The organism is Rouxiella chamberiensis (genome assembly GCF_026967475.1).
Lineage (GTDB): Bacteria > Pseudomonadota > Gammaproteobacteria > Enterobacterales > Enterobacteriaceae > Rouxiella > Rouxiella chamberiensis.
This window is the reverse complement of record NZ_CP114058.1, coordinates 115,344-230,686: the sequence shown is the minus strand read 5'-3', so window position 1 is coordinate 230,686 and position 115,343 is coordinate 115,344. Positions and strand designations below refer to the sequence as shown.

General features: G+C 53.9%; 85 protein-coding genes, 15 pseudogenes and 1 riboswitch (2 of these 101 cut by a window edge). Of the genes and pseudogenes, 38 read left to right on the top strand and 62 right to left on the bottom strand.

Features of this window, described 5'->3' with window-relative positions:
- On the top strand, positions 1–1,053 hold the 3' portion of the coding sequence (locus O1V66_RS01060) for a hypothetical protein (RefSeq protein ID WP_187329828.1). 96 nt of this gene lie to the left of the window's left edge; 1,053 of the gene's 1,149 nt are visible here — the last part of the coding sequence; its start codon lies beyond the left edge, outside the window; its stop codon occupies positions 1,051–1,053.
- Between the two features lie 101 nt (positions 1,054–1,154).
- Here O1V66_RS01060 and nudK read toward each other — a convergent pair whose 3' ends face one another.
- Entirely contained in the window at positions 1,155–1,736 is a 582-nt protein-coding gene (gene nudK, locus O1V66_RS01055) for a GDP-mannose pyrophosphatase NudK (RefSeq protein ID WP_045049235.1), read from the bottom strand.
- A gap of 174 nt (positions 1,737–1,910) precedes the next feature.
- Between nudK and O1V66_RS01050 the strand changes: the two genes are divergently transcribed.
- Together O1V66_RS01050 and acrD are read left to right on the top strand one after the other, a co-directional pair.
- On the top strand, positions 1,911–2,570 hold the full coding sequence (locus O1V66_RS01050; RefSeq protein WP_045049236.1) for a response regulator: 660 nt from the start codon (positions 1,911–1,913) through the stop codon (positions 2,568–2,570).
- A 227-nt stretch (positions 2,571–2,797) separates the two neighbouring features.
- Positions 2,798–5,953 (top strand): annotated as a pseudogene (acrD, locus tag O1V66_RS01045) (multidrug efflux RND transporter permease AcrD).
- Positions 5,954–6,229: 276 nt separating this feature from the next.
- Here acrD and ypfM read toward each other — a convergent pair.
- The 3 genes from ypfM to O1V66_RS01030 form a co-directional block, all read right to left on the bottom strand.
- Positions 6,230–6,289 carry a protein YpfM gene (ypfM, locus tag O1V66_RS01040; RefSeq protein WP_139804174.1) on the bottom strand — a complete coding sequence of 20 codons (60 nt, stop codon included), beginning with the start codon at positions 6,287–6,289 and terminating at the stop codon, positions 6,230–6,232.
- 269 nt (positions 6,290–6,558) lie between these two features.
- Entirely contained in the window at positions 6,559–7,737 is a 1,179-nt protein-coding gene (locus O1V66_RS01035; protein WP_269128033.1) for an MFS transporter, read from the bottom strand.
- Between the two features lie 76 nt (positions 7,738–7,813).
- Positions 7,814–8,704, bottom strand: a complete 891-nt coding sequence (locus tag O1V66_RS01030; protein ID WP_045049239.1) for a polysaccharide deacetylase family protein — start codon at positions 8,702–8,704, stop codon at positions 7,814–7,816.
- Positions 8,705–8,891: 187 nt separating this feature from the next.
- On the opposite strand from O1V66_RS01030, the gene O1V66_RS01025 reads away from it, so the two are divergent.
- The 5 genes from O1V66_RS01025 to O1V66_RS01005 are packed head-to-tail and all read left to right on the top strand — an operon-like array spanning position 8,892 to position 12,153.
- Positions 8,892–9,743 carry a GntR family transcriptional regulator gene (locus O1V66_RS01025; RefSeq protein WP_269128032.1) on the top strand — a complete coding sequence of 284 codons (852 nt, stop codon included), beginning with the start codon at positions 8,892–8,894 and terminating at the stop codon, positions 9,741–9,743.
- 13 nt (positions 9,744–9,756) lie between these two features.
- Positions 9,757–10,131: an ArsC family reductase gene (locus O1V66_RS01020; RefSeq protein ID WP_045049240.1), complete on the top strand. Its 375-nt coding sequence runs from the start codon at positions 9,757–9,759 to the stop codon at positions 10,129–10,131.
- Positions 10,132–11,259, top strand: a complete 1,128-nt coding sequence (gene dapE, locus O1V66_RS01015; protein WP_045049241.1) for a succinyl-diaminopimelate desuccinylase — start codon at positions 10,132–10,134, stop codon at positions 11,257–11,259.
- Positions 11,256–11,942 carry a M15 family metallopeptidase gene (locus tag O1V66_RS01010; RefSeq protein WP_045049242.1) on the top strand — a complete coding sequence of 229 codons (687 nt, stop codon included), beginning with the start codon at positions 11,256–11,258 and terminating at the stop codon, positions 11,940–11,942. Before dapE ends, O1V66_RS01010 begins: the two co-directional genes overlap by 4 nt.
- Before the next feature lie 19 nt (positions 11,943–11,961).
- Positions 11,962–12,153: a YpfN family protein gene (locus O1V66_RS01005; RefSeq protein WP_045049243.1), complete on the top strand. Its 192-nt coding sequence runs from the start codon at positions 11,962–11,964 to the stop codon at positions 12,151–12,153.
- Positions 12,154–12,259: 106 nt separating this feature from the next.
- Here O1V66_RS01005 and ypfH read toward each other — a convergent pair whose 3' ends face one another.
- From ypfH to dapA, 7 genes and pseudogenes are all read right to left on the bottom strand, one after another.
- Positions 12,260–12,889 (bottom strand): esterase, encoded by a 630-nt coding sequence (ypfH, locus tag O1V66_RS01000; protein WP_045049244.1) that lies wholly within the window; start codon positions 12,887–12,889, stop codon positions 12,260–12,262.
- Positions 12,890–13,009: 120 nt separating this feature from the next.
- Positions 13,010–15,061, bottom strand: a pseudogene (locus tag O1V66_RS00995) (tRNA(Met) cytidine acetyltransferase TmcA).
- A gap of 22 nt (positions 15,062–15,083) precedes the next feature.
- Positions 15,084–15,536 carry a DUF441 domain-containing protein gene (locus tag O1V66_RS00990; protein WP_045049246.1) on the bottom strand — a complete coding sequence of 151 codons (453 nt, stop codon included), beginning with the start codon at positions 15,534–15,536 and terminating at the stop codon, positions 15,084–15,086.
- A gap of 274 nt (positions 15,537–15,810) precedes the next feature.
- A complete protein-coding gene (gene ypfJ, locus O1V66_RS00985) occupies positions 15,811–16,695 on the bottom strand; it encodes a KPN_02809 family neutral zinc metallopeptidase (RefSeq protein WP_045049247.1) in 885 nt (294 codons plus the stop codon).
- A 151-nt stretch (positions 16,696–16,846) separates the two neighbouring features.
- Complete coding sequence (gene purC, locus O1V66_RS00980) at positions 16,847–17,560, bottom strand: phosphoribosylaminoimidazolesuccinocarboxamide synthase (RefSeq protein ID WP_045049248.1); 714 nt, start codon at positions 17,558–17,560, stop codon at positions 16,847–16,849.
- A 117-nt stretch (positions 17,561–17,677) separates the two neighbouring features.
- Positions 17,678–18,749, bottom strand: a pseudogene (bamC, locus tag O1V66_RS00975) (outer membrane protein assembly factor BamC).
- A gap of 61 nt (positions 18,750–18,810) precedes the next feature.
- Complete coding sequence (dapA, locus tag O1V66_RS00970) at positions 18,811–19,692, bottom strand: 4-hydroxy-tetrahydrodipicolinate synthase (protein WP_045049250.1); 882 nt, start codon at positions 19,690–19,692, stop codon at positions 18,811–18,813.
- A 235-nt stretch (positions 19,693–19,927) separates the two neighbouring features.
- Between dapA and O1V66_RS00965 the strand changes: the two genes are divergently transcribed.
- Both O1V66_RS00965 and bcp read left to right on the top strand, forming a co-directional pair.
- Entirely contained in the window at positions 19,928–20,515 is a 588-nt protein-coding gene (locus tag O1V66_RS00965) for a glycine cleavage system transcriptional repressor (RefSeq protein WP_187329829.1), read from the top strand.
- Between the two features lie 21 nt (positions 20,516–20,536).
- Positions 20,537–21,004 carry a thioredoxin-dependent thiol peroxidase gene (gene bcp, locus O1V66_RS00960; RefSeq protein WP_045049252.1) on the top strand — a complete coding sequence of 156 codons (468 nt, stop codon included), beginning with the start codon at positions 20,537–20,539 and terminating at the stop codon, positions 21,002–21,004.
- Between the two features lie 53 nt (positions 21,005–21,057).
- Here bcp and O1V66_RS00955 read toward each other — a convergent pair whose 3' ends face one another.
- A complete protein-coding gene (locus tag O1V66_RS00955) occupies positions 21,058–22,140 on the bottom strand; it encodes an AI-2E family transporter (protein WP_045049253.1) in 1,083 nt (360 codons plus the stop codon).
- Positions 22,141–22,393: 253 nt separating this feature from the next.
- Here O1V66_RS00955 and bepA point away from each other — a divergent pair, with 253 nt between their 5' ends.
- Both bepA and arsC read left to right on the top strand, forming a co-directional pair.
- Positions 22,394–23,854 (top strand): beta-barrel assembly-enhancing protease, encoded by a 1,461-nt coding sequence (gene bepA, locus O1V66_RS00950; RefSeq protein ID WP_330873486.1) that lies wholly within the window; start codon positions 22,394–22,396, stop codon positions 23,852–23,854.
- 39 nt (positions 23,855–23,893) lie between these two features.
- Positions 23,894–24,250: an arsenate reductase (glutaredoxin) gene (gene arsC, locus O1V66_RS00945; RefSeq protein ID WP_045049254.1), complete on the top strand. Its 357-nt coding sequence runs from the start codon at positions 23,894–23,896 to the stop codon at positions 24,248–24,250.
- Positions 24,251–24,256: 6 nt separating this feature from the next.
- Here the strand turns inward: arsC and hda are convergent, their stop codons facing one another.
- The 3 genes from hda to upp all read right to left on the bottom strand — a co-directional run bounded on the left by hda (position 24,257) and on the right by upp (position 27,208).
- Positions 24,257–24,964: a DnaA inactivator Hda gene (gene hda, locus O1V66_RS00940; protein WP_045049412.1), complete on the bottom strand. Its 708-nt coding sequence runs from the start codon at positions 24,962–24,964 to the stop codon at positions 24,257–24,259.
- A gap of 180 nt (positions 24,965–25,144) precedes the next feature.
- Positions 25,145–26,437, bottom strand: coding sequence for a uracil permease (gene uraA, locus O1V66_RS00935; protein WP_045049255.1), 1,293 nt, complete (start codon positions 26,435–26,437; stop codon positions 25,145–25,147).
- 144 nt (positions 26,438–26,581) lie between these two features.
- Positions 26,582–27,208, bottom strand: coding sequence for a uracil phosphoribosyltransferase (gene upp, locus O1V66_RS00930; protein WP_045049256.1), 627 nt, complete (start codon positions 27,206–27,208; stop codon positions 26,582–26,584).
- Positions 27,209–27,473: 265 nt separating this feature from the next.
- Between upp and purM the strand changes: the two genes are divergently transcribed.
- The 6 genes and pseudogenes from purM to mgtE all read left to right on the top strand — a co-directional run bounded on the left by purM (position 27,474) and on the right by mgtE (position 35,548).
- Positions 27,474–28,511, top strand: coding sequence for a phosphoribosylformylglycinamidine cyclo-ligase (gene purM / locus O1V66_RS00925; protein ID WP_045049257.1), 1,038 nt, complete (start codon positions 27,474–27,476; stop codon positions 28,509–28,511).
- A 143-nt stretch (positions 28,512–28,654) separates the two neighbouring features.
- Positions 28,655–29,293, top strand: a complete 639-nt coding sequence (purN, locus tag O1V66_RS00920; protein WP_045049258.1) for a phosphoribosylglycinamide formyltransferase — start codon at positions 28,655–28,657, stop codon at positions 29,291–29,293.
- 72 nt (positions 29,294–29,365) lie between these two features.
- Positions 29,366–29,941: a spermidine N1-acetyltransferase gene (speG, locus tag O1V66_RS00915; RefSeq protein WP_045049259.1), complete on the top strand. Its 576-nt coding sequence runs from the start codon at positions 29,366–29,368 to the stop codon at positions 29,939–29,941.
- 181 nt (positions 29,942–30,122) lie between these two features.
- Positions 30,123–32,235, top strand: a pseudogene (ppk1, locus tag O1V66_RS00910) (polyphosphate kinase 1).
- Between the two features lie 16 nt (positions 32,236–32,251).
- On the top strand, positions 32,252–33,796 hold the full coding sequence (gene ppx, locus O1V66_RS00905; protein WP_045049261.1) for an exopolyphosphatase: 1,545 nt from the start codon (positions 32,252–32,254) through the stop codon (positions 33,794–33,796).
- A gap of 315 nt (positions 33,797–34,111) precedes the next feature.
- A complete protein-coding gene (gene mgtE / locus O1V66_RS00895; protein ID WP_045049263.1) occupies positions 34,112–35,548 on the top strand; it encodes a magnesium transporter in 1,437 nt (478 codons plus the stop codon).
- A gap of 79 nt (positions 35,549–35,627) precedes the next feature.
- On the opposite strand, the gene O1V66_RS00890 is transcribed toward mgtE, so the two are convergent.
- The 5 genes and pseudogenes from O1V66_RS00890 to alkA all read right to left on the bottom strand — a co-directional run bounded on the left by O1V66_RS00890 (position 35,628) and on the right by alkA (position 40,026).
- The gene (locus tag O1V66_RS00890) at positions 35,628–35,792 is read right to left on the bottom strand and encodes a DUF2474 domain-containing protein (RefSeq protein WP_414058463.1); all 165 of its coding nucleotides are present in this window, start codon (positions 35,790–35,792) and stop codon (positions 35,628–35,630) included.
- A gap of 112 nt (positions 35,793–35,904) precedes the next feature.
- On the bottom strand, positions 35,905–36,912 hold the full coding sequence (gene cydB / locus O1V66_RS00885) for a cytochrome d ubiquinol oxidase subunit II (RefSeq protein ID WP_045049264.1): 1,008 nt from the start codon (positions 36,910–36,912) through the stop codon (positions 35,905–35,907).
- Positions 36,912–38,330: a cytochrome ubiquinol oxidase subunit I gene (locus O1V66_RS00880; protein WP_045049265.1), complete on the bottom strand. Its 1,419-nt coding sequence runs from the start codon at positions 38,328–38,330 to the stop codon at positions 36,912–36,914. The genes cydB and O1V66_RS00880 overlap by 1 nt, the downstream gene beginning before the upstream one ends.
- Positions 38,331–38,526: 196 nt before the next feature.
- The gene (locus O1V66_RS00875; RefSeq protein WP_160292262.1) at positions 38,527–38,991 is read right to left on the bottom strand and encodes a DUF2946 domain-containing protein; all 465 of its coding nucleotides are present in this window, start codon (positions 38,989–38,991) and stop codon (positions 38,527–38,529) included.
- A gap of 202 nt (positions 38,992–39,193) precedes the next feature.
- A pseudogene (alkA, locus tag O1V66_RS00870) lies at positions 39,194–40,026 on the bottom strand (DNA-3-methyladenine glycosylase 2).
- A gap of 275 nt (positions 40,027–40,301) precedes the next feature.
- On the opposite strand from alkA, the gene yegD reads away from it, so the two are divergent.
- Positions 40,302–41,654 (top strand): molecular chaperone, encoded by a 1,353-nt coding sequence (gene yegD / locus O1V66_RS00865; RefSeq protein WP_045049268.1) that lies wholly within the window; start codon positions 40,302–40,304, stop codon positions 41,652–41,654.
- 119 nt (positions 41,655–41,773) lie between these two features.
- Here yegD and O1V66_RS00860 read toward each other — a convergent pair.
- Positions 41,774–42,729: pseudogene (locus O1V66_RS00860) on the bottom strand (aldo/keto reductase).
- Between the two features lie 275 nt (positions 42,730–43,004).
- On the opposite strand from O1V66_RS00860, the pseudogene mdtD reads away from it, so the two are divergent.
- From mdtD to O1V66_RS00815, 9 genes and pseudogenes are all read left to right on the top strand, one after another.
- A pseudogene (gene mdtD, locus O1V66_RS00855) lies at positions 43,005–44,463 on the top strand (multidrug transporter subunit MdtD).
- Positions 44,460–45,851: an envelope stress sensor histidine kinase BaeS gene (gene baeS, locus O1V66_RS00850; RefSeq protein ID WP_045049271.1), complete on the top strand. Its 1,392-nt coding sequence runs from the start codon at positions 44,460–44,462 to the stop codon at positions 45,849–45,851. Before mdtD ends, baeS begins: the two are co-directional and overlap by 4 nt.
- A complete protein-coding gene (gene baeR / locus O1V66_RS00845) occupies positions 45,851–46,570 on the top strand; it encodes an envelope stress response regulator BaeR (RefSeq protein WP_045049272.1) in 720 nt (239 codons plus the stop codon). Before baeS ends, baeR begins: the two co-directional genes overlap by 1 nt.
- A 119-nt stretch (positions 46,571–46,689) precedes the next feature.
- Entirely contained in the window at positions 46,690–47,049 is a 360-nt protein-coding gene (locus O1V66_RS00840; protein WP_045049273.1) for a YegP family protein, read from the top strand.
- 155 nt (positions 47,050–47,204) lie between these two features.
- Positions 47,205–48,623, top strand: coding sequence for a prephenate-dependent tRNA uridine(34) hydroxylase TrhP (gene trhP, locus O1V66_RS00835; protein ID WP_414058421.1), 1,419 nt, complete (start codon positions 47,205–47,207; stop codon positions 48,621–48,623).
- 462 nt (positions 48,624–49,085) lie between these two features.
- On the top strand, positions 49,086–49,985 hold the full coding sequence (gene yegS / locus O1V66_RS00830; protein WP_045049274.1) for a lipid kinase YegS: 900 nt from the start codon (positions 49,086–49,088) through the stop codon (positions 49,983–49,985).
- Between the two features lie 155 nt (positions 49,986–50,140).
- Positions 50,141–51,354: pseudogene (gene manD / locus O1V66_RS00825) on the top strand (D-mannonate dehydratase ManD).
- A 17-nt stretch (positions 51,355–51,371) separates the two neighbouring features.
- A complete protein-coding gene (locus O1V66_RS00820; RefSeq protein WP_045049416.1) occupies positions 51,372–52,385 on the top strand; it encodes a Zn-dependent oxidoreductase in 1,014 nt (337 codons plus the stop codon).
- A gap of 174 nt (positions 52,386–52,559) precedes the next feature.
- A pseudogene (locus O1V66_RS00815) lies at positions 52,560–53,881 on the top strand (MFS transporter).
- A 92-nt stretch (positions 53,882–53,973) separates the two neighbouring features.
- On the opposite strand, the gene O1V66_RS00810 reads toward O1V66_RS00815, so the two are convergent.
- The 3 genes and pseudogenes from O1V66_RS00810 to O1V66_RS00800 all read right to left on the bottom strand — a co-directional run bounded on the left by O1V66_RS00810 (position 53,974) and on the right by O1V66_RS00800 (position 56,441).
- Positions 53,974–54,681: an SDR family NAD(P)-dependent oxidoreductase gene (locus O1V66_RS00810; protein ID WP_052673467.1), complete on the bottom strand. Its 708-nt coding sequence runs from the start codon at positions 54,679–54,681 to the stop codon at positions 53,974–53,976.
- A gap of 9 nt (positions 54,682–54,690) precedes the next feature.
- Positions 54,691–55,197, bottom strand: a complete 507-nt coding sequence (locus tag O1V66_RS00805; RefSeq protein WP_045049276.1) for a cupin domain-containing protein — start codon at positions 55,195–55,197, stop codon at positions 54,691–54,693.
- 9 nt (positions 55,198–55,206) lie between these two features.
- A pseudogene (locus O1V66_RS00800) lies at positions 55,207–56,441 on the bottom strand (adenosylhomocysteinase).
- 401 nt (positions 56,442–56,842) lie between these two features.
- On the opposite strand from O1V66_RS00800, the gene O1V66_RS00795 reads away from it, so the two are divergent.
- Complete coding sequence (locus O1V66_RS00795; protein WP_045049278.1) at positions 56,843–57,529, top strand: GntR family transcriptional regulator; 687 nt, start codon at positions 56,843–56,845, stop codon at positions 57,527–57,529.
- A 92-nt stretch (positions 57,530–57,621) separates the two neighbouring features.
- Here O1V66_RS00795 and thiD read toward each other — a convergent pair whose 3' ends face one another.
- From thiD to O1V66_RS00775, 4 genes are all read right to left on the bottom strand, one after another.
- Entirely contained in the window at positions 57,622–58,440 is an 819-nt protein-coding gene (thiD, locus tag O1V66_RS00790) for a bifunctional hydroxymethylpyrimidine kinase/phosphomethylpyrimidine kinase (RefSeq protein ID WP_045049279.1), read from the bottom strand.
- Complete coding sequence (thiM, locus tag O1V66_RS00785) at positions 58,437–59,258, bottom strand: hydroxyethylthiazole kinase (RefSeq protein WP_045049280.1); 822 nt, start codon at positions 59,256–59,258, stop codon at positions 58,437–58,439. The genes thiD and thiM overlap by 4 nt, the downstream gene beginning before the upstream one ends.
- A 34-nt stretch (positions 59,259–59,292) precedes the next feature.
- A riboswitch (TPP riboswitch) is annotated at positions 59,293–59,389 on the bottom strand.
- Positions 59,382–60,698: a mechanosensitive ion channel family protein gene (locus O1V66_RS00780; RefSeq protein WP_269128030.1), complete on the bottom strand. Its 1,317-nt coding sequence runs from the start codon at positions 60,696–60,698 to the stop codon at positions 59,382–59,384. It overlaps the preceding riboswitch by 8 nt.
- A gap of 171 nt (positions 60,699–60,869) precedes the next feature.
- Positions 60,870–62,141, bottom strand: coding sequence for an OprD family outer membrane porin (locus tag O1V66_RS00775; protein WP_045049282.1), 1,272 nt, complete (start codon positions 62,139–62,141; stop codon positions 60,870–60,872).
- Between the two features lie 382 nt (positions 62,142–62,523).
- Here O1V66_RS00775 and O1V66_RS00770 point away from each other — a divergent pair.
- Both O1V66_RS00770 and O1V66_RS00765 read left to right on the top strand, forming a co-directional pair.
- Positions 62,524–63,802, top strand: a pseudogene (locus O1V66_RS00770) (TonB-dependent receptor).
- A gap of 60 nt (positions 63,803–63,862) precedes the next feature.
- Positions 63,863–64,303: a GNAT family N-acetyltransferase gene (locus O1V66_RS00765; RefSeq protein ID WP_045049283.1), complete on the top strand. Its 441-nt coding sequence runs from the start codon at positions 63,863–63,865 to the stop codon at positions 64,301–64,303.
- An 85-nt stretch (positions 64,304–64,388) separates the two neighbouring features.
- Here O1V66_RS00765 and otnC read toward each other — a convergent pair whose 3' ends face one another.
- The 5 genes from otnC to guaB all read right to left on the bottom strand — a co-directional run bounded on the left by otnC (position 64,389) and on the right by guaB (position 70,143).
- Positions 64,389–65,027, bottom strand: a complete 639-nt coding sequence (gene otnC, locus O1V66_RS00760) for a 3-oxo-tetronate 4-phosphate decarboxylase (RefSeq protein ID WP_045049284.1) — start codon at positions 65,025–65,027, stop codon at positions 64,389–64,391.
- 24 nt (positions 65,028–65,051) lie between these two features.
- Positions 65,052–65,819, bottom strand: a complete 768-nt coding sequence (locus O1V66_RS00755) for a DeoR/GlpR family DNA-binding transcription regulator (protein WP_045049285.1) — start codon at positions 65,817–65,819, stop codon at positions 65,052–65,054.
- A 56-nt stretch (positions 65,820–65,875) separates the two neighbouring features.
- The gene (locus O1V66_RS00750; RefSeq protein WP_045049286.1) at positions 65,876–66,574 is read right to left on the bottom strand and encodes a molybdate ABC transporter substrate-binding protein; all 699 of its coding nucleotides are present in this window, start codon (positions 66,572–66,574) and stop codon (positions 65,876–65,878) included.
- Between the two features lie 384 nt (positions 66,575–66,958).
- The gene (gene guaA, locus O1V66_RS00745) at positions 66,959–68,536 is read right to left on the bottom strand and encodes a glutamine-hydrolyzing GMP synthase (RefSeq protein ID WP_045049287.1); all 1,578 of its coding nucleotides are present in this window, start codon (positions 68,534–68,536) and stop codon (positions 66,959–66,961) included.
- 140 nt (positions 68,537–68,676) lie between these two features.
- Positions 68,677–70,143, bottom strand: coding sequence for an IMP dehydrogenase (gene guaB, locus O1V66_RS00740; protein WP_045049288.1), 1,467 nt, complete (start codon positions 70,141–70,143; stop codon positions 68,677–68,679).
- A 182-nt stretch (positions 70,144–70,325) separates the two neighbouring features.
- Here guaB and xseA point away from each other — a divergent pair, with 182 nt between their 5' ends.
- Positions 70,326–71,702, top strand: coding sequence for an exodeoxyribonuclease VII large subunit (gene xseA, locus O1V66_RS00735; protein WP_045049289.1), 1,377 nt, complete (start codon positions 70,326–70,328; stop codon positions 71,700–71,702).
- Between the two features lie 98 nt (positions 71,703–71,800).
- On the opposite strand, the pseudogene katE reads toward xseA, so the two are convergent.
- The 12 genes and pseudogenes from katE to O1V66_RS00675 all read right to left on the bottom strand — a co-directional run bounded on the left by katE (position 71,801) and on the right by O1V66_RS00675 (position 92,248).
- Positions 71,801–74,060, bottom strand: a pseudogene (katE, locus tag O1V66_RS00730) (catalase HPII).
- Positions 74,061–74,307: 247 nt separating this feature from the next.
- On the bottom strand, positions 74,308–75,789 hold the full coding sequence (gene der, locus O1V66_RS00725) for a ribosome biogenesis GTPase Der (RefSeq protein WP_045049291.1): 1,482 nt from the start codon (positions 75,787–75,789) through the stop codon (positions 74,308–74,310).
- A gap of 575 nt (positions 75,790–76,364) precedes the next feature.
- Positions 76,365–77,546, bottom strand: coding sequence for an outer membrane protein assembly factor BamB (gene bamB, locus O1V66_RS00720; protein ID WP_045049292.1), 1,182 nt, complete (start codon positions 77,544–77,546; stop codon positions 76,365–76,367).
- 11 nt (positions 77,547–77,557) lie between these two features.
- Positions 77,558–78,178 carry a YfgM family protein gene (locus O1V66_RS00715; protein WP_045049293.1) on the bottom strand — a complete coding sequence of 207 codons (621 nt, stop codon included), beginning with the start codon at positions 78,176–78,178 and terminating at the stop codon, positions 77,558–77,560.
- A gap of 13 nt (positions 78,179–78,191) precedes the next feature.
- Positions 78,192–79,481 carry a histidine--tRNA ligase gene (hisS, locus tag O1V66_RS00710; protein WP_072045120.1) on the bottom strand — a complete coding sequence of 430 codons (1,290 nt, stop codon included), beginning with the start codon at positions 79,479–79,481 and terminating at the stop codon, positions 78,192–78,194.
- A gap of 148 nt (positions 79,482–79,629) precedes the next feature.
- The gene (gene ispG / locus O1V66_RS00705) at positions 79,630–80,751 is read right to left on the bottom strand and encodes a flavodoxin-dependent (E)-4-hydroxy-3-methylbut-2-enyl-diphosphate synthase (protein WP_045049294.1); all 1,122 of its coding nucleotides are present in this window, start codon (positions 80,749–80,751) and stop codon (positions 79,630–79,632) included.
- Positions 80,752–80,871: 120 nt separating this feature from the next.
- Positions 80,872–81,861, bottom strand: a complete 990-nt coding sequence (gene rodZ / locus O1V66_RS00700; RefSeq protein ID WP_045049295.1) for a cytoskeleton protein RodZ — start codon at positions 81,859–81,861, stop codon at positions 80,872–80,874.
- Positions 81,851–82,603: a type IV pilus biogenesis/stability protein PilW gene (gene pilW, locus O1V66_RS00695; RefSeq protein ID WP_082051062.1), complete on the bottom strand. Its 753-nt coding sequence runs from the start codon at positions 82,601–82,603 to the stop codon at positions 81,851–81,853. The genes rodZ and pilW overlap by 11 nt, the downstream gene beginning before the upstream one ends.
- 156 nt (positions 82,604–82,759) lie before the next feature.
- Positions 82,760–83,917, bottom strand: a complete 1,158-nt coding sequence (gene rlmN / locus O1V66_RS00690; RefSeq protein WP_269128029.1) for a dual-specificity RNA methyltransferase RlmN — start codon at positions 83,915–83,917, stop codon at positions 82,760–82,762.
- A gap of 316 nt (positions 83,918–84,233) precedes the next feature.
- Positions 84,234–84,659 (bottom strand): nucleoside-diphosphate kinase, encoded by a 426-nt coding sequence (gene ndk / locus O1V66_RS00685; protein ID WP_009638953.1) that lies wholly within the window; start codon positions 84,657–84,659, stop codon positions 84,234–84,236.
- Positions 84,660–84,842: 183 nt separating this feature from the next.
- A pseudogene (pbpC, locus tag O1V66_RS00680) lies at positions 84,843–87,187 on the bottom strand (peptidoglycan glycosyltransferase PbpC).
- An 18-nt stretch (positions 87,188–87,205) separates the two neighbouring features.
- On the bottom strand, positions 87,206–92,248 hold the full coding sequence (locus tag O1V66_RS00675) for an alpha-2-macroglobulin family protein (protein WP_045049299.1): 5,043 nt from the start codon (positions 92,246–92,248) through the stop codon (positions 87,206–87,208).
- A 242-nt stretch (positions 92,249–92,490) separates the two neighbouring features.
- Between O1V66_RS00675 and O1V66_RS00670 the strand changes: the two genes are divergently transcribed.
- The 3 genes from O1V66_RS00670 to O1V66_RS00660 all read left to right on the top strand — a co-directional run bounded on the left by O1V66_RS00670 (position 92,491) and on the right by O1V66_RS00660 (position 95,373).
- The gene (locus O1V66_RS00670; protein WP_045049300.1) at positions 92,491–93,144 is read left to right on the top strand and encodes a helix-turn-helix transcriptional regulator; all 654 of its coding nucleotides are present in this window, start codon (positions 92,491–92,493) and stop codon (positions 93,142–93,144) included.
- 67 nt (positions 93,145–93,211) lie between these two features.
- The gene (locus O1V66_RS00665; RefSeq protein ID WP_045049301.1) at positions 93,212–94,177 is read left to right on the top strand and encodes a threo-3-hydroxy-L-aspartate ammonia-lyase; all 966 of its coding nucleotides are present in this window, start codon (positions 93,212–93,214) and stop codon (positions 94,175–94,177) included.
- 35 nt (positions 94,178–94,212) lie between these two features.
- The gene (locus tag O1V66_RS00660) at positions 94,213–95,373 is read left to right on the top strand and encodes a DSD1 family PLP-dependent enzyme (RefSeq protein WP_045049302.1); all 1,161 of its coding nucleotides are present in this window, start codon (positions 94,213–94,215) and stop codon (positions 95,371–95,373) included.
- A gap of 100 nt (positions 95,374–95,473) precedes the next feature.
- On the opposite strand, the pseudogene sseB reads toward O1V66_RS00660, so the two are convergent.
- From sseB to trmJ, 5 genes and pseudogenes are all read right to left on the bottom strand, one after another.
- A pseudogene (gene sseB, locus O1V66_RS00655) lies at positions 95,474–96,321 on the bottom strand (enhanced serine sensitivity protein SseB).
- Positions 96,322–96,340: 19 nt separating this feature from the next.
- On the bottom strand, positions 96,341–97,648 hold the full coding sequence (gene pepB / locus O1V66_RS00650; protein WP_045049304.1) for an aminopeptidase PepB: 1,308 nt from the start codon (positions 97,646–97,648) through the stop codon (positions 96,341–96,343).
- A 27-nt stretch (positions 97,649–97,675) separates the two neighbouring features.
- Positions 97,676–98,842, bottom strand: a complete 1,167-nt coding sequence (locus O1V66_RS00645; RefSeq protein ID WP_045049305.1) for an IscS subfamily cysteine desulfurase — start codon at positions 98,840–98,842, stop codon at positions 97,676–97,678.
- A gap of 296 nt (positions 98,843–99,138) precedes the next feature.
- Complete coding sequence (iscR, locus tag O1V66_RS00640) at positions 99,139–99,633, bottom strand: Fe-S cluster assembly transcriptional regulator IscR (RefSeq protein ID WP_045049306.1); 495 nt, start codon at positions 99,631–99,633, stop codon at positions 99,139–99,141.
- A 204-nt stretch (positions 99,634–99,837) separates the two neighbouring features.
- Positions 99,838–100,591, bottom strand: a pseudogene (gene trmJ / locus O1V66_RS00635) (tRNA (cytosine(32)/uridine(32)-2'-O)-methyltransferase TrmJ).
- A gap of 172 nt (positions 100,592–100,763) precedes the next feature.
- On the opposite strand from trmJ, the gene suhB reads away from it, so the two are divergent.
- Positions 100,764–101,567 carry an inositol-1-monophosphatase gene (suhB, locus tag O1V66_RS00630; RefSeq protein WP_045049308.1) on the top strand — a complete coding sequence of 268 codons (804 nt, stop codon included), beginning with the start codon at positions 100,764–100,766 and terminating at the stop codon, positions 101,565–101,567.
- A gap of 74 nt (positions 101,568–101,641) precedes the next feature.
- Here suhB and O1V66_RS00625 read toward each other — a convergent pair whose 3' ends face one another.
- The 4 genes from O1V66_RS00625 to O1V66_RS00610 form a co-directional block, all read right to left on the bottom strand.
- Positions 101,642–101,938 carry an acyltransferase family protein gene (locus O1V66_RS00625; protein ID WP_269128028.1) on the bottom strand — a complete coding sequence of 99 codons (297 nt, stop codon included), beginning with the start codon at positions 101,936–101,938 and terminating at the stop codon, positions 101,642–101,644.
- A gap of 151 nt (positions 101,939–102,089) precedes the next feature.
- On the bottom strand, positions 102,090–102,707 hold the full coding sequence (locus O1V66_RS00620) for an acyltransferase family protein (protein ID WP_269128027.1): 618 nt from the start codon (positions 102,705–102,707) through the stop codon (positions 102,090–102,092).
- A 297-nt stretch (positions 102,708–103,004) separates the two neighbouring features.
- Positions 103,005–104,033, bottom strand: coding sequence for a nickel/cobalt transporter (locus O1V66_RS00615; RefSeq protein WP_045049309.1), 1,029 nt, complete (start codon positions 104,031–104,033; stop codon positions 103,005–103,007).
- Complete coding sequence (locus O1V66_RS00610; protein ID WP_045049310.1) at positions 104,024–104,671, bottom strand: DUF1007 family protein; 648 nt, start codon at positions 104,669–104,671, stop codon at positions 104,024–104,026. The genes O1V66_RS00615 and O1V66_RS00610 overlap by 10 nt, the downstream gene beginning before the upstream one ends.
- Positions 104,672–104,887: 216 nt before the next feature.
- On the opposite strand from O1V66_RS00610, the gene O1V66_RS00605 reads away from it, so the two are divergent.
- Together O1V66_RS00605 and O1V66_RS21710 are read left to right on the top strand one after the other, a co-directional pair.
- Positions 104,888–105,748 carry a hypothetical protein gene (locus O1V66_RS00605; RefSeq protein WP_330873439.1) on the top strand — a complete coding sequence of 287 codons (861 nt, stop codon included), beginning with the start codon at positions 104,888–104,890 and terminating at the stop codon, positions 105,746–105,748.
- The gene (locus tag O1V66_RS21710; RefSeq protein ID WP_330873437.1) at positions 105,738–106,175 is read left to right on the top strand and encodes a PRD domain-containing protein; all 438 of its coding nucleotides are present in this window, start codon (positions 105,738–105,740) and stop codon (positions 106,173–106,175) included. Before O1V66_RS00605 ends, O1V66_RS21710 begins: the two co-directional genes overlap by 11 nt.
- 57 nt (positions 106,176–106,232) lie before the next feature.
- Here the strand turns inward: O1V66_RS21710 and glyA are convergent, their stop codons facing one another.
- From glyA to O1V66_RS00565, 8 genes are all read right to left on the bottom strand, one after another.
- A complete protein-coding gene (gene glyA, locus O1V66_RS00600; protein ID WP_045049312.1) occupies positions 106,233–107,486 on the bottom strand; it encodes a serine hydroxymethyltransferase in 1,254 nt (417 codons plus the stop codon).
- A 299-nt stretch (positions 107,487–107,785) separates the two neighbouring features.
- Positions 107,786–108,124, bottom strand: coding sequence for a nitrogen regulatory protein P-II (glnB, locus tag O1V66_RS00595; RefSeq protein WP_009638933.1), 339 nt, complete (start codon positions 108,122–108,124; stop codon positions 107,786–107,788).
- A gap of 151 nt (positions 108,125–108,275) precedes the next feature.
- Entirely contained in the window at positions 108,276–109,616 is a 1,341-nt protein-coding gene (gene glrR, locus O1V66_RS00590; protein ID WP_045049313.1) for a two-component system response regulator GlrR, read from the bottom strand.
- 46 nt (positions 109,617–109,662) lie between these two features.
- On the bottom strand, positions 109,663–110,418 hold the full coding sequence (gene qseG, locus O1V66_RS00585; protein ID WP_082051058.1) for a two-component system QseEF-associated lipoprotein QseG: 756 nt from the start codon (positions 110,416–110,418) through the stop codon (positions 109,663–109,665).
- Between the two features lie 9 nt (positions 110,419–110,427).
- Positions 110,428–111,870 (bottom strand): sensor histidine kinase, encoded by a 1,443-nt coding sequence (locus O1V66_RS00580; protein ID WP_045049314.1) that lies wholly within the window; start codon positions 111,868–111,870, stop codon positions 110,428–110,430.
- A 467-nt stretch (positions 111,871–112,337) separates the two neighbouring features.
- Entirely contained in the window at positions 112,338–114,341 is a 2,004-nt protein-coding gene (gene mrdA / locus O1V66_RS00575) for a penicillin-binding protein 2 (RefSeq protein WP_269128026.1), read from the bottom strand.
- A 211-nt stretch (positions 114,342–114,552) separates the two neighbouring features.
- Positions 114,553–114,918, bottom strand: a complete 366-nt coding sequence (locus O1V66_RS00570) for a hypothetical protein (RefSeq protein WP_045049317.1) — start codon at positions 114,916–114,918, stop codon at positions 114,553–114,555.
- 212 nt (positions 114,919–115,130) lie between these two features.
- A protein-coding gene (locus O1V66_RS00565) for a mandelate racemase/muconate lactonizing enzyme family protein (RefSeq protein ID WP_045049318.1) crosses the window boundary here: on the bottom strand, positions 115,131–115,343 show its 3' end. The gene runs 906 nt beyond the window's last position; only the last 213 of its 1,119 coding nucleotides appear in the window; its start codon lies off the right edge, out of view — the gene reads right to left on this strand; its stop codon occupies positions 115,131–115,133.

Sequence of the window (115,343 nt, the reverse complement as noted above, 5' to 3'; positions counted from 1 at the left end):
CTCAACAAACCCGAAGCCATTACCGGGCGCTATTTCTACCAGAAATACCATCTCGACCTGCCGCTTAACGGCAGCGAAGAAGACGGCGAACTCAACTTGCAGGAAGGCATGGACGATTTTAACGACAGTCCGCGTCCGACACTGAGACTGCAATCCGACGGAAAAGCGGGCTGGCAGGGAACCTGGTCAAATCCTCAGGGAAAAATCATGCCGGTAGCGTTGACGCCAGCCGTGTTACCTGAAAGCAATCCCGATGCCTTCCTTGCCCAACTCATACACGATGCGCCCTACGAATATCTGCGGTTAAGCGGTCTGGATCTCAAAAAAGGCAGGCAGCAGACCTTTATGGGCTATCCCTTGCAATGGTGGCATGAACCGCAGTCCGACATCTCGCTTTTTACCCTCACCTCGGGGTATCCGCAGGCGCAACTGACCCTGATTAACCAGCAATTGATGGCGCGTTTATGGCAGCAGGTAATTGATTATCATAGCTGTATGCTGGGTGCGAGCCAGTTCGGCAAAGGGGATTTTGTGCAGAGCGTTACGCCCGAACTGCTATCGCCGACGGCGGTAAGTGTGAAAGTTTCGACCAGCTACAGCTGCGGTGGCGCGCATCCCGATTTTGGTGATTCACCGCTTAACCTCAATGCCGAAACGGGGGCTCCGCTCACGCTGGAGGACATTTTATGGGTCGGTAAAGACAAGCCCTTCCACTATATGTATGCCGAGGATACGGGCGACGACAGCGCCAACAACGTAGGTTTCGATGATTACTCGACCTATCGCGAAAAGAACTTTGCGCCGTGGCTTATTACGCAGTTCAAACAACTGTATCCGCATGAGATGCAAAAACCGAAGGGAGATGATGACTGTGATTATGGCGATGCCGAGATCTGGTATTTCCCATCGTGGTATCTCACCCCGAAAGGCATTCACTTTGGTCCCTCTTTTGCCCGCGTGATGCGCGCCTGCGAAGGCACCCGCTGGTCGGTATTACCCTGGTCGGTGCGGGAACAGCATCAGGGCGGCGTTGCGCTCGCCCTGCCGCAGTAAACCTGAGTAAATCAGAGTTTACTCATTAATATCAACTAATCAGGACTTACTCAGAATTTACTCAGACCGATTTACCTTTCGGTCTGCGTGCTTATTCGTGTTTACCCGGCATCCAGCAGGCCGTTAAGCTGTGCATACTGCAAGAGGATCACCGCTTTACCGTCCTTGATTTCACCGCTTTTAATCATTTCGAGGGCTTTATCGAAAGGAACCTCGAGCACATCGATATCTTCGTCTTCCACGCCGCCGCCTTCATTATTACGCGAGTCGTCGTCATATTCTGCGGCAAAGAAGTGAATAAGCTCGGTTACACCACCCGGCGACATATAAAGCTCAAACAGCTTCTCGACCTTGCCCACCTGATAACCCGTCTCTTCGATGGCCTCTTTGCGGATACAGTCTTCCGGTGAGTCGTCGTCAAGTAAACCGGCACAGGTTTCAATCAGCATGCCGTCGTTGTCGCCGTTGGCATAAATAGGCATACGAAATTGCCTAACCAGCAAGACACTCTTTTTGCGGCGGCTGAATAACAAGATGGTCGCCCCATGACCGCGATCGTAAACTTCGCGTTTATGCCGAATTTTACTGCCATCCTGCCTGACTAAATCGTAGGTGTAATTACGCAGCGTGAACCAGTTATCGGACAGCAGTTTATTGCTGATGATTTCAATTTTAGCGGACATAGCGCCTCGGCATAAGTGAAAGGGGGATGTTCAATAGTAGAGCGTTCGCCAAAGAATGCGAATGAATTATTAGCTAGGAATGCGCCTAATATTGATAAAAATCCTATAGCCAGTATGCTCTTAGCTACGGATGAAAGCAGTATGCAAAATGGAGCAGCATAGCTGGTAAATAATATGGCGAGTCATACCCCCTGTAATACCCCTTCTAATGGCGATCACTACAGCGTCATGATTGTCGACGATCATCCCCTGATGATCCGCGCAGTAAAACAGTTACTCAATGTCTCACCCCGTCTGCATGTGGTCGCCGAAGCCAGTAGCGGCGTGGAAGCGCTGGCGGCCGCCAGAATGGCCGATATCGACGTCATTATCCTCGATTTGAATATGCGTGGCATGTCGGGACTGGAGACGCTCGAGGCATTACGCGCGGAAGGCTGTCAGGCGAAAATCATTATTCTCACCGTTTCGGATTCTCCCTGCGATATTGCCAACCTGATCAACGCCGGTGCCGATGCTTATTTGCTAAAAGACAGCGAGCCTGAATATTTGCTGGAGCAAATTCTGCTTACCGCTCAGGGTAAACATTATCTGAATGAGGAAATCAGAAACTCGATTGCGGCAGAAAATAGCCGAATCAATCCGCTGCAAAAATTGACCGAGCGCGAAATCGGCGTTTTGCACGAAGTCGCCAAGGGGCAATCCAACAAAGAAGTTGCACGCGAGCTGACGATTTCCGAAGAAACCGTCAAAGTGCATATTCGCAATGTCCTGCGTAAGCTCGACGTACGTTCACGCGTTGCGGCCACCGTGATGTTTCTCGAAAACAGGGCCTGATTTCTCCCCGCCCTCTCGACTTTATCCGCAATTTATTCCTCTTCCGGCGGCCAATCCCGGCCGCCCACCTGTTTTTACATCATCTCCTTTTTTCTCCACGTTTTCTGTGAGTATTAAAGGTAAAGTGTTGAAGCGTATGGGTGGCTTTTTAACCTGCCTGATTAAAACAGAATTTTCATTATTTCCTGATGTTACTTGCCCGCAGGGGTGATAACGAGGCTTGACGGATGGCAAACTTTTTCATTGATCGCCCTATTTTTGCCTGGGTACTGGCGATCATCATTTCACTGGCGGGTGCCCTGGCGATTTACGACCTGCCGGTCGAACAATATCCGGCGCTTGCTCCCCCAACGTCCGTATCACTGCCCAGTATCCGGGGGCGTCGGCAACCATTGTCGAAAACACCGTCACGCAGATTATCGAGCAGAATATGACGGGGCTCGACAACCTGATGTATATGTCCTCCCAGAGCAGCAACGACGGCCGGGCCCAGATAACCTTGAGCTTTGTCGCCGGTACCAACCCGAACGAAGCCTTGCAGCAGGTGCAGAACCAGCTGCAGCAGGCGCTGAAAAGATTGCCGCAAACGGTGCAGAGTCAGGGCGTTACGGTGTCGAAAACCGGTGATACCAACCTGATGATGGTGGCATTTGTCTCCACCGACGGCAGCATGAGCAAACAGGATATCTCCGACTACGTCGCCTCCAACATTCAGGACCCCATCAGCCGCGTGACGGGGGTGGGTACTATCAATGCCTACGGCACACAATATGCCATGCGCATCTGGCTCGACCCCAACAAGCTGAACAACTACAGCCTGACGACCGCCGACATCGTTACCGCCATCGAAAACCAGAACAGCCAGGTCGCGGTCGGACAACTTGGCGGCACACCGGCGGTCGACCAGCAGGCGCTGAACGCCACCGTCAATGCCCAGTCGCAGCTGCAAACGCCGCAGCAGTTTCGCGATATCACCATTCGCGTCAACGCCGACGGCTCCGAAGTGAAACTCGGCCAGGTCGCCACTATCGGCCTCGGCGCGGAAAACTACAATTTCGACAGCCGCTACAACGGTCAACCCGCTTCGGGGATGGGCGTGCAGCTGGCATCCGGCGCGAATGAACTGCAAACCGATACCGCCGTGCGCGCCAAAATTCAGCAGCTGTCGCAATATTTTCCGCACGGGCTGAAAACCGAAATCGCCTATGAAACAACACCCTTCGTCAAAGCCGCGATAACCGACGTGGTCAAAACGTTGTTTGAAGCGATTTTGCTGGTGTTTCTGGTGATGTATCTGTTCCTGCAAAACTTCCGCGCAACGCTGATTCCGACCATCGCCGTGCCCGTTGTTTTATTGGGCACCTTCGTCGTGCTGCACCAGTTTAACTACAGTATCAATACCTTGACGATGTTTGCGATGGTGTTGGCTATCGGGCTACTGGTAGATGACGCCATCGTGGTGGTCGAAAACGTCGAGAGGGTAATGAGTGAAGAGGGGCTGAGTCCCCGCGACGCGACCCGCAAATCGATGGGGCAGATTCAGAGCGCGCTGGTCGGCATTACCATGGTGCTTTCGGCGGTGTTTGTGCCGATGGCCTTCTTCGGCGGCACCACGGGCGCGATTTATCGCCAGTTTTCGGTGACTATCGTCGCCGCAATGGTGCTGTCGGTCTTTGTGGCCCTTACCCTCACCCCTGCCCTGTGTTCGACCATTTTGAAACCCATTGCCGAGGGACATCATCACGGCAAACGCGGCTTCTTCGGCTGGTTCAACAGGATGTTCGACAAGAATGCCCGCCGCTACGAGCGCGGCGTCGGGCGTGTGCTGCATCATGGTTTTCGCTACATGCTGATATATCTGTTGCTGGTGATCGCGCTGGCGGTGCTGTTTATCAGGCTGCCCACGTCTTTCCTGCCACAGGAGGATCGCGGCGTGTTTACCGTGCAAATCCAGCTGCCGCCGGGATCGACGATGGCACAAACTACCAAGGTGGTCGCAAGGGTCGAGCAGTATTTCCTCACTCACGAGAAAAAAGACGTGCTGTCGGTATTTTCCACCATCGGTTCGGGACCCGGCGGTAACGGACAGAACGTGGCGCGTATGTTTGTGCGGCTGGCCGACTGGGATGACCGAACGTCCGGGCACAACACCTCTTTCGATATTATCGACAGGGCCACCAAAGAGTTCAGCAAAAACGAATATAACGACGCACGTATCATCGCCAGCAGTCCACCGGCGATTAACGGATTGGGTAACTCGTCGGGCTTTGATATGGAGCTGGAAGACCACGCGGGTCTGGGTCATGCGCAGCTGATGGCGGCGCGCGACCAGCTGCTGGATCTGGCCGCAAAAAGTCCGCTGCTCTCCCGCGTGCGCCACAACGGGCTGGATGACAGTCCGCAGTTGCAAATCGATATCGACCAGCACAAGGCGCAGGCATTGGGTCTGTCGATTGCCGATATCAACAGTACGCTCAGCACAGCCTGGGGGTCGACCTACGTCAATGACTTCGTCGATCGCGGCCGTGTGAAGAAGGTGTATGTGCAGGCCGATGCGCCTTATCGCATGCTGCCCGACGATGTCGACCGCTGGTTTGTACGCAACACCAGCGGAACCATGGTGCCGTTCTCGGCCTTTACCACGTCGCATTGGCAAACCGGCTCGCCGCGACTGGAACGTTACAACGGCAGTTCGTCACTCGAGATTGTCGGCGAGGCGGCCAATGGCGTCAGCAGCGGTACATCAATGGACGAAATGGAAAAACTGGTGGCCAAGCTGCCTGCCGGTGTTGGGTTGGAGTGGACCGGCATGTCGTATCAGGAACGTCTCTCCGGTTCACAGGCCCCAGCCCTGTATGCGATTTCGCTGCTGGTGGTGTTCCTGTGTCTGGCGGCGCTTTACGAGAGCTGGTCTATTCCGGTTCTCGGTGATGCTGGTGGTGCCGCTCGGCGTAATCGGCGCGGTCATTGCGACCTATCTGCGCGGACTGGAAAACGACGTCTATTTCCAGGTGGGGATGTTAACCATTATTGGTCTGTCGGCGAAAAACGCCATTCTGATCGTTGAATTTGCCAACGATCTTAATGCCCGTGGCAAAGACCTGCTTGAGGCGACGCTTGAAGCTTCGCGGCAGCGCCTGCGTCCTATCCTCATGACCTCATTGGCCTTTATCTTCGGCGTTCTGCCGATGGCGACCAGTCAGGGTGCCGGTTCGGGCAGCCAGCATGCGGTCGGAACCGGTGTTATCGGCGGGATGATTACCGCCACCGTGCTGGCTATCTTCTTTGTGCCGTTATTCTTTGTTCTGGTGCGCCGCCGTTTTCCGGGGAAAAAGGAAAAGCCGACGTTGATTAATGAAGTGATTGAAACGGAAACGAAATAAAGGCGAAGCGCTAATAATGACCCCGAATATCATCACGGCGGTCATTATTATCCAGCGTGAATCAATAAATAAAAAGGCGCTAATCAAATTAGCGCCTTTTGTTATCGGAAGGCTAAATTTGGCCTGAATATTAATAGCGCCATCTACCTTCTTCATCACTTATCAATAAGGACATTAAGCCGAATGGATAAGATGATGCTCTGTATCAGGGTTCCCTTGGGTGAAACCAGTGTAATAACAGACTATTATTATATGTGTATCTCGGCCAGCTGCGAATTATCCGCGCAGCATGGCTTCGATAAAGTCTTTCCAGTTACCTAATTCTTGCTCGACCATACAACACCTCGTAATTTACGAGAAGGATTATACGAGCATTAATTAATCTCACCAATCTATTATTCCGATAGTTAAACCCGGATCACGCTTTAATAAAGGGTAATAAAAGCGCCCCCGGAAATAACTAAACAACCTATCAGTTAAATATTATTCAAAATCAGCATTATTAGTTTCCGGCATACGCATATATACCACCAGCGAAATGAGTGCCGCCAGAGCAACATAGAGCCAGATATAATTAATAAAGCCGTTGAAATGCATCCAGGTTGTCACGTAAGGCGCGGTACCGCCAAAAATGGCGACTGCCAACGCATAGGGCAACGCAATGCCGGTTGCACGCACTTCCGGGGAAACTGTTCGGCCATGATTGCCGCACAGTTGCAGGAATAGCCGAGCAGGAAAACAATGCCCGCCAATTGCACAAACAGCAGGCTCCAGAAGTTATTGCTCAACATGGCCAGCAGCGGATAAGAGAACAGAATAAAGCAGACGGCAAAGGCGCCGAGCGTTTTCTTGCGCCCAATCCGGTCAGACAGCATGCCCGCGAACGGCAACAGCACCATAAACACGGCAATGCTGATCGTTTGTGACAAAAACGCCTCTTTCAGCGGGATCCCGGTGGTAATGTTGGCGTAGGTCGGCAAATAGTTGAGCCAGATATAATAGGTCAGCGTCCCGGCAATCGTAATGCCCGCCACGCGCAGCGCCGCTTTCGGATGATGAAAAATCATCGCCTTCAGTGGATGAACTTTCGAGGTGACCGCCGGTTTGTGGCTGACGAACGACTCCGTTTCGTTGACGCTGACGCGCAGCCAGATACCAATCAGCCCCAATGCCGCGCCGACCAGAAACGCGGCGCGCCATCCCCAGCTCAACAAAGCGTCCGGTGACAGGAACCAGGTAAAGACGGTGCCCATAAAGGAGGCGATCAACGTGCCGCCCGCCACCGAAACCTGCTGCCACGAACCGGCAAACGCACGACGCCCCTTGCCCGCCGATTCCACCAGCAGGGCAGAAGAGGCACCAAACTCACCGCCCGCCGAAAAGCCCTGCACCAATCGGCAGACCAGCAGAATCGCCGTTGCCCAAACGCCAATGACCGCGTAGCTTGGCGTCAACGCCATCACCAGCGCCGAACCCGACATCAGCGCAATCGACAGAATCAGCCCTTTCTTGCGCCCAAACTTGTCGGCATAAGAGCCTAGAATGGCCGCGCCAACCGGACGCATGATAAATCCGATGGCGAAGAAGCCCAGCGTGGTCAACAGGCTGGCCACACTGTCGCCCGCCGGAAAAAACTCCTGCGAAATAATTTTGACGAAGACCGCATAAAGCCCCCAGTCGACCCATTCGACGACGTTGCCAATCGCGGCGGCAAACACGACTTTTCTTTGATGTGCCGTAAACTTGTGCGGCGATGCGACCGTTGTATCGGGTGTGGCTACCATCTAAACCCCCTGAATGCATTGAAATTATCTAAAAATGTGTCCCCGTGTTGACGTCTCAATTTTGCAAAGCGTTTAATTAATTATTATTTTTAAGTTGTTTACCCACGTGCGTTGCCAATCCCGCGTGTGTGGTAAACCAGATGCCGTCGTGTGACGTAATGTGCTGCATCAATTCGTCAAGAATCACCATTCTCGAGCGGTGACCAATGACGTGCGGGTGCATCGTCAACTGGAACACGCCGCCTTCCTGATAGGCCTGATTGAATTCATCAATCCAGATTTCCAGCACGTCACGCGGTTTGGTATGCGGACGAATGGAGTTGAAGCGGTCCATCGTGAAGTACGGGGCATCGTCGCGGATCCATTCCACCGGGATTTCGACTACACCCGTCGCCACGCCCTCTTCAATCAGTTCATAAGGTTCGTCATCCGCCATCAGCGAGGAGTCATAAATCAGCCCCATTTCGCGGATAATGCGCAGCGTGTGCGGCGAATAGTCCCACGATGGCGTTCGAATCCCGACCGGACGCACGCCGGAAGTCTTCTCGAGCACATCGGCGGCGCGAAGCATCAGGTCGCGCTCGTTCTCGTAATCCAGCAGGGAGTTGCGCTCGTGGATCCAGCCGTGAATCCCGACTTCGTGGCCCGCCGCCACATAGGTTTTGCTTTCATCGGGACGCAGCAACGCGCACACCGCAGGCAGATAAAAAGACGCGGGTGCGCCGTATTTTTCCAGGAGAGTGAGAATGCGGCCAATGCCGAGACGAGCGCCATATTCACCGGCGGCCAGACGTCCCGGCGAGGTTTCGCCGTCGCGCAGGGGAATGGTTTCATGATCGCTGTCGAAAGAGAGCGCTACGGCAATCTTGTTGTTATCGGGCCATGCGGCTTTAAGGGGCTGTCCGGCGCGGACTTTGTCAACATAGCCACGCCATTCGCTTTCCGGCCAAGTCCAGGGTTGTGACATCTTGCAGTTCCTCGGAGATTGAACACAGGTGAAAAATCAATTCGTGCTTTTTTCTGTTGCCGCCGTCTCGAAGCACCACAACGGCTGTTGTATGCTGGCGAGATTGCGGTAAAAATCATCAGACAATTCTGTTTTAAATTGTCTGACGAAAAAACGCAAATTGTATTCTTGTGGAGAATTTCTGAGCATGTCGGAACAAAAATTAAACGTGAGCGCCAGAGAGATGGTGGAGGACCGGATTCGTTCGGGCATCGCCGTCGGCGATTTTTTACCCGGCGAGCCGCTGCGCGAGCGGGAGATCTGCGAGTTGACGGGCGTCAGCCGCAGCGCGGTGAGGGAGGCTTTTCGCAGTCTGGAAGCGGAAGGCCTGATAACGACCGTGCGTTATCGCGGGCCAATGGTGTCGCAGTTGTCGATTGAAGAAGTGCACTCGATTTACGAGCTGCGCGGCATTCTCGAAAGCGCCTGCGCGCAACTGTTCACCCAGCGGGCCACGGCCGAACAACGCGCCAGCCTGCGGGAGTCGGTCGAAGAGATTGGCCGGGGTCACGCCACGCAGAACATGGTGCTGGTTATCAATGCCTCCGAGAAGTTCTATCAGGTGTTGACTGAGGGCACCGGCAATGTCGCCATCGGGCAGACGCTGTTTTCCCTGCTGAACCGGCTGGCGCTGTTCCGCTTCTCTTCCACTCGCTGGCCCGGACGCGCCGAAAAAGCATGGCCGAACTGCGGGCCATTATCACGGCCATCGAGGCGAATGACGCCGACACCGCCGCACTGCGCGCCGTCGAGCACACCGTGGCCTCCGGCGAGATTGCGCTTCTGGTCATCGAAGAGCGCCAACGCGGCGCACAGGCCAGCGGACGTGGCCGCGCAAGGAAAACCGCCCGAGCACAAGGGTAGATCCAGCGGACGTTTTACCGCATTATGTAACGCATCATTTTTGCCGGTCGAAAACGCCGCCATACCGCACGTTTCGGCCTGCAACTGGCTATTTTTACGTCTGATTTATCCCTTGATCGGACGCCTTAACATTTAGGGTATGTTTGCACATGGCAGAAACCGCCTCATTTATTATTTACGGCATCAAGAATTGCGATACCGTCAAGAAAGCGCGCCGCTGGCTGGAAGAAAACGGGGTCAATGCCCGGTTCCACGATTATCGCGCGGATGGCCTGGATGACGCGCTTATCCAGACGCTTGTCGACAAACAGGGTTGGGAAGCGCTGCTGAATACGCGCGGCACCACCTGGCGCAAGCTGGACGACGCCGAGCGTACTGCCTGTAATAACGCCGACGCGGCCAAGGCGCTGATGCTCGCGCATCCTGCCGTGATCAAACGTCCTTTTCTGCTTGCCGCCAGCGGGGAATCGCTGCTCGGTTTCAAACCTGAAAGCTATGCGCAATTTGTTGCGGAGGTGAAGTAAATGATTTGTCCGGTTCTCGATCTTGCGCAGCAGCTGATTCGCCGCCCTTCTCTCAGCCCTGAAGATGCAGGCTGTCAGGAGATGCTGATTGCCCGTTTACAGGCGATTGGCTTTCATATCGAACCCATGAACTTCGGCGATACCCTGAATTTCTGGGCCACGCGCGGCGAAGGCAAGACGCTGGCCTTTGCCGGTCATACCGACGTGGTGCCGACCGGCGATGCCTCGCTTTGGATAACACCGCCGTTCGAACCTGCGCTGCGCGACGGCATGCTGTTTGGTCGCGGTGCGGCCGACATGAAAGGCTCACTCGCCGCGATGGTCGTCGCCGCCGAGCGTTTTGTGGCAGCCAATCCGCATCACAAGGGGCGTCTGGCGTTTCTGATTACCTCCGACGAAGAAGCCAGCGCCGTCAACGGCACAGTGAAAGTCGTGAAGGCGCTGATGGCACGCAACGAGCGCATGGATTACTGTCTGGTCGGCGAACCGTCCAGCACCACCCGCGTTGGCGATATCGTCAAAAACGGGCGTCGGGGCTCCATGACCGCCAACCTGCAGATCCACGGCGTGCAGGGCCACGTGGCCTATCCGCATCTGGCCGATAACCCGGTGCATCGCGCGCTGCCTGCCCTGAATGAACTGGCCGCCACGGTCTGGGATGGCGGCAATGAATTCTTCCCGCCGACCAGCATGCAGATTGCCAACATCAATGCCGGAACCGGCAGCAACAATGTTATCCCGGGTGAGCTCTATGTGCAGTTCAACTTCCGTTTCAGCACCGAATTAACCGATGCCTTGATCAAGGAACGCGTCGCCGCGCTGCTGGATAAACATCAGTTGCATTACACGCTGAACTGGGTCGTTTCCGGTCAGCCGTTCCTGACGCCGCGCGGCGCGCTGGTGGATGCCGTGGTCAACGCCGTGCAGCACTACACCGAGCACACGCCCGTGCTTGAAACGACCGGTGGCACCTCCGACGGGCGCTTTATTGCGCAGATGGGCGCGCAGGTGGTGGAACTGGGGCCGGTCAATGCCTCGATTCACAAGATCAACGAATGCGTCAGCGCGGCGGATTTGCAACTGCTCAGCCGCATGTATCAGCGCATTATGGATCAACTGGTAGGATGATTGACGTCGCCGCGCTGACCGGACGCTCCGCCGCGCATCTGGTTGAACTGGTCGATGGCCACCGCTTGCAGCCCGAAGCGGTGGCGGCATTTCGTCGACTTCAGACGGCGGCCGCGCAGGCCGGATTCAATCTGCAACCGGCCAGCACATTTCGTGACTTCGATCGGCAACTGGCTATCTGGAATGGAAAATTTCGCGCGCAGCGACCAGTATTAAACAGTGACAGTCAGCCCGTGGACATCTCATCGCTCAATGATGCAGAGCGTGGCGAGCTGATTCTGCGCTGGTCGGCCCTGCCCGGCAGCAGTCGTCACCATTGGGGAAGTGATCTGGATATCTACGATCCCGATTTACTTCCCGAAGGTCAAAAATTGCAGCTCGAGCCGTGGGAGTACGAAGCGGGCGGCTATTTTTATCGGCTCAATCAGTGGCTGACCGAGCATATGGCGGCGTTCGGCTTCTATCGTCCGTTTAGTCAGGATACGGGCGGCGTGGCAATCGAGCCCTGGCATTTGAGTTATCGTCCTCTGGCCGAGCAGTGTGAGCGCGTGCTGACACCTGACGTTTTACAGGCCGCCTGGCAAGGGGTCGATCTCGCGGGTCATGACTGGATTGTCAGCCAGCTTGAAAGAATTTTCACGCAGTATGTCGTGAATAACGGGTCGCAAGGCCCACAAGAATAACCAGTAAGGGAGACGTATTATGGAATGGATTAAAGATTACTGGTGGATAGTGCTGATCGTTCTGGCCGGCATTCTCATCAGTGGCATCAAAGAACTCAACCGGGTCGATGTGAAAGCCTATCTCAAGGACAAACCCGAGATCCCGCCACATCGCGACAACAACGCCGAATGGGATGACGACGACGACTGGCCGAAGGACAAGAAAAAGTAAGCGCCCGTCCCGTTCATGGCGAAATCACCACGCCTTGCGAGAACGTATCGCAACCGCCAGACGGCAGGGTCATCCCCTGCCGTTTCTGTCTTTACAGAATGCCTTGTTACTCTGCCTGCAATCTCTCGATGGCGGTTTCAATCATCTGCGGGTTGATGCCGTGCGCCACTTTCTGCGCCAGATCCAGCGTGTTGGCACACCCCAGCGCCGTGAGTCGTTCTGCCGCGATAACCGCATTATTGGCGGCGATGACGGGATCACTGGTGCCGTGGATAAAGTGAATGCGGGTGCCGCTTGCAATAGGGCTTTCCGGCAAACGGGCGAAACGTCCGCTAAACGATACGATGCGCCCTGCCAGATTCTGCTCTACCTTCGTGGATTCCAGCGACATAATCGCGCCCTGTGAAAAGCCGATCAGCACCGTATTCTCGGGCGTGACGGCACATTTCTGCTGCCAGTCGCGCACAGTCTTGATAAACAGCGGCATGGCGTCGGCAATGCGCCGATGACGATTCTCTTCCGTGACACCCTGCACCGAAAACCACTGGCGACCCTGCCCTAAATCACAGGCAAAGGGACTGCCGATGCTGACTATCAGCGCGTTGGGGAAACTTGCGGTAAAATACCGGCCGATTTCCCCCATCGACACCGGATTGTCTCCCACGCCGTGAAACAACAGGATAAGTTTTTCTGCCGCCTGCGGCGGTTGCTGGACGATAACCTGATCCGGACTCATGATGATTCTCTGCTTGATGAATGAGGGGTGCAGCGCGATGACAGGCTGCCGATACAGCGACTATACACCGCTGAAAATTCAGGAAAATAGGGTTTTATTGAAAGAGTTGTACTGATTTTTTCACGGTGACGCCACAGGCTGCGCAAAACGCTGCCACGCCGACGTCTGCGAGGCATCGAGGTGTTGCAGCGCCTGCCGCGTTTCATCGCGATACTGTTTCAGCAGGGCTTTTTTACCGCTCAGCTTGCATTGGGCGATGATGGCGGCGCCCTCCAGCCCGAGTTCAAGACGGGCACGCAGCGCCGGTAGCGGCAATGGCGAAAGACTCAGTAATCGGCACAAGGCGCTTTGGCTGCTGTCGAGTGCGCGGCTGGCGAAGGCGAAACCGGCCAGTTCACGCCAGTCGGCCTCCTCCAGTGAGGGCGCTTTTTCGGCCTCCGGCTGCGAATGTCCGTCAACCAGGCAGCGGGCCACGTCGGCCGGGATCTGACGTGCATTGCGCGTGAATTGCCGCACAGCCTCATCGCAAAGGCGAGTACCGGCGTCGCTCAGCGGCAACATTGCCATGGCGGCATAACATCCGCTGCTGGCTTCGCGCTGATTGCCCACCCGCACCATGCGAAAGCCGCAATGCTGCCAGAAATGCCACAACGAGGGGGTAAAACCAAAACTCACCGAGAGATAATCTCTTCCTTCACGCGCCGCCTGAAGGCGCTGCGCCGCCACCAGCGCAGAGGCGATGCCCTGCCTGCGGCTTGCGGGCGCAACCGCGATACGAGTGATACGCCGAGAAGACATGAGCGCCGCAGACGCAAACCCGCCGTGGGCGGCCAGCGACTGCGCCACCAGATTACCGCGCGGCCGCCGACGTCCGGCCCACACTTCGTGCGCCAGCGCAGCATCCAATCCGCCTTCATCCACCAGCCACAGCGCGGCCGCGATATCTTCGTCCCTAAGCGCTGCGGAGAAGCTCATGCCCGGCGCATCAAGCAAACGGCGCAGATCCAGCGGCGAGGTGCGGTAATGGGCGCGGGTCAAAAGATGATAAAACGCCTCAAGCCGCGCCGGATGCTGCGTCCAGAGATCGGCGGTAAAGTGTTCGATGCGCAGCGGCCGGGGATCGTTAGGCGGCAGCGCCTGAGGATCGGGTTCATTGAACAGTAAAACCTTGTCCAGCAGCGTTTCCAGCGGATCGCCTTCGGCCCAGCGGATAGGCGCGGTAAGCCGCAGATCCTGCCAGTTCGGCAATGAAGCACAGAATTTCAAAACAAAGCCGCGTCCGGTGCCTTCGTAGCCCTGAACGGTGGTCGTCAGCAAGACCCGCGGGAAAAAGGCTATCAGGCGCGAGAGCAACGGGGTCGGGATGGCCGCGGCTTCATCAATCAGCAACCAGTCGGCGTCGGCCGCATTGCCCTGTTCGAGATGCGCGAGCAGTGCGTCAGGTGCCCAAAACATCGCGCCCTGCCCGCTCTGCTCCTCGAGCCGACTGCCCGAAGCCCGGCTCGGCGCAGTCAGCCAGCAGCGCCCCGGCCACTGTTGCACCAACATGCCCGAAAGCGTCGACTTGCCGCGCCCGCGTGCGGCGGTCAGCACCCAGACGCCATCTTCGGCCTGTAACAGCCGGTCCAGAATCGCCTGCTGGTGGCGGGTCGGTTCGCCGTGCGGCGGCTGCCAGTGCGGGGCATCGGTCAGCAGACGGGGAGTAAATGCCTGCTCTTGTCGCCAGACAAGCGCCTGCGGATCGGCGTGTATTTCCCGGCAAAAACGCTGAATAAAGCGGGGAGTGGCGATGGCGTCGGGCTGTTCGCTCCAGCGGCGGCTGTCGAGGTCCAACGTCGTCGGCCAGTTCTCGCCAGTCGGGTACCAGTAACAGCAGCCAGCTTCCGGCCTGTAACACGCCGCTGAATGCCGCCAGCGCCTCGACGTTCAAACCTTGTCGCGCATCGAACACGCCGTGCAAAAGGCCTGCCCGAGCAGCTGGTTAGCCGACTCGGGTGACACGGTGCGACGATCGCTTTGCACATCGGGGCTAATCCATAGCCAGTCGCCCGCCATCGTTGCCGCTATCTGACGCGCCTGCTGCGCGCTCCAGGTCGCGTCACCGCTGATTACCAGCAGCCGCCGCACGCCGTGGCGCTGCATCTGCCGCTGACAGGCAACAAGCTGTGTCATCCCTTCCTTATCGCGCATTTTCTCAGGACTTGCCGACCATGAGCGACAATAACCCGGCGGCAATCAGCGGTCCGACCGGCACGCCCTTGAAGAAGGCGACGCCCAGCACCGTGCCGACCAGAAGACCGGCGACCAGCTGTGGCTGTGATCCCATGAGCGTGACGCCGCGTCCACCCAACCACGACACGCCGACCCCGACCACGATAGCCAATATCGATTTCCAGTGCATGAACGAGTGAACCAGCGCGCTTGGCGTAATTCTGCCGTTGGCAATAGGCACCATCACGCCGATGGTCAGGATGATAATTCCGAGTGTCAGGCCATATTTTTCAATCCACGGGAAGAAGGCGTTAAGCGGCGTAATGCGCACCGTGAGCAGGAAAAACATGGCGATGGTCACGGCAGAGTTGTGGCTGATGATACCTAAACCGGCGAACACCAGCAGAATAAGCAGGGTTGGATCGAGAAAGGCCATAAGATTCCCAAGGTAAAAAACTTTTTCAAGATTGAAGTCGCAGCAAGGCGGCCAGCGTAAGCACCTCGGAAGCTTACACAACTCCGTGACCAAGGTGAATATGCGCAGGCGGGAACACGGCGGCGGGAGAATAAAAAAACGTTATATTCCCGAAAGATTTTCAGTCACCGCGAAGCGGCAGGGTTATCCATCCCCCGGCGCATACACCGGTAAGCAACGGGGATGGATAAACGCTGCCAGCAATGCTGTGACTGAAAAGATAATGGGATACCCATCAGCGGGCAGCGAAGGTATCACACTGCTGCATGTTCCCACTGTCATAGCCGCGCTTGAACCAGTCGTAACGCTGCTGCGAGGTACCGTGGGTAAAGCTGTCGGGCACGACGCGTCCCTGACTCTGCTGTTGCAGGCGGTCATCACCGATGGCGCGCGCCGCGTCCAGCGCCTCTTTCAGGTCGCCGGTTTCCAGCACCTGCTCCTGCTGCATCGCGTGTCCCCAGATACCGGCGAAACAGTCGGCCTGAAGTTCGAGCTTGACCGACAGCCGGTTGGCCTCGGCCTTCGACGCGCCCTGCTGCATTTCGCGCATCTTGCGCTCGATACCGAGGAGATTTTGTACGTGGTGCCCCACCTCATGCGCGACGACATAGCCCTGCGCAAAATCGCCGCCCGCGCCGAGTTTGTCTTTCAGTTCCTGATAAAATGATAAATCGATATAAACCGAGCTGTCGGCCGGACAGTAGAAAGGTCCCATGACGGATTGGCCGGTGCCGCAGCCTGTGCGGGTTGCACCGCGATACATCACCAGTTTGGGTTCACGATAGGTTTGGCCGTTCTGCTGAAAAATCTGCTTCCAGACGTCTTCGGTCGACGCCAGCACCACCGAGGTAAATTTGGCATCACGATCGTCCGTGGGGCTTATCGAGGTAGGCGCTTGCCGTTGTTGATATTGAGAGGGGTTTTGCGATTGTCCGCCATCGATAAGACCCGTCAGGTCGACACCGTAATAACCGGCAATCAAGACGATGATAACGATAACGATACCGCTTTTGCCACGAAGAGGAATACGCATTCCGCCCATGCCGTTGCCGCCGGAACCACTGCTCTGGGAACGACGATCCTCTACATTGTCGCTTTCACGACGCCCTTGCCACCGCATATATCACCTCCGCTGTTTTTGTAACTCTAGTTAACAAGACGCAGGAATACCACTGGCAAAGAAGAGATTAGGACGAAAGCCTCCGCGGACGTCAGGTGAGCCGTTGACAATCCGGGAGGCGTAATCGTTTGCGCGTTAAAGCTAAAAAAGATTAGTCTAATTTAACGCCAATACGCTTCGCGACTTCTTCATAGGCTTCAATCAGGCCGCCGAGGCTTTGACGGAAACGGTCTTTGTCCATCTTCTCGAGAGACTGGGTGTCCCACAGGCGGCTGCCGTCTGGCGAGAACTCGTCGCCCAGCACCACTTCGCCCTTGTACAGACCAAATTCCAGCTTGAAGTCGACCAGAATCAGACCGGCATCGCCGAAGATTTTGCTCAGCACGTCGTTCGCCTTGTAGCTCAGCTCTTTCATACGCGCCAGATTCTCTTCGTTAACCCAGCCGAAGGTCTTGCAGTAGGATTCGTTGACCATCGGGTCATGCTTGGCATCGTCTTTCAGGAACAAGTCAAACAGCGGTGGATTCAGTACCAAACCTTCTTCAACGCCTAAACGCTTAACCAGGGAACCGGCAGCACGGTTGCGGATAACGCACTCAACCGGCACCATTTCAAGGTTTTTCACCAGCACTTCGTTGTCGGACAGCAGACGTTCCATTTGGGTAGGAATGCCGGCTTCTTCCAACTTCTCCATGATGAAGTGGTTGAATTTATTGTTGATCATGCCTTTACGGTCGAACTGCTCAATACGTTCGCCATCCAGTGCTGACGTATCATTACGGAACTCCAAAACCAGCAGGTCTGGGTTTTCGGTGGTATAGACGGTTTTCGCCTTTCCGCGATACAACTCAGCTAACTTTTGCATCTTAACTTACTCCAGTGATATGACGTGTTGGGTAAAACATGGAACTTCTTGCTTGCCGGAAATTCGCGTCCGCCGGAAACGGACGAAAGCAAAAAGGGGCCGAAGCCCCTTCGTGTATTACTCGCTTGCCGCGCTGCTTCTGTTGAAGGCCGCCTGCATCACCGCCACCATCGCGTCGTTCTGCGACTGGGTCAGTGCATGTCCTTTCGGATCAAGGAATTGCAAACTACTGCGGTTGTTCAGGTCGCCGACCTGAATCTTGTAGTTGCCCGACACCAGCTCAGGATCTTTCGCTCCGAGCGTGTCCCAGGCATCGCTGCCGAGTGGAGAGTACTTGGCAGTCAGGTTACCCTGTGGACGGCTGCTGTCGGTCACTTTCATGCCAGCTTTCGCCAGGGCAGCCGGCAGACGCTCCCATACGGAACCGTAAGGCGCACGTACGATAAGCACCGGAAGACCGGTATCGTCGGCGCCGCTCTGCACGTCGATTTCACCCAGCTTGCGGTTGTCGAGACGGTTTTGCTCGTCCTGCTGCAGTTTACCCAGACCGCCGGTGATGGAGTTCATCATCTGGCTGGTGTAACGCTGCTGCTCGGCGGCGGTCGTGACGGTTTTGCCCTGCTGCTTCAGCTCAAGGGTTTTCACCGTCAGCGCAGTCTGATAACCCTGCGATTTCACGCTAATCTGGTAACGGCCTTCGTACTGGAAGTCTTCATCGGCACGGTTCCACTGCACCATGTCGGTGGTCAGCGTCTGGTTCGCGTCATCGCGGCTGGCAATCTTGTAGCCGCTTCTGCTGAACGATGGTGACCACGTGCGACCACAGATTGCTGTTCTGCGCGCTGTTTTCAAGCATCACGGTGCCGGTGTCTGCGCTGTACTGTGCACGGGAACCGTTAACCAGCGCCAGAGGCTGCATAGGAGGACGAATATCCAATGCCTTGCCTACCGCGCCTTTGGCACTGGAAGGAGGAACATCGTAGGTTCCGTTTTGCAGAGGCAGAATCATGCCTTCCGGGGTTTTGAGCTCTTTCAGCGGCGCAGCTTCAAGATAGGCTTCATCGCCGCTGACCTGGCGCTTGTAGCGTGAATCGTTGGAGCAGGCTGCAAGCAGCATAATCAGGGAAAGTCCCACAACTTTTGCTACCGTCGATTTTTGAAAACGTGGTTTTGTTAATGAATAGCTCATCAATTATCCCTAAAAGTAATATCCCCTGCGTTGTAGGCACACACGTGCCGGCAACAGAGGGTTATAGCAAACCGGCCTTGTTTAGTGCATCTTCCACTATCGGACGAGCAGCATCGGTCAGCGGCGTCATTGGCAGACGCACTGTATCGGTTGCTATCAATCCCAGCGCCTTGCAGGCCCATTTCACAGGGATTGGGTTTGCTTCTACAAACAAATGCTGATGCAACGGCATCAAGCGCTGATTTAAACGGCGCGCTTCGGCAAAGTTGCCTTCCGCTGCCAGACGGCAAAGTTCGACCATTTCGGCCGCCGCGATATTGGCGGTCACGGAGATAACCCCCTTGCCACCCAGTTGCATGAAGTCCAGTCCTGTAAAGTCGTCACCGCTCAACAGAATGAAATCTTCATCTTCAACCAGCACTTGGATCTGGCTAACGCGACTTAAGTTCCCTGTTGCCTCTTTGCAGGCAACAATATTTTTTAATTTTGCCAAACGCGCGATGGTCGCAGGCAGCATATCGCAGCCGGTACGAGACGGTACGTTGTAAAGAATTTGCGGCAGTGCAGTGCTTTCGGCGATGGCTTTGAAGTGCTGGTAAACCCCTTCCTGAGTAGGACGGTTGTAATAAGGCGTGACCGTAAGGCAGCCTACAACACCAGAATTTTCAAAACGTTGCGTCAGCGCTATCGCTTCTGCGGTAGCGTTTGCGCCTGTCCCTGCAATGATAGGGATGCGGCCATCGGCCAGATCAAGGGTCTGCATGACCACGTCAGCGTGCTCGTCATGGCTCAAGGTTGCAGACTCGCCGGTCGTGCCCACGGAAACGATCGCCGCAGTACCACTGGACACATGATAATCAATCAGTTTTTTCAGACTCGCGCGATCGACGGCACCCTTGTCGTCCATCGGCGTAACCAGAGCAACAATACTTCCCGTAAACATTGATCTTCCCCTCCACAAACAGGTGACTCATGGTACTTTTGACACCTGGGCAAAGCAAGCAAACAACGTGACGTAAGCGCCCGCCAACCCGTTTTTTTCTGTATACCGCCAATTTACCGCCCTGCCATTTTCAATTTCATGCGGGTTTTTACCCTATGCGGGGTTTTTGCAGTTGAAATGGTTTTTCTGTTTGCGATAGTTTTCATGTCTGCGATAGTAAGTCTCACAACAGGGCATGACAGGAAGGGCTATTTTGTCACAACCACAACAACAACATTATCTGGTGATTACCGCGCTGGGTGCCGACAGGCCGGGTATCGTCAATACCATTACCCGTCAGGTGAGCAGCTGCGGTTGTAATATCGAAGACAGCCGTCTTGCCATGCTGGGCGAGGAATTTACCTTTATCATGTTCCTCTCGGGAAGCTGGAATAACATTGCGCTTATCGAGTCTACCCTGCCGCTCAAGGGCGCCGAGCTTGAACTGCTGATCGTGATGAAACGCACGACCGCACACGAACGCCCGGCGATGCCCGCGACCGTGTGGGTCAAGGTCGAGGTGAAAGACTCGCCGCACCTGATTGAACGCTTCACCGATCTGTTCGATAGCCACCAGATGAACATTGCCGAACTGGCCTCGAAAACCACGCCCCGCGACGCGACGCGCGATGCGCAACTTTCCATCCAGATTACCGCGCACAGCCCGGCTAATAATGATGCGGCAATTATCGAGCAAGCGTTTCATAAGCTATGTACAGAATTGAACGCACAGGGCAGTATTAACGTCGTCAGTTCTACTCAGCCTGAAGATAAACCTCAGTAATAAAAATTCTGGAGAATAACAATGAGCCCACTGAAAGCCGGAGATACTGCGCCGCAATTTAGTTTGCCGGATCAAGACGGTGAACAGATTAATCTGGCCGACTTCCAGGGACAGAGAGTCCTGGTCTATTTTTACCCGAAGGCCATGACGCCAGGCTGTACCGTTCAAGCCTGCGGCCTGCGTGACAACATGGATCAGTTGAAGGAAGCCGGGGTTGAAGTGCTGGGAATCAGCACCGATAAACCCGAAAAACTGTCGAAATTTGCCGAGAAAGAGCTGTTGAATTTCACCCTGCTGTCCGATGAGGACCACAAGGTATGTGAAGCCTTCGGCATCTGGGGTGAGAAATCCTTTATGGGGAAAACCTATGACGGCATTCACCGCATCAGCTTCCTGCTCGACGGCGATGGCAAAGTTGAAAAAGTCTTCGATGACTTTAAAACCAGCAACCACCACGACATCGTGCTGGCCTATGTGACCGGACAATAATCCTCCGGCGCATTTTCCCCTCGCCCGCCGCGCGCGTGAGCGAGGGGAAAACCTTACTCCTTATTCTCGATATTCACCGTCTCGTTCTGTAGCTCGTCAGGCCAGGCGTGGTACACCGCCTTCACAAGCGTTGCCAGCGGAATGGCAAAAAATACTCCCCAGAATCCCCACAGACCGCCAAAAATCACCACGGCAAGAATGATAACCAGCGGGTGCAGATTGACCGCCTCCGAAAACAGCAGCGGCACCAGCAAATTGCCGTCAAGCCCCTGCACCACCAGATAGGCAATGATAAGCGTCCAGAAATCGGGTCCGACTCCCCACTGGAACAGCGCGACCATCACGACCGGAAGGGTAACCAGCATCGCGCCGATATACGGAATAAGCACGGAAACGCCGACCAGCACGGCCAGCAGCAGCGAATAGCGCATCCCCATAAACAGAAACACCAGATAAGTCGCGATGCCGACGACTATCATCTCAAGTACCTTGCCGCGAATATAGTTGGTTATCTGCTGATTCATTTCGGTCCAGACCAGCCCTGCCAGACCGCGCTCTCTCGGCAGCACGCGACGGACGGCGCTCAGCATCTGGTTTTTATCCTTGAGCAGAAAGAACACCATCAGCGGGACAATAATCAGGTAAATCGCCAGCGTTAACAGGCCCACCAGTGACGCGAGGGAGTATTTCACCACCGACTCGCCAACGCCTGAAATCTTGGCGCGCAGGTTGTCGGTCATCATGTCGAGAATGCCCGCATCGACCAGCGCCGGATAGCGTTTCGGCAACGTCGCGGCCAGTGCATAAACCCGGTTGAGCATGCTCGGCAGGTCAGCCAGCAGATTCACGCCCTGCTGCCAGGTTAGCGGGGCAACCACGAACACCAGCAGCATCACGATGCCGGTAAAAATCGTCAGCACAATACACACGGCGAGCGTGCGCGAGCAGCCCAGATGCTGCAACCGCACGGTCGGCCATTCCAGCAGATAAGCCAGCACGATAGCGACCAGCAGCGGGGCCAGTATGCCGTTGAAGAAATAGAGGATACAAAAACCGGCCACCAGAATCGCCAGCAGCGCGATGGCTTCGGGGTCGGTAAATCGGCGACGGTACCATTGCAATAACATGTCGAGCATCAGTATTAACTCCTAAAATCCATTACCCTATCGCTGACGCAGTTGTCGCAGATATATCAGGCTGAGGGGTGCCAGCATTGTCACGCTTGAATAAACTTACGTTCTTCAGTACAAGACGTGATACGGCCTTTTCGAATCTGCCTGTGGTCGAAACCTTATCACGGATGACCGACGACAGGTTTTTTGCCAACACTTTCACCCATGTTTAACAAAGGTATTTATGGCAATGCGCTTAAAACTGAAGTTGAGCAAGATGGCAACGCGCCTGACGGCGTGCGGTTTGCTGGTCTCCACGCTCGCGACCGGTTTTCCGCTCGCGGCCCACGCCGACCCCGCCGATCAGCTTCCCGATATGGGCACCACGGCGGGCGGCACCCTGACTATCGATCAGGAACCGCAAATGGGCGATTTCTATGTGCGTCAGTTGCGCGGCAGCGCCCCGCTTATCAGCGATCCTCTGCTCAACGAATACATCAACCAGCTCGGCAATCGGCTGGTCGCCCACGCCTACTCCGTGCGTTTCCCGTTCCATTTTTTCATCGTCAACAACGATCAGCTCAACGCGTTTGCCTTCTTTGGTGGCAACGTGGTGCTGCACTCGGCGATATTCCGTTTTGCCGATAACGAAAGCCAGCTGGCCTCCGTGCTGGCGCACGAAATTTCCCACGTAACCCAGCGTCACCTGGCCCGCGCGATGGAAGACCAGAAACGCAATTCTCCTCTGACCTGGGTCGGCGTATTAGGTTCCATTTTGCTGGCGATGGCGAGTCCGGAAGCGGGCATGGCCGGACTCACCGGCACGCTGGCCGGCACCCAGCAGGGCCTCATCAGCTTTAGCCGCGGCAATGAAGAAGAAGCCGACCGCATCGGGCTTCAGGTGCTGCAACGCAGCGGTTTTGACCCCGAATCCATGCCGAACTTCCTGCAAAAGCTGGCCGACCAGTCGCGCTATTCCAGCAAGCCGCCGGAAATGCTGCTGACTCACCCGCTGCCAGACAGCCGACTTTCCGATGCACGAAACCGCGCCAATCAAATGCCGCACATCGTGGTGCAGTCTTCGCAGGATTTCCTGTTTGCCAAGGTGCGCATTCTCGGCATGTACGGCACGGAAGACCATCCCCTGACCGACGATTATCTGAAACAACTGGGCAACGGCAATATCCGCGAGCAGAATGCCGCCCAGTATGGACGCGCTATCCAGTTTTACCGTGCCAAAAGCTATACTCAGGCGCGAAATATCCTTGAGCCGATGCTGGCCAGGGAGCCGGGCAATGTCTGGTATCTCGACCTGCTCACGGATATCGACATCGATCAGAAACGTGCTCCGCAGGCCATCGCCCGACTGGAAAAAGCCAACGCCGCCACCAGCAAGGACGCGGTGTTGCAGCTCAATATGGCCAACGCCTACATCGAAGGCAACGAGCTGGCAAAAGCCAGTCGGCTGCTTTACCGCTACACTTATGCTCATCCAGACGATCCCAACGGCTGGGATCTGCTGACGCAGTCCGTCGCACAACAGGGACTACGACCGCAGGAGCTGGCCGCCCGCGCCGAGAGCATGGCGCTGGTAGGCCGTCTCGATCAGTCGATCAGCATGTTGAGCAGTGCCAGCGATCAGTCGAAACTGGGCAGTCTGGATCAGGCGCGCTACGACGCACGCATCGATCAGTTGCGTCAGCTGCAAAAACGCTTCCAGCAGTATGTAAAAGGCTGACAACGCTGAAGAGCGATAAAATAAAGAAAGGAGAAGCCAATGGAACACGATGTCGCGATTTACCACAATCCCCGTTGCAGCAAAAGCCGCGAGACGCTGGAACTGCTTGAAGAAAAAGGCATCAAGCCCGATGTGATTTTATACCTCGAGACACCGCCGTCGCTCGACACGCTGAAATCGTTGCAGCAGAAACTGGGGTTTTCTTCGGCGCGTGAAATGATGCGCAGCGGCGAGGAAGTCTATAAAGAGAAAAATCTCGCCGATACCCACCTGAGTGAAGAGCAGCTGTTGCAGGCTATCGCAGACAGTCCGCGTCTGCTCGAACGCCCCATCGTGGTCGCCAACGGCAAGGCGCGGCTCGGCCGTCCGCCGGAACAGGTGCTGGAGATTCTTTAGGCCACGCTAGAGATTGAGCGTTTCTTTAACAAAGGGAATGGTCAATTTGCGCTGGGCGGTAATCGACGCGCGATCGAGCTGATCGAGGGTCATGAACAGGGTGCGCATCTCGCGATCCAGACGTTTTAGCAAAAAACGTCCAACGTCCTCGGGCAGCTCGAAGCCGCGCAGTTTGGCGCGCACCTGCAACGCCTGCAATTTTTCATCGTCTGAAAGTGGCTGCAGGCGGTAGATTTGCCCCCAGTCGAGGCGCGAGGCCAAGTCCGGCAGGCCGAGATTCAACTGGCGCGGCGGACGATCGCCGGTAATGAACAGACGCGTGCGGCCGGTTTCGAGGATACGGTTATAGAGGTGGAAGATGGCGGCTTCCCAGGCTTCGTCGCCGGCAATGCCCTGAATATTGTCGATGCAGACCAGCGCCAGTTGCTCCATGCCATCGAGCACTTCCGGCACAAAATAGGCGCGTTTGTCGAGGGGGACATAGCCTACTGCTTCACCGCGCAGCGAAAGTTCGGCGCAGGCCGCATGCAGCAAATGGCTGCGACCGCCGCCTTCACGCGACCAGAAATAGATGTAGGTGCCATGTTCCTGCTGCAACGCAGTCTGGATAGCGGAGAGCAGCGAGGTGTTTTCTCCCGCATAAAAACTGGCAAAGGTTTCGTCGTCGGGAAGATAAAGTGGCAGGGAAAGCTGTGCCGGCGTATTCAGAAGCACCTCAACCAAAACGGGTCTTCAGGCAGACCTGTTTTAAAAAACATCAGGACAAATAATCAATCGTGGAATTCTATCATAGGATCCGTGAAGAATTGAACTTTCGACGCGCTAAACGCCTGCAATTCAGCCGACCTACCGGGCAAAGCGCACTCTGCCCGGTATTTTTACAAAACTAAGGGATCACACAGACGGCGGCGTGCGCTCGTCGGGAACATCGATAATCTCTTCTTCACCACGATACACGTCGATAAGCTTGAACAGCAGACTCAGGAACACGCCGACCACGGTCGCCAGCGCCATGCCCTTCAATTCGGCCGCGCCGATGTGCACTTTCGCGCCGCTAACACCGATAATCAGGATTACCGAAGTCAAAATCAGGTTTTTCGGCTTGTTGTAATCGACTTTCGATTCGATCAACACGCGAATACCCGATGCGCCAATCACGCCGTACAGCAGCAGCGACACACCGCCCATGACCGGTACCGGCACCGCCTGAATGGCCGCCGCCAGTTTACCGACGCACGACAGCAGGATCGCCAGAATCGCCGCGCCGCCGATAACCCAGGTGCTGTAGACCTTGGTAATCGCCATGACGCCGATGTTTTCGCCGTAGGTGGTATTCGGCGTGGAGCCGAAGAAACCGGACAGCATGGTCGACAGACCGTTTGCCAGCATGGAACGGTGCAGGCCGGGATCACGCAGCAGGTCTTTCTTGACGATGTTGGCGGTGACCACCAGATGCCCGACGTGCTCGGCAATGACCACCAGCGCAGCAGGCAGAATCGTCAGAATGGCGACCCATTCGAAGCGCGGCGTGTAGAAGGTCGGCAAGGCAAACCAGTGCGCCTTCTCGATGGCCGAGACATCGACCACGCCCATGAAGTAAGACAGCGCATACCCCACCAGCACGCCAATCAGAATAGGGATGATGGCCAGAAAACCGCGAAACAGCACGGAGCCGAGTACGGTGACGGCCAGCGTCACCACGGAAATGGTAACGGCGGTGCTGTCTGCCGCCACGCCTTCCGCCGGCAGCAGACCTGCCATATTGGCCGCCACGCCTGCCAGTTCAAGCCCGATAACCGCGACAATCGCGCCCATCGCCGCCGGAGGGAACATCACGTTTATCCAGCCTATTCCCGCCTTCTTGACGATAAGCGCCACGATACAAAACAGCAAGCCGCAGACGATAAACCCGCCCAGCGCCGCTTCATAGCCCATCGGCAACAGCAGCAATACCGGTGAAATAAATGCAAAGCTCGAGCCGAGATACGCCGGAATCTTGCCCTTGCAGACAAACAGATACAGTAAGGTGCCGATGCCGTTGAACAGCAGCACCGTCGCCGGATTGATTTTAAACAGGATGGGCACCAGCACCGTCGCGCCGAACATGGCAAACAGATGCTGAAAACTCAGGGGAATAGTTTGCAGGAGCGGTGGGCGCTCGCTCACCCCGATAACACGACGGGTCATGGACTGATCCTCAATAAATAATGAAGCTTATCTTTAATGAACAATTAACGGCTCTTCATCGTTCGAGTGGCCGTGCGAGGATAACCCACGCCACGGCCTCGCGTATGACGAGTAAAAAAAGCCGACTTTTCAGTCGGCTGCTGCTTACTTGGTACCAAATATCTTGTCGCCTGCATCGCCCAGGCCCGGGATGATGTATCCCTTGTCGTTCAGCCCCTGATCGACAGAGGCGGTGTACAGCTCGATATCCGGATGCGCTTTCTCCAGCGCTTCAAGCCCTTCCGGCGCGGCAACCAGCACCAGCACCTTGATGCTCTGGCAACCCGCTTTCTTGAGCAGGTCGATAGTGGCAATCATTGAACCGCCGGTTGCCAGCATCGGGTCGACCACCAGCGCCATGCGCTCTTCTATATTGGATGCGAGTTTCTGGAAGTAAGGCACGGGTTGCAGGGTTTCTTCGTCGCGGTAAACGCCGACCACGCTGATACGCGCGCTCGGGACGTGCTCCAGCACGCCTTCCATCATGCCCAGACCTGCGCGCAGGATAGGCACTACGGTAATTTTCTTGCCTTTGATTTGATCGACTTCAACCGGACCGTTCCAGCCTTCGATGGTCACCTTTTCGGTTTCCAGGTCTGCGGTTGCTTCGTAAGTCAGTAAACTGCCTACCTCGGAAGCCAGTTCGCGAAAGCGTTTCGTGCTGATGTCATTTTCACGCATCAGTCCCAGCTTGTGTTTTACCAGCGGGTGTTTCACTTCAACGATCTTCATTTTTTCTTTCTCCTAAGGCTACTGACCAAAAAAATCGCGTGATTATAACGCCTTTTATTAGCAACGCCAGCGCCAATAGACTGATACGGATCAATGGATTTGCATCTGGCCGCCCTTGCTGCTTTCGTCAGGGTAATTTGAGTATAGATAGAGAAACATAACGAGACCTCTCGCAAACGTTTGCCTGCGCTGTTAGAATTAGCGCGCTTCAAGCTTCCAGTTTTCAACAACAACCACAAAACGCATACGTCGTGGGGATTCCGCAGTGACCGACAAGACCTCTCTCAGCTATAAAGACGCAGGTGTGGACATCGATGCAGGCAACGCATTGGTAGACCGCATTAAAGGTGTAGTAAAACAGACTCGTCGTCCTGAAGTCATGGGCGGACTGGGTGGTTTTGGTGCCCTGTGCGCGCTGCCGCAAAAATATCGTGAACCCGTGCTGGTTTCGGGAACCGACGGCGTTGGCACCAAGCTGCGTCTGGCAATGGATTTAAAACGCCACGATACCATCGGTATCGATTTGGTCGCGATGTGCGTCAATGATCTGGTCGTACAGGGCGCAGAGCCACTGTTCTTCCTGGATTACTACGCGACGGGCAAACTGGATGTGGATACCGCAGCCAGCGTTATCACCGGTATTGCCGAAGGCTGCAAGCAGTCCGGCTGTGCGCTGGTTGGTGGCGAAACCGCAGAAATGCCGGGCATGTACCACGGCGATGACTACGACGTGGCAGGTTTCTGCGTCGGCGTGGTCGAGAAATCCGAAATCATTGATGGCAGCAAAGTGCAGGACGGCGACGTTCTGGTTGCGCTGGCATCGAGTGGCCCGCACTCCAACGGCTACTCTCTGGTTCGCAAAATTCTTGAAGTCAGCAAGGCCGATCCGCTGACCACCGATCTGGCAGGCAAACCGCTGGCCGATCACCTGCTCGAACCTACCAAAATCTACGTTAAATCCATCCTCAAGCTGATTGAAAACGTAGACGTTCACGCGATTTGCCACCTGACCGGCGGCGGCTTCTGGGAAAACATTCCGCGCGTACTGCCGGACAACACTCAGGCCATCATCGACGAATCAAGCTGGACATGGCCTGACGTGTTCGGCTGGTTGCAGGAAAACGGCAACGTGAGCAGCCACGAGATGTACCGCACGTTCAACTGCGGCGTCGGCATGCTGATTGCCCTGCCTGCTTCCCTGGCGGATGAGGCGATTGCCCTGCTCAACGACAACGGCGAGCAGGCCTGGGTTATCGGCAGCATCAAGGCTTCCGACGCCGAAGAACGCGTCATCATCAAGTAATGTTGTTCACTGCGACGCCTTACGTCATGTAGTGGCGTTGCAGTAAAGCGGCAGGCCTGGGAGCCCCGATACGCTGACACAGGTCAGTGATTCGGGTGAGCAGGCGAAGCCAACGCCGCTACAGCGTCAAGAGCGAAGGTAAAATGAAAAGGATAGTGGTTTTAGTTTCTGGCAACGGAAGCAATCTTCAGGCAATCATTGACGCCTGCCAGCACGGACGTGTCAACGCCACGCTCAGTGCCGTTTTCAGCAATAAAGCCTCGGCTTACGGACTCGAACGCGCCCAGTCGGCAGGGATCCCTGCGCACGCGCTGGATCCGAAATCCTTTGCCGATCGCGAGGCCTTTGATGTCGCCCTCGCCGATGAAATTGATGCCTATCAACCCGATCTGGTGGTTCTCGCCGGTTACATGCGTATTCTTGGCCCTGCCTTTGTCGAGCGCTACGCGGGCCGGATGTTGAATATCCACCCTTCTCTGCTGCCGAAATATCCCGGTTTGCACACGCATCAGAAAGCCCTCGACAACAAAGATGTCGAACACGGGACCTCGGTGCATTTTGTGACCCCGGAACTTGACGGCGGACCGGTGATTCTTCAGGCTAAAGTGCCCGTTTTTGATGAAGACAGCACAGACGATTTACATGCGCGCGTGCAGCATCAGGAACACGCTATTTATCCGCTGGTGGTTGGCTGGTTCGTTGACGGACGTCTGACGCTCGACAATGGACAGGTGGTTCTCGACGGGCAGGTCGTTCCCGCGCAGGGCCACGCCGCAGAATAAGATTATCGTTCTGCCTCCCCTCCCTGAAACCGGCCTCGCGCCGGTTTTTTTATAGAACATTAAGGAAGAATCATGTTCAGTTCAAATCGCATCAGGCTACGTCCGCTGGAAAAAGACGATCTGATGTTCGTACACCGCCTCAACAACAACGCCAATGTCATGCGCTACTGGTTCGAAGAACCTTATGAAGCCTATGTCGAGCTTGAAGATCTCTACGCCAAACACATTCATGACCAGAGCGAACGCCGCTTTATTACGGAGTCCGAACAGAATCGGGTCGGGCTGGTCGAGCTTGTCGAGATAAACCACATTCACCGCCGCGCCGAATTCCAGATAATCATCGACCCGAATCATCAGGGACAGGGATTCGCAAGCGAAGCCGCCGCGCTGGCGATGGACTACGCCTTCTCCGTACTCAATCTCTACAAGCTGTATCTGATTGTCGACAAGGAGAATGACAAGGCCATCCACATCTATACCAAGCTCGGATTCGAAGTGGAAGCCGAGCTGAGGGACGAGTTTTTCGTCAATGGCGAATACCGCAGCGTCATTCGAATGTGCATCTTCCAGCCGGCCTTTTTGCTGCGCTATAAAAACAAGGACGGCGGCAGCCCGGCCCTCGACGCGCTCGGCGCGGGCGTGCTGTAGCCGTAAAATGCCGGTCTGCGGGCGGCGGTTTGGCAACAAAGTCCATCAATATGGTTTTGTTGGACTTTGTTGTAAGAGTCTCGCAATAATGAAGGGAGATACTAGGCCCTCTCCCTTAAAGCTGCGCAAGCTGAAATGCGCCTTGATGGGCCAGGTTTCAGGCTAAATGAACGGAGCTAAAATGGGTCAGGAAAAACTGTATATAGATAAAGAGTTGAGCTGGTTATCCTTTAATGAACGCGTTTTGCAGGAAGCCGCCGACAAGAGTAATCCGCTGATTGAGCGCATGCGCTTTCTCGGGATTTATTCAAACAATCTTGATGAGTTCTATAAGGTCCGTTTTGCCGACTTGAAACGCCGCATTCTGATCAGCGAAGAACAGGGATTTATCGGCGCATCACGCCATCTGCTTAAAAAATTCAGGCCAAGGTGATGCGTATCGATCAGGAATTTGACAGCCTGTACAACGACTTGCTGCTGGAAATGGCCCGTAACCAGATTTTCCTGATTAACGAGCGACAGGTTTCCGAAAATCAGCAGGCCTGGTTGCGCCAGTATTTCAAACATCATCTGCGTCAGTTTATTACCCCGATTCTCGTGAATCAGGAAACCAATCTGGTGCAGTTTCTGAAAGATGACTATACCTATCTGGCGGTTGAAATCATTCGCGGCGAAAAGATTGACTATGCGCTGCTCGAGATCCCGTCCGACAAGGTACCGCGTTTTGTCAATCTGCCGCCGGAAGCGCCACGCCGTCGCAAGCCCATGATTCTCCTTGATAACATCCTGCGTTATTGCCTCGATGACATCTTCAAGGGCTTCTTTGATTACGACACGCTCAACGCCTATTCGATGAAAATGACCCGCGACGCCGAGTATGATCTGGTTACCGAAATGGAATCCAGCCTGCTCGAGCTGATGTCATCCAGCCTGAAACAGCGCCTGACTGCCGAACCCGTGCGTTTTGTCTATCAGCGCGACATGCCCGATGAAATGGTCGAACTGCTGCGCGAAAAGCTGGGTATTTCCAACTATGACTCGGTCATTCCGGGCGGTCGTTATCATAACTTCAAGGATTTCATCTCTTTCCCGAACGTTGGCAAGGCCAATATGGTCTATCGTCCGCTGCCGCGCCTGCGCCACCTGTGGTTCGATAATTTCCGCAACGGCTTTGCCGCCATTCGCCAGCAGGATGTGCTGCTCTATTATCCTTATTACACCTTTGAGCATGTGCTCGAGTTGCTGCGTCAGGCGGCATTCGACCCTAACGTGCTGTCTATCAAGATAAATATCTACCGTGTCGCCAAAGACTCGCGGATTATCGAGTCGATGATCCACGCCGCGCACAACGGTAAAAAGGTCACCGTGGTCGTAGAACCCAGGCGCGTTTCGACGAAGAGGCCAATATCCACTGGGCCAAACGCCTCACCGAAGCGGGCGTGCACGTGATTTTCTCTGCGCCGGGCCTGAAAATTCACGCCAAACTATTTCTTATTTCCCGACGCGAAGAGGACGAAATTGTCCGCTATGCTCATATTGGTACGGGCAACTTCAATGAAAAAACCGCCCGCCTCTATACCGACTATTCGTTGCTGACCGCCGATTCGCGAATTACCAATGAAGTTCGCCGTGTGTTCAACTTCATTGAAAATCCATATCGTCCGGTCACCTTTGAACACCTGATGGTCTCGCCGCAAAACTCGCGCAGCATGCTGTATGCCCTTATCGATCAGGAAATTGCCAATGCGCAGGCCGGTGAAAAGGCCGGGATTTCTCTCAAGATCAATAATCTGGTCGATAAAGGGTTGATTGACCGACTGTATGCCGCCTCGGGATTCGGCGTGAAGATTCGCCTGTTGATCCGCGGCATGTGTTCACTTATTCCTAATTTGCCGGGCATCAGCGAAAACATTCAGGTGACGAGTATTGTCGACCGCTATCTTGAGCACGATCGTGTTTATGTTTTTGAAAATAAAGGCGATACAAAAGTGTTCCTGTCTTCTGCCGACTGGATGACCCGCAATATCGATTACCGCATCGAAGTGGCGGTTGCGCTCCTCGATCCCCGTATCAAGCAGCGTGTGCTGGATCTCCTCGCCATTCAGTTTAGCGATACGGTAAAAGCGAGACATATTGATAAAGATCTCAGTAACCGTTATGTTCCACGCGGAAATCGCCGCAAAGTGCGTGCGCAAATGGCTATCTACGAGTATTTAAAGAATTTTGAACTTGAAAAGCCTGATTTTGAAAACCCGGTTGTCAAAACAGAAAACAAACCTGCCGATCCAGCCTGATCTTTGGAGTTAAAAAATGCCGTTAAACAGTTCGATGACCCCAAAGCCTCAGGAAATCGCCGCCATCGATCTTGGATCGAACAGCTTTCATATGGTGATAGCCCGCGTCGTGAACGGCGCGCTACAGGTATTGGGTCGGCTCAAGCAGCGCGTTCACCTGGCCGACGGGCTGGACAGCCAAAGCAGATTAAGCGAAGAAGCCATTAAACGTGGGCTGGACTGCCTTGCGCTTTTTGCCGAGCGTTTGCAGGGCTTTCCGGAAGCCAACGTCACCATTGTGGGCACGCACTCCCTACGTCAGGCCGTGAATGCCGAAGAGTTCCTCAAGCGCGCAGCGGAAGTTATCCCCTACCCGATTGAAATTATCTCGGGTCAGGAAGAGGCGCGTCTGATTTTTATGGGCGTTGAGCATACTCAACCCGAAAAAGGCCGCAAGCTGGTCATCGACATCGGCGGAGGCTCCACCGAACTGGTGATTGGCGAAGACTTTGAACCGCTGCTGGCCGAAAGCCGTCGCATGGGTTGCGTCAGCTTCGCGCAGCAATTTTTCCGGGGTGGCGAAATCAGCCGCAGCAATTTCAAACGCGCACGTCTGGCCGCGGCGCAAAAGCTCGAAACGCTGGCCTGGCAATACCGTTTGCAGGGGTGGCAATACGCGCTGGGCGCTTCCGGTACCATCAAGGCGACCCATGAAGTGCTGGTCGAGATGGGTGAAAAAGACGGGTTGATTACCGCCGAAAGACTGGAAAAGCTCACCGATGAAGTCCTGAAATACAAAAACTTCGCGTCCTTGAGCCTGCCGGGATTGTCCGAAGACCGCCAGTCCGTGTTTGTGCCGGGTCTGGCGATTCTTTGCGGCGTTTTCGATGCATTGGCGATACGCGAACTGCGTCTCTCCGACGGCGCACTGCGCGAAGGCGTGCTGTACGAAATGGAAGGCCGTTTCCGTCATCAGGACATTCGCAGCCGCACGGCGAAAAGCCTGGCCGATCACTATAACATCGACCGCGAACAGGCACGCCGCGTGCTTGAAACCACTGAAGCTCTGTATACGCAGTGGCTGGCGCAAAACCCGTCGCAGGCGCAACCGCAGCTCGAGGCGCTGTTGAAATGGGCCTCGATGCTGCACGAAGTGGGGCTTGGCATCAATCACAGCGGCATGCACCGCCATTCGGCCTATATTCTACAGAATTCAAATCTGCCGGGCTTCACGCAGGAACAGCAGACGCTGCTGGCTACGCTCGTGCGTTTTCAGCGCAAGGCGATTCGTCTTGACGATCTGCCGCGCCTGAACCTGTTCAAGAAGAAGCATTATCTGCCGTTGATTCAGCTGTTACGCCTCGGCGCACTGCTCAATAACCAGCGGCAGTCGACCACGCAGCCCGAAACGCTGCGCCTGCATACCGATGACAACCACTGGACGCTGTGCTTCCCCGCCGGATTTATGGCGCAAAACAGTCTGGTGCAGCTGGATTTCGAACGGGAACAGGCTTACTGGGCTGATGTCACCGGCTGGAAATTAATGCTCGAAGAAGAGGAAGACGAACGGAAAGAGGAGTAGTTGCTTTCTTGTCGTCAGGCAATGACCGGAAAAAAAGCAGGGATGCTATATACTTAAGATGCCATTATGCGTAATAAAAATAACATGAAGATGACAAAAATCGTTCTGGCGATAAGTTTTATAATCTTGATTGGCCGACTTATTTACGCCGGGATAGGGTCGTATTCTCATCATCAAAACCAGAAACAGGTGCAGACCGAACAGCGCATTGCGCCCGTTTCTCATAAAAATCAGCCGGATAAGACGCCCTGATTGTCATCCTCCTGTTGTTTTGTTACGCACTATTCTAGTTTCCAGATAGCAGAAGGACTCTGAATGTTTGCAGCAAAACAGCAATCCCACTCCCAGAAACTGGCGGAAGTTCGTCACCATATTCTCGATTTACTGCTCAATAACAACGATGATTTAGCCGACAGCATTCTCGGCGAAAAACCGGCGGACATCAGTGAATCAACGCTCATGGATCAAACCGCCGATCTTCGGGCCTGTGTCGCCACGCTTCACGCCGCCGACCTTGCCGACATTCTCGAAGCCCTGCCCGAACGTCAGCGACTGGCGTTATGGAGTCTGGTTGAAACCTCGAAGCGCGGCAAGGCGCTGGTCGAAGTCTCGGAAACGGTATGGGACAGTCTGATTGAAGAGATGAGCGACAAGGATTTGCTGCGCGCCATTTCGCTGCTTGACCTCGACGATCAGGTGTATCTTGCCGAATATCTGCCGCGTGACCTGACGGGCCGTGTATTGACCTCGCTGGAGCCGCGTCAGCGCGACAAAGTCCGCGAAGTCATGAAGTTCGCCAAAGAGTCCGTGGGCCGTATTATGGATTTCGAACTGCTGACCATTCGCCCCGACGTCACGCTGGCGACGGTTCAACGCTATCTGCGCTTTCGCAAAATCATTCCCAAAGGCAGCGACAAGCTGTTTGTGACCGATCGCCACAACCTGCTGCTGGGCGAACTGCCGTTGACTACCGTGCTGCTCAATCCACCGCAGCAGCGCGTGGCCGACGTCATGAACGACGATCCCACCTGTTTCAGTCCCTACGACAAGGCCGATGACGCCGCCGGTGCCTTCGAGCGGTATGACTTGATAACCGCGCCGGTAGTCGACCTGAAACACAAACTGATGGGCCGCCTGACGGTGGAGTCTATCGTTGACTTCGTCAATGAGGATTCCGACAACAATATTCGCCGCATGGGCGGCTTGAGCCCGGAAGAGGACGTATTCTCTCCTGTCGGCAAGGCGGTGAAAAACCGTTGGGCGTGGCTGGCCATCAACCTCTGTACCGCCTTCGTGGCTTCGCGCGTGATTGGCCTGTTCGAGAATACCATTTCCCAGCTGGTGGCGTTGGCAGCGCTCATGCCCATCGTCGCCGGTATCGGCGGCAATACCGGCAACCAGACGATCACCATGATCGTGCGCGGTCTGGCGCTGCATCAGGTGCAGGTCGGCAACATGCCTTTTCTGCTGCTGCGCGAGTTGGGCGTGGCGCTGATTAATGGATTGATCTGGGGCGGACTGATGGGCGTTGTGACCTGGTTGTTGTACGGCAATCTGGCGATGGGCGCGGTCATGACACTCGCGATGGTGCTGAATTTACTGGTTGCTGCGCTGATGGGGGTATTGATTCCGCTAACGATGGTGCGGCTCGGCCGTGACCCTGCGTTGGGGTCAAGCGTCATGATTACGGCGCTGACGGATACGGGCGGGTTCTTTATCTTCCTCGGACTGGCAACAATCTTCCTGCTCTAAACTTTCTATTCTGCAAGCCGCTCCCTGAGCTCAGGGAGCGATGTCGGTTACGCCAACATACTCGCAGCCAACGCGTGATTTAGTGCGAACGCATGCCCGCCGCAAACATCAGGACGTGGAACGCCGTGGCCACCACAAACAGTGCCAGCACGCTGCCGCCGTAAATCAGGACCAGCCAGGAGACTTTTTTCCAGAAAGGCACGTTGGCCGCCGGAACGGTGTTGTCGTCCATTTTTTGAATCATCGGTTTCATGATATTTACCTCGATTACCTGAAAAAAGGGGCAAGGCCGGGCCCGCCCCTTTTGATTTTCTGTCTAACGCTTATTGTGATAAACGCTGTTCACTGTCGAACAATCAGTGATAACCCTGATCCGGCGTTACCTTTCCACGGAACACGTAGTAGCTCCAGAAAGTATAAACCAGAATGATTGGGATGATGAACAGTGCGCCAACCAGAATAAAGCCCTGGCTTTGCGGAGGCGAAGCCGCCTGCCAGTAAGCGATGGACGGTGGAATGATGTTTGGCCAGACGCTGATGCCAAGACCGCTGTAACCCAGGAACACCAGGGCCAGCGTCAGCAGGAACGGCGTGTAGTGGGCATTGCGGTTTACCGCTTTCACCAGCCAGAAGGAAACCAGCAGCACCAGGACCGGCACAGGCAGGAACCAGAACAGGTTAGGACGGCTGAACCAGCGGTGTGCGATGTCGGCGTGAGACAGCGGCGTCCAGATGCTGACCACAGCCAGTACCGCCAGCAGGGTGTACAGCAGCGGATTGGTCAGGTCATGCATACGCTTTTGCAGGCTGCCCTGCGTCTTCATGATGAGCCAGGTGCTGCCCAGCAGCGCGTACGCCACGATAAGACCCAGACCACAGAACACGGTGAACGGCGTCAGCCAGTCCATCGGGCCACCGGCGTAAACGCGGTTGACAACCGGCATACCGTCGATGAAAGCACCCAGTACCACACCCTGACAGAAGGTCGCAACGATGGAACCGCCAATGAAGGATTTGTCCCAGATGTGACGCTTCTCTTCACTCGCCTTGAAACGGAATTCAAAGGCAACACCGCGGAAAATCAGGCCGAACAGCATGATAGTCAGTGGCATGGCCAGCGCGTCAAGGATAACCGAGTAGGCCAGCGGGAACGCGCCATACATCCCTGCGCCGCCCAGAACCAGCCAGGTTTCGTTGCCGTCCCAGACAGGCGCAACGGTGTTCATCATTACGTCGCGGTCTTCGCTCTTTTTAGCGAACGGAAACAGCAGACCAATACCAAGGTCGAAACCATCCATCACGACATACATCATGATGCTGAAAATGATGATGACGAACCAAATCAACGGTAAATCGATACCCATTATTTGCTCCCGGAATCTAGTTTAACATCGACTGCAGACAGAGGACGCGCCGGAGTACGTTGCTGACCCGGACCGCCGTGCTCGTGAACTTCGCCTTCGTGAGTCTGCACGCCTTTCTTGATAAGACGCATCATGTAGGCGTAGCCCACACCAAATACGGAGCAGTAGATAACCACGAACGCCACAAGCGTGATGCTCATGTGCACGACACCGTGCGCGGAAACCGCGTCTTTGGTGCGTTGCAGGCCATAAACAACCCACGGCTGACGACCGACTTCAGTCGTGAACCAACCCGCCAGCAGCGCCAGCAGACCCGAAGGACCCATCAGCAGCATGAAGCGCAGGAACGTTTTGTTGCTGTACATTGTACCGCGACGACGCAGCCACAGACCGACGAAACCGGACAGAATCATCAGCATGCCCAGACCGGCCATGATACGGAAGGACCAGAATACAATGGTCGAGTCAGGACGGTCTTCTTTCGGGAAGGACTTCAGCGCAGGGATCTGATGCGTCAGGCTGTGCGTCAGGATCAAACTTCCGAGAGCAGGAATTTCAATCTTGTATTTCGTCTCTTCGGCGGTCATGTCCGGCCAACCTACCAGCACCAGCGGCGTAGGTTTGTCGTCGTTGTTTTCCCAGTGACCTTCGATAGCCGCGATTTTCGCCGGCTCGTATTTCAGGGTGTTCAGACCGTGGGCATCGCCCAGGAATGCCTGAATAGGAGAGACGATAAGCGCCATCCACAGTGCCATCGAGAACATCTTGCGGGTTGCCGCGTTATCGTGGCCGCGCAGCAGGTGGTACGCCGCAGCAGAAGCAACGAAGAAGGCAGAAGCCAGGAAGGCGGCAACGCTCATGTGCATCAGACGGAACGGGAACGACGGGTTGAAGATGACTTTCAGCCAGTCAACCGGAACAATCAGGCCGTTTACAATGCTGTAGCCCTGCGGCGTATGCATGAAGCTGTTTGAAGCCAGGATCCAGAAGGTGGAGAAAATGGTCCCCAACGCCACCATGCAGGTGGAGAAGAAGTGCAGACCCGGTCCAACGCGGTTCCAGCCGAACAGCATCACGCCCAGGAAGCCCGCTTCCAGGAAGAATGCCGTCAGCACTTCATAAGTCAGCAGAGGACCCGTGATGTTACCGGCGAAGTCGGAGAATCCGCTCCAGTTGGTGCCGAACTGGTAAGCCATAACCAGACCGGACACCACGCCCATACCGAAGTTGACGGCAAAGACTTTGGACCAGAAGTGATAAAGGTCACGATACGCGTCCTGTTTTGTTTTAAGCCATAGCCCTTCGAGCACAGCCAGAAAACTTGCCAGACCGATGGTAATCGCTGGGAAAATAATGTGAAACGACACTGTAAAGGCGAACTGGGTCCTTGCAAGATCCAGTGCAGTTAAGCCAAACATGGCATTACCTCAGATTGCATAGAAAGTTTCATATGACAGACAGTCAGTTTGTTCGAAAAAAGTCGCAACAGTCTCGGCACTAATAGCGCCTCTACTCTTTGACTAAAATTAAAAATAAAGTTACTGCTTTGTAAAATCCTGGTGTGGAAATCCACGATATAGCACGATGTCTGTATGTATAAACGTAGGTTATCAATTAATAAGGTGGTGCGCGGGGTTGAAACTCCGACTGCTCAATAAAGCCAAGCAACGGAAAATCGAAATATTCTCTGGATATAAAAGCGCTGAAGATACCCGGCCATTTAAGCTGTGAATCATCCAGGTTGATTGCTACCAACTGGTCGATGATTCCGCAATAAGAGCAGGACAGTTCCTCATGCACCGAGACATCATTCGCCGACGCGTTCAGCTGCATTTGCATGTGGCCAAGTTGGTCTGAGATTGATGACTGATGGTCTTTCATGCCCGTTGCAGCCACGCGGCTTGCACCCGAGACAAAACTCGCTGGAGAGCCCGTCATGACTGACGATTCCTCAACGCCCACAGTGGTGCGTTCCAGCGATCGCGAGATGGCCGGAGCAAACAACACTATAAGGATCGCGAAGATACCCCACCAGGCAGGCGAGAAACTTCGAGAAGAATTGATCTGGATTAAAGACACGTTCAACCTAATGCTGTAGAGACAATTTCGATTCGCATGAATTGTACGTGTATTTCTTTAGAAAGTTAAAAAACTTTCGGCCACTTTGTGCGGTTTTTTGATTTCAAATCCAATCGATGTAAATAGGATTTCATTTATTTAATAACTGTATCCTTATGGATACTGTGGGATAACATTTATTATCATTAAATTTAACAAATGATTATTTTGGTTTCCAATTCGCATTATTCCAAATAAGTAACGTTGCGTAACTTCTCCACGGTTTCCATATTTGCGCATAACGATTAATTGTTGCTGGCGTCATATTTGGAAATCTTTGCTTAATGAGATAGTCGCTATGTAAAAAGATGTCACGTTCACCCCAGGCGCGCATCGCAATGTAATTGGCGGTCCAGGTGCCTATCCCCGGCATCGCGACCAGTTGTTTAATCCCCTCCCCCGTATCCCGAATGCGATATAAAGGCAGCTCACCGTCCCGCACCGCGCGTGCAACGTTGATAAGACAGGCGGCACGTTTGGCCTGCACACCGAGGGCGCGCAACTCGTCAACCTGCAAGGCCGCGATACGCGCAGGCGTCGGGAACAGACGGGTCGGTTCGGCAAACGGCGTGTCGATAGGCTCGCCCCATTTCGCGGCCAGCCGTGCACAAAAGGTGGCCGCCATCTTGACGCTGACCAACTGCCCCAATATTGCTCTTACCGTCAACTCGAAGCTGTCGACCGCGCCGGGCAGACGCAACCCGCAAGATTCCGCCGCCAGCGGACCCAGGGTCCGGGCAATCTCCTGCGGATCCGCATTTAAATCCAGCAGATTTCTGACCCGCGTGATTACCGCTTCGCTATGCGTTTCCAGAGAAGGCGAGAGTGTCAGTTCGACTGCCTGCTGCTGCGGCAGCGGACGCCAGCCCAGCCAGCCGCTGATTGTCTCTCCTCTACCGTGAGGGACAGCGTGCGGCGATAACGCGTTTCTCCGTTTTCGTCCTGCTCGAAATGTTCGATGCCCGCAAGCGCCCTTGCCCCCAGAAATGCCGTCATCCACGACCAGTCGTAAGGAGCAATATAAGGAAGAAGGTGTCGAGGATTGTGCACTGTGGGATCCTGTTCGGTAAAAGCAGCAAGAATATCAATGTAGCACAGCGGCGATAATCGCGAGGAGAGAGGAAGATTATAGGGGCGTTTAACGCCGATGGCGTGAATCTCCCCCGAACAGGCAGAGCGTTGTGCTAATTTCCGGCGCTCGTGAGCTGAGTTCTTGCCTGCCGGCAGCGACTCCGGTAAAGTCGCCCCCTTCTTTGGCATGGGGAACCGTGATGTTTATTGGATTTGACTACGGAACGGCAAATTGCTCCGTTGCCGTGATGCGTGACAACAACGCAGAGCTGCTGGCGCTGGAAAATGGCCAGGCCTACCTTCCTTCGATGCTGTGCGCACCGACCCGCGAAGCAGTAAGTGAATGCCTGCACCGTTTCTGGCAAGTGCCGACGGGCAGCGACGACAATCAGCAGTTGCTGCGCCGCAGCATTAACTTCAATCGCGAAGAAGACATTCAGGTTAACACGCACAGCGTCAACTTCGGGTTGTCGGCGCTGGCGACCTATATGGAAGATCCGGAAGACGTGTACTTCGTGCGTTCACCGAAGTCGTTTCTGGGTGCCAACGGCCTGAAACCACAGCAGATCGCGCTCTTCGAAGATCTGGTGTGCGCCATGATGTTCCACATCAAGCGTCAGGCAGAATCGGTATTGCAGCAGACCATCGAACAAACGGTCATTGGTCGTCCGATCAACTTCCAGGGTATCGGCGGTGAAGAGGCCAACCGTCAGGCGCAGGGCATTCTTGAACGTGCCGCCGCGCGTGCCGGTTTCCGCGATATCGCGTTCCAGTTCGAGCCGGTTGCCGCCGGTCTGGACTTTGAAGCGACGCTGACCGAAGACAAAACCGTGCTGGTTGTGGATATCGGCGGCGGAACCACCGACTGTTCTGTGCTGCTGATGGGTCCAAGCTGGCGCGACAAGGCGGAACGTCAAAACAGTCTGCTGGGTCACAGCGGCTGCCGCGTAGGCGGTAACGATCTCGACATCATGACCGCTTTCAAGCAGCTTACCCCGCAGTTCGGCATGGGCAGCGAATCGCAAAAGGGCATCGCGATGCCTTCCCTGCCCTACTGGAATGCCGTTGCTACCAACGATGTGCCGGCGCAGCAGGACTTTTACAGCGTCGCCAACGGGCGTTTGTTGCGTGACATGATCCGCGACGCCGCGAATCCCGATCAGGTGAAACGCCTGCTGAAAGTGCATCAGCAACGATTGAGCTATCGTCTGGTGCGCGCTGCGGAAGAGAGCAAGATTGCGCTGTCCGACCGTCAGAGCGTATCTGCCGCGCTGGACTTTATCGAAGCCGGTTTGGCCGAAGAGATAAGCCAGCAGCAGTTGAGCGACGCTATCGCGCAGCCGCTCGAACGTATTCAGGAGCAGGTCAGCATGGCGCTTGCCAGCAGCGACATCAAGCCGGACGTGATTTATCTCACCGGCGGCAGTGCGCGTTCGCCGCTGCTTCGTCACGCCTTGCAGGCGCAGTTACCGGGCATTCCGCTGGTCGGGGGCAATGATTTCGGCTCCGTGACCGCCGGTCTGGCACGCTGGGCGCAAACGCTGTACCGCTAGTTGTCGCGAAGTCACCGCCCCTTGAGGTGGACAGAGGCTTGATTGATCAGGCCCATAAAAAAGCGCCGGACGATTGTCGGCGCTTTTTTTATTACAACAGGCTTTTCGTGGACGAAAGCCTACTTCCAGGCGCTGGCCTGATTGAGGGCTTCAATGTCTTGCGAATCAAGCTTGAGCTTCGTGGCGAGGGCCAGTTCATCAATCTGCTTCAACGAGGTGGCGCTGACGATAGGCGCGGTGATGCCCGGACGGGCAATCAGCCATGCCAGCGAAACCTGGGTCGGCGACGCGCGATGCTTCTCGGCTATCTCGTCCAGCGCCTGCAAAATCTTGTGCCCGCGATCGTTGAGATACTGCTTCACAACACCTTCGCCGCGCTTACTTTTTCCTGCATCTTCCTTGCTGCGGTATTTACCCGACAGGAAACCGCTCGCCAGCGAATAGTAGTTGATAACGCCCAGTCCATTGTCGGTAATCACTTTCTCCAGACCGGACTCATAGTCCTTGCGGTCATAGAGATTGTACTCCGGTTGCAGGGTTTCATACCGCGCGATGCCCTGTTCCTTCGAGACTTTCAACGCTTCCTCAAGACGGGTGGCGGTATAGTTAGAGGCACCGATGGCCCGCACTTTCCCCTCTTTGACAAGCGCGTCGAAGGTCGCGAGCGTATCGGCAAGCGGTGTATCTTCGTCATCTTTATGCACCTGATACAGGTCGATATAATCCGTTTGCAAACGCTTGAGCGAGTTTTCTACCGACTGGCGGATATAGGTCGGAGACAGGCCTTTTTGCCCCTCGCCCATCTCCATGCCGACTTTGGTTGCCAGAATGATTTTGTCGCGCTTACCGCTTTTCTTCAGCCAGTTACCGATGATGGTTTCCGACTCGCCCCCTCATTTCCTTCGGCCCAGCGCGAATAAACGTCTGCCGTGTCGATAAAATTGAGCTGGTGTTCCAATAGCGCATCGAGGACGCTGAAAGAGGTGGATTGGTCGATTGTCCAGCCGAACACGTTACCGCCGAACGTCAGCGCGGGAACCTGAATACCGGAACGACCCAATTCTCTTTTACTCATCATGCTCTCCTTTTTCTGATGATTCACTTTGAATGAAGAATTTGCCTTGGCTGCAAATCGCACTATTAACCTTAGCACTTCGAGGCTGGAACACTCAGTCATCATCACGGCAATTAATTGTCACAGAATGAAAGGGACTCCTTATTTCCTCCATTATTTAACTCGGCGAATTAGGTAGACTGGATCAGGATGTCCGTGTGATTTCTGCTCGCAAGGGTAAAATCAACACTATCATTTAGTTATACAAGCAACCCAAAGGCAGGCAACAGGAATCAATGACCGAGGAATCAGGCACTACCCCTCTACCTCTCTCCGTGCGCTGGCAACTCTGGATAGTCGCCTTCGGCTTCTTTATGCAGTCTCTGGACACCACCATCGTCAATACTGCCCTGCCCTCGATGGCCGTCAGTCTCGGGGTGAATCCCCTCAATATGCACAGCGTCGTGGTCGCCTATGTGCTGACCGTAGCCGTAATGCTGCCCGCAAGCGGGTGGCTGGCCGACAAGGTCGGCGTCAAATGGGTCTTTTTCTCCGCCATTGTGCTGTTTACCCTGGGATCCCTGATGTGCGCGCAGTCCACCACGCTGCATCAGCTGGTGATGTCCCGCGTATTGCAGGGAATAGGCGGCGCGATGATGGTGCCGGTCGGGCGGCTCACCGTGTTGAAAATCGTGCCGCGCAGCGAATATATGGCGGCCATGACCTTTGTGACACTGCCCGGCCAGATTGGCCCGTTAATGGGCCCGGCGCTCGGTGGATTTCTGGTGCAGTACGCAAGCTGGCACTGGATCTTCCTGATTAATCTGCCGGTGGGTCTGGCCGGTGCGATAGCGACGCTCATGCTGATGCCCAACTACAAGATGCAGACTCGCCGCTTTGATATCAGCGGGTTCTTTCTGCTGGCGGCCTGCATGGCTTCGCTGACGCTGGCGCTGGACGGCGGCAAAGGGCTTGGCCTTTCCACCTCGCTGGTTGCCGTGCTGGTGGTCGTCGGTTTTGCCGCACTCGGCGGTTACTGGCTGCATGCACGCGGTAATCTGTCGGCGCTGTTTTCTTTGCGCCTGTTTCATACCCGAACCTTTTCTCTGGGCCTGACCGGCAGTTTTCTGGGCCGTATCGGCAGCGGCATGTTGCCCTTCATGACGCCGGTGTTTTTGCAGCTCGGCCTCGGCTTCAGCCCTTTTCACGCCGGTTTGATGATGATCCCGATGGTGCTCGGCAGCATGGGCATGAAGCGCATCGTGGTGCGCCTGGTCAACAAGCTCGGCTATCGACGTGCGCTGGTCGGCGCAACCTTGCTGCTGTCGGTTATCACCCTGTGCATGCCGCTGGTCGCCATTTACGGCGCACTGTGGATGATTCCGGTCGTGCTGTTCTTCCAGGGAATGGTCAACTCGCTGCGCTTTTCGTCAATGAATACCCTGACCCTCAAGGATTTGCCGCCGCGTCTTGCCAGCAGCGGCAATAGCCTGCTGTCGATGATTATGCAGCTTTCAATGAGCCTCGGCGTGAGCGTGGCGGGCATTCTGATTGGCCTGGTTCGCTCACCAGCAGATAAATCCCGGCAGTGCATCCATGCACAGCGCCTTCATTTACTGTTATCTCTGCATGACCGTGATAATCGCCCTGCCGGCCTGGATTTTCAGTCGTGTACCCGATGAATCCCGCACTGACGCGTTGGCGGATACCCGTCGCAACGCGGCTGCCTCCTCCGACCCTGCGAGCAAAACATGAAACCCGGAATTACCGCCAAACTGTTTCTGGCCATCTTTCTCACCTGCAGCCTTGTCATGGTCACCATGAACTGGGGCGTGCGCATGAGTTTCGAGCGCGGATTCATCGACTATATTCGCCACGGCAACGAGCAGCGGGTCGAGATGATTTCCGTGTATCTCGAGCAGCAATACGGGCTGCACGGCAACTGGGATTTCCTCAAGAACAACGATCGCGCCGTGTACCAGATGATGCACAGTTTCGATCAAAATGATGAAACCAGTCAGGTTTTGCCGCCGCTGGGCTGGCGCACCAAATTCTGGATACTCGATGACACCAATCATCGCGTGGCCGGTTCCGAATCGGATATTCCGCCCGATCTCATCGGCAGTGGGCGCAAGTTAACCCATCAGGGGCAGTTTATCGGCAGCGTGGTATCGACTCCCGCCGAACGGCTGACCCGCAACGCCGATATCAATTTTGATCAGCAGCAGCGCCGCACCAGCTGGATTATCATGGGCTTTACCACGCTGCTGGCCGCTGCCGTCACCTGGCTGCTTTCACGCGGTATGCTGGCGCCCGTCAAACGGCTGGTCAAAGGTACGCATCAGTTGGCGGCAGGCGATTTCAGCAGCCGCGTCAAGGTGGATACGCAGGACGAACTCGGCAAACTGGCGCAGGACTTTAACCAGCTTGCGACCACGCTCGAAAAAAACGAGCAGATGCGGCGGGCGTTTATGGCCGATATTTCGCACGAGCTGCGCACGCCGCTCGCGGTGCTGCGCGGTGAACTCGAGGCGATGCAGGATGGCGTGCGCAAAATGTCGCTGGAGTCGTTGGCTTCGCTGCAATCCGAAGTGGCTATCCTCACCAAGCTGGTCGACGACCTCTATCAACTTTCGCTGTCCGACGCCGGGGCGCTGGCCTATCGCAAGGAAGAAACCGACGCCGTACACCTCATTCAGCTGGCCGAAGCCGGATTTCGCGAGCGCTTTCACGGCAAGCAGCTGCGCATTACCAGTCATCTTCCCGAAAAAGCGCCTGTTTTTGGCGATCCGCATCGTCTTTCGCAGCTGTTTAACAATTTGCTGGAAAACAGCCTGCGCTATACTGACTCTGGCGGCGAACTGGAAATCATTGCCCACCGCCGCGACAAGTTTCTGGAGATTTTCTTTCAAGACAGCGCGCCGGGGCTGAATGAAGAACAGCTTCATCGCATTTTCGAGCGTTTCTACCGTACCGAAGGCTCGCGCAACCGCGCCAGCGGCGGCTCCGGGCTTGGACTGGCGATTTGCCAGAACATCGCCGAGGCGCACGGCGGAAAAATCAGTGCCGAACATTCGCCCTCCGGCGGCGTCAGGATGACCCTGCTGCTGCCGCTTTCACTGCCAATCGGACAACGCATCTAATGAACGAATTCGCCACTGCAGAGCACAAGCCGCTCAAAATTCTCATCGTCGAAGATGAACCCAAACTCGGTCAACTGCTGGTCGATTATTTGCAGGCCGCCGGTTATGCCACCGAATGGCTGACCAATGGCAACGATGTGCTGCCGCTGGTGCAAAGCAATCCTCCGACCATGATCCTGCTCGACCTGATGTTACCGGGCAGCAGCGGCCTGAGTATCTGTCGCGATATTCGCCAGTTTTCCGACATTCCCATCATGATGGTCACGGCAAAGACGGAAGAAATCGACCGCCTGCTCGGGCTTGAAATCGGCGCGGATGATTACATCTGCAAACCCTACAGCCCGCGTGAAGTCGTGGCGCGCGTCAAAACCATTCTTCGACGCTGCTATCGCCCCAATGAGCCGCTGGCCGATGGCGTGGGACTGCATATCGACGAAGGCTGTTTTCAGGCACATTATCAGGGCGTCGAGCTGGATCTGACGCCCGCCGAATTCCGCCTCCTCAAGACCCTGTCCATCAAGCCGGGCTACGTCTTTACCCGCGAAGCGCTGCTCAATAATCTTTATGATGACTACCGCGTGGTGACCGACCGAACCATCGACAGCCACATCAAAAATCTGCGCCGCAAACTTGAGGCCATCGACGGCGACAAGGCGTTTATTCGCGCGGTGTATGGCGTAGGGTATCGCTGGGAAGCCGACCCCTGCCGACTGACCTGATGTCTGTCGAAGCGGTCACAAAATGCCATGAAAAGAGGTAAGAATGCGCGGTTTTCCAGGATGAATCTGTCAGCTTGACTAAACTGATAGATGGATTATTTATCACTGGAGATACCTTTATGGCAACGGGTCATTTTGATCTTAAAAAAGCGAAGAATGGACAATTTCACTTTACCCTGAAGGCCGGTAATGGAGAGGTTATTCTTGGCAGCGAAATGTACGCGAGTAAAGCGTCTGCCGAAAATGGCATAACTTCTGTACAGAACAATGCGACCGATGAAGGACAATACGAAATGAAAGCGGGCAAAGACGGCCAGCACTATTTTGTCCTTAAGGCGAAAAATCACCAGGTCATCGGCGTGAGCGAAATGTACACGACGGCAAGTTCAGCACAAAAAGGCATGCAATCGGTGGTCAAAAACGGGTCAAGCAAGGACATTCGCGATCTGACTCATGCCGATGCCCTCAGTAAAATTTGAAGCCAGTCCCTGTTTTTGCAATCGACAACCTTTGACGCTGCGCAACTCAGGATGAGTGACAGCGTCAAACGTTGATGTAAATCAACTCTTCCTGCCTTTGCGCAACCTTCACTTTCCAATCTCGCTACAATTCGCCTCTTTCGTCGTGGACGGCAATGCGCCTGCCCGACGCGTTTCCCTTGCAACCTGGCGACCTGAACATGGCGATGACACCCGAACTCCTTTCCCCTGCCGGTACCCTCAAAAATATGCGCTACGCCTTTGCCTATGGCGCGGATGCCGTCTATGCCGGTCAACCACGCTACAGCCTGCGCGTGCGCAATAATGAATTCAGTCTCGACAACCTCGCCGTCGGCATCAAAGAAGCCCATGCGCTCGGCAAAAAATTTTACGTGGTGGTGAACATTGCGCCACACAACGCCAAGCTGAACACCTTTTTGCAGGATCTCGAACCTATCGTCGACATGGCGCCCGACGCTTTGATAATGTCGGATCCCGGCCTTATCATGATGGTGCGCGATGCCTTTCCGCAGGTTGCTATCCATCTTTCCGTACAGGTCAATGCGGTCAACTGGGCGACGGTAAAATTCTGGCAACGTATGGGGCTGGACCGCGTTATCCTCTCGCGCGAACTGTCACTCGAAGAGATAGCCGAGATTCGTCGGCAGGTACCCGACATGGAACTCGAAGTTTTTGTGCATGGCGCGCTGTGCATGGCCTATTCGGGGCGTTGCCTGTTGTCGGGCTACATCAACCGCCGTGATCCGAATCAGGGAACCTGCACCAACGCCTGCCGCTGGCAATATCAGGTGCAGGAAGGAAAAGAAGATGCCGCCGGAAATATCGTGCATCAACATCAACCGGTTGCCGTTGCACCCGAGGTCCCTACGCTCGGCGAAGGCCACACCACCGAACGGGTATTCATGCTCGAAGAGGCGCAGCGTCCCGGCGAATACATGAGCGCCTCGGAAGATGAACACGGCACCTACATCATGAATTCCAAAGATTTGCGAGCCGTAGAACACGTCGCCACGCTGGCGCAGATGGGCGTGCATTCGCTGAAAATAGAGGGTCGCACCAAATCCTTCTATTATTGCGCCCGCACCGCACAGGTGTATCGCCGCGCCATCGACGACGCCGTTGCCGGCAAGGCTTTTGATTCTTCCCTGATGACCACGCTGGAAGGCCTTGCGCATCGCGGCTATACCGAGGGGTTTTTACGTCGGCATCAGCATCAGTCGGCGCAGAATTACGACCACGGTGCTTCGGTCAGTGACCGTCAGCAACTCGCCGGTGAGTTTACGGGCAAGCGCGGCACCCATAACAACAGCGGCTGGGCCGAGGTCGAAGTTAAAAACCGTTTTGAAGTTGGCGACAGTGTTGAAATCATGACGCCTGAAGGCAATGTGCCGTGGATTATCGAACAGATGCATAATAAAAAGGGTGACGATATTTTAATCGCGCCGGGCAATGGGCATGTTATCTATTTACCTCTGCCCTCCACGCTTTCCCTAAGCTTTTCTATTTTATTACGCAATCTTGTTAATACATCAACGCGTAAACCAAACCTATAATTAAATCAATAAATACCGTGCGAAAACGGTATTTATAGGTATTTTAATTGCAAAAAGTAGAATCCGATCACATCTCTATTTCGGGCGTTTAGATAATATGTTCTCCGCAGCAAGAGCAGAATGTAAAAGAATTGTATAAATGCAGGCCACCTCCTTTTTGCCAGCTCAAACACCCTGAGCTGGCACTGTTTTCTTCACAATGCTTCTCCTTCATTAATTAAATAAAAAAGTTAAACCGCCGATAATTAATCAATTTAAAAGATTAGCAGATTAACTTTACGCATTGTCAGGGTCGGCTTTATCTGAAAGATAAATAAACGCATAAAAAAACCCTGCCTATTAATTCAGCAACCGTTAATTCATTCAAATTTCAGCCTCGCCGTTACCTGAAAATTCTTATGGCTATTCCCCCTAAAATCATTTATTTTAGAACGATAAACTGTCTTATACATGGAGGGTGCAATGAAAGCTACAGCACAGGCATTGCTGATCTTAAATGGAAAAGGCGCGAGCAACGAAGAGCTCCGCGAGGCCGTTTACGATATGCGTGCCGAAGGTATTGATCTCGCCGTTCGCGTGACCTGGGAACACGGGGATGCCGAACGTTATGTTGCCGAAGCGCTGGAACTTGGCGTAGAAACGGTGATTGCCGGCGGCGGTGACGGCACCATCAATGAAGTGGCAGCGGCGCTGGCCAGCTCTTCCGTGCGTCCCCTGCCTGCGCTTGGCATTCTGCCTCTGGGCACCGCCAATGATTTCGCCACCAGCTGCAACATTCCGCTCGAGATGAGCGCGGCGCTTAAACTGGCTATTCACGGCCGTGCGGCCGATATCGACATCGCCTGCGTTAATGACAAACGTTACTTCATCAACATGGCAACCGGCGGTTTTGGCACGCGCATCACCACTGAAACCCCCGAAAAACTAAAATCCGCGCTGGGCGGCGTTTCGTATTTCATTCACGGCCTGTTGAGAATGGACACGCTGAAAGCCGACCGCTGCAAAATTACCGGTCCCGATTTCGACTGGGACGGCGAAGCGCTGGTCATTGGTATCGGCAATGGTCGTCAGGCGGGCGGCGGTCAGGAAATCTGCCCCGATGCGCTTATCAATGACGGGCTGCTGCAACTGCGCCTGCTGACCTCCGAAGAGTTGCTGCCGTCTTTCCTGCGCAGCCTGCTTGACGGCGAAGAGAACAAGAACATCATTTCGACGTCGCTGCCCTGGCTCGAGATTACCGCCCCGCACGACATGACCTTCAATCTCGACGGCGAACCGCTGACCGGCACGCATTTCCGCATTGATATCGTGCCGAATGCGCTGCAATGCCGACTGCCGCCACACTGCGCACTGCTGGGGTAATCCCCGGCAGTTTTCCTCTCTCCTCTCTCCCGCCTTCCTTTTACAAACTGTGATCTTCTCCCGCAAAAAACGATCTGCATACTTGTATGGTAGTTAGGTAAGGGCGTATTTTTTCATCAATGCATAACGCCGTATCTCTGCAAAAGGTCTGCCTGATGAAAATTGTAAAAGCCGAAGTCTTTATTACCTGTCCGGGTCGTAACTTTGTCACCCTCAAAATCACCACCGACGAAGGGCTGACCGGACTGGGCGATGCCACACTCAACGGTCGGGAACTGCCTGTCGCCTCTTATTTGAAAGATCACGTCTGTCCGCAGTTGATTGGCCGCGACGCGCATCAAATCGAGGATATCTGGCAGTTCTTCTATAAAGGCGCTTACTGGCGACGCGGCCCTGTCACCATGTCGGCCATTTCCGCCGTCGATATGGCGCTATGGGACATCAAGGCCAAGGCAGCCAACATGCCGCTTTATCAGTTGCTTGGTGGCGCTTCGCGCACTGGCGTGATGGTGTACTGCCACACCACCGGGCACTCTATTGATGAAGTTCTGGAAGATTACGCACGCCATAAGGAAGAAGGTTTCAAGGCGATACGCGTACAGTGCGGCGTGCCGGGCATGAAAACCAGCTATGGCGTGACCAAGGGCAAAGGATTGGCCTACGAACCCGCCACCAAAGGAACGGGCCGGAAGAACAGCTCTGGTCAACGGAAAAGTATCTCGACTTCACCCCGAAACTGTTCGAAGCGGTACGCGATAAATTCGGTTTTAACGAACATATTTTGCACGATATGCACCATCGCCTTACGCCTATCGAAGCCGCGCGCTTCGGGAAAAGCGTTGAGCAATATCGCCTGTTCTGGATGGAAGACCCGACCCCGGCCGAGAATCAGGAATGTTTCCGTCTGATTCGCCAGCACACTGTTACGCCTATCGCGGTGGGAGAAGTCTTTAACAGTATCTGGGACTGCAAGCAGTTGATTGAAGAACAGTTAATCGACTACATCCGCACCACTATCACCCACGCGGGCGGAATTACCGGCATGCGCCGCATCGCCGATTTTGCGTCGCTGTATCAGGTTCGTACCGGCTCGCACGGCCCGTCCGATCTGTCGCCGGTATGCATGGCCGCTGCGCTGCATTTCGACCTCTGGGTGCCTAACTTTGGCGTTCAGGAGTACATGGGATATTCCGAGCAGATGCTCGAGGTCTTCCCGCACAGCTGGACTTTTGACAACGGCTATATGCATCCTGGCGAAAAACCCGGTCTCGGCATCGAGTTCGACGAGAAGCTGGCGGCGAAATATCCGTATGAACCGGCCTATCTGCCGGTTGCGCGTCTCGAAGACGGCACACTCTGGAGCTGGTAATCATGACGACAACAACCATGAAAAGTATCGTTATCCAGCAACCGGGCAAGCTTATGATTGAAACCCGTCCGCTGCCGCACCCTGCCGCTGGCGAAGTGCGGGTCAAAGTCAGCTATGCCGGGATCTGCGGCTCTGACGTGCACATCTATCACGGCCATAATCCCTTTGCCAAATATCCGCGGGTGATAGGTCATGAGTTTTTCGGCTACATCGACGCCGTGGGCGAAGGCGTTGATAGCGCGCGTATTGGCGAGCGGGTCGTCATCGACCCCGTTGTCAGCTGCGGCCATTGTTATCCGTGTTCTGTAGGTCGTCCGAATGTCTGCAGCGAATTAAACGTCATCGGCGTGCACCGCGACGGCGGTTTCAGCGATTATGCCGTCGCACCTGCGGGCAACGCCTATAGCGTGCCCGAAACTATTCCCGACTCGCTTGCCAGCATGGTCGAGCCATTTACCATTGCGGCCAATATCACCGCCTTTCTCAAGCCGACACCGCAGGACACGGCGCTGATTTATGGCGCGGGGCCAATGGGACTCACGGTGATTCAGGTGCTGAAAGGAGTTTACGGCGTGCAGAACGTCATCGTCGCCGACCGCATCGAAGAGCGCCTGCAAATGGCGTGTGACAACGGCGCAGACCGGGCCATCAATAATCGGCAGCAGTCCGTTGCCGACGCGCTGGCAGCAGAATCGATTCGCCCGACGCTGGTTGTCGATGCCGCCTGTCACCCCGCAATTTTGCAAGAGGCGATTCATGTCGCTTCACCGGCCGCGCGCATCGGCATGATGGGGTTCTCGGGCGAGCCGAGCAGCATTACGCAGCAAAGTATTACCAGCAAGGAAATTTCGCTGTTCTCTTCACGGCTCAACAGCCATCGTTTCCCGCAGGTCATCGAGTGGATGTCGCAGGGAAAAATTCATCCCGAGAAGCTGGTAACACACTGCATGCCCGGAGAAGACGTCGAAGCTGCGATGACGCTGTTCGAAAAAGATCAGCGGGCCTGCTGCAAGGTGTTGTTGAAGTTTTAACGTTGACGGGCAGGCAGTTAACCTGCCCGTTAATATCGTACGTGTCACCGGAAAAATAATAAGTTGTTAATAAAATACTGAGTAAATTCGTTTATTTAAATCTGAAAGATAAATATTCATTACGGTGAATAACCTCACGCGTCACTATTAAAATAACACCAAGTGGAGCTGCTCATGTTCAAGAATCTACGCTGGGTCATCGTATTCCTGCTGTGTCTGGTTTACATGATAAATTACCTCGACCGCGTTGCGCTGTCGATAACGGTCCCCATGATTGAAAAAGAGTTGACCATTAATCCTGAACAGTTCGGGATGATTTTTGGCAGCTTCTTCTTCGGCTACGCCATATTCAACTTTATTGGCGGATTGGCGGTGGATAAATTCGGCCCGACCCTCGTGATGGGACTTGCCGTCACACTATGGTCTATTTTCTGCGGCATGACGGCCATTGCCACCGGCTTTTACTCGATGCTTATTTTGCGTGTCTTGTTCGGCATGGCAGAAGGTCCGATTTGCGCGTCGGCCAACAAGATGGTCAACGGCTGGTTTCCGAAGAAACAGGCCGCCACGGCGATGGGGCTGCTGAGTGCCGGTTCGCCGCTCGGCGGCGCAGTTGCGGGTCCTATCGTCGGTTATCTGGCTATCTCCTTTGGCTGGCGTCCGGCGTTTATGATTATCGCCGCCATTGGTATCGTCTGGATGCTGGTCTGGTTCTTTATCGCTTCAGACAACCCAGAAAAGAGCAAACGTGTTACCGAAGCCAGGAACGCCTGCTGGTTAATCAGCTGAAAAGCGAGAAGATTAACGAAGAGGAAGACTTGACCCAGGCGGCCCATACGCTGGGCTATTATCTGCGCCAGCCTATTATCCTGGTTACCGCCTTTGCCTTCTTCTGCTACAACTATATTCTGTTCTTCTTCCTGAGCTGGTTTCCGGCCTACCTGGTGCAGGCACACGGATTAAATATCAAAGAGATGAGCCTGACGACAATGATCCCGTGGATTGTCGGCTTCTTCGGATTAGCTTTAGGCGGAATTATTTCCGACCGCATCTTTAAATTTACCGGCAGGCTGCTGCTGTCGCGTAAAATTGTGCTGGTCGTCAGCCTGCTGGCCGCCGCCATCTGTGTGGCATTGGCGGGTGTTGTCACAAGCGTTGTGCCTGCGGTACTGCTAATGTCGGTGTCGATATTCTTCCTGTACACCACGGGAGCGATTTATTGGGCGATTATTCAAGACGTCGTGCATAAATCCAAAGTCGGCAGCGCCAGCGGCTTTATACATCTGGTGGGGAGCGTCTCCGGAATTATCGGTCCCATCGTAACCGGTTTTATCGTCCAGAATACCGGCCACTTCGACAGCGCCTTTGTGTTGGCAGGCGGCGTTGCGGCACTGGGCGCAATATTGGTCTTCTTCGTGGTTAAACCGCCCAAACATCAGCCCGAAGCACCTGTTTATCGCGGGCCGAATGCGCACGGCAATGGCAATCCGCGTTAAGCTTTTCTTTAGCTGAAGCACGCCATTATGCCGGGTCACGGAATAAATAGTTTTGGGTGACTCGGCATTGGCCTGGCGATTATGCTTTACTCTTAATCCATCACGGAACCACAGGCAATATCAATGTGCGGAATCACCGCGCCCTTTGAGAGACTCAGGATCAGCCTGACGCTGTTGACAATATCCTCGACCTGAATCTTGACCTTGTCCTGCATCGCCGTAAAACCGCGCGTCATATCAGTATCGACAAAGGCCGGATTAATTGTCGTCACTTTGATGTCAAAGCCGATAAGTTCCCGCATCAGCGATTCTGAAAAACCGACCAGTGCATATTTCGTCGCGCCATACATGCCGATTCCAGCGAGTCCCTTGCGCCCTGCACTGCTGCCAATATTGATGATATTTCCTGCGCGGCGAATTTTCATCTGCTCGGCGACAGCCGCCATGAATTTAACGGCTGCCGTGAAATTTACCGCAAACAGGCGGGAGTTATCGCCCTCATTCCTATCAAGGCTACCAGCTTCGAAAATCCCCGCATTGTTGATAAGCAAATCGCAATGCTCCAACGTGCGAATTTCATGACATAGCGATGCTACCTCAACTTCACTCTCGAGATTGGCGGATTTAATCTCCAGACGGCAGTGATAGGACAATGTCGCCACCTCGCTTTGCAGTTGTTCGGCGGCGGCGCTATTTCTGACTATCGCGAAAATATCGTGCGAACCGCGTTGCAGCAGGTATTTCATCAATGCAAAGCCAATCCCTCGATTGGCTCCGGTAATAACCGCGGTGGGTTTCATCAAGGACTCCTAGTTATAACTGTATGCGTTGATCCACGCGGCATGCTGAGGAAAGGCGTCAAGTAATGACTGTTTTTTTGCAATGATCGAATCAAACAGTTCCCAGCCAGGAAAAACCACCTCGCTCACTAACCCATATTCATGATCGGGTGCAAGCTGAGTCGATTTCCAGCAACCCGCCGGTGCAACTAATTGCAAGACCTCACCATTGGCAATATCTTGCCCCATGACATGCTCTTCAATCCGACCGTCTCCATGAATAAACCGATATATCATCGGACCGCCTGCATGATGAAAATGCAGAATAGGCGACATGTTGCTATGAAAATACCCGAGAGGGGCTGTATTCGTCAGCATGTAATAAATACAGGTCGCCAGACGTCTTTCACCGTTATTGACATCTCGGTTCGTAGTGATTATTTCTTCACTGCGAAAGGTTTCATTAAAATACCCGCCCTCTTCATGAAAACTTAAATTCAATTTTTCAATTAACTGCACTGCTTTTTCAGACTGCATGGCTCTGCCTTAATAGCGATAGGATTCAGGTTTAAAGGGACCATTGATGGATACGCCCATATAAAGCGCCTGTTCTTCGGAGAGCCTATGTAATTCTGCACCCAGATGGGATAAATGCAGGCTTGCGACTCTTTCATCAAGACTTCTTGGTAATGAATTTACCCTTGCCGGGTAGCGAGAGGCATTGTTCCATAACTCTATCTGGGCAAAGACCTGATTACAGAATGACGTCGACATCACAAAACTCGGATGACCTTTGGCGCAGGACAAATTGGCAGGCGCCCCGTGTCCCAATACGCGCACGGTCTTGTTTCCACCTAAGTTATATTCGGCAATATTTTGTCCGAGAGCCGTGCATTCCAGTGTATCAAGGGTTGTCATATCGATTTCATTATTGAAGTTGCCCATATTGCACAGTAACACCTTGTCTTTCATCTGCCGGATATCTGCCAACGTAATGACATTGATATTGCCGGTCGCCGTGACGAAAAGATGCGAATTTCGGCAGCAATCGCTCAGGGTTCTGACGCGATACCCTTCCATGCAGGCTTGCAGTGCGCTGATAGGGTCCACTTCCACAATCTGGATATGCGCGCCCATACTTGAGAGTGCCTTGGCACAGCCTTTTCCGACATCGCCATAACCCACTATCGTCGCCGTTTTGCCAGCAATCATAAAATCCGTCGAAAACTTTATGGCATCGATCAGCGATTCTTTACAGCCATAAATATTATCGAATTTGGTCTTGGTAATTGAATTATTAATAACGATCGAAGGGACTGTTAATAGACCACTGCGATAGAGTTGATTAAGTTCAACCACGCCCGAGGTGGTTTCTTCACTTATCCCTCTTAATGCACCGATTTTGTGCGGATAATGGCGGCAAATAAAGCGGCTTAATTCCGCACCATCATCAAGCAGCATATTGGGAAACCACTCGTCACCATCAAAAAGGGTCCTAGTTTTACAGGCCTCAAATTCCTGTTCTGTTTCACCATGCCAGGCAAAGACGTTGTAACCTTTTTTAGCCATGGCGGCGGCGGCATTATCCTGTGTCGAATAACGATTGCTGGAACACCATCTTATCTGCGCGCCCAATGCAACCAACGTCTCCATTAATAGGGCCGTTTGGCTGGTCATGTGCAGACAACCCGCGATTCTGGCTCCGGCAAGGGATTTACCCCGGCATAGTCCTGAATAATCGACAGCAACCCCGGCATTTCTTCACGCGCCAATTTCAGCATACTTTCGCCATATTGCGCCAACGTTAAATCTTTAATTTCATATTCCACTGATGAAAATCCTTCAAAAAAAATACAATTATATTTTATGAAAATTATTTATTACTTAAAATAAACATCCTGATATTATTCGGCGCTGATGGTAACAAAAAGATTTTTATTATAAATAGATAAAGTCATCGATATTGATGCACGTCATTACATTCCATCTGCCCTTCAAAAATAAAACAGGTTCTTGATTTAAATCAGCATCGTGTTTTTGAAATGCCCCGTGACGGGTATATCGCAAGGTGGCAGTTGTCGCATTGGGAGTAAAAGCAGGTTATTTGCCCGGCTTCGAGTAAAACCTCCAGGAAACTCATGCTATTATGAGGGGATTACACTCTCGGAAAATAGCTTTCGCCATGCCAGAATCTTATGAGTTAAACGGTAACATTCCGGTCAATCAGCAGATTTATCGCACCCTGCGACAAGACATTGTTGCCTGTGTCATTCAGCCCGGTGCATTTTTGTCTGAAAAAGAAATCTCGGCGCGTTTTAACGTGTCGCGCCAACCGGTGCGCGAAGCCTTTATCAAACTGGCCGAAGCCGGACTGGTTCAGGTCTTGCCGCAGCGCGGCACTTTTGTCATGAAGATTTCCGCCAAGCGCGTGGCCGATGGGCGCTTTATTCGAGAAGCGCTGGAAACCGCCGTCATTCGCCGTGCCGCCAGTGTAGTGACAGAACAGGATTTAGCCTTGCTGGCCCATAATTTACAGCGACAGGAACTGGCGGCAAAAAGCCAGCAGGCGCAGGAGTTTTTGCAGCTTGACGATGAATTTCATCGCCTGATTGCCGACATCATTGATTGCCGTCTGGCTTGGGAAACGATTGAAAATATCAAGGCGACGATGGACCGCGTGCGCTTCTTCTCGTTAAGCAAAGTTTCGCCTCCTGACAACCTGATTGCCCAGCATTACAATATATTTGCCGCCCTGAAAGCCCGTGACCCCGAGGCTGCCGAAGAGGCATTGCGCACCCATTTGCAGGAGATAATTTTCTCCATCACGCCGATTGCCCAGCAAAACAGCGAATGGTTTGAAAGTGAGTAATCACTTACTTTTGAGTCGAGGCGCTCAATAGATTTTGGCCCGCCTCACTTGGCGGCTGACCTCGCAGGCGGGCATTAAAAATGGGGTGGCCTTTACCACCAGCGATGAAAATGGTGCACCGGACCGATGCCCTCGCCGACTTCCAGCGAATCCGCCTGTTTCAACGCTTCCTGTAAATAGGTTTTTGCCGCGCGAACCGTATCGGGCCAATTCTCCCTTCGCGGTCTCAGCGCCGCCAATGCTGCGCTCAATGTGCACCCAGTGCCATGAGTATGCCGTGTTGCTACTCGCGGAGCAGTAAAGCGCTCGCGATAGTGAGCGGTCATTAACCAGTCTGGACTTTCGCTGTCGCTCAAATGACCTCCTTTCATCAGCACAGCCTCGCAGCCCATCGCCAATAACGCCTCGCCCTGCCGACACATCTCCCGCTCATCCGTCGCCATCTCGCACCCTAGCAGCGCGGCCGCCTCTGGCAGATTGGGCGTAATCATCGAAACCTGCGGCAGCAGCCAGCGGCGTAATGCCTCGACCGCATCGGGCGTAAGTAGAGGATCGCCGCTCTTGGCCAGCATTACCGTATCCAGCACGACAAAGGCAGGCGCCCGTTGGCGCTTGCGGTAATGTTGAAGCCGTTCAGCCACCGTCTCCACGACCTGGGTATTGGCCAGCATGCCAATTTTGGCGCTGTCGATTCGTACATCGCTCAGTACCGAATCAAGCTGTGCGCCTACAAAATCAGGCTCGATGTGATAAACCGACTGCACGCCGCGCGTATTTTGCGCCACCAGCGCCGTGATAACGCTGGTGCCGTAGGCTTCCAGCGCCGAAAAGGTTTTCAGGTCAGCCTGGATACCCGCCCCGCCGCTGGGATCGGTGCCCGCAATGGTCAATACATTGATTCTCTTGCTCATTGTGCGCCTCCGACTGTTGCCGTCTCGGTCAGATGGCGGTCATCGAGCAGGTAGAGAGAGTCAAGGAAGGCGGCGGTGAAGCTGCCCGGCCCTTTTGCGTCGCGACAGGCTAATTCACCGGCACACGACATGACACGACAGGCGGCGGCAACGTGCGAAAGACGATTGCCCGGCAAGGAAACAAATGCCGCAACCACCGCCGAAAGTGCGCAACCGGTGCCGACAACGCGCGTCATCAGCGGATCCCCTCCGCTTACCGCCAGGCATTGCGCCCCGTCGGTGATGTAATCTATTTCGCCTGTCACCGCGACAATTGCGCCAGTCTGACGTGCCAACGCCTCGGCAGCCGGTAAGGCCGCACCTGAGGAGTCTGCGCTGTCCACGCCTCGCCCGGATGCGGAAAGCCCACTTAATGCCATGATTTCAGAAGCATTTCCACGAATCGCAGCAGGTCTGAATCTGATAATTTCCTGACAAAACTCTGAACGCCACCTGAGAGCGCCGACGGCGACGGGATCCAGCACCCAAGGTTTGTTGGCAGCGTTAGCGGCATGAATTGCGGCAAGCATGGATTCCGCCCGTGCAGAGGTCAAGGTCCCCACATTCACCAACAGTGCGCTGGCAATAGCACTGAACTGTGCGGCTTCACGGGCATCGATGACCATGGCGGGCGATGCGCCGAGGGCAAGCAGTACATTTGCCGTGATCGATTGCACCACATCATTGGTCATGCAGTGAACTAAAGGCGAGGCCTGGCGAAATTGTCTCAAGGCATCCGCGGCCGCAAGGCCCGGAAAAACGGAAGGTCGAGTCGTCATAAATCTCCCCACCGGCGATCAAGAAGGGGTACCGGTCGAGATACCACGACTTCCCTACGCTGGCATTATCCAGATCAGGTTATACGGGTATTTCTCAGCCTTCACAAAGAAGGGCACCCCGAGTCATTTACAGCCCGTGCAGCATAGAAAAGTCGCTGAATTAAAGCAAGCCGCGTCTCGCCTTGCACAGCAGGAGATTAAGCTCACACCGCACTTTTGGCACGGCGCGGCCAGGTGTTGCTGACATCCGTTCCCGATGGTTTCTGGAATATTCCCAGGTTGAAATAGCCCGCAGTGGCGTACATAAACTCGAAAATCTCTGACTGGGTTTCTTCGTATTCCGCCCAGAAGACATTGGAAGTGAAGCAGTAGATTTCGATAGGTAACCCTTCGGAAGTGGGGCTGAGCTGCCGTTACTATCAGGTACATGTCTTTGCGGATATCGTTTCGCTGCTTGAGGTAATCAAGAACGTACCCGCGAAAAAGCCCGAGGTTGGTCATGCCCTTCTGCACTAACGGGTTGTCGGTACGAGAATTCAGCCGCTGGTCCAGATAGGCAGCCATATGATTATTCTCATCAGGCTCGATGGCTTTCAGACTGTCAATGAGTGCGGCCGAGGCAAAGGCGATGCTCGATTGATCAACGAATAAGCTACGCTTAATCCGACGTCCGCCAGAATCAAACATCGGCTGCCAGTTGGTGTAAGGCTCGGTGATAAAGTTTTTGGTCGGCACCTGCGACATTGTATTGTCCCAGTTGCGAACGGTAATGGTATGCAGCGCAATGTCGGTCACCTCGCCACTGATATTGCCCAACGGCATTTCTATCCAGTCACCCAGTTGAATAACATGCGAAGACGATACCTGAATATTGGCAACCAGCGAGATAAGGGTGTGCTGGAACACCAGCATCAGCACGGCGGCAACGGCACCCAGACTCGAGATAATAATCACCGGCGATTTATTCGATAGCGTGGCAATCACCAAAATCGTGGCAATTGACGAGACCATGATTTTTCCTATCTGCACATAGCCTTTTATCGAGCGGGATTTCACCCCGTGCCTTTTGGTATAGGCGCTACTGGTCGTGTCGAGTAACTCGTTGATGAGCATGGTGATATTCACAATCAGCAGCACGCCGCAAATCGTACGAATCGCCTCGATAAGCGGATCCGGCAATCCATTAATCAGCTGTGACATGAAATAAACCGTTACGACAGGTACGATATTCGCCAGTCGACGGGTAATTCTCATGTCTTTATCTTGATGATCGGAATTTTTACTGGCGTGCAGAATAAAACGTCTGACGATCCCCAGCAGGAAAAATCGACAAATCACGGAGGCAATAAAGCCGCCTAGCAGCATAAAGAGAATGGCGAGAAGAGAGAAGGTAATCTGGTTTGAATAAATCCAGTTCCAAACGGTAATAACGTCCTGCATGGTGTGATCCTGACATCGTTGTTTTGATGTGACCGATCATGAAGGATTATGGCAAATTTTCTGTGCCAAAGATGGGATGGTTAATTAACAGGCACACTGACCGAGATTCCTGGAAAGCGTGCCTGTCGGGCGGCGCATCGTTAATTCAAGACGCCGCCTTGCCGAAATAGATTAAAAAATAGCCAGTGGATATTCGACATAAACACGGACTTCATTACCGCTTGCGTTATATTCCGCCGCATCGCCCGACACGCGCAGAATCGAATAACGCAACTTGAGTTTGAGGTCTTTCGCCACGCCGTCCGGCACTTTGTATTGGATCTGGTTAAAGAATTCGTGCTCGTGACCATTGCTGGTTTCGGAGGTCTGGATGTTGTCACCGCGCACGTAAGCCACATCATAGCTCAAGCCCGGAACGCCCAATCCTGCAAGATTAATCGAGTAGGCCAGTTGCCATGAACGCTCGTCTTCGCCGTTGAAATCCGACCAGTATGAGTTGGAAAGCCAGATGGTATTGCCGCCATCCCCTACGCCGCCATTTTTACGGTAGCCGCCGTAGTTGTAGCCGGTGCTGCCGCTGCTTTGCTGATAGGCCAACTCAAAGGTATGGATATCATAAACATAGCTGGCGGCAAGGCTCCAGATAGTGTTGCTGCGTCCCGTGCTGATGCTGTTGGCATAGTCCTGATTCAGACGAGAATTATACCCGTTGAAATCGAACAACAGGGCCTGTTTGCCAGCCAGAGGCTGATGATATTTAAAGCCGAGATATTGTTTGTTAATCACATCTTCAACGTTGGAAGCATAAAACGCGCCGCTGAATTGATCATTGAACTTATAACTGGCCCCGGCAAAACTCAGGTGGCTTAGGCCGCTGTTATGGCTGTCGTCGCTTTTTTGCTGTTCATCGGTGAAATAACCTGCGGTAACATCAAGTCCGTCAATCTCTTGTGAATCCAGCATAAAACCGGTGTAGGTTTCAAACAAAAGACGGGAAGCGTCCGCATTCAAGATAGGCAATTCAGGACGTTGCGTGCCGTAACTCAACACGGTTTTCGAGAAGCGCATCTTGGCAGTGGCGCCAAACTTGGCGAGGTCGGACTTGGCACGGCCGTCGTCGTCCTGTGCGAAGAAATCAATGCCGCCCGCGCCGCTGCGGCCACGGCCACCGTCCAGTCGCACAGCATATTGTCCTAAAGCATCGACGCCAAATCCTACCGGTCCCTGTGTGAAACCGGAGGAATAAGTTGCGATGACGCCCTGCCCCCATTCGTCGCGATCTCTTACCCCTTCGGCCTTGTAGTCGCGATTGATGTAAGCATTGCGAAACAGCACATCAAGATGGCTGTCGGCGATAAATCCATTGTTGTCCTGTACGGTGCCCGCGTGGGCAGACTGCGCGCAAAGCGCTGCCAAAAGTGATAATGGCAAAATCTTTTTCACGTAAATTAACCTGTTTTATTTGTCTGCTTTAAAGCATGAATCCTCTAAAGCGGAAATACCCCATTTCCGCGCGGCAAGCATACCTTATTCCTTTCCCGTTTTATTGCGGCTTGCCGCGCCATAAGGGGAACTCGCACATTTTGTTAATGGGTATTTCAGGAGCAGGTTTATTCGCGCTCACCGCTAATTCCCTCTCTGGTTTAAAAACCAGCACCTACTTCGTTTTAAAGGGTCTTTTATTGACTGACCGGCAGAAATAACTATGATGCCCCCGCCCACGGCTTGATAGGGTGGCAACCGTTTGCGTGCGATTCCGAAAGCAGAAATTTATCGGCAGAACATCTGCCCGCAACGCGGCATTAATTTCGACAGGATAACTAAAATGAAAGTTTCAAAATTCGGCTTCACCTTGAAGCTGGGCGCAATGCTGGTTTCGCAGGCATTGTTAACGGGAAATACATTGGCGGCAACGCCGGCACCATCTGACTGTCAGGCAGGCGTCGCCGATTCACTTAGCCAGATGTTCACCTGCGGCTCTGTGCATGGCAGCCTCAGAACGCTTTATTATTCAACGCATAATGCCTACTTCACCCCGGGGCTGTCGCAGGATACCGTGAGCTACGGCGGCAGTATCAAATACGCGACAGCAGAATATTACGGGCTCAGTCTGGGTGTCAGCGGCATTCTCCAGCGCGGTATCAATCATAATGATAATCATCTGGTTTCAGAGTTGGGGCCAAACGAGACCGGCGTCGGCGAAGCCTATTTAAGCTGGCACTATCAGGATTTCCGTATCACTGCAGGCGATCAACGTCTTGGCATTCCCTTCCTCGGCGATTACGACTGGCGTATTACCCCGATTTTATATCGCGCTATCGACATGAATTATGGCGAAGGCGACAACTTCCTGCACGCCACCAAAGTGACGCGTTTTAAACCGTGGGGTGACGATCAATTCCTGGATACCACGACTTATACCGATGCAAATGGCACAACGAATGGCATGTGGGCCGTCGGCGCCGGTCGTGAAATGGCTTTGGAAGACAAGAAGCTGAACGGACAGGTCTGGTATGAAGATTATGATAACTATACCAAAATGGTTTACGCTGATGGTTTCCTCAGCTGGTCTGAAAATCCTTATAAGCCGAAGGTGGGTCTACAGTTTATCCGTGGCGTAAGCGAGGGCAAAGCGCTGGCGGGTGAGGTCAACAGCACCAGCTATGGCGCGCAGTTCAGCCTGCAATTTGCGCCATCGCTGAACGGCTCACTAAACTATGACCATATTGCCGCCAATGAAAATGCCTATGGCAATGGCGCGTTGGTGACGCCCTATGCCCATAACTCGTCATCCGGCCCCTACTTTGCTCAACCTTTCTTTACCAGCACGCAGGATCTGGGCAGCGGCAATGCCTATTCAGCCGACCTGAACCTGGACAGCAACAAGCAGCGTTTCCTTGGGTACCCGCTACTCCTTTATGGATCTGACCGCCAGCGCTGGCGCAGGCAGCAGCCATCAGTCCGAATATCTGCTTTACGGAACCTATTTGTTTGACGGCATTCTGAAGGGCTTGAGCCTGACCGATTTTATCGGCGTGCAGACGGTGTCGACGTCGGATAAAAACTTCTGGCAAAACCGCGTCACCCTGCAATATGATTTTTAATTGATATCTGGCTCCCGAAGAGGAAATCGACGGGAGCGTGTTGATTGCAAGGAGCCCATTTTGCCTATTCAGATCCGCCCCTATCAGGAAGCCGACCGCCCTTTTCTGCGCACCTTGTATCTGGCGTCGCGAAAGGTAGCCTGGACCTGGTTGGACAGTAGCGACTGGAAACTGGAAGATTTTGATCGGGCCGTCATTGGCGAGAAAGTGATTGTTGCCGAACGTGATGGCAAGATCCTCGGATTTGCGTCCATCGAACTGCACGAAAACTTTTTGCATAACCTTTTTATCGACCCTGAGTATCAGGGCCAGGGCGTCGGCAGTCATCTGATTGGTGTGGTCGAGCAAAACTTCACCCGTACGGGTGCGCTTAAGTGCCTGGTGAAAAACGAAAAATCCATCGCCTTTTATTTGAATCGCGGCTGGGAAATCATCGCGTCGGGGGAGAGTCCTAAAGGCGAGTATTACCTGTTTCACTTTAAAGTGGCGCGAAAAAGATAGCCTGAAATCCACTTTCAGGCTTCGCTTGTCGGGCGGTTACTCTGAAACTTTCCTGATAAAACTCTGAGTTTACAAAAGTGAGGCGTTACCAGCGAGCGCCGAATACCTCAGCGAGTTCATTTAAACTCTGTTCGGAAAGTGCCGCCGGTTTTTCGCTTGTCATTCCCCATAAACGCGCGGTTTCTTCCAACTCTTCAAGCGCAAAGCTGGCTTTCGAGACAGAGCTTTCCCATACCACCGGCCCCAGTCTTTCAAGCATCACACCGCGCACGCGATTTGCCAGCGCAGCCACCTGTTCAGCCACTTCCGGCGCCCCCGGACGGCAGTAGTTTATAAACGGGATCTTGCCGACCTTCATCACCTGATAGGGAGTAATGGGCGGCAAAATGCTTTCCTGACGCCAGACACCGGCCAATGTCAGCGCGACCAGAGCGGTAGAATGAGTGTGCAGCACCGCGCCGACGCCCGAATTGTTATCATAAACCTGGCGATGTAGCAGTAGCGTCTTCGACGGTTTATCCCCCGACAGCCATTCACCGCTGCGGCTCACCTTGGCGATGGCCGCCGGATCCAGTCGGCCCAGACATGCATCGGTTGGGGTGATTAACCAGCCATCGTCAAGACGTGCGCTGATATTTCCGGCGCTGCCGACCACATATCCGCGCGTAAACAGGCTGGCACCCGTTTCGCAGATCTCCTCACGAATTTTGCTTTCTGCTGACATGACGGCTCCTGTGAAAATAATAGATTAAACATCAACGATATGCAGCTTGACGCCCTGCTGTTGAATGCCAATTGCCGCTGCTTCGGGCAACAGTGAATCGGTAATAATTTCCTGAATGTCGGCTATCGGAAAAACTTTATATTTGCCGTATTTGCCATACTTGCTGCTGTCACTGACGAGAACAGTGCGCCTTGCAACACCCAGAACGGCTTGTTTTACAATCGCTTTGCCTTCATAGGGTGTAGAAACGCCGTAACGGAGATCCCACGAACTGCTGCTGACAAAGGCCACATCTATATTTAAAGATTTCAAGAAAGAGGCGGCACAGATACCGACAGTGGAATAGTTGCGTTTATCGACCTCGCCACCGATATGGAACAGATTAATGGCGGGCTTATCCATGAAAAACTGCGAGATTGAAAAGTCATTGGTGATAATCGTTAAATGAAAACGGTCGGCCAGACAGCGGGCAATCTCGAAGGTTGTAGTACCGGCATCAAGATAGACTACCTGCCCATCTTCGACACAGCTCGCGGCATAGCGTCCTAAATCCCTCTTGCGACGATGATGGAGCCGCGCCTTGTCGGTGTAGGCCAACTCCTGACGAAGCGCCTCGCTAAGCTTTACTCCGCCGCTGACGCGGGTAATTTTGCCCTCTTTTTCAAGCTCTTCGACGTCGCGGCGGATAGTCATATGCGACACGCTCATCAACTGGGCGAGATCGTTTATTGCCGCTATCTGCTTTTCATGCACGTAGCGAAAAATATAATTACGCCGTTCAGTGGGCAACATAGGCTTCTCGCTGCAAAATATCAGATAAAAATCAGTTTTAAATGGTCAACGTATTGTTAATAAAGAGGTTCCAACCCCTGCTCTTTATAGGCTTTCGCGGCTTCAGGTGACTGTAAATGCTGGAGGAACTGCTGGGCAAGCTGAGGATTTTTGGCCTCTTTAAAACGCGCCGCCGAGAAAGAGGTCGCTTTCTGCACGGCATCCGGCAGTGCACCGATAATCTCGATACCCGGTACTACCATTAACTCACTGATTTGCTGGATAGCCAGACTCGCCTCGCCCGTAACGAGCTTTTCGGCGGTAAAACCTTCCGGAATCGTCGTGGCTTTGGCATTGATTTCCTCGGCTATGCCCAGTTTTTCAATCAACGTTTTGAAATAGATACCGCTGGCACCGCCCAACGAATAGGCCACGGAACGTGCGTTGAGAAGTGTGGCGATAAACGCCTCTTTATCACGGATATCAGGGTGTGCTTCACCGGCTTTAACCGCTAACCCGATTCGTGACTCTACAAGTTCGACACGAGTTTCGGCCTCGACGATTCCTGCGGCAATAAGCTCATCCATTGCAGAAACGGTGACTACCGCAACATCGCTACGCTCGCCTGCGCGGAGGTTATCCATAATAACGGTGGTCGGATTCCATTTAATATCAACACTATGTCCCTGCTTCTCCCAGGCAGGCAGAATCTCCGCGTCAAACGGCGAACGAACCACTAATGCGCACACTGCTTCCACTTTCGTTGAATTACTCATTATCGTTGATCTCGTAAGTCAGATGATTGCTGCATCCACCCTTTCAGGCGCGTAAGTATCCCTATGAAGATACGTCACATTATATTTAACGTAAATTCACAAAAATAGAAGAGATGTCACAGTTCAGGCGTTTGCGATTCATGGCAATTTTTCTTATTTTATTAATTTAATCATTAAGTTATTTAATTTAATTTTATTAACCCCTTTTCACACAACCTTGTGAACTCTCTTTTAATATCACTATTTTTCACATCGGCGCAGTAATGTGGTGCCTATCTCGCTGACAATGCCGGGGCAGTTTTTTGCAGCACACATAAAAAAAGCCCCCGCTTTCGCGGAGGGCCTAGAGTTATTGGCAAGCTCATTCGTTAATCGATAACGAAATCATTCCCACTCGATAGTCGCAGGCGGTTTGCCCGAGATGTCGTAGACCACGCGGGAAATGCCGTCGACTTCGTTGATGATGCGGTTTGAGCAACGGCCAAGGAAATCGTAGGGCAGGTGCGCCCAGTGTGCCGTCATAAAGTCGATGGTTTCAACCGCGCGCAGGGAAACAACCCAGTCGTATTTGCGGCCATCGCCCATAACGCCGACGGAACGCACCGGCAGGAAGACGGTGAATGCCTGGCTGACTTTGTGGTACAGGTCGGCTTTATGCAATTCTTCGATGAAGATGGCATCGGCGCGACGCAGCAGGTCACAATACTCTTTCTTCACTTCGCCCAGAACACGCACGCCCAGACCCGGACCCGGGAACGGGTGACGGTAAAGCATGTCGTACGGCAGACCCAGTTCCAGACCGATCTTGCGCACTTCATCTTTGAACAGCTCTTTCAACGGCTCGACCAGACCCAGTTTCATCTCTTTCGGCAGGCCGCCCACGTTGTGGTGAGACTTGATGACGTGTGCCTTACCGGTTGCGGAGGCCGCAGACTCGATAACGTCTGGATAGATGGTGCCCTGCGCCAGCCATTTCACGGCGTCTTGCTTGCAGGCTTCTTCATCGAAGACTTCAACAAAGACGCGGCCGATGATTTTGCGTTTGGCTTCGGGATCGCTCTCGCCAGCCAGTGCCGACAGGAAACGGTCTTCGGCAGCAACGTGAACGATGTTCAGACCGAAACGGTCGCCGAACATTTCAAGAACCTGATCCGCTTCGTGCAGACGCAGCAGGCCGTTGTCGACGAACACGCAGGTCAGACGATCGCCGATGGCGCGGTGCAGCAACATGGCGGTGACGGAGGAGTCAACGCCGCCGGACAGGCCGAGGATCACGTGGTCATCGCCAATCTGCACTTTCAGACGTTCAATGGCGTCTTCGATGATTTTAGCCGGTGTCCACAGCGCTTCACATTCACAGATGTCGATAACGAAACGCTCGAGCATGCGCAGGCCCTGACGGGTATGCGTAACTTCCGGGTGGAACTGCACGCCATAGAAGCGTTTTTCTTCGTTGGCCATGATGGCAAACGGACAGTTGTCGGTGCTGGCAACGGTCACGAAGTCGGCAGGAATGGCGGTGACTTTATCGCCATGGCTCATCCACACGTCAAGCAGCGGTTTATTGTTGGCGCTCAGCGCGTCTTCAATGCCGCGAACCAGTGCGCTGTTGGTCTGCACTTCAACCTGTGCATAGCCAAATTCGCGCTCGGTCGAGCCTTCTACGTGGCCACCCAACTGCATTGCCATCGTCTGCATGCCGTAGCACACGCCCAGAACCGGAACACCGGCTTCAAACACGTAGTCTGGAGCGCGTGGGCTGTCGAGTTCAGTGGTGCTTTCCGGGCCGCCTGACAGGATGATGCCGTTCGGGTTGAATTCACGGATTTGGGCTTCAGTCACATCCCATGCCCAGAGTTCGCAATACACACCGAGTTCACGAACGCGGCGAGCAACCAGCTGGGTGTACTGGGAACCGAAATCAAGGATAAGAATGCGATGCTTATGAATATTTTCACTCATGCGGGTGATTTTCCAGAGCGTTAAAGTTTTAAAGAAAATAACTAAGAAACTGATTAACCCGGCCGAAACCGGGTTCAAACACCGGCTCATTCAAGACGTTGGCAAGCATTGCGAAAGAAAGCGTGCCAACGCCAATATTATTATGAGCCCATGCGGTAGTTAGGTGACTCTTTGGTGATAGTCACGTCATGCACATGACTTTCCTGGATACCGGCACCGCTGATGCGAACAAATTCAGCCTTGGTACGAAGGTCGAGGATAGTAGCACAGCCGGTCAGACCCATACAGGAGCGCAGACCGCCCATTTGCTGATGCACGATTTCTTTCAGGCGGCCTTTGTAGGCAACGCGGCCTTCGATACCTTCCGGTACCAGTTTGTCGGCGGCGTTATCGCTCTGGAAGTAACGGTCGGAAGACCCTTTGGACATCGCGCCAAGGGAACCCATACCACGGTAAGACTTGAATGCACGACCTTGATACAGTTCGATTTCGCCCGGAGACTCTTCGGTTCCAGCCAGCATGCCGCCGACCATCACGCAGCTTGCGCCCGCAGCGATGGCTTTGGCGATGTCGCCGGAGAAACGAATACCGCCATCGGCGATGACCGGAATACCGGTGCCTTCAAGCGCTTCGACGGCATCGGAAACCGCCGTAATCTGTGGAACACCTACGCCGGTAACCATACGGGTAGTACAGATTGAACCCGGGCCGATACCCACTTTCACTGCGCTTACGCCTGCATCTGCCAGCGCTTTTGCGCCTTCGCCGGTGGCAACGTTGCCGCCGATGATTTGCAGATCAGGGTATTTCTGGCGAGTTGCACGAATACGGCCGAGAACGCCTTCGGAATGGCCGTGAGAGGAATCTATCAGCAGCACGTCAACACCGGCCGCAACCAGCGCATCGATACGCTCTTCGTTGCCCGCACCTGCGCCAACCGCAGCGCCGACACGCAGGCTGCCGTTTTCATCTTTACAGGCGTTAGGTTTACGTTCCGCTTTCTGGAAGTCTTTAACGGTAATCATACCAATCAGGTGGAACTGGCTGTCGACAACCAGCGCCTTCTCAACGCGTTTTTCGTGCATTTTCTGCAGAACGACTTCACGCGCTTCGCCTTCTTTAACGGTAACCAGACGCTCTTTCGGGGTCATAACCGCAGTAACAGGCTGCTCCAGATCGGTTACGAAGCGCACGTCACGACCGGTAATGATACCGACCAGTTCGTTGGCTTCCGTCACAACAGGATAACCGGCAAAACCGTTGATTTCAGTGAGTTCCTTCACCTGACGCAGGGTCGTGGAAGGTGTCACGGTTTTAGGATCGGCAACAACGCCGCTTTCATGTTTTTTCACGCGGCGGACTTCTTCAGCCTGACGCTCGATGGACATGTTTTTATGAATGAAACCCATCCCGCCTTCCTGAGCCAGAGCAATGGCCAGGTTTGCTTCGGTAACCGTGTCCATGGCTGCAGAGAGCATAGGAATGTTCAGACGGATTTTAGCGGTCAGCTGCGTGCCAAGATCGGCAGTATTAGGCAGAACTGTGGAGTGAGCTGGTACGAGGAGGACGTCGTCAAACGTTAGAGCTTCTTTCTTTAAACGTAGCATGGGCAATATCTCACCAAGATGGTATGCGGAGAAAAGATAAAATATTGCAGCGAGAGTATACAGGCACTTAATCGTTTGCTCTAGTACTATTTCACAATTTTAATAAAAACTTCTTGATTACCTCGTATCTGCCTGTAGTATCGATTGATTAAGTCTCTGTTTTCGAATTCGATCCGGGTCACATGCCACTACCTTCTTCGCCACCCATTTTTACCGTGAGCCGCCTTAACCAGACGGTCCGTGAGTTGCTGGAAAACGAGATGGGTCAGGTTTGGCTCTCCGGTGAAATCTCCAACTTCTCGCAACCCTCTTCCGGTCACTGGTACTTCACACTTAAAGACGCGCGCTCGCAGGTCAAATGCGCGATGTTTCGCAACAGCAATCGACGCACGACCTTCCGTCCGCAAAATGGTCAGCAGGTGCTGGTGCGAGCCTCCGTTACCCTGTACGAGCCGCGCGGCGACTACCAGCTTATTGCCGAAAGCATGCAGCCTGCGGGCGACGGTCTGTTGCAGCAGCAGTTTGAGATGCTCAAGCAGATGCTGTCGGCAGAAGGGCTGTTTGATGCCGAACACAAGCAGGCCCTGCCCTCGCCCGCCAAATGCGTGGGCGTGATAACGTCTGCGAGCGGTGCGGCGTTGCACGATATCCTGCAGGTACTCAAGCGCCGTGATCCTTCTCTGCCCGTCATCATCTACCCCACCGCCGTGCAAGGCGTCGATGCGCCGCTGCAAATCGTGCGCGCCATTACGCTTGCCAATCAGCGTCAGGAGTGTGACGTGCTCATCGTCGGGCGCGGAGGCGGTTCGCTGGAAGACCTGTCGAGTTTCAATGACGAACGGGTGGCGCGCGCGATTTTCGCCAGCCGCCTGCCTGTTGTCAGCGCCGTAGGGCATGAAACCGACGTGACCATCGCCGATTTTGTGGCTGACCTGCGCGCGCCTACGCCTTCGGCGGCAGCTGAACTGATCAGTCGCAATCAGCTTGAATTGCTGCGACAGATTCAGTCACAGCAGCAGCGTCTGGAAATGGCGATGGACTATTATCTGGCGCAGATGGCGCAGCGTTTTACCCGTCTGAATCATCGCCTTCAGCAACAGCATCCGCATTTGCGGCTTGCCCGCCAGCAAACGGCGTTGTTCAAGCTGCGAAGCCGCCTCGATGACGCAATGCAAAATCATCTGCGCCGCCTGTTGCGCCGCACCCAGAATCTGCAACAACGCCTGAGTCAGCATCAACCGCAGCGCCGCGTCCATCTGATGCAGCAGCGGGTGCAGAAGCTCCAGTATCGTCTACAACAGGCGATGTCCAGCCAGTTAGGCGAGCAACGTCGGCGTTTCGGAACGGCCTGCACCCAGCTTGAGGCGGTCAGTCCGCTGGCAACGCTTGCGCGCGGTTATAGTGTTACGACAACGCCAAAAGGTGAGTTGCTGAAAAATACCGCGCAGATAAGCCGCGGTGAAACGCTAAGAACGCGACTTTCCGATGGCTGGGTCGAAAGCGAAGTGGTTCAGGTAACGCCGCTGGAAGCGAAAGCCAAAAGCCGACGCAAAGCCTGACAGCTGACTCCTGAACGAGAAAATGCGCCCTGTGATTAACAGCGCGCATTTTTTTATCCGCCTAAAAGCGCCCGACTTGTCGTCAGGCGTTTTTTACGTTATGCCGGCACTTCCTGTGCAGCCGCTTCACGCGACCAGACGCGGTGCTTTTTCAAGGCTTCCACAAAGTTGTCGGTCAACAGATTGGCATCGTCATCGACCAGCACACCCTCATCCGGTTGAGGCAACGGCAGAGACTGGTAGAGTTCCAATGCATCGCCCTGCAAACCGATAGCTTTCAGATGCTTGAACGCCTGCAACAGATAGTTTTTGGCATTGCCGTTTTTCTTCAGAGCCGCAATGCTGTCCGCACCGGTTGGCACGATAACGGCATCGACGGTAACGGACGGATTGCCTTCGATGGTCCCGTCAACGGCGATTTCACCGCCCTGCAACGTATTAACCTTGCCAAGATGCGGCGCGAAGATTTTGGTATGCACGCCCAGGGCATTCAGCTCGGTCACAATCTTGTCGACCGAATCGCCACACACGCCATCGGCCACGAGAATCGCGACCTGACGTGATTTCACGGGGTGAATTTTGTTGGCGTACAGGCTCAGCGCTTCGTCGCTGTCCAGACCACTAACGGCATCCGGGATCGGGTGCGAAAGCTGCTCCTGCGTCAGCTCGATACCCAGATTTTTCGCGACCTGACTCGCCAGGCTGTGATCGATATAGGTCAGTTGATCGACGGCGCGTTCACGTATCCACGGACGCACGACTTTCCCCAGCTCAAAACTGAATGCGCCGACAATGTGCGCCTGCTCGGTTTCCGTCTGGCTCAACCAGAATAGTCGTGGATGCGAATAATAATCGGCAAAGGTTTCACTGCGACGACGGATTTTTTCACCGCTCACCGCCTGAGGTTGGGTCGCAAATCCGCCATTTGCCGCAGCCGGTGGCGTCTCGCGCGGCCAGTTGTTGTTCAGCGAATTCGGCTCGTAGTTTGGCGCACCTGAAATGCCCATGCGATGCATGCCGTCACGCTGATGATTATGGAACGGACATACCGGTTTATTAATCGGAATTTCATGGAAGTTCGGCCCGCCGAGACGACTGATCTGGGTATCGAGATACGAGAACCAGACGCCCTTGCAGCAGGGGATCATCAGAGAAATCGAGGCCCGGCACGATATTGCCCGGACAGAATGCAACCTGTTCCGTTTCACTGAAATAGTTGTCCGGATTGCGATCCAGCACCATTTTGCCGACGATTTGAACCGGTACCAGCGATTCAGGAATCAATTTGGTGGCGTCGAGAATATCGAAATCGAACTTCTCTTCGTCTTCTTCAGGAATGATCTGCAAGCCCAGTTCGTATTCCGGATAATCACCGGCTTCGATGGATTCCCACAGCTCGCGACGGTGGAAGTCAGGGTCACGGCCGGTCAGTACCTGCGCTTCATCCCAAATCAGAGATGCCGCGCCACAGGTCGGTTTCCAGTGGAAACGCACGAAGTGGCTCTTGCCTTCGGCATTGATCATCTTGTAGCTGTGAATGCCGAACCCTTCCATCATGCGGTAGCTGCGCGGAATGCCGCGGTCGGACATCGCCCACATGACATTGTGCAAGGTTTCAGGCTGCAGAGACACATAATCCCAGAAGGTGTCATGCGCACTCTGCCCCTGTGGAATTTCATTGTGCGGTTCGGGTTTAACGGCGTGCACGAAATCCGGGAATTTAATGGCATCCTGAATAAAGAAGATCGGCGTATTGTTGCCAACGAGGTCGAAATTACCTTCCTGCGTATAGAATTTGGTGGCAAATCCGCGAATATCCCTTACCGAATCCGCCGAACCGCGCGAGCCTTGGACGGTGGAGAAACGCACGAATACCGGTGTCTTGAGCGAAGGATCGACGAGGAAACCGGCTTTTGTCAGCATCTCGATGGATTGATAAACCTGGAAATAACCGTGTGCCGCTGCGCCACGCGCGTGAACCACCCTCTCGGGGATACGCTCATGGTCGAAATGGGTTATCTTTTCACGCAGCATGAAGTCTTCAAGCAGCGTAGAGCCGCGAACCGCCTGCCTTCAACGAGTTCTGGTTATCCGAAATGCGGATCCCCTGATCGGTGCGCAGCGCCTGATTTTCGGGATAATCGCGATAGGGCTCGAGCTGTTCCAGCTTGTCATTGGTGACAGAGGGATTTTTTCTGAACCGGGTGCGGTGGGTTCGGCACCTGGCGGGCTGATGCTGTTTTGAGGTTTGAGTGGTGCGCCTGGCGGTGAGGTATCGTCCAAGTGCGGCTTCACAGAATCTGTCTTATGTTCTGAAACGTTCTTCTTGCCCTGTACGTTTTCATTATTGTCTGACATTCACGACACTCCTCAAATGGAACATAAAAATCGGGTAACCCAAAAATTATAGTCCCTATAACCTGTATTGGTAATTTAGTGCGCTCAAGTGAAGAAGAATTAAACAATAAGCCGCGATCTGGCGCGATTTTGCGAAAAAAAGCAAAAAAAACTGTATCCCACACTTTTCAACCGAGGTCGACAAGGCGAGATACAGCTTTTATCACATCATCACCAAGAGGATTGAGCTCGGCGATGATGACAGAAATTATTTCTTTTTCAGGTGCGACATCAAACGTTTACGTTTACGCATCTGGTTTGGCGTCAGCAGGTTGCGTTTTCCTTCAAACGGGTTTTCACCCTCTTTGAACTGAATACGGATTGGCGTACCCATAATCTCCAGTGAACGACGGAAGTAGTTCATCAAGTAACGCTTATAGGAATCGGCCAGATCTTTAACCTGATTACCGTGAATAACCACGATAGGCGGGTTGTAACCGCCCGCATGCGCATATTTCAGCTTCACGCGGCGACCATTAACCAGCGGTGGCTGGTGATCGTCAGCTGCCATCTGCATGATACGCGTCAGCAGTGAGGTGCCTACACGTTTAGTCGCACAGTTATAGGCTTCGTTCACGGATTCAAACAGATTGCCCACACCGCTGCCATGAAGCGCGGAGATGAAGTGAATACGGGCAAAGTCGATGAAACCAAGACGCAGGTCGAGGGTATCTTTCACGGCATCGCGCTGTTCCTGAGACATGCCGTCCCATTTGTTCACCACGATCACCAGCGAGCGACCGCTGTTGAGGATGAAGCCCAGCAGTGACAGGTCCTGATCCGAAATACCTTCGCGTGCATCGATAACCAGCATCACGACGTTGGCATCTTCGATGGCCTGCAACGTTTTGATTACCGAGAATTTCTCGACGGTTTCGGTGACTTTTCCGCGCTTGCGCACACCGGCGGTATCGATAAGCACATATTCGCGCTCGTCGCGTACCATCGGGATATAGATGCTGTCGCGGGTGGTGCCCGGCATGTCATAGACGACGACGCGGTCTTCACCCAGAATGCGGTTGGTTAACGTTGATTTACCCACGTTGGGACGTCCGACGATAGCCAGCTTGATAGGCAAGGTGGTCGGGTCGAAGTCGTCTTCGACATCTTCCGGGATAGCATCGTTTTCACCAAGCTGCTCTGCCCAATAGGCCGCATTGGCCTCTTCTTCGGTCAGCTCGACTTCTTCGGGCTTTTCACCGACGAAAGGCACCAGCACGTGCTCGATAAGCTGAGTTACGCCACGGCCGTGGGAAGCCGCGATCGCGTAGACTTCGCCCAGACCCAGCGAGTAGAAATCGGCGGTTGCGCTGTCGGCATCAAGACCGTCGGTTTTGTTGGCGACCAGGAACGTCGCTTTTTGACGGCTGCGCAAGTGCTGGGCGATACCCTGATCGGCAGGCATCACGCCTGCACGGGCATCGACCATGAACAGCACGATATCGGCTTCTTCGATAGCCAGCAGCGATTGCCCCGCCATGCGGGTTTCAACGCCGTCTTCGGTACCGTCGATACCCCCGGTATCAACGATGATGAATTCGTTACCCTCGATCTCGGCACGACCATACTTGCGGTCACGCGTTAGCCCGGGGAAATCCGCCACCAACGCATCACGCGTCTTGGTCAAACGGTTAAATAAGGTGGATTTACCCACATTCGGGCGCCCAACTAGCGCGACGACAGGTATCATTTTTGGAGCCTCATTTTTTTACAGCCAACAAATTGTGCATAGCCCGAAGGCGGGGACAACCAATCGCTATAATGCAAATCATTAAAATTCAATTTCTTACAACAAAAAGAATAACCATTTTTGCTGATTTTAGAATACGAAACGGCCCCTGAGCAATTCAGGAGCCGTTTAATGGCGAAACTATTATACCCTTGATAGGGATTTAAACCCAAAGTAATTGAAACTTGTAGCGCGGCGGCAAGTGAGCGAATCCCCGGGAGCTTACTCAAGTAAGTGACCGGGGTGAACTCGTGAAGCCAACAAAGCTACAGCGTCAAACACATCAGATGAAATCCAGGTCATTGGCGTGGTAGCGCGGCAGCAAGTGAGCGAATCCCCGGGAGCTTACTCAAGTAAGTGACCGGGGTGAATTCATGAAGCCAACAAAGCTACCGCGTCAAACACATCAGATAAAATCCAGGTCATTGGCGTGGTAGCGCGGCGGCAAGTGAGCGAATCCCCGGGAGCTTACTCAAGTAAGTGACCGGGGTGAACTCATGAAGCCAACAAAGCTACCGCGTCAAGGACGCCAGATTTCAGCGTTTGAAGGAGTAAACTTCGCCACCTTTGGCCTGCACCACCAGCTTGTCACTGGCCACAACCGGTGCACTCAGCAGACCTGAAGAGTCTACTTTCTGCTGGGCGACAAAGCGTCCGTCATTGGTGTTCAGCCAGTGCATGTAACCTTCTGCATCGCCGACCACGATAAAGCCGTTGTACAGAACCGGCGCGGTCAGGTTGCGGTGAAGCAACTCGCTCTGGGTCCAGATGGTGACGCCACCTTCGGTATTCAGCGCCATCACGCGGTCGTTTTGGTCGACCAGATAGATGCGGTCGCCTTCAACCAGAATGTTGTTCACTGAACCGACTTCGCGTTTCCACATGATCTGGCCGCTGCGCAAGTCCATCGCCACCAGATTACCGTTGTAGGCAATGGTGTAGATAACGCCATTGGCGATAACCGGCGTGGTATCGACATCGCTCAGACGGTCGATTTCAGTCGCACCGCTTGGCTCGGAAATACGCTGCTGCCAAATCATCTGGCCTTCTTTCATCAGCACTGCGCTGACGCGACCATTGTCGCCACCGACAATGGCGGCACCAAAGGCGGTCGCCGGAGCGGATTCACCGCGCAGGGAAAGCGTAGGCATATCAAGGTTGGCGCTCCATGCGATGGTGCCGTCTTTCTGATTCAGCGCCTGCAGGATGCCGTTACCGGTGTGGATAAGCACCAGACCGTCGCTGACTACAGGACGGGAAATTGCTTCGCCCGCGACCTTGGTCTGCCACGCCTGCGTACCATCGGCGGTATTCAGCGAGTAGACCACGGCTTTTTCGCTGCCGATATACAGGTTTGAACCATCAACCGTTACGCCACCGGAAAGCTGTGCAGAGATGTTGCTCGAGAAGAAGCCCGGATTTTCGGACAGGTCGACTTTCCACTTTTCTTTACCGTTGTCGGCGTCAAGCGCCTTGACGATACCAAAACGATCGGCAGCATAAATGGTGTTGTCTTTCCAGGCCGGATGCAGGTGAGAATAGTAGTCGCCTACGCCGTCACCGACGGACGTGCTCCACACTTCGGTCGGTGTGAACTGATTTTCAACTTTTGGCAGTGGAGACATTTTCACTACGTCTTCTTCGCCGCCGAATAAGGAACAGCCACTCAGCAGGGCAACGGATACGACGCCCACCAAGAGTGTTTTACGCAAATGCATCGGGGTTCCCCTTAGCTGGATAAATTGTTCAATTTCATACGCAGCATGGTTTGCAGCGTTTGAGATGGCTTGGAATCAAGGCCTTTACTGTATGCATCCCTGGCTCCCTTGGTGTCGCCCTTCGCGAGCAGAACGTCACCACGAACCTCTTGTTGCATTGCCATCCAACCGTCACCCTTCACGTTGTCGAGGGTTTTCAGCGCGTCGTCCAGCTTGTTTTCCTGCAACTGAACGCGAGCCAGACGGTAGTTAACCAGTGAAACCAGATTGTCGTCTTTGGAAAGTTGGCTTGCCTGCGTCAGCTGTTTCTCGGCATTGGTAAAATCTTTTGCCTGAACGAAGTGTTCGGCAAGCTCAAGCGCTGCGAATACGCCGTAGCTGTTGCTGTTGTTCTCGGCGAATTTTTGCAGACCGGCCACGCCGTCGGCCTTGTTGTCGGCCAGTGCGCTGCTGGCCTGCTGATAGGAAGCCGAAGCCTCTGTCAGGGCCGTATTTTCGTGCGACTGCCAGTAACGCCATCCACCCAGGGCAGCAATCCCCAGCACGACGCCAACGGCCAGCGCTTTACCATTTTCGGCAAAGAAGCGGCGGACGGCATCAACCTGTTCGTTTTCAGTGGTATAGACTTCCACGTGGTCCTTCTCCTTAACCTAACATCGAGGCCAGACGCACAGCCAGTTCGCTCTGCGCCAGTGTTTCTTGCTCACCACTTTGCAGGTCTTTAACCACTACCTGCTGAGCCGCGACTTCATCCTCACCTAATACCAGAGCGATACGCGCTCCCCATTTGTCGGCGCGCGCAAACTGTTTCTTGAAGTTGCCGCCGCCGTAGTTGGTCATCACTTTCAGCTCCGGCAATGCATCACGCAGTTTCTCGGCCAGCAACATGGCCGCACCCTGTGTACCCGCACCCGAAGAAATCACGTAGGCATCGACCGTTGCCGGCGCCTTGAATTCAGGATTGACCGCCTGAACCAGCAGCACCAGACGCTCCAGACCCATGGCAAAACCGACTGCCGGCGTCGCACGTCCGCCAAGCTGTTCGACCAGGCCGTCGTAACGTCCACCGGCACAGACTGTACCTTGCGCACCAAGACTTGTGGTGACCCACTCGAATACGGTGCGGTTGTAGTAGTCCAGACCGCGTACCAGACGCTGATTAACCGTATATGGGATACCTGCGAGGCTCAAAAGTTCACACAGACCTGCAAAGTGTTCGCGAGATTCCTCATCGAGGTAATCCGCCAACGCCGGCGCATCGTTCAGCAGGGCCTGGACGTCAGGATTCTTGGAATCCAGAACGCGCAGCGGATTGCTGTACATACGGCGTTTGCAGTCTTCGTCGAGCTTGTCTTTATGCTGTTCAAGGAAGGCAACCAGCGCATCGCGATAGTTGGCACGGGCCTCGAGCGAACCTATGGAGTTAAGCTCAAGCGCAACGTGTTCGGCGATACCCAGCTCGCGCCACCAGCGGGCGGTCAGCATGATGAGCTCGGCGTCGACATCGGGTCCGTTCAGACCAAAGACTTCGACACCCAGCTGGTTGAATTGACGATAGCGGCCTTTCTGCGGACGCTCGTAACGGAACATCGGGCCGATGTACCACAAGCGCTGTTCCTGATTGTACAGCAGACCATGTTCGATACCGGCGCGAACGCAGCCAGCGGTGCCTTCGGGACGCAGTGTCAGGCTTTCGCCATTGCGGTCTTCGAAGGTATACATCTCTTTTTCAACCACGTCGGTCACTTCACCGATCGCGCGCTTGAATAACGGGGTCTGCTCTACAATCGGCATACGGATTTCGTTGTAGCCGTAAGTCCCTAAAACCTGTTTGAGCGTTCCTTCAATACGCTGCCATAACGCAGTATCTGCGGGCAGGTAATCGTTCATGCCGCGAATAGCCTGCAATTTTTTTGAAACGTCAGTCTTTGCCACTTCAGTTCTCTATATTTTTATAAAAATGAACCCGATTATAGGTGTTTTGCATCCTGTGGTTCAATGCGGATACTTCAACACATGTTATCGGGTTCAGTTTAATTCGGCCCGGAGGGCAGGCGCGCCGCCAATTCGGCGCGAGCTCAAGTTACTTTTCGAGATGATTGATAACGATACGATTACTTTGATCCATAACGGCCGCTTTGGCGCGGATCTTGGCTTCAAGCTGATCGATCATCAACTCGTTATCGAATCTTTCTCTCTGGCGCACGCCGTCTTCGTAGAAACCGCTCTTGTTATGGCCGCCGGTCACGCCCATCGTCGATACCAGCGCTTCGCCCGGACCGTTGACGACACAGCCGATTATCGAGATATCCATCGGGGTAATAATGTCTTCAAGACGCTGTTCCAGCGCATTGACGGTGCCGATGACGTCGAATTCCTGACGGGAACAGGTTGGGCAGGCGATAAAGTTAATTCCGCGCGAACGAATGCGCAGCGATTTCAGGATATCGAAGCCGACTTTGACTTCTTCGACAGGATCCGCCGCCAGTGAAATACGCAGCGTATCGCCGATGCCTTCGGACAGCAGCAGACCCAGACCGATTGCCGATTTCACCGACCCTGCGCGCAGGCCACCGGCTTCGGTAATGCCAAGGTGCAGCGGCTGAACAATCTGCTTGGCCAGCAGTCGATAGGATTCAACGGCCAGGAAGACGTCGGACGCCTTCACACTTACCTTGAACTGATCGAAATTGAGTCTGTCGAGAATATCGACGTGGCGCATCGCGGATTCAAACAGGGCCGCAGGCGTTGGTTCGCCATACTTTTCCTGCAGGTCTTTTTCCAGCGAGCCGCCGTTGACGCCGATACGAATAGGAATATTTTTGTCGCGCGCGCAGTCAACGACTGAACGAATACGCGATTCATTGCCGATATTGCCCGGATTGATACGCAGGCAGTCAACGCCGTACTCGGCAACCTGCAGCGCGATACGGTAGTCGAAGTGAATATCTGCAACCAGCGGAACGTTGACCTGCTGCTTGATAAGCTTGAAGGCTTCAGCGGCGTCCATGGTGGGAACAGAAACACGAACAATGTCGACCCCAACGCGCTCCAGAGCTTTGATCTGGGCAACGGTTGCGGCGACATCGGTGGTGCGGGTGTTGGTCATTGATTGCACCGCGATTGGTGCACCATCACCGACAGGCACCTTGCCGACGTAAATCCTTGTTGATTTGCGACGGGTAATGGGTGCTTGGTTATGCATGTAGGCTCTTCTCCATTGTTACCAGTGTCTTACCCTACCAAAAGTGGAGGCCGCAGCGGAGTACGCTGCAACCTCTACGAGTGTGGCATATCTTTCAGGGCTTAGCTTAAAGCTGCCAACTTACTGGGCAGCCAGAGTCAGACGAGCAACACGGCTTGATTTTACAAAACGACTTAGATCGACAGGCTTACCCTGATACTGAATGTCGACCGCACCAGGTGCGCCGATTTTCAGTTTGTAAGGTGCCGTACCTTTCAGACTCAATGTTTCTCCGCCCTTTTTCATGCCGCTGAACAGTGTTTTTCCAGTGGCATCATCAATCTGCAACCAGCAGTCTGATTTAAAGGTCATGCTGACCGCGTTGACATCGGCGGTGTTGCTCGCCTGTGCATCGCCGGTCGGCAAGGTTGAAGCAGGGGTCTCAGCCGCAGTCGGCTGGCTTGGTGAAACCGCAGCGGATGGCTGATTCTGCGCAGGAGCCGCATTGGATGCGGTGTCAGGCGCGGTGTTCAGCGGTACCGAGTTTTGTGCCTGAGGTGCAGCAGCGTTGCCGGTGGCATCGGCTGGTGCATCAGGTTGCGCGGCGGTTTGTGAAGAAGCATCACCGGTGCTCAAAGGAATGGATTGTCCTTCGGCATTGTCCTGATTCAGCTGCGCGGTGGATTGATCCGCCATATTGGCAATCTCTTCCTGCTGCGCCTGATGGTTTTGCCACCACCATGCACCGGTCAGGCCGAGCACCACAAAAACGATAAGCCAGGTAAAGCCCATCAGCCAGCCGTCGCGTTTTTTGCGAGACTTGCGTAAGGAGACACCCTGCATTGACGCCACTTTCGGCACGTTGATTGGCGCCTGCTTGCCAATCAATGTAGCCAGTTCCTCTTCAGGAACGTGGACCAGTTTTGCGTATGAACGGATATAACCCCGGAGGAAAGTCGGCGCCAGATCGGCGGGCGTGCTTCCTTCTTCGATTTGACGAATAGTTGAAAGCTTAAGACACAGGCGTTCCGCCACGGTCTGATGGCTAAGTCCCAACTGTTCACGAGCTTGACGCAGGCGCTCGCCCGCGGTCACTTTAGTGCTTTTATCTTGAGAGGCTTCAGTATTCATTAGCTAAGAACTGCTGGTACTGTTGGGATTGTGGAAAATTCCGCGCAAGCTGCTTGCCGTAACGTTGAACGTTGTCCGGTTTGCCTGCCAGTGCCGCGAAACGAATTTGTAACATAAGACTGTCGGCGCTGGCCGGCAGAACATGTTGGTAAACATCCAGTAAAAGCTGCGCCTCGGCACGGTTACCGGCCTTGAACGCCTTGTCGGCTTCATCTATCAGAGGTGCGCCCTTGTCGGGATCGTGTTTCAGAGCACGGCTCAGTAACACTTTCGCTTCATCATTCTGATTAGCCTTCAAAAAACAGTAGCCCCCGTTTTCGAGACTGTCAGCAACCGGACCGGAATCAGGCTGGCTGGCCGCGAGGCTAAACTGCTGTTGTGACGGTACATACTGCCCTAAACTACACAAAAACGCACCGTAATTATTCAGGACAGTTCCATTTTGAGGGGCAAGTTTCAACGCTTGCTGATAGCGGCTTTGGGCGGCGGCATTATTGCCGGTTTTCTGCTCGAACAATGCCATGCCAAGCTGGTTGCGATAATCCAGCGGCGACGAATCGACCGCCTGTTCGAGATTGGCTTTCGCCGCAGACATATTTCCCTGCGACAGATAGTTCATGCCAAGCTGAAGTTGTGTTTGCGGCGCGCCGGAAGAAGCCTCGACCGCCTGCTGTTTTGAGCTGGAACATCCTGCCAGAAAGCAGATTGCCATACTTGCTGCGAAAAACCCTTTCCACTGCATTATCGCCATACTTAAATCCTTTTACCTTTCGACCGATAAGAAGACCAACGCCAGCTCAAAACAATACACGAGTCACACCCGCTGCAACAGGCCGACAGTTGGCGGCCGATAATCGGAATCACAGGTTATCGGGACCGCCAAAATCGCAGGACGTGTTTAAACAGGTTTAACCATGATGGACTCGCCCGCCATCTTTTTCTTCAGCGTACGCTTGGTACGGTCGATAACTTCACCGGCCAGCTGACCGCAGGCGGCATCGATATCGTCTCCACGCGTCTTACGCACGATGACGGTAAAACCGTACTCCATCAATACCTTGGAGAAGCGATCGATACGGCTGTTCGAGCTACGTCCGTAAGGTGCGCCCGGGAAGGGGTTCCAGGGAATCAGGTTAATCTTGCACGGCGTATCTTTCAGTTTCTCGGCCAGTTCATGCGCGTGTTCGGTGCCGTCATTAATGTGATCCAGCATGACGTACTCGACGGTAACACGGCCCTGATTGGCGTTGGATTTACCCAGATAGCGGTTTACCGAGGCCAGGAAGGTATCGATGTTGTATTTGCGGTTAATCGGCACGATTTCGTCACGAATTTCGTCGTTTGGCGCGTGCAGGGAAATCGCCAGCGCAACGTCAATCATGTCGCCGAGCTTGTCCAGCGCAGGCACAACGCCCGAGGTAGACAGCGTGACGCGGCGCTTGGACAAACCAAAGCCGAAGTCGTCGAGCATGATTTCCATGGCAGGAACAACGTTGTTCAGGTTGAGCAGCGGCTCACCCATGCCCATCATCACCACGTTGGTGATAGGACGGGTCCCGGCCACCTTGGCGGCACCGATGATTTTCGCGGCACGCCACACCTGACCGATAATTTCGGACACGCGCAGATTGCGGTTGAAGCCCTGCTGAGCCGTGGAGCAGAAGGTACATTCCAGCGCACAGCCTACCTGCGAAGACACGCACAGGGTCGCGCGGTCGCCATCGGGAATATAGACGGTTTCCACCTGCTGGTTGCCGACCTGGATAGCCCATTTGATGGTGCCATCGGCAGAGCGTTGTTCCACGGCCACTTCCGGCGCGCGAATTTCGGCAACGCTTGCCAGCTTGTTACGCAGCGTTTTATTGATATCGGTCATTTCCTCGAAATCATCGCTGCAGTAATGGTACATCCACTTCATAACCTGATCCGCACGGAAGGGTTTTTCGCCCATTTTGGCAAAAAACTCGCGCATCTGTTTACGGTTCAGATCCAGAAGGTTGATTTTGGCGCTAACCGGCGCAGCAGACTTTTCAGCCTGGTTCGGCTTTGGCGGCATTTTCGGCGCGGATGACGTTCAGAGAGTCAATCTCGGTCGAACTCAGGACCGGGATATCTAATTCGATAGTATTGGACATGTTTACATTGGCCTCGTTGTTACACGTTATGGCTCGAAGGAAGTGCGGGCCTGATGGAGCTACCCACGAAAGCTTGTTGCTCAAACCACTACATTAAAAATTGCGCCCCATCAGCATAGCTTTTGGGGCGCAACATTGTACAAATTTTAAGGCGAGGTGGCTATGAATGAAAGACCGTTAGCACAAATTGATTGTCACTGCGGCGAAATCCATCCTGCCTGTGCGCCTGACTTCTTATTAACGCGCGCAGATTTCGCTTTCGTCGAAGAAGTAAGCGATTTCGCGCTGTGCAGACTCTACTGCGTCAGAACCGTGAACGGCGTTGGCAGTGAAGCTGTCAGCGAAATCGGCACGCAGAGTACCTGCCAGAGCGTTGTCCGGGTTGGTTGCGCCCATGATGTCACGGTTACGCTGAACGGCGTTTTCGCCTTCCAGAACCTGAACAACAACTGGACCAGAAGTCATGAACTCTACCAGACCGTCGAAGAATGGACGACCTTTGTGCTCGGCGTAGAAGCCTTCAGCTTTCTCTTTGCTCAGACGGATCATTTTAGACGCGATGATCTGGAAACCAGCACGCTCGAAACGCGCAGTGATGGCACCGATGTCGTTGTTCGCTACGGAGTTTGGCTTGATGATAGAGAAAGTACGTTCGATAGTCATAAAAAAACCTCTGTCTGACTTAAGTGGGGCCGGTTAATTTCAAATGTTAACGCTGCCGGAAAATGGCGCCGATTATAGGGGGCTAAGTAACGCTTGCCTACAGGAATAACAACATTTGATTAAAAAAATGTGTCACTGATTCACTTTGAAGGCCATAAGCCCCATTTTCAATACAGAATTTGCTTAATCAAGGCTGAAATCCAGTGTGCTGACCTGCGCGCTTTCATCCAGCACGATGAGCTGGTATCGCCCCCGCTCCCTGAGCGTCGTTTTAAAGTTTTTATTCGAACCCTGACTTTCAATTTGCTCACCATTTAGAAACCACCATCGCTGCCCTGCACCGCCCTGCGACTCCACCTGCAAATCGAGGCTGCGCTGGCCGGGCAGCGGCTTGAGGATGGCGTTTTGGCGAATACCCAGTAGCAGTAAAGGTTGCACAGCAGGTTTGTTCAACGGAGGACAGGCGGTATCCCGTTCGGGTAATCGCCCGTTTCTCCGCTCACTCGGCGGCAGCCAGGGTTCGAGCGGCGTTGGCCACAGGGCAAGCTTTCTGGTATGTGCATCGGGACAGGTCGCCGCAACCTGCTTACCTGCCGAATTGACCCATAATGTCAGCTGACTGCCTGCCTGTGATTCCTGCCCCTGCGCCACAAGCGTTGGCGGCAACGTGCCTTCGAGGGTCCAGCTTTGCCGCTGCTGTCGACAGTTGGCATCGCCTGCCGAAAGCGGTTGTCCGCCTGGCCAGCATAACGCCGCCATGCCTACAGAAGCAGGACGAGGGTCGCGCGTTGCCATCACACCATTAAAACGCGCCGAGGTGGCGAGCAGGTTGTTTACCTGATTTAAAATAGGCACGGCGGTCGCATAACCAAATTGTCCGGCGACCGGCGTGGCATCGGGTCTGCCGACCCAGACCCCGATGATGTAGCCGGGGTTCACTCCCATCGCCCACGCGTCGCGATAGCCGTAGCTGGTCCCCGTTTTCCATGCCAGTGGCACAGTGGCAGGACGTGAATCATCAGGCTGCGGCAGTGCCTGTCCGCCGAGAATGCGGCGGATTATCCAGGCCGCGCCCGGCGACATCAATCTTCTCTGCTCCAGCCGCTGCTGCGGCTCGAAACGCAGTTTTGCCACATTGCCACCGCGCGCAAAGGCACTGTATGCCTCGGTGAGCTGGTCGAGGCGAGAGCCGGTTCCCCAAGAATTACCGCCAGGCTCGGGTCGCTATTGGCTGGAAAGCGCAGCGCGATACCGGCATTGCGCAAGTTGGCGGTAAAGCGCTTGGGACCATAGGCATCCAGCAACTGTACCGCCGGTAAGTTCAGCGACCTGACCAGTGCTTCGCTGGCGCTGACCGGCCCATGAAAACCGGTATCGAAATTTCCGGGGCGATAGTCACCAAAGCGTCTTGGCACGTCTTGCAACAAGGATTCGGCCGCGATCAGGCCATCGTCCAGTGCCAACCCGTAAAGCAGTGGTTTGAGTGTCGAGCCGGGCGAGCGCCAGGCACTCACCGTGTCGACCTGACCAAAACGGCTGTCGTCGTTGAAATCTACAGAACCTAGATAGCCTTTTACTTTCATGGTTGCGCTTTCTACCACCAGCACGCCTACGGAAGTTTTTGCCGGAAGCTGGTTTTTCCAGCCTGCAGCCAGCTCTTCCAGTTGACGCTGCAAAGTGGCGTCCAGCGTGGTTGTCACCCGCGTTTTTGCATTGTTGGCCGTTAATCTTCTGGCAAGCAGCGGCGCGAGTTGCGGCACTTGACGTGGTGCCAGCCAAATCTCTTCCTGACGGATCTCATTTACCCGTGCCTGTGGCCAAACCTGATACTCGGCGAGGCGATCCAGCACCTTGTCTCTGGCCGCTTTTGCCCTTGCCGGAAAGCGGTCAGGACGCAAACGACTTGGTGCCTGCGGGAGCACGGCCAACAGCGCAGCTTCACCAGGCGTGAGTTCCGACGGAGGTTTACCCAGGTAAGTCCAGCTCGCCGCGGCGATACCCTGCAAGGTTCCGCCATAAGGCGCGCGATTTAGGTAAATCTCGAGGATCTGCGTTTTCGACAGTGTCCATTCAAGCTGGAAAGTACGGGCAATCTGCCGCAATTTACCGGCAAAATTGCGCGGATGTGGGTCAATCAGTCGTGCCACCTGCATCGACAGGGTACTGCCGCCCGAAACGATGCCGCCCTCGCGTGCGTCCTGCCACGCGGCACGCAGCAGCGATATCGGGTTGACACCCGGATGATCCCAGAACCAGCGGTCCTCATAGGTCAGCAATGCCTGCAGGTAATAAGGGGAAACCTGATCCAGCGTAACAGGATATCGCCATACTCCCTCGGCATCGGCATAGCGCCACAAGGGGGTGCCATCTTCCGCTGTGACCACGCGCGCAACCGGCAAATCCGTGATGGGCAGCGGCCAGAGACGGTTCGCTACCCAAAGAAGCGCGCAACAGACCAGAATCAGGCTGAGCAGCCATTGCCCGCCTCGTTTCCAGCGATTTCCACGTGGATGCTTTGCCGCTTTCATTTTCCTTTTGCCAGCCTGTTAACGCACATTCATCTGCTCGGGTGTTGCCCCCGTTGCGCGCCAGGCCGGGACATACATCGATTCTACCTGTGGAGCCGGTACCGCAAAGGTGCCCGGTGTGACAGCGCGTGCCAGATAAAGTAATGAAACGTGTCGATAACCGTCGACATCCACCGCCGCAACATAACGGTCGTCACGGTACTCCTGGTGTTTTATGTCGGCCTGCTGCATATCGCCCATCAACTCGGTCAGGCGGGTCGCGGCTTCGCCCAGACTCGCGCTGCTGTCGGCCAGATTCTGGTTTTCAAGCTCAAGTCCCGCAGGCAGCAAATCAACCACCAGCGCATCGGGAACATGCTGGTCACTCCAGACATCAAGATGAACGACGACCAAGTCCCCACTTTTCAGAGAGGCCAGCGACAGCGTCTTGCCATCCATACCCATAAATTGACGGGCAATATGCAGCACATTGCCGCTTTCGGCGGGAGCTTGCTGTGGATAACCGGTCACGTCGAAACGGGTATACACGGGGGCATCACCGGTATTTTTCAAGGTTATCGGCTGCTGCAACTCTGCGGCCTCGATATTCCGAGTCACCGCCGAGGTGCCATTGAGTGGCTGTTGTTGCTGATTAAAACTCACCTGCCACGGTTTTTCAGCACTGCCGATTAACCCACGCCCGGCCATAAACAGCGCATTGCTCTCCTGTGTCGACAGCCACCGCTGGCCGTTCAGATTTTCGGAAAGCGACATTAACAAGCGGTCGCGTGCTTCAGGTTGCAGGTTATTTTCAGTCAGCAATGACAACATCAAGGCGTTGTCACGCACCGTGCTGCCATAGTCTTCCAGCCAGTAGTCTTTCTCGGGACGTGTTTTGCTCAAGCCCTCCGATAGCGCCGTTTCCGCTCGCGGCATGTCACCCATGGTTTTCAGGGCAAGGCCAAGTTGAACCAGCGGCAACCCGGACACTGCATTCTGGCGTTTTTCATACAGCTGACGCAACGCCCCCAAAGGCGCCTGTTGTTGCACGGCAAGTACCAGCCCCGCATAGGCCTGAACGGCAAAGCGCGTACTGTCTGGCTGGGTGCTGTAACGCACGTCAATCTGGTTAGGATCCTGCAGGTAACGTTGCAATCGTTTATTGGCTTTATCCAACCCTTCTTCGGAAACACTGTAGCCTTGCTGCGCGGCGCGAACCAGGAAATCGGTGGCGTAGGCCGTCAGCCAATACTCCTCGGGGCTGTCTTTATTCCACAAACCAAAACCACCGCTTTCTTTCTGCATGGCAAAGACGCGCTCGATGCCGATATCGATGCTGTGGCGACGCACCTCATCCGAAGAGGATTTGATGCCCATCGCCAACAGCTGTGCGCGACTGGTGTACAGCGACGGATAAAGTCCGCTGATAGTTTGTTCAAGACAACCATACGGATAGGCCATCAGTTCACTGATATAGCGTGCTAAATCCAGTGGCGGTTTACTGCTGATTTGCAGACGACCCTGCAAAGTTTCGCCTATCAGATGTGCATTGGCATCAGCCGGAAGCTGCCACTGTTGTTCAGGGTGCAGTACCGTCTCAAAGTTTCTGGTCAATGCCGGAAACGCAGGCCTGACACCAATAGTCCAACTGCGTTGATAATCGGGCAGTGTTTCATTTGGCAAGTGAAGGCCGCTGACCGTTAACTTCACCTGACCCGTACCGAATCCCTGCATGGCCTTGATAGGAATCGACAAGGTCTTGCGCTCGCCCTGCGCCAGCTCGACGCGTTGCTCGGCAGCGCCGCCGTCAAGCTGAATTTTATCCGCTGCCGCCAGCCCAATATTCAGCGTTTGCGCTGCACCGGAGAGGTTGGTCACATCAAGAGCGAGCGATGCACGGTCACCGTTTGCCATAAAACGCGGAACGGCAAGATCGGCGATGACAGGCGCAGCCACCACGACGTTGGTTTCAGCCCGGCCAAAATCTTCGTCACTCCAGGCCTGCGCCATAACACGCAGTTCACCGTTGAAATCAGGAATGGGGATTTGAACTTCCCCTTCGCCGTTGTCATTGAGCACAACGCGTTTGGCTTGCCGGGCAACAATGGTGACGTCGGTGACGGGCTTCTGTCCGCCGCGTGAAAGGGGATCTTCATCGCCATCGCCACCAAAACTCAGGCTGGCAAGGCGTCCTTTTCCTTCGATAAGATGCCCGTAGACATCATATTGATCCACACCGTAACGTTTACGCCCCAGAAATGCCTCGTAGGGATCCGGCGTTTTGAATCCGGTAATTGACAGTACACCGGCATCGACCGCCGACAGCAGCAAGTTGATTTGATGAGGGGTTGCCTGCCCTTCAACAGCCGCCTTGATTTTTATCGTGAGGTTCTGATTTGGGCGAATCTTTTGCGGTGCATCAAGTTGCAGGCTTAGCTTGCGCCCTTCGCTGACCAGCGGCAGATGCAGCAGACCTACGGCGCGTTTCGGCGTGGACTGCTGATTTTTGTCGCCGGGACGCAGCACTAACGCACTGAAATAGAGATCATGACGCTGCCATTCCTTGTTGATGGGGACTTCCACATCCACGCCCGCTTCCGGCACATCAATGGCTTGCCACCATAGCGGCCCCTCACTGGATTCCACCAACAGATAACCTTTGCCCGCAGCAGGAGCCTGAATATGGATGTTGGCTTTCTCGCCGGGCTGGTAGGCCGGTTTATCGAGTTTCAATTTTACCTGATCGGGACGAACAGCATCGGTCCCGTCGGTATTATCCTGCCAGCTGTAACCGGCCCAGAAACGCACGCTGCTGACCTGATGGGTTTGCGGATCTTCAACTTCGAGGCGATAGGCCCCCCACTCCACAGGGAAGCTCACTTTGGTTGAGCCTTCTGCGGCAATATCTATCTGCTGGCGTAGGAGGATTAAATCTTTCTTGTCGTAGAGCGACTGCCAACCTTCGTTTTCCGACCATTGCCAATAATAGTCTCTGCGCTCGCGCACCAGCCGAACCTCGAGACCTTTCGCCGCCAGCTTTTGCCCACTTGCATTGACGTTTACGATATCGAATTCAGCCTGACTATTTTCATTGACCACGGCCTGCGAAATCGTTTTATCGGTGCGGTAATCATAAATTTGCTGTGTGCTGAAAAGCGGACGAATGCCCGGCAGGACTTCTGCCGGCCAGACCGCCTGGTCTATGCGTCGCGTCACCGGACGGCCGCCAGATTCAAGCAGACTAGCCTGTAGAATGACCTGCAACGGTGAACGTATATCACGCCAGCTATTTTCAATGCTGACCTCACCTTTGCCCTGCGCATCCAGTGTTTGGTCGACATCGCTCAATGTTCTTGAAAGATTCTCTTCATTGATTGCGCCAAATTGGTAGCCGGGCATGGCGGGCACCGCTTCGCGCAATGGACGTAGATAAACCTGCCCCTGCAGGCGATTTCCGGCGGCAGGCGCGCCGTAAAGATAACGTCCGTTTACGGCGAAGGTGACGGCAGAATCTATAGGCAACGGCTTTTTATTGTTAACTAAATCGAGCGCCATGCGCTCGGGCAGGAAATCTTCGACATGAAATGGATAATAACGCAGCTGGTTATCGCCGAGATTGAAACTGACTTTCCACTCACCGGTCGGACCGCCTTCAGGAATGGCATATTGATATTGATAGAGTCCGTTTTCCGGCTGCCACATGAAGGTGCGGGCAATTTGGCCATCAGGCTTTATGAGCTGGGTTTTTACCGGCTGTGGGGCAACGGGTTTGCCGTCGGCATCACGTAGCAGGGCATTTAAAAGCAGCGTTTCGCCGGGACGATATAAATCCCGTGGCCCAAAAGCAAACAGTGTCTTGCTGTAACCCTGTGGGCCGCCAATATCAAATTCGGCGAGATCCAGCGCCGGTTCACGCAGATTAATCAGACTGGTTTCACCGCCGTGCTGCGCCAACAGCAACACCGCTTTGGGATCTTTGTTAAAGCGGGCATGCCCCTGCGCATCTGATTTGCCTTCGGCAAGCAAACGCCCTTTTTCATCAAGCAGTTGCAGATTGATGTCGGCAAGCGGTGTACCCGCTTCCAGCCCTTGCGTATACACGTCAATCTGTTGATTGAAGCTGTGCAATGAAACGCCAATATCACTTAAGGTGAACAAGGTGGCTGGGTTGGTATAGCTATATCTTCCCGCCTGCTGCATCACCGCCAGATAAACGCCCGGCTGCTTGAGTTTTTCGATACCGCCGAGCGGCAGCAGTAGATGTTCACGGGTATTGATCTGCGGATTGAGTGCAAAGCGGCCGGTATAAACGAGTTCGGCCTGTTTTAGCAGCGTGTCGGACTCCCACGAAGAGAGCGCGCTGCGTGACTGCCAGTTGGCAAGGAATTCGGGTAGCGACTCGCTTTTGATACGGAAAAAATTAACGTCAACATTGTTAATATTTAAGGCAATTACCGGTAGACCTTCGGCAAAACGAGTTGGCAGCAAGGAACCTTTGCTGGCAAAGCCGACACTCGGTTCAATATTGCGCGTAATTATCGTCTTTTGCTGTTCGCTGCCTAGCTGTGCGCCATTCAGCCCTTTTATGCCAGCCTCTACGGTAAGCATTAATTTACGCTCGGGCAATAAATGGCGAAAACGCAGTTCGGTCAGATTGCCAGAAAGCTCCCATGCGCCGTCTGGCGTGCCGGTTTTACTGTCGACAAGATGCAGCAACGCGCCAAAGTTCTGGTCAGGATCCAGCGGCACGGAGAAAGTCAGCACCAGTGCACTGGCACCATCAAGCTGAAGTTCGGAAGCATCCAGCAGCGTCAGCGGCTGGCCTTCACTTTTATGAATCAGTTCGGCACGACGCTGGCTATCCAGATTTTGCGAAGATTGGGTGTGCTGGGCGGCAGCACTCGCCGACGTGTCCAAAGAGGAAGATTCCGTCACTGCCGAGGTCTGAGCGGCCGCCCTGGATTGAAGCTCTTTGGGTTGAGGGTCATCGCAGCCATTTAAAGAAAGCAGCGCCAATAAAAGGGCAATGCCTCGCCAACCTTTTAGCCAACGGCTTCCTTTAGAGCGTAAATCCTCGCGCATCGCCTTTCTCCCTGATCCTGTTTGTCTTACCGCAGTCGTTGTGCCTACGTTACCGCTCGCCCATGAACATGCGCCAACACTTACCTTAATACAACCACATGTATTGAAAAATTGTGTTACCGCAAGACGTAAAAGTACACCACTGAACATTTTTTACCAGAATCTCTGGAATACACCTCGCAAATTAATCAGTGACACAAGAAATATTGACCATTTGTAAAAAGCTGGATAAATTGTAAAGCATGAAAAAACATGATTCCGACTCCGCTCACCGCCAGATACTCTTGAATCAGCTTGAACTGATTGCCCAGGGTATTGGCGAGACTTTTGCTCCTTTTTGCGAGGTCGTCGTGCATGACCTGCTGGACCCCGAACAGGCGATTTTGTCGATACATAACAATCTTTCGAGTCGGGAAGTCGGCGCGCCTGCTACCGAGTTGGGTTTGGCGCGCATCGCGGACCCGGATTTCCCGCAGATAATTGCCAATTATGCCAACCGTTTTGCCGATGGTCGCAGGGCGAAGAGTACGTCTATTGGCATCAAGGATGAAAACGGCCGCTATGTTGCAGCGCTATGTCTGAATGTCGATCTCAATCTTTTCGGACAAATGCAAACCCTGCTGGCGCAGTTTTGTCAGACGGGTAATGTGGATATCCAGGAAACGCTGGACCCGGCAAACGCCGAAGTCATTCGTGCGCACATTGACAAATTTGCCGCCAGCCGACTCCGTGCGCCGCAAGCCCTGAAAGCCGACGAGCGCCGCGTGCTGCTTGATGAGTTGAGACAGGCGGGCTATCTCGACGTTCGTAAGGCCATGCCGATTATTGCCCAACATCTTGGTGTGTCGCGCGCTACCTTGTACAACGATGCCAAAACCGTGCGTCGAGAAGAGTAAATAACCTTTTGAATGCGCCTGTCCGTTCGGGGACGCCTTAATTTCAATGAACTTAAAAGGAAAAACGATGATTCTGCCTGATTATGAGGATGTTGTTGCCGCCGCCCAGAGAATTGAAGGTTATGCCCATAAAACGCCGGTCATGCAGTCCAGCATTCTGAATCACGCGCTCGACGCCGAGATTTTCTTTAAATGTGAAAACTTGCAGCGGATGGGAGCATTCAAGTTTCGTGGCGCTTTCAACGCCCTGGCCCAATTGGATGCGTCGCAGCGCAAGCGTGGCGTTATCGCATTCTCGTCGGGCAATCACGCACAGGGTATTGCCCTCTCGGCCTCGTTATTGGGCATTCCCGCCACTATCGTCATGCCTCTGGATGCGCCCAAGGCAAAACGTGCTGCAACGGAAGGTTACGGTGCCAACGTCGTGCAATATGACCGCTACACGCAAGACAGAGAGGCGATTACCGCCGAACTGGCTGAAAAATTTGGTTATACCGTGATCCATGCCTATGACTACGCCCCCGTGATTGCGGGTCAGGGCACGGCTGTAAAAGAGTTGATAGAAGAAGTGGGTGAACTCGACGCCCTCTTTGCGCCGCTGGGCGGTGGCGGCTTGCTTGCCGGTTCGGCGCTGGCCGCGCGCGCGCTTTCGCCTGACTGCAAGATCTATGGGGTTGAGCCCGAGGCGGGCAACGACGGCCAGCAATCATTTCGCACAGGATCGATTGTAAAGATAGGCACGCCGAAAACCCTGGCCGATGGCGCTCAGACCTCGGCACTGGGTCATCTCAACTTTTCTATTATTCAGCGCGACGTCAGCGATATATACACGGCAACGGACGCCCAGCTAGTCAATGAGATGGCCTTTTTTGCCTCGCGCATGAAGCTGGTTGTGGAACCTACCGGTTGTCTTGGGCTTGCGGCGGTGCGCGCGCAGGCTGAATCGCTGCGCGGTAAGCGCGTCGGCATAGTGATCAGTGGCGGCAATGTTGACCTCGATAACTACAGTCGACTGCTTGCCGGTGCCTTTTAACCGCGGCATTTATCAACGCTTATTGAGCCAACAACATGACCGATAACACTTATCCGCTCGACATCAGTATCCATGACAGAGACACGCCGTTTTTGCTGCTTGACAGTAGCAAGCTTGAGCGCAATGTTGCCCGTTTACGAGCGCACACGGCACGTTTTGGGGTGCCGCTGCGTCCTCACCTTAAAACGGTAAAATCGGTCGAAGCCGCAAGACTGATTCTGGCGGACGGCACAGGCCCCGCCACGGTTTCCACTCTCAAAGAGGCCGAAGTTTTTTCGGCTGCGGGATGTAAAGATCTCATCTATGCCGTGGGCATTGCCCCGCGTAAACTGGCGCGAGTCGTGGCGTTGCTCAAGGAGGGTACCGACATCAGCGTTATTCTCGACAGCATCGAACAGGCCCACGCGGTGGCTCGATATTCTCGCGAAGCGGGGGTAAAAATCCCCGCACTCATTGAAATAGACAGCGACGGTCATCGCAGTGGCGTCGTGCCCGGCGACGCGCTGTTAATTGAAATTGGCAAGATTCTGCATAACGAAGGGGCCGAATTACGCGGGATTATTACCCACGCCGGGGAATCCTATCACTGTAAAACCTTGCAGGCGCACCAGGCAATGGCCGAGAAAGAGCGCGCGGCGGCGGTTGCCTGTGCCGATGCGCTGCGCGAGGCCGGATTGCCGAGTCCGGTCGTCAGCGTTGGCTCGACGCCAACGGCACATTTCAGTGAAGATCTTACGGGCGTTACTGAAGTCCGCGCGGGCGTATTTACACTGTTTGATCTGGTCATGACGGGTGCCGGCGTCTGCCAGACTTCAGACATTGCGCTTTTCGTCGTGGCTACCGTGATAGGCCATCAGCATCAGAAAGGCTGGATTATGGTCGATGCCGGCTGGATGGCGATGTCGCGGGATCGCGGTACAGCCGCACAGGAAGTCGATCAACGCTATGGCATTGTCTGCTCGATGGAAGGCGAACCTCTGGGCGATTTGATAATGATCGATGTCAATCAGGAGCATGGCATTCTTGCGTTGCGACCGGGTAGCCAGCAGACGCTGCCCACTCTTCCCTACGGCAGTCGCGTACGGATATTGCCGAACCATGCCTGCGCCACGGTAAGCCAGCATGGCGAATTCGCCGTAGTGCGTGATGGCAGTGAGCATATTGAAGCCCTCTGGCCTATCATCCACGGCTGGTAATCGACGTCAGCCGAGGTCGGCGCATAAAAAGGGTCGCCTGAGGCGACCCTGTCTACATGCACCTTCCATAGCTTGCCGGAAGGGGTAATAAATCACAGACTCAGGCTTTTCCGGAAGAAGGAATAATGTTTCTCAACCAGCTTCCCCATTTGCGTTGATAAAAAGGCTGGGTGTGGCTTACCAGATAGTGGCTTAACCCCCCTCCTTTTCGTCTACTACACAAAAGTCGACGGGTTTATCGTCCGGCGATGTTTCACTGGCGACATTCCCCGCTTCGCGGATTAGCGCATCCACTTCTGACGGGGTACCGTCGGCTTCAATGCCAACCAGCAGATTTGGTTCGGGATCGACATTTTTGTCGTGGATCAGCGCCAGAAAAGCCCGGCGAACCGGCTTTTTCTGGCTAAAGAGTGTGGTTAAAGCATCAACCATTGCCGAAGGATACTCTTCCGGCTGCCCAATCAGCAGCTGACTTTCGGCGTCCAGCGCCAGTTCGGTCGGCGCGGCCAATCCGCCCTTATCAAGCAGCAAGGTGATTTCGCTCGGGTAGAACTCTTTACCGTATTCGGATTTCGGATTGAGAAACAGTTCTTCGCCCTGCGTCATTTCAAACAGAATCCGCGCCGGAAGCGCGACAAAGGATTGCTCGTCTTCACTTTCTCCGGCCGCAGCGCGCTCAAGCACCTCTACCGACGAGAAGAAAGGAATGATAGAACTCCCGTCCTGTTTTTCCCAATGCAGCAGGTTCAACTCGCTACCGGCTGAGATTTCGGCGGGATTCCCCGCCGGTTCCTGGCCGGCATCGCCCAGTACCCAAACAGTTGACTCGAGTAAAGCCTGATAAAAAGCCGGGCGATAGGCAGCCTGAGTTACCGAGAGCCTGAGCAAACGCTCAAGCTCGTTTTCATTCGGCGAACCTGCGGCTGGAATATCATGCGGAACGCTCATCTCGTCTCGTTCCCTTTGCTTATTTAGCTTTAGCCAACAACAGGTTGGCGACGGTACGCACGCCCAGACCGGTCGCGCCCGCAGCCCATTGGCCGGAAGCGCTTTTACGGTAGGTCGCGGAACAGTCGATGTGCAGCCAGCCTTTCTTGTATTCAGACACGAAATGCGACAGGAAAGCAGCGGCGGTGCTGGCACCAGCCCCATTTGCAGGACCGGCAATATTGTTCAGGTCGGCAAAGTTGGACGGCAACTGGTTGCGGTGGAATTCGGCCAGCGGCAGACGCCAGAAAGGCTCGTTCTCTTCAACCGCAGAGGCCAGCAGATCGTTGGCGAGCGCATCATCGAAGCTCAATAGCGCGTGATAATCATTGCCGAGCGCCATTTTTGCCGCGCCGGTCAGAGTGGCGGCATCAATAAGCAGGGTCGGATTATGTTTGGAAGCATCGATTAGGCCATCGGCCAGCACCAGACGCCCTTCGGCATCGGTATTCATCACTTCAACGGTTTTGCCGTTGCGATAGGTGATAATGTCGCCCAGTTTGAACGCATTTCCGCTCACCATGTTATCGGCGCAGCAGAGGTAAAGTTTGACGCGTTTGTCCAGTCCACCCGCTGCGGCCAGAGCCAGTGCGCCGGTCAGTGTCGCCGCACCCCCCATGTCGGCTTTCATGGAATCCATGGAACCGCTGGGTTTCAGGCTGTAGCCGCCGGTATCGAAGGTAATGCCTTTACCGACCAGGCAGGCAAACACCGGCGCTTCAGGGTTACCGGTCGGGTTATAGTCCAATGACAACATGACCGGCGGGCGATCGGAACCGCGACCTACGGTATAAAGGCCGTTGTACTCTTTTTCGCGCAGCTCTTCGCCCTTGGTGATGCGGTAGCTGATGGAATCACCAAATCCGCACAGCAGATCAACCGCGCTGCGAGCCAGTTTTTCGGGGCTCAAGTCTTCAGCGGGTTTATTGATAGTGTCGCGCACCCAGTCGATAATTTTCAGGCGTTGTTGCAGTTTTTCGGAGTCGGTTTCTGAAAGCTCTGCCCACTCCACGCTGCGGCTGCCTTTCGGGCTGCGGAAACCCTGCCAGAATGCCCAGCTGGTTTCCAGATCCCAGCCTTCACCGGCGAGCTGCAATTTTTTGATGCCCTGCCCTTCGATACGACGGGCTGCACGGGCAATCGAAGTCAGCTTATCGTCAGCTGAAAAATGAATGGTGATGCCCGCAGCATCGGTACTTAACAGGGCTTTTTCACCCCAACGCGCATCGGCCGCCTGCGAAGACAGCAGCACGGGCATAATATCGGTAGTCGTAGCTTCGTTCGTCATTACAACACTCCTGATTATTCTTAATCTTCAATGATTAGCGTTAGAAAGTTCACGTAGACGGGTTATTGATTTACCGACAAGCGAAATACTGTAATCGATCTCTTCTTCCGTAGTGAAACGCCCTACGGAGAAACGGATGGAACTGTGCGCCAGCTCATCATTCAGACCTAGCGCCTTCAACACATAGGAAGGTTCCAGACTGGCAGAGGTGCAGGCCGAACCGGAAGACACGGCGAGATCCTTAAGCGTCATGATCAATGATTCACCATCAACATTGGCAAAACTGACGTTAAGAATATTGGGCGCGGTATTCCCCTCGCTGCCGTTCAGGAAAACGTCTTTGATTTTGCCGATGCCTTTCCATAAACGGTCGCGCAGGCGAGTCAGACGTGCGGCTTCTTCAGCCATTTCCAGCCTGGCGATGCGGTAGGCTTCGCCCATGCCGACAATCTGGTGCACGGGCAAGGTGCCGGAACGCATGCCGCGTTCGTGGCCGCCGCCGTGGATCTGCGCATCGACCCGCACGCGCGGTTTACGGCTTACATACAGTGCCCCGATGCCTTTCGGACCATAAATCTTGTGTGCCGAAAACGACATCAAATCGACCTTGAGTTCCGCAAGATCGACCGGAATTTTACCTACGCTTTGTGTCGCATCGACGTGAAACAGAATGTCGCGGCTACGGCACATCTCGCCAATGGCGGCGATATCCTGAATAACGCCAATCTCATTATTGACGTGCATTACTGACACCAGCACGGTGTCGTCACGCATTGCCTGTTCAAGCTGCTGCAAATCCAGCAGACCGTCGGACTGCGGATTCAGGTAAGTCACTTCGTAGCCCTCGCGTTCGAGCTGCTCGCAGGTATCCAGCACCGCCTTGTGTTCGGTGGTGCAGGTAATAATATGCCGACCCTTTTGCGGATTGGCGAGCGCCGCACCTTTAATGGCCAAATTATCGGATTCAGTCGCCCCGGAGGTGAAAATCACCTCGCGCGGGTCGGCGTTAATCAGTTCGGCAATATTGTTGCGCGCGACATCGACCGCTTCTTCTGCCTGCCAGCCATAGCGGTGGGAACGAGAAGCCGGATTACCGAAAGTACCGTCCAGCGTCAAACACTGCATCATCTTCTCGGCTACGCGTGGGTCAACCGGCGTAGTGGCCGAATAATCCAGATAAATGGGTAATTTCATGGCAAATAAGCTCCGTACAGCGCGTTCGTAGTCGAACGGACGATAACGTCATGGTGTCAGGTTGCCAATTAAGGCGGGTTCATTATACAGACCAGTTTAAAACGGCTTGGCAGCTGGATAAAAGGGAAATCATACCCTGCGCGGACGAGAGAGCAGATTTAGCTAATAAAGGAAGAGTTTTGCGGAGTAACAAGGCAAAAAACCGGGCGACAACACTGCAATGATAAAACGCATTGCACTTGTCTAACCCGGTTCTTGACGCAAACGTGAAGGTTGCGTTTGAAAATCGGCGTCGCTTAAGCGCGCAGATTGATGTTGATCGTTTCTTGAGGACGGCCGTTCGGCATGCGACGCAGGTCGCTGTTTTGACGATCGGCAACTTCCAGCACATCCTGATTGTTGACCAGCTCACCAATGGTGATGTCGTTAAGGAAGCCGCTGATGCGCTCGCTCAGGTCACGCCAAAGAGTGTGGGTCAGGCAACGTTCGCCACCCTGACAGCCTTCTTTACCCTGACAGCGGGTTGCATCGACAGATTCGTCAACCGCAGTGATAACCGCGCCAACAGAGATTTCGATGGCGTCACGACCTAACAGATAACCGCCGCCCGGACCACGGACACTGGCAACCAGCTCATGTTTGCGAAGGCGGGAGAACAGCTGCTCCAGATACGAAAGCGAGATGCCCTGACGTTCAGAGATGTCGGCTAAAGGCACTGGGCCTTCCTGGGAATGCAGTGCTACGTCGAGCATCGCAGTAACAGCATAACGACCTTTAGATGTCAGTCTCATAACATGATTACCTGTCAGTGAATTTCATAAATATCAATGGGGGGACAACATGAAAATGAGTCTGACATTCCCGACTAATTTAGTCAACTATTTAACCTAGTAATTTACTCAAGTATTACATGCGTGGTTTTCAGGGTTATTCAAAAGGTCTAAAAACTGCATGTAATACTTTGATAAATAACTATATAACCTTGAGTTAAAAGGTTATTCCTTATCGTTATTTGGCTTTTCGCTGGTGGATTTCTCGACGGAAGACAGGATACCGCGAAGAATATTCAGCTCTTGAGCCTCTGGATGCGCGCGGGTAAACAGGCGACGCAGGCGACTCATTATCTGACCCGGATGCTGTTTTCGAATGAAGCCGACTTTCAGAAGTACCTCTTCAAGATGCACATAAAAACGCTCGAGATCTTCGACCAGCGGGTAAGGCGCTTCTTCCTGTTCCGTTGCCGGATTGGCGGCTTCCTGCTGCGCCAGCCAGGCAACGCGAACTTCATAGGCAATAAGCTGTACGGCCATCGCCAGATTTAGCGAGCTATATTCTGGATTGGCAGGAATACAGACGTGGTAATTACACTTTTGCAGCTCTTCGTTGGTCAAGCCGACACGTTCACGACCAAACACCAGGGCAACAGGAGCAGACTGGGCCGTCCTGGCACTCAGCTCGCCGCATTCGCGAGGTTCGAGCATGGGCCAGGGCAGTGTGCGCGAACCGGGCGCTGGTGCCGACCACCAGACTGCATCCTGCCAGCGCCTCGTCGAGCGTATCGACAATGGTGGCATTGCCAATCACGTCGCTGGCACCGGCCGACATTGAAATAGCCTGAGAATCGGGTTTAACAAGCGGATTAACCAGATAAAGGCTGGATAAGCCCATGGTTTTCATAGCGCGGGCGGTGGAGCCCATATTCCCGGTGTGAGAGGTTTCGACCAGGACAATGCGAATATTGTGTAGCATACAAACTCTAAGCGTTGCGGAAAATCGCAACAGTTTATCACAAACCAGCGCCACGTCATGGGTTAGCGGCCGCTTCGCGCGTTAAACAGCCCAAAGTCGTTGGCGTTTGGAATAACTATTGCTATACTGCGCGCCGTTTCCCGTTCTTTAACATCCTAGTTGGAAGATATCCATGCATCCGATGCTCACCATCGCCGTTCGCGCTGCGCGCAAGGCCGGTAACCTAATTGCCAAACATTACGAAACGCCGGACTCTGTAGAAGCAACTCAGAAAGGCACCAACGATTTCGTCACTAACGTAGACCGCGATGCAGAAAGCATGATCGTCGACGTTATTCGCAAGTCGTACCCAAAACATACCATTATCGGTGAAGAATGTGGTGAGTTGGAAGGTGAAGAAAAAGACGTACAATGGATTATCGACCCACTGGATGGCACTGCCAACTTCGTAAAACGTTTCCCTCATTTCGCTGTATCTATCGCTGTGCGCATTAAAGGCCGCACCGAAGTTGCCGTAGTTTATGATCCTATGCGTAACGAACTGTTCACCGCGACCCGTGGTCAGGGCGCTCAGCTGAATGGCTATCGTCTGCGCGGCACCTCCGCAAAAGATCTCGATGGCACCATTCTGGCGACCGGTTTCCCGTTCAAAGTCAAACAACACGCCACCAGCTACATCAATGTGGTTGGCAAGCTGTTCACTCACTGTGCAGACTTCCGCCGTACCGGTTCTGCCGCGCTGGATCTGGCCTACGTTGCCGCTGGCCGCGTTGACGGTTTCTTTGAAATCGGTCTGAAACCTTGGGATTTCGCTGGGGGTGAACTGCTGGTTCGTGAATCAGGCGGCGTAGTTACTGACTTCGTTGGCGGTCACAACCACTTCTCTTCGGGTAACGTTGTTGCCGGAAACCCACGTGTGGTCAAGGGTATCCTGACCGTAATGCGTGATGAACTGCATGACGCGCTGAAGCGTTAATCGGTTTGAAATAAATAGAAAAGGACGCCATGGCGTCCTTTTTTTATGTGTGTCATTTGGCCAACGCCCTTGTACTAAGGTTTGACAAGCGGTGGCGAAACATGGGCAACCGCCGCCGTTTTATAAATGATTTTCCTTTCAATCAACCTGTAGGCGATTTCTCCGACCACGATGGCGATGAAGAAAGTCGCTATTCCCAGCATGAACAAGGTGCTGTTGCTTAGCCCGCCCGACCTCACCACAATGGCAAATGCCGTCGTGACAAAGGCATGCGTTAGATAAAGTGAATACGACGAATTACCAATCTCCAGAACTACGCCCGAGACTTTCTTCGCTGAAAACAGGCACAGGAAGAAACTGAGGGCGCTCAAGTAATGGACGTATTCAGCAAAACCCCTAATTCATGGTTTTTGAAAACAATAATGATCACCGACAGCAGGAAAATGGTCATCATTATGATGCTTGCCATCCTGGATTTCATTCTTGCCAAAATCTGTTGCTGATGATGATAAATAAACATGCCTACAACAAAAAGCCAGATGACCTGCCCCGAAAAAAGGATTGTGCGGAAGGCGAACTCATGAATTGAGAGAAAATATTCAATAAAATAAAGAAGACAGCCAAGATATAAATGCCATTTTTCCTATGTTGGCCAAATAAAATAAGCAAGGCAAAAGAGAGGTAGTAAAAGCCCTCATAAATGAGCGTCCACCCCTGCCGTAATATCGGATCAATGACATCACCGTCAAAAGAAATATACGGAATAAGCAGATAAGAGCTTATTATTTTACCGGGGGAATAGTGTACGGCCCTTTGAAACACGCCTAGCGCCCAGAGTAAGATATTGACGCTGGTCCAGATGAAATAGATTGGGTAAATCCTTATCGCTCTTTTGAGTAAGAAAATTTTAGCATTGCTGCTGCCGCCGGATTTGCCGGACGTAGTCATCGACATGATGTAGCCGCTGATGATAAAGAAAACCCCGACGCCCACCTGCCCCAGCAATTCGACATTATGCAGGACAACATTGCCCAATCCGCCAATGTCTCTAAATGCAGTGAAGCTTGACACGGTATGTGCCATTACGACGGAGAGCGCGGCCACCCCGCGAAGATATTGAATATTTTCATTTGTCTTCAATTTCACTGCCCCTTAAATCCCTTTTAGTCAAAAAGGATAACAACCGCTTAATAGTTAATAAGATTTAGAGAAATTACGAATGCTGTAAAAAACCAAATGTGCAGAGCGTCATTCAATAGAAATTTTATTATATTTTTGAATAACCAACGTTCGTAGGGTCAGTGCTGTTACATAATCAAATTAGATTAATATTATTGATGAGATGCCTAACTTTATAACCATTCAGGTTTCAAAAAGATAGTGCTGAAAGGCGACATTCTGCGCTTTCAGCATTGTTCGATTTTTATATTTTGATACTCAGCGTCCAAAAGGCCCGATACCGCCGCCAAATGCGGAAACACTGGTCTGATAGAGCACGACACCTGCCAGAATAAGAATGAGTCCCCCGCTTAACGCAAGCAATGGCCAGCCGAGCTGTAATCCTTGCGAGGGTCCGCGCCGGGCACTCAGTTTCATCGCCAGTTCGCGACTGTAGAATACCAAAAATCCTACCAGCGAGACGGTAAGTGACGTACCCAGCGCCATCACCAACGCTGAAATCACTCCCCACAGATAAACGCCGATCACTTTAGAGAACAGCAGGACCATAATGGCGCCGGAACAAGGCCGCAATCCCATCGCCAACACCACCGCCGCCTGCGTGCGCCAACCGCCTTCGGCTGCAAGCTGGCTGTCATTCGGCACATGCTGATGGCCGCAGCCGCAATGAGCATCATGCTGATGCCCGGCGTCGACCGGGCGCAGGCGCTGAATCTGTATTCCCGCCTGTTTCTGCGTGGCGGCAATGCGTCGCACAAGCTGGCGAACTGCCCGCCAGCATAAAATGACGCCGAGCAGGATGACCAGGGCAAAACTGCCCTTTTCCATCCAGAAGCTGGTTTGATGCAGCTGACGCGACGAGAGTTGCAGCACGCCAAGCACCAGCGTCACCAGCAGCACGGCCATTACGCCCTGCACCACAGCCGAGGCAAAGGTCAATTTGAGGCTGGTTTTCAGTTTTGAAGGATGCGTGGCGAGATAAGTCGTAATGACGACTTTACCGTGGCCCGGCCCTACCGCATGGACCACGCCGTAAATCAGGCTGAACAGGGTCAGACTTAACCCTGCCCGCGCCGGATGAAGGCTGACCTGCTGAAGAATCTCCGCCAAATGTTGATGAAGCGAGCGCTGCCAGATAATGCTGTTAAGCAGAATTTGCGGCCAGAAATGCCAAAATGCGGCACAACCGGCAGCGAGTAAGAGTAAAAACAGGCCCAGTGGCCAGAGGGCGTAATGACGGGAGGGAATCCTTGCCGGGTTTTCTAAAGGCGTATTCTTTAATGACATTGCAACGTGACCTTCTGAGCGAACTGTTGACCCAAATCCATATCCTCCGGCGGCGCGTCGGCTTTATCCAGTGACAGCGCATAGGCCTGCATCGAGGCATTGGGTTTGGGCGTAAAGAGGGACAGCGAGCAGTCGGGCTGAACCTCTGTGGGGAGTTGCAGCGCCTTGTCGTTTTTATAAGTCATATCAACGAAATAGGTAGGGTCGAAGGTGGAAAATATCAGCGGTTTACCGACGAGCGGCGCGGGTTGCGCGAACGGCATGACAAACTCGAGCACCGCTTTATTTCCGCTGCGCGAGAGCTGATATTCACTGGGCAGACGCATGTAACGCACGGGCTTTCCGTCGCGATAGACGTTGGTAAAGTAGTGCTGAGCCATCACCCGCGCCATCACCTCGGCGGCCAATTTTTTCCATATCTCGCTCCCCGGCGCGGCATTACCGGCATCATAAAGCAGATCCGCCGACGTGATTTCGTCCATCGTCCAGACCATTTTCAGGGCGATAACCGTTTTATCCCGTGTTACCAGCGTAGTTTGCATATCGATAAAGCTATGGGGGTGCGCCTGTACGGGCAGCGAAAAGGTCGCCAGCATCAGGGCCATCGCCCACCCTGCCGCTTTTATTTTTGTCATCATGCGTGAGTCGATTCGTTTCAAGTAAAGTCCGTCAGCCATCTTTTCAAACACTTGTTATAAAGTAACATCTTAAATCAATTCAAATATAGCGGCGATAATAAATATCTGTGATCCGAGTTATAAGCTCGAGCAAAACCCTGGGCAGTAGCGCGTTGAAACGGCAATGATTTGCTATGCTAATGAAGAATTTTCAATATCCCGAACCCAGAAGGTGATATGAGCCTGGACACCTCCTCCGTGCCTGAGCTCTCCGCTCAACAACGTCGCTGCAACCTATTGTTGATGCTGTATTGCCCCTCAGAGGCCATGCGGCTGGAGAATGTTGGTCAAATCAACGGCGTAGATCTGCCAACGACGCAAAAAGACCTGGCGCAACTTGCCGCCGACATACAGCGCCTCCACCGGCTGGACATTACCACGACTCAGGAACAGGACTTTCGGCTGCAAGGTGCCGTGCTTGATCAGAGAATTTGCCTTATCAATGGCCTGCGACGTGCCATTCGCAGCAGCCCCGATTTCCTGCATCATCATTTTACGCCTTACCTTCAACAATCGCTGAGTCAGGCGGATGACTTCGACCACCCGCTGTACTACAGCGAATTTCCTCTATTGATTGAACGGGTTGCAGAGTTGCTCAACAGAGAATTCAGTCCGCGTGACGAGCAGTTTTTACAGATTTATCTCCAGTTCTGTCTCTGGCAGGATATCAATCCGACACAACTGGAATTCAACGAAACCCAGCTGCGCTGGCTACGCGACAAACCCGAATTTACGGCCGCCGATCTGATTTTTCGCAAATTGCAGACGTTGAAAAGCGTAAATATTGCTGATTGCGAACGGGACTTTTTTGCCCTGTTGCTGACGATTATCAAGAACTACAGCTATGACAGTTCAGGTTCGCCCGAAGACCAGAAGCTGATGGCGCAGATTGAAATACTGGTGGCCAATTTTCAGGATGTCTCGGGCATGACATTCAGCAGTTACGAAGGGCTTATTAGCCAGCTGGTTCGCCCATCTTGGCCCGGCCATCGAGCGCTGCCGTTTCGACATTATTGTCGACAGCCAGATGCAGGATGAAGTAAATCGCATGTATCCTCGCTTGATGCGTACAACGCGGGACGCGCTACAGGATATTGAAAAAGCGTATGAAATCGCGTTTCCACCGGAAGAGATAGGATTGGTAGCGGTGATATTCGGTGCCTGGCTCATGCAGGGCAACGCCTTGCAGGAAAAGCAGATACTGCTGCTGACAGATGCAAATCCGGCGCTTGAAGAAGATGTCGAACAGCATATCCGCGAAGCGACGCTGATGCCGCTCAACATCAAATACCAGACACTCGACGAATTTCATCAACATGGCGCGCCAAGCGGCGTTGCCATGATTGTCACGCCCTATGCCACCCTTTCCACCGAAGCCGATCCGCTGGTTATCTACACTCAGTTGCCTCTGACCAAAGACGAACGCAAGAGAATTCGCTCTTTGCTCGAAGCACATCAGGACTGAAAAAAGGCCAAAAAAACCACGTCCGAAGACGTGGCTTTTTATCGGCAAACCGCTGGATTACGCGTACACAGGGTAACGCGCACAGATTTCCAGAACTTTTTGCTTAACGCGTTCAATGGTCGCTTCGTCGTTGATATTGTCAAGAACGTCGCAGATCCAGCCGGCCAGTTCGCGCACGTCAGCTTCTTTGAAGCCGCGACGGGTCACTGCCGGTGTACCGATACGAATACCGGAGGTTACAAACGGGCTCTTGGGATCGTTGGGTACGCTGTTTTTGTTCACGGTGATGTTCGCGCGACCCAGAGCGGCGTCGGCTTCTTTACCGGTCAGGCCTTTCTCGACCAGATCAAGCAGGAACAGGTGGTTGTGCGTACCGCCGGAAACCACTTTGTAACCACGCTCGAGCACCACGTCAACCATGGCCTTGGCATTGATGGCAACCTGCTGCTGATAAGCTTTGAACTCAGGTTCCATCGCTTCTTTCAGCGCGACCGCTTTACCTGCAATCACGTGCATCAATGGACCACCCTGACCACCCGGGAATACCGCGGAGTTCAGTTTTTTATACAGGTCTTCGTCACCGCCTTTCGCCAGAATCAGACCGCCGCGTGGACCTGCGAGGGTTTTGTGGGTCGTGGTAGTCACGATGTGAGCGTGAGGGACCGGGTTAGGGTAAACGCCAGCGGCAATCAGACCGGCCACGTGAGCCATGTCGACGAAGAACCAGGCGTCGATGCTGTCTGCGATTTCGCGCATCTTGGCCCAGTCAACCACGCCGGAGAACGCGGAGAAGCCGCCGATGATCATTTTTGGCTTGTGCAGTTGAGCCTGACGCGCCAGATCGTCATAGTCGATTTTGCCGGTTTCGTCGATGCCGTAAGGCACTACGTTGTACAGTTTACCGGACAGGTTGACAGGTGAACCGTGAGTCAGGTGGCCGCCGTGCGCCAGGTTCATACCCAGAATGGTATCGCCCGGTTGCAGCAGCGCAGTATAAACCGCGAAGTTGGCCTGTGAGCCGGAGTGTGGTTGAACGTTTGCGTAGTCGGCACCAAACAGCTCTTTTGCACGGTCAATCGCCAGTTGCTCGACGATATCAACGTACTCGCAGCCGCCGTAGTAGCGCTTGCCAGGATAGCCTTCAGCATATTTGTTAGTCAGCTGAGAACCCTGAGCCTGCATAACGCGCGGGCTGGTGTAGTTCTCTGACGCAATCAGCTCGATATGCTCTTCCTGACGTACGACTTCCTGCTCCATTGCATGCCACAATTCGGCATCATAATCGGCAAGGTTCATTTCACGCTTTAACATCTGCTTCTCCTGACTCAACAAACTTAAATAAACGCCCCTGATGGGTTCTGGGGCACAGTGTAAACTGTTTCCCCCTGTAGGCATAGTCTCCGCGGCAGGTTTTTAAGCAAACGATTGGCATGCCGTGGCACAAGGCTTTGATCCAGGATGGAGTACGCCGTTTCAAGCGCGTTTTATTCATTTAGAAATGCAGATTTTTCAGCTTTGTGAGCGGTGACACAAAAGGGAATGGCGGCAATATCAGACTGGCAAGGGGGTAAAAAAGGACGGACCGGAAATTCCCGGCCCGTAAAGAGTGCCTAGATAGCCTCTTCATCCTCTTCACCGGTACGGATACGAACTACGCGCGCGACGTCGAAGACAAAGATTTTGCCGTCGCCGATTTTGCCGGTTTGCGCGGTCGTCATGATGGTCTCGACACAGGTATCGACGATATCGTCAGCCACCACGATTTCGATTTTCACCTTCGGCAGGAAATCCACCATGTATTCTGCGCCACGGTACAGTTCGGTGTGTCCTTTCTGACGACCAAAGCCTTTGACTTCAGTAACCGTCATGCCGGTTATACCGACTTCAGCCAGCGCTTCGCGCACATCATCCAGCTTGAAAGGTTTAATAATTGCGTCAATCTTTTTCATGGCAGGCCCTTTTTATCGTTCGTTTGCCCGTGCTTGTTCCGGCAGCGGCAAAATTTAATTTTCAGCTTTTAGGTGCTTACGGCACCGGCAGGCGCATAAAGTATCATATCCTCTCCTCACGTAAAACGAACCGAAAGAGAGACGCTACTATTTAGGACTCTTTAAAGTCGTTGGCTTCGAGTTCATGCCTTGAAAGCAGCTTATAGAACTCGGTCCGGTTGCGCCCGGCTATTCGCGCCGCCTGCGTCACATTGCCGCGTGTAATCTGCAGAAGCTTGCGCAAATAGTGCAGTTCGAAGGTATTGCGGGCTTCGACGAAGGTGGGCAGCGCCGTGTTTTCGCCTTCGAGTGCCTGCTCCACCAGCGCCTCACTGATGACAGGTGCCGAGGTCAAGGCGACACACTGTTCAATCACGTTGACCAGTTGCCGCACATTGCCCGGCCAACTCGCGGCCATGAGTCGCTTCATGGCATCGGTCGAAAAACTGCGCACGAAAGGCTTGTGGCGCAGCGCCGCCTCGCGCAGCAGGTGATTGGCCAGCAGCGGAATGTCTTCGGCACGCTCGTTCAATGCGGGCAGCTTGAGGTTCACCACATTGAGCCGATAAAACAGATCTTCACGGAATTCGCCCTTCGCCATCGCCTTCGGCAAATCGCGGTGGGTTGCCGAAATGATGCGCACATTGACGTCGATATCAAAGTTACTGCCGAGCGGCCTGACCTTGCGTTCCTGCAATACCCGCAACAGCTTGACCTGCAGGGAGAGCGGCATATCGCCTATTTCGTCGAGAAACAGCGTGCCGCCATCGGCCGCTTGAAACAGCCCTTCGCGACTGCTGACTGCGCCGGTAAAGGCACCTTTGGCATGACCAAACAGTTCGGATTCCAGCAACTGTTCGGGCAATGCGCCGCAGTTGATGGCAATAAACGCCTTTTTACCGCGTGGACTGGTGCGATGTATCGCCTGCGCCAGCACCTCTTTACCCGTACCGCTCTGCCCGTTGATTAACAGGCTGACGTCGGACTGCGCAACCATTTTTGCCTGCTCCAGCAAACGCAGCATAACGGGGCTTCGAGTAACAATCTGCTCGCGCCAGCTGTCATCGCCCGCAGGAGCAGATTGCGCCAGCGCTTCGTCGATAGCCTTGTAGAGCGCATCGCGATCCACCGGTTTGGTAAGAAAGCCGAACACGCCCTGCTGCGTAGCGGCGACGGCGTCGGGAATCGAGCCATGCGCCGTCAGGATAATCACCGGCATACCCGGTTGATGCTTTTGGATTTCGGCAAACAGCGCCATGCCGTCCATTTCGTCCATTCGCAGGTCACTCAGCACCAGATCTATGCGCTCGCGGCGCAGCAGTTTCAGCGCTTCATCCCCACTCGCGGCCGTCGTGACCTGAAACCCTTCGCTGGAAAGGCGCATGCCCAGCAGTTTCAACAAGCTGGGATCGTCATCAACCAGTAGCAGGCTGGCATTTCTCCGTGCGGTCATTTTTCTCCCGTTGCCCTTGGCTGGTAAATCGAGCGGTTCTGGTTAATCAGTTGTTGTCCTGGGTGCGCATATCGGGTGTTTCGCTCTGCAACTGCTTGCGCGACGAAAGCTGACGCTCGATGTCGGTAAGGTTTTCCAGTTTGCGACGGGTATCGTCGAGACTGGCCTGTAACGCCTTTTGTTCATTGCTCATCTCTTCGAGCTTGGCCTCATTGGCGACCTGCAAACGCGCATTGCGGGCTTTGTCGTCTTCCAGCGCAACCTGTAACGACTGCCGTTCTCGCCACAGTTGCAGCAGGGGTCGAATCGCCCCCGGCATTTGCGCGCGGTATTCGTTAACGTTATTGAGCAGCGCTCTACGCTGGGTATAATTTGGATCGGTTGCGGCAATCAAAATGCTCTGCTTGAAAACATTTGCCCATCCAGAGGACGAAATCTGCGAAGCCTGATAGCTTGCCTGCGCATTGCTCATGCGCTCGGAGCAGTCCATCGCCCGCAGCCAGTACAGCGAATTATTGAGCGTTGCGCCGTCATCCAGCGCCCACAGCGTTTCACAGGGGGCGATGCGAAAATCCACCACCTTGCTGTCGGGAATGACGTCTTCTTCGACCTGCTGGCGCGCCTTATCATGCGGCGCACCGGCACAGCCTGCCAGCAGCACCGGCGTCAGCAAGGCCGAGGTTAGCAGCAGATTCGGGCGAAAACGACGGCAGGAATCTGAATCTCTGTGTCGCTGTGCGGTGCCTTTCAAACGGTTGAAAAAGCCAAAGCGGCTTAAAAATAATAAGAATCCTGTTTGCATGGTTTTATTTTACTCAGCTAAGTGTGCGCCGTTCGAGGGCAGCTCAATGCGAAAACAGACGTCGGCGTAATCCACCTCGACCAGTTTCAGCTCACCCTCCATACGCTTGATACAATCTTTGGCGATACTCAGCCCCAACCCGCTGCCTTTGACGGCGCCCTTGCGCAGTTGGCTCCCCTGAAAGAAGGGTTCGAAAATCATGGCCCGCTCTGCCGGCGGAATGGCCGTGCCGCTGTTGGCGACATCAATCACGGTGCGTGCGCCGTTCTGCCAGCTGTGAAGCCAAATGTTACCGGATTCGGCGCCGTAGTGCACCGCATTGGAATACAGATTGTCCAGCACCCGCACCAATAGAACAGACTCGGCCCAGCAGGCAGTCGCATCGGTCCTTACCTCAGTATGGATCAACTTGCTTCGTGCCGTCAGACTATGTGCCGCCGCTACGCTGTGCAGGATCTCCGGCAGATTGACCTGTTCCTTGTCGGTCGGCACATCGGCCAGTCTGCGGTTGTAGTCGAGCAGTTGTTCAATCAGGGTTTGCAGGTGTCGACTGCTGGTATTGAGAATTGCCACCACCTCTTTTTGATCGGCAGTCAGTGGCCCAGCCACTTCGTCACGGAGCAGTTCCGTGCCTTCGCGCATGCTCGCCAGCGGCGTTTTGAGTTCGTGCGATATATGGCGCAAAAACTCGTGGCGCTGCGATTCGAACCAGGCGAGCCTCTCGCTCAGCCAGGTAATGCGTCTGGCCAGTGCGCGAATCTCGCGCGGCCCGCGAAACTTCGAGGCACTGCCGGGTGAACGCCCTTCTCCGAGGCGGTTAATCATTTTCTCCACCCCTTTGACGGGGCCGATAATCATTCGGGTAAACAGCACGACCAGCATGCCGCTCAAAAGGAAGAGCACGAGTGCCTGCCAGCCAAAGAACTTGCCGCGATCGGCAATGGCGCGCTGCAACTGCTGGCCACGAGAATAGATCACGTCGCGGGTCACTTGCACCATTTCAGCATTGGATCGTGAAAATTCTTCGAGCTGGCGCGAAGATTCTGGTTCCGGACTGTTATTTTCACAGCGAAAGGCGGAGAGTCGGGTCAGCAGGTCACGCAGATTCTGGTAATAGCGCGGATCCGGCAATATCGAGGCATGGGCATCAAGCATTTGCGAATACTGGCGGCGCTGGCTTTGATAGAGGGTAGAAAGTGTAGGATCGTCGAGCACGCAGTACTGGCGATAGCTGCGTTCCATTTCCAGCGCGATGCTGGTCATTGATTCACTGCGTCTGGCATCGACAATCGTGGTGCGATTGATCTCGGCCGCCTGACGGCTGAGATGATTCAGGCTTTCATAGGCTTGATAGGCTAAAACCAGCAGAGGCAGCAGCACCAGCAGAAAGGCCATCAGGACCAGCTGTCTCAGGGAACCCGGAAACAAACGCCACTTTTTCAAGGATATTATCTCGCACGCAGGAAATAACCTGATGCTAACCGACGCGAAGAGGGAAGAAAAGAGAAGAACCCGGGAGGTTGCCCTACAGACATCCCGAAGGCGTATCTATAGGGCAGAAGAGGTGGTGCCTCACTCAACGTGTCGTTCGATGCTTGATAAGATTGCCGGAGCAACGATATCGGTCTGGGTGAACGATAGGCACCTTTTCTACGGCGTCATTCGAATGTTATGAGCGCAGATGCGGTAAACCGCAGAGGCATTTATAACGGCGTGAATGAGCAACCGCGGAGAATATAGCAGGAAACGTGCCAACTATTAAAGTTAAATTATAACTTGCTGTTATTAGGTAGATAAAATTTTCAAACGATAAAACCTTACACAAGCTTATCGTTAAATTTTGTTTAAATATCAACCGTGTAGTCGCCAATAAGAGACAAGTTACAGCGGTAATATTTATTCGTTTATTAATCAATAATTTAAATGTCGCCAATTAGCGACATTCGGATTAACCCCTGTCGCCGATTCGAGACAGTATTAATGTTCGCTGTAACCCTGGGTACCGGGGTTAACTCCGTCAACTGACAGGCCGGACTGCTCTTGTTCTTGTCATCCTGACAATCGGTAGCATCATCTTTCACGAAAATATGGTCGAGAATGGCTCGCATCGTAGGACCCGCCACCACGCCATCGCCCCCGCCGTTCTCGAGGATTAGCGCAACTGCAACGGAAGGATGATCAAAAGGTGCAAAGGCCGTATAGAAGATGTGATCTCGCAGGCGCACCGGCGTCATTTTGGCGTTGTAGTTCTGGTTTTCGCGCAGGCTGAACACCTGCGAGGTGCCCGATTTCGCCGCAATCTTGTAGGGCGCGGTATGGAACAGCTTGTAACCGGTGCCGTTCGGCGCATTCGCCATACCGAACATCGCGTTTTTCACAATGGTCCAATAGGGGGATTTCGGGTCGGCAATCTGCTCCGTCGGCGGCATTTTATAAGGCGTCACCACTTTACCGAGCTGCATGGAGTCCAGCAGGTGCGGGGTCATGATTTTACCGTTGTTGATAAGAATGGTCATCGCCTTGACCATCTGAATCGGAGTGGCAATCCAGTAGCCCTGCCCGATCCCGACTGACACCGTATCGCCTTGATACCACTCTTTTTTGTGGACTTTCATTTTCCAGTCGCGGCTCGGCAGATTTCCGTAATACTGCTCGTCGAGGTCAATGCCCGTGGATTTGCCGTAGCCGAATTTGCCCAGCCACTCGTGAATACGGTCGATGCCCATCTCGTAGGCGACCTGGTAGAAGAAGGTATCAGCCGATTCTTCGATGGCCTTGGTGACATTGAGATAACCGTGGCCCGTTTTCATCCAGTCGCGATACCGGCGTTCGGTGCCGGGCAGCGTCCAGGTTGGCGCGCCGAAGAACGTGGTCTGCGGCGTAATTACACCGGCAAACAGCGCCGAAATCGACATATAAGGTTTGATAGTCGAGGCCGGAGGATAAAGCCCCTGGGTTACGCGGTTAATCAGCGGCAGGTCAGGGTTTTTTAGCAATGCGCTGTAGGCCTTGCCCGAAATACCGTTGACGAACGGATTCGGGTCATAGCTTGGGCTTGAGACCATCGCGCGCACAGAACCATCGCGCGGGTCCACCACAACAACGGCCGCACGCTGGCCTTTCAGCAATTGCTCGATGTACTGCTGCAACCCGAGATCCAGCGTCAGTTTAACGTTCTGTCCGGCCTGCGGCGGGGTTTCGGTCAGCAGACGCACCACATGGCCGTGGTTATCCACTTCCACTTCCTGATAACCGGTGCGGCCGTGCAGCTCTTTCTCATAGTATTTTTCGATGCCCTGCTTGCCGATATCATGGTCGGCGGCGTAGTTTTCGGCTTCGCCGTCTGCCGAAAGCTGCTTGTCGTCGCGGTCATTGATTTTCGACACATAGCCGACCACGTGGGCCAATTCTGCCCCGTAAGGGTAACGACGCTGCTGATAGCTGCTGATCGACACGCCCGGGAAATTAAACTGATTGACCGAGAAACGCGCAACTTCCTCGTCGGTCAGAGCCAGTTTTAACGGGATTTGCGCAAAGCGGCGGCCGTGGTACATCGCGTCCTTGAAATCGGCCAGATCTTCCGGCGTCAGGTCGACAATCGGCGTCAGCGCCTTGAGGGTCGCAGGCAAATCCGCCACTTTTCCGGGGATCACCTGAATCTGATAGAGCGTAATATTCTGCGCCAGCACCACGCCGTTGCGATCCATGATCAATCCACGGCTCGGCGCAATCGGCAGCATTTTGATATCGTTCTGGTTGGAGCGGGTCTGATAAAACGCGTGCATGCCAACCTGCAGGTGATACAGATTGAAAACCAGTACGCCGAACAGCATGACAACAATAATAAAGGCGATAACCGCACGACGGACAAAGAGCGAGGACTCAGCCGAATGGTCGCGGATTTCTTCGTTCAATAGGGCCATTACCGGGGGATTACCTTTGTTGTCAGACGTCAGAGCTTAAGCGAAAAATGCGGGGGTGCAGAAAGTGCGCAAGGATAACGCTTCCCGTGGGGGACGACCATAAGAAGTGTGCTAATGAATTCACTGGAGTGTTTCTATTTATGAATACGCGGGGAGAATACCGTAAAACAATCGCCTCAAACCCGGAAATAAGGTTGAGGCGCGTGACTATTTAATTTGATTCTATTTTTACGCAGTCGGCATAGATATAACCTTCGGTCTCATTGGCAATAACAAAACTGTTCTGCACATGAATATACATCAGGTTATTGGCCGTTCCCGCTTTCATCGGCTGATTATTCTGGCCGATTATATCGGTAAGTTCGGGACTGGTAATGGTTTTGTTGGCATCGGGAAACACGGTAAAGGTATTCCCGGCATCCGTCACTCTGGCGTCTTTGTTCAGCACTTCGGCTGAATCATCGCCGTTGGGGCGCTGAATGCTGTGCGTCAAAACACATTTGTAATGCGTGTCTGCTGCTGCTGTGAAAGTCGTAAAAGTCAGTAATACCGCAATGAAAGCGACGAGCCTGGCCATTGAAAAATCCCAACTAGGAAAAGTGAGCCACATCCTAACACTTGCCAATATTATAGAAAGTAGGCGACAGAGAAATAGTCGTAAATATCACCACAATCACCCAGTTAAAATAGCCCGCTCATCCGATGGGCGGGCCGCAATAAAGACATGGCTGTCGAGCAATAATCAAAAACGGCAAAGCAAAAGACAAATAGATATTTACAAACAAGGCATTAAGCCGTTTTAACCAAAAACTTCTCGATAATTTCCATGCGTGGCTCGACGCCCAGTCCCGGACCCGAAGGCAGGAAGGCATAGCCATCGGCTATCTTGACCGGCTCTTTGGCCAATGAACGCGAAATCTCTCCCGGCTCGACGCAATATTCCATCACCAGCGCATTTTCGATGGCGCAGAGGAAATGCAGCGACGCCGCCGTATTAATGTC

What these genes read in the sequence shown, in the direction of transcription:
- O1V66_RS00795 (WP_045049278.1), top strand. Translation starts at nt 56,843, where the DNA reads ATGCCAGAATCTTATGAGTTAAACGGTAACATTCCGGTCAATCAGCAG.
- O1V66_RS00880 (WP_045049265.1), bottom strand. Translation starts at nt 38,330, where the DNA reads ATGTTTGGCTTAACTGCACTGGATCTTGCAAGGACCCAGTTCGCCTTT.
- iscR (WP_045049306.1), bottom strand. Translation starts at nt 99,633, where the DNA reads ATGAGACTGACATCTAAAGGTCGTTATGCTGTTACTGCGATGCTCGAC.
- guaB (WP_045049288.1), bottom strand. Translation starts at nt 70,143, where the DNA reads ATGCTACGTTTAAAGAAAGAAGCTCTAACGTTTGACGACGTCCTCCTC.
- qseG (WP_082051058.1), bottom strand. Translation starts at nt 110,418, where the DNA reads ATGCAAACAGGATTCTTATTATTTTTAAGCCGCTTTGGCTTTTTCAAC.
- baeR (WP_045049272.1), top strand. Translation starts at nt 45,851, where the DNA reads ATGAACGAATTCGCCACTGCAGAGCACAAGCCGCTCAAAATTCTCATC.
- ppx (WP_045049261.1), top strand. Translation starts at nt 32,252, where the DNA reads ATGCCGTTAAACAGTTCGATGACCCCAAAGCCTCAGGAAATCGCCGCC.
- O1V66_RS00890 (WP_414058463.1), bottom strand. Translation starts at nt 35,792, where the DNA reads ATGATTCAAAAAATGGACGACAACACCGTTCCGGCGGCCAACGTGCCT.
- cydB (WP_045049264.1), bottom strand. Translation starts at nt 36,912, where the DNA reads ATGGGTATCGATTTACCGTTGATTTGGTTCGTCATCATCATTTTCAGC.
- O1V66_RS00570 (WP_045049317.1), bottom strand. Translation starts at nt 114,918, where the DNA reads ATGGCCAGGCTCGTCGCTTTCATTGCGGTATTACTGACTTTTACGACT.
- ndk (WP_009638953.1), bottom strand. Translation starts at nt 84,659, where the DNA reads ATGACTATCGAACGTACTTTCTCTATCATCAAGCCAAACTCCGTAGCG.
- der (WP_045049291.1), bottom strand. Translation starts at nt 75,789, where the DNA reads ATGATACCTGTCGTCGCGCTAGTTGGGCGCCCGAATGTGGGTAAATCC.
- O1V66_RS00615 (WP_045049309.1), bottom strand. Translation starts at nt 104,033, where the DNA reads ATGTCATTAAAGAATACGCCTTTAGAAAACCCGGCAAGGATTCCCTCC.
- O1V66_RS00645 (WP_045049305.1), bottom strand. Translation starts at nt 98,842, where the DNA reads ATGAAATTACCCATTTATCTGGATTATTCGGCCACTACGCCGGTTGAC.
- pilW (WP_082051062.1), bottom strand. Translation starts at nt 82,603, where the DNA reads ATGCAGTGGAAAGGGTTTTTCGCAGCAAGTATGGCAATCTGCTTTCTG.
- guaA (WP_045049287.1), bottom strand. Translation starts at nt 68,536, where the DNA reads ATGAGTGAAAATATTCATAAGCATCGCATTCTTATCCTTGATTTCGGT.
- uraA (WP_045049255.1), bottom strand. Translation starts at nt 26,437, where the DNA reads ATGACCCGTCGTGTTATCGGGGTGAGCGAGCGCCCACCGCTCCTGCAA.
- O1V66_RS00990 (WP_045049246.1), bottom strand. Translation starts at nt 15,536, where the DNA reads ATGGCCTTTCTCGATCCAACCCTGCTTATTCTGCTGGTGTTCGCCGGT.
- mgtE (WP_045049263.1), top strand. Translation starts at nt 34,112, where the DNA reads ATGTTTGCAGCAAAACAGCAATCCCACTCCCAGAAACTGGCGGAAGTT.
- O1V66_RS00665 (WP_045049301.1), top strand. Translation starts at nt 93,212, where the DNA reads ATGATTCTGCCTGATTATGAGGATGTTGTTGCCGCCGCCCAGAGAATT.
- O1V66_RS00965 (WP_187329829.1), top strand. Translation starts at nt 19,928, where the DNA reads ATGACAGGAAGGGCTATTTTGTCACAACCACAACAACAACATTATCTG.
- mrdA (WP_269128026.1), bottom strand. Translation starts at nt 114,341, where the DNA reads ATGGCCCTATTGAACGAAGAAATCCGCGACCATTCGGCTGAGTCCTCG.
- O1V66_RS00780 (WP_269128030.1), bottom strand. Translation starts at nt 60,698, where the DNA reads ATGCAGGACGTTATTACCGTTTGGAACTGGATTTATTCAAACCAGATT.
- yegD (WP_045049268.1), top strand. Translation starts at nt 40,302, where the DNA reads ATGTTTATTGGATTTGACTACGGAACGGCAAATTGCTCCGTTGCCGTG.
- O1V66_RS01020 (WP_045049240.1), top strand. Translation starts at nt 9,757, where the DNA reads ATGGCAGAAACCGCCTCATTTATTATTTACGGCATCAAGAATTGCGAT.
- dapA (WP_045049250.1), bottom strand. Translation starts at nt 19,692, where the DNA reads ATGTTTACGGGAAGTATTGTTGCTCTGGTTACGCCGATGGACGACAAG.
- O1V66_RS01035 (WP_269128033.1), bottom strand. Translation starts at nt 7,737, where the DNA reads ATGGTAGCCACACCCGATACAACGGTCGCATCGCCGCACAAGTTTACG.
- rlmN (WP_269128029.1), bottom strand. Translation starts at nt 83,917, where the DNA reads ATGCCGCCAAAGCCGAACCAGGCTGAAAAGTCTGCTGCGCCGGTTAGC.
- glnB (WP_009638933.1), bottom strand. Translation starts at nt 108,124, where the DNA reads ATGAAAAAGATTGACGCAATTATTAAACCTTTCAAGCTGGATGATGTG.
- O1V66_RS01025 (WP_269128032.1), top strand. Translation starts at nt 8,892, where the DNA reads ATGTCGGAACAAAAATTAAACGTGAGCGCCAGAGAGATGGTGGAGGAC.
- yegS (WP_045049274.1), top strand. Translation starts at nt 49,086, where the DNA reads ATGAAAGCTACAGCACAGGCATTGCTGATCTTAAATGGAAAAGGCGCG.
- suhB (WP_045049308.1), top strand. Translation starts at nt 100,764, where the DNA reads ATGCATCCGATGCTCACCATCGCCGTTCGCGCTGCGCGCAAGGCCGGT.
- xseA (WP_045049289.1), top strand. Translation starts at nt 70,326, where the DNA reads ATGCCACTACCTTCTTCGCCACCCATTTTTACCGTGAGCCGCCTTAAC.
- O1V66_RS01050 (WP_045049236.1), top strand. Translation starts at nt 1,911, where the DNA reads ATGGCGAGTCATACCCCCTGTAATACCCCTTCTAATGGCGATCACTAC.
- thiD (WP_045049279.1), bottom strand. Translation starts at nt 58,440, where the DNA reads ATGAGCAAGAGAATCAATGTATTGACCATTGCGGGCACCGATCCCAGC.
- O1V66_RS01005 (WP_045049243.1), top strand. Translation starts at nt 11,962, where the DNA reads ATGGAATGGATTAAAGATTACTGGTGGATAGTGCTGATCGTTCTGGCC.
- O1V66_RS00755 (WP_045049285.1), bottom strand. Translation starts at nt 65,819, where the DNA reads ATGTTGCCCACTGAACGGCGTAATTATATTTTTCGCTACGTGCATGAA.
- nudK (WP_045049235.1), bottom strand. Translation starts at nt 1,736, where the DNA reads ATGTCCGCTAAAATTGAAATCATCAGCAATAAACTGCTGTCCGATAAC.
- rodZ (WP_045049295.1), bottom strand. Translation starts at nt 81,861, where the DNA reads ATGAATACTGAAGCCTCTCAAGATAAAAGCACTAAAGTGACCGCGGGC.
- O1V66_RS00670 (WP_045049300.1), top strand. Translation starts at nt 92,491, where the DNA reads ATGAAAAAACATGATTCCGACTCCGCTCACCGCCAGATACTCTTGAAT.
- bcp (WP_045049252.1), top strand. Translation starts at nt 20,537, where the DNA reads ATGAGCCCACTGAAAGCCGGAGATACTGCGCCGCAATTTAGTTTGCCG.
- ypfH (WP_045049244.1), bottom strand. Translation starts at nt 12,889, where the DNA reads ATGAGTCCGGATCAGGTTATCGTCCAGCAACCGCCGCAGGCGGCAGAA.
- O1V66_RS00660 (WP_045049302.1), top strand. Translation starts at nt 94,213, where the DNA reads ATGACCGATAACACTTATCCGCTCGACATCAGTATCCATGACAGAGAC.
- glrR (WP_045049313.1), bottom strand. Translation starts at nt 109,616, where the DNA reads ATGACCGCACGGAGAAATGCCAGCCTGCTACTGGTTGATGACGATCCC.
- O1V66_RS00955 (WP_045049253.1), bottom strand. Translation starts at nt 22,140, where the DNA reads ATGCTCGACATGTTATTGCAATGGTACCGTCGCCGATTTACCGACCCC.
- O1V66_RS00805 (WP_045049276.1), bottom strand. Translation starts at nt 55,197, where the DNA reads ATGCAGTCTGAAAAAGCAGTGCAGTTAATTGAAAAATTGAATTTAAGT.
- O1V66_RS00820 (WP_045049416.1), top strand. Translation starts at nt 51,372, where the DNA reads ATGAAAAGTATCGTTATCCAGCAACCGGGCAAGCTTATGATTGAAACC.
- O1V66_RS01030 (WP_045049239.1), bottom strand. Translation starts at nt 8,704, where the DNA reads ATGTCACAACCCTGGACTTGGCCGGAAAGCGAATGGCGTGGCTATGTT.
- O1V66_RS00605 (WP_330873439.1), top strand. Translation starts at nt 104,888, where the DNA reads ATGAGCCTGGACACCTCCTCCGTGCCTGAGCTCTCCGCTCAACAACGT.
- glyA (WP_045049312.1), bottom strand. Translation starts at nt 107,486, where the DNA reads ATGTTAAAGCGTGAAATGAACCTTGCCGATTATGATGCCGAATTGTGG.
- O1V66_RS00675 (WP_045049299.1), bottom strand. Translation starts at nt 92,248, where the DNA reads ATGCGCGAGGATTTACGCTCTAAAGGAAGCCGTTGGCTAAAAGGTTGG.
- upp (WP_045049256.1), bottom strand. Translation starts at nt 27,208, where the DNA reads ATGAAGATCGTTGAAGTGAAACACCCGCTGGTAAAACACAAGCTGGGA.
- O1V66_RS00840 (WP_045049273.1), top strand. Translation starts at nt 46,690, where the DNA reads ATGGCAACGGGTCATTTTGATCTTAAAAAAGCGAAGAATGGACAATTT.
- speG (WP_045049259.1), top strand. Translation starts at nt 29,366, where the DNA reads ATGTTCAGTTCAAATCGCATCAGGCTACGTCCGCTGGAAAAAGACGAT.
- otnC (WP_045049284.1), bottom strand. Translation starts at nt 65,027, where the DNA reads ATGTCAGCAGAAAGCAAAATTCGTGAGGAGATCTGCGAAACGGGTGCC.
- purC (WP_045049248.1), bottom strand. Translation starts at nt 17,560, where the DNA reads ATGCAAAAGTTAGCTGAGTTGTATCGCGGAAAGGCGAAAACCGTCTAT.
- trhP (WP_414058421.1), top strand. Translation starts at nt 47,205, where the DNA reads ATGCGCCTGCCCGACGCGTTTCCCTTGCAACCTGGCGACCTGAACATG.
- O1V66_RS01010 (WP_045049242.1), top strand. Translation starts at nt 11,256, where the DNA reads ATGATTGACGTCGCCGCGCTGACCGGACGCTCCGCCGCGCATCTGGTT.
- O1V66_RS00750 (WP_045049286.1), bottom strand. Translation starts at nt 66,574, where the DNA reads ATGAGTAATTCAACGAAAGTGGAAGCAGTGTGCGCATTAGTGGTTCGT.
- O1V66_RS00610 (WP_045049310.1), bottom strand. Translation starts at nt 104,671, where the DNA reads ATGATGACAAAAATAAAAGCGGCAGGGTGGGCGATGGCCCTGATGCTG.
- O1V66_RS00810 (WP_052673467.1), bottom strand. Translation starts at nt 54,681, where the DNA reads ATGAAACCCACCGCGGTTATTACCGGAGCCAATCGAGGGATTGGCTTT.
- ispG (WP_045049294.1), bottom strand. Translation starts at nt 80,751, where the DNA reads ATGCATAACCAAGCACCCATTACCCGTCGCAAATCAACAAGGATTTAC.
- purN (WP_045049258.1), top strand. Translation starts at nt 28,655, where the DNA reads ATGAAAAGGATAGTGGTTTTAGTTTCTGGCAACGGAAGCAATCTTCAG.
- ypfJ (WP_045049247.1), bottom strand. Translation starts at nt 16,695, where the DNA reads ATGCGGTGGCAAGGGCGTCGTGAAAGCGACAATGTAGAGGATCGTCGT.
- thiM (WP_045049280.1), bottom strand. Translation starts at nt 59,258, where the DNA reads ATGACGACTCGACCTTCCGTTTTTCCGGGCCTTGCGGCCGCGGATGCC.
- O1V66_RS21710 (WP_330873437.1), top strand. Translation starts at nt 105,738, where the DNA reads ATGCAGGATGAAGTAAATCGCATGTATCCTCGCTTGATGCGTACAACG.
- dapE (WP_045049241.1), top strand. Translation starts at nt 10,132, where the DNA reads ATGATTTGTCCGGTTCTCGATCTTGCGCAGCAGCTGATTCGCCGCCCT.
- bepA (WP_330873486.1), top strand. Translation starts at nt 22,394, where the DNA reads ATGGCAACGCGCCTGACGGCGTGCGGTTTGCTGGTCTCCACGCTCGCG.
- pepB (WP_045049304.1), bottom strand. Translation starts at nt 97,648, where the DNA reads ATGACGAACGAAGCTACGACTACCGATATTATGCCCGTGCTGCTGTCT.
- arsC (WP_045049254.1), top strand. Translation starts at nt 23,894, where the DNA reads ATGGAACACGATGTCGCGATTTACCACAATCCCCGTTGCAGCAAAAGC.
- bamB (WP_045049292.1), bottom strand. Translation starts at nt 77,546, where the DNA reads ATGCATTTGCGTAAAACACTCTTGGTGGGCGTCGTATCCGTTGCCCTG.
- baeS (WP_045049271.1), top strand. Translation starts at nt 44,460, where the DNA reads ATGAAACCCGGAATTACCGCCAAACTGTTTCTGGCCATCTTTCTCACC.